The organism is Streptomyces sp. NPDC090108 (assembly GCF_044747185.1).
GTDB lineage: Bacteria > Actinomycetota > Actinomycetes > Streptomycetales > Streptomycetaceae > Streptomyces.
This window is the reverse complement of sequence record NZ_JBIVDQ010000011.1, coordinates 1-110,491: the sequence shown is the minus strand read 5'-3', so window position 1 is coordinate 110,491 and position 110,491 is coordinate 1. Positions and strand designations below refer to the sequence as shown.

The window sequence follows — 110,491 nt, the reverse complement described above, 5'->3', positions numbered from 1 at the left end:
CCCGGAGGTCCCGCCCCGCGTCGAGTACGAGATCAGCGAGCTCGGCCGCAGCCTGGCACCTGTCTTCGCCCATCTCGCCGACTGGTCCGCGGAGAACCTCGCGAAGGTCGAACGGGCCAGGCAGGAGTTCGACGAGTCGGAGACCCCCGTCGTCGCCGCTGTTCGCTGAGGCCGATGCCGGACCGCAGCGGTCACCGCATCGTGGCCTGTCCGGATGAGGTCGTCCGCTCACGAGCGCGGGGCGGGCCGGGCAGTCGGCGAGGGGACGTCATGGCGTACGAGGTGGGGAGCCGTTTTACTGCTCCGGCGATTCCATGATCACCAGCGTGCCCCTGCTCCCCGCGCGAACCGCGTGCACGACCCCTGCCGGGACCATGAACAGCTCGCCCGCCCGTACCGACACGGGCATGCCGTCGACCTCCAACTCCAGTCGGCCGTCCAGTACCAGCAGGGCCTCGGCGGCGCGATGGCTCTCTTCGCCGACCTGTGTGCCGTCCATCCGGAGAACCTTCACGCAGGCCTCCCCCACAGTGCCCAACTCGCGAGAACTCCACGCGTCGGGTAGATCTGCCGCTGCTTCGGCAAGATTGATCGCACTCATGGCATACCTCTCCTCGCGGGCCGTTCGATCATCCGGACCGACCCGCGCATGAACATCAATGGATGTCGTGAAAGCTACCTGCGCAGCGAGAACGAGTGGTCGACCGTTCTGTAAAGCCTGCGGCTGGGTTCGGGCCGAAGCCGATCGTCGCTGCGCCACGGAGAATCTGGGGCCGTGACCGCGTCACCCGCGTCGCTCCAGCCTCACCGGGGCAGGTGCTTCACTGGCCAGGCAGTTCTTGCACCCCTCGTTCCAAAGTCATACTGCGAGCATGGATCATGCGACGGCACGTGACTTCGTCAACTCCTGGGTGGCGGACTGGAATGCGCACGACTTGGATGCTCTGCTGAAGCACTTCGACGACAACGTCGTCTTCCGTTCTCCGGTTGCCGCGCAACTCCTCGGTGGTGACGGGGTCATCCGGGGGAAAGAGGCGCTGCGCGCGTACTGGGCCGAAGGTCTGCGACGCATTCCCGACCTGAGGTTCGAGGTACTGGGCAGCTACGTCGGGGTGGACTGCCTGGTCATCAACTACCGGAATCAGAAGGCAGGCCTGGTCAACGAGGTACTGATCTTCGACGGCCACCTGATCACGGAAGGCTACGGCACCTACCTGGACGGGAACCCCAACCCTGCTGGCGCGCGCTGAGCTTGCCCTCGTCCCCGGCCAGGGGCAGGGGCAGGGGCAAGGGCAGGCAAGGACACCAGCGGCAGGATCCTTCTTCCCGGGCGGATGCCCTTCACGCCTCGGTTGGTGCAGTCGTAGCGCTGCGGTTTAGCCGGGCCGTCTCGGGACACCGGAGCGAGAGACCCGCGGCGGTTCCCGGGACGTGTACGGCGTCCGGCCGCCGGGCCACACCGGGAGGACCGGCATGACCCACGAGAACCTCTGGAGCTACGCCCCCACCGCTGGGCACACCCCCGACGCCGACCTGACCGGCTACCGCGTCGAGGCGAGCGACGGCCACATCGGCAAGGTGGACAAGCACTCCAACGACGTCGGCTCGCAGTACCTCGTGGTCGACACGGGGGTGTGGATCTTCGGTAAGGAGGTCCTGCTGCCCGCGGGCACCCTCACGGGCATCGACCACGGGACACGGACCGTCACTGTCGCCCGCACCAAGGAACAGATCAAGGACGCGCCCGAGTTCGACCGCGACAAGCACCTCGGCGACCCCGCCTACCGCGACCAGATCAGCGGACATTACGGCGACGGCGGCCCGGGCCACTGACACCCTTGGGAGTCACGGCGATGTCGGCGGAGCGCGCCTCCCGGCGCGCCCGCCAGCCCGGCGAGGACGGCTTCAGCTGCAAGCCCTGCGCCGAACAGCGCCTGGTCCGCTGTGCGTTGAGCGCCGACACTTGATCGACGCGAGCATGCTCCATACGCTCGCTCGATGGGACATGAGGACCTTCCGACCCTCGAACTCGCCTTTCCGGGACCGGAACGTGACCGCGGCGTAGCGGCGATCCTTGCCGGCCGGAAAACCGCGCTCACCGGTCTCCTGGAGATCTACGAACACGCCGGAGAAGAAGTACCTGCGGCCGGTCAGCGGTTCTCGGTGCTCGATTCCGAAGGTCGGCCGGCCGTGACGATCGAACTCGTCGCCGTGCGTGTCATTCCCATGAAAGAGATCGACGACGACTTCGCGCGGGCCGAGGGGCGCGGATACTCCGATGTGTCCGTGTGGCGGGCAGCCCATGAGGAGTTCTTCCGGAGCGATGGCGTGAGCGAGTTCCTGGGACACACCCCGATCGTGGATGCCAGCACACTTGTCGTTGCGCAACGCTTCCACGTGGTCGGGCCCGATGACCTGGTTGATCGATGACGGTTCGGCGACGACCGTCGTGATCGGTGAGGCGACGATTGCTTCCAGGTCTCAGGCAACGAGAGCCTGGCAAGGACGCCTTGCCGTATCAGTGGGATCCGAACGCGCTACAGGATGTGCGCGAGCAGATGGGCTTCAGAGCCAGCGCCGCGCCGCCTCGACGCTGTCCCCGCCGTTGGTGTTGAACGCGATCGCGGCCTGGGGCGCGTGGCGCCGGATCAGGTTGACGATCTGCTCGAAGAGTGGAAGCAGCTGCTCGGCTTTGCGGATCCCGCCACCGACCACCACGACATCCCAAGGCTGACTGCTCAACGACGACACCAACGTGGGCTCGGCTGATTCGCCGAACAGGATCAGCGTCATGGCCGCGTCGATGCCGTGCTCACCGAACCGGTCCAACTCGGCTTCCAGCGAGACACGAAGAGCCTCTCCATCTACGCCGGGTATCGCGTGCGGGTCGTAACCGACCACAAGTACAGAGGACATGCAGGCAACCTACCGAGTCCTGCCCGAACGTGATCCGCCGCTGCGCCGTCGACAACCGGTGGCTTCGACGGTTCGGATCGGCGCCGAACGGTTGACGTCTACCGATCCGGCTCAGACGGCCTTGAGCCGCTGCTGGGACCTGGTGCTGCTGGGACTTGATGAGGACCAGCACGGCTCGCGAGGGTGCGTGGCGGTTTGGGCTGTCCCGGCAGACCGACCCGAGGCCAGGCCCCGCGCATGCTGTTGACTGGGGCACTCCGCGACCGCTCACCAACGTCACTGCTGGAAGGGGTCTTTGTCCCAACCCTCTGGTTGTCAGTGCCGGGTGGAACACTGCTCGGCATGATCGCACCGAACCCGAAAGCGGACCTTCTTCGATATCTGCAGGACGGGCGGGATGCCCTGGTGTGGAAGCTCGACGGACTCTCGGAGTACGAAATCCGCCGCCCGCTGACTCCCACGGGCACGAACCTGCTGGGGCTGGTCAAGCATGTCGCCGGCGTGGAGCTGGCGTACTTCGGCGACACGTTCGGACGGCCGTTGTCCGAGGCGGAGGCGCCGTCCTGGTGGTCTGCAGAGGAATCGGAGCCCAACTCCGACATGTGGGCCAGGGCCGACGAATCGCGTGAACAGATCGTCGCGCTGTACCGCCAGGCATGGGAGCACTCCGACAGCACGATCGCGGCGCTGCCGCTCGACGCTATCGGTCACGTTCCGTGGTGGCCTGCGGAGCGCCGAGAGGTGACGCTGCACCACATCCTGGTGCGCGTCATATCCGACACCCAGCGGCATGCCGGCCACGCCGACATCCTGCGAGAACTCAGCGACGGATCAGTCGGATACCTGCAAGGCAAGGAGAACCTGCCGCCGGGGGATCAGGCGTGGTGGGAAGGCCACCGGAGCCGACTGGAACGTGTGGCACGGGAGGCCGGTGGCTGACCTCCCGCCACCCGGCACGGATCACCGACCGACCAGCACGCTATGCATGGCTGCTGCGGCGACCGGGGCGATCAGCGGGTGGGAATTGCCCTTGTCGGCCGTCGAGGCGGCCAGTCGCACTGCCGCTGAGACGGTCGCCTCGGCCAGCTGGTCCGTACCGGCCGACGGGGTGGTCGGTGAGGTGGTCGGTGAGGTGGATCCGCGTGATGCCCGGGCCCGGGCCCGGGCCCGTCCCGGACCACGCCTCGGCCTGCGCGCAGGCTGTCGGCCGGGTGTCGGCAGTGGCAGGCAGATGTCGGGCGGGTGTCGGAAGGGTCGGGTCGGTGTCGGCCGGGTGTCGGCGTCCCCTGGAAGCGTTCCGAGGGTCACCCCCGCCGGCCGACCGCCCGGCGGGTCCTCCGACGCGCAGGGGAACCACACCATGACCACGCATGTCACGATCATCGGCGCCGGTCTCGGCGGCCTGACACTGGCCCGCGTCCTCCACGTCCACGGCATCGGGGCGACGGTCCACGAGGCCGAGGCCTCGCCGACGGCGCGTGCGCAGGGCGGCTTGCTCGACATCCACGACTACAACGGCCAACTGGCACTCCGCGCAGCAGACTTGATGGACGCGTTCCGCGGCATCGTGCTGGAGGGCCACCAGGCACTGCGGATCCTCGACCGGGAAGGGAACATCCTGATCGACCACGCCGACGACGGCACCGGCGGCCGGCCCGAGGTGCCGCGCGGCGAGCTGCGCCGGATCCTGCTCGAATCGCTGCCTGAAGGGACCGTCCAGTGGGGCCGGAAGGCCGAGCGGGTGCGGGCCCTCGGCGGGGGCCGTCACGAGGTGTCCTTCACCGACGGCACCATCGTGGCCACGGACCTGCTGATCGGCGCGGACGGCGCCTGGTCACGCGTACGCCCGCTGCTCTGCGACGCCGCCCCGGCATACGTGGGCCAGTCGTTCGTGGAGGCGTACCTGTACGACGCGGACAACCGCCACCCGGCCGCAGCGAAGGCGGTGGGCGCCGGCATGTTCGGCGCGCTCGGCCCTGCCGGAACGGCGCAGTGGATCGGGGCGCACCGGGAGGTCGCCGGGACACTGCACACCTACGCGACGTTGTCCAAGCCGCTGGAGTGGTTCGACGGGATCGACTTCACCGACCGCGCCGGATCCACGGCACGGATAGCCCGGGAGTTCGACGGCTGGGCACCGGAGTTCACGGCACTGATCGCGGACAGCGACACCGACCTGCTCGTACGCCCCCACTACGCGCTTCCGACCGGGCTCCGCTGGGACCGGGTGCCCGGCGTGACGCTGGTCGGCGACGCGGCCCACCTCTCCCCTCCCAACGGCGAGGGCGCCAACCTGGCGATGCTGGACGGCGCCGAGCTCGCCCAGGCCCTCGCCGCTCACCCCGACGACGTCGAAACCGCGCTCTCGGTCTACGAGCAGGCCATGTTCCCGCGCAGCGAGCAGGCCGAGGAACCCGTATCCCTCGAAGACCTGGTGAACCACTTCGCCCAGGAGAAGCGCACCGCGTGAAGCGACGGGCGGCGCGACGGGCACGTCCGGCGGCCGGAACACGCTCCGGCCGCCGGGTGTCCCTCCTGCGGCAGACACGGACGGCGGAGACGGGCTCCCCCGCCCTGTCGCTCCGCGGTGTGATCGGGTAGACCTCGCGAGCCGTTGCCGCGGCCGGGCAGGTGTACGGGCGGTCAGTCGAGCAGGCGCAGCGCCACCCGCACCAGTCTCACCGCGGATCGTCCGATCCACCCGAGCGCGCCTGTCTCCACGGCCAACTCGGCCGCGTCCACGACCGTGTCCGCCCTGTCCTCCTTGCTCGGCACGGGACCGCACCGAGAACAGGATCGAGGCCAAGGAGACTTCTGGTGACCACACTTCTTGCACTTCGCCATGGAGTCATTCTCTCCTCCTGACGCGTCCACTTCAGGATGGCGCGAGGAGCTCGCGCAGTACGACCTCGTCAGTGACGACTGCGCAACGGCACCGTGCCGAACAGCAGCGGCCCCCCGACCTGAAGCGGTCGGGGGGTCACTGCGGCTGCGCGTGTGTACGGCTGGATCAGTACGCGGAGTTGACGTTGTCGATGGAGCCGTAGCGGTGGGCGGCGTAGTTGGCGGCCGCGGTGATGTTCGCGACCGGGTCGGTCACGCTGTGCGAGGTCCCGGCGACGTGGTAGGCGTTGAACGTCGGGTCGATCACCTGCAGCAGACCCTTCGAGGGAATGCCCTTCTGCGCGTTCACGTCCCAGTTGTTCTCGGCGTTGGGGTTGCCGCTGGACTCACGCATGATGTTGCGGTGCAGACCCTCGTAGCTGCCCGGGATGCCCTTGGCCTTCATGATGGCCAGCGACTGACGGATCCAGCCGTCCAGGTTCCCCGAAGCACCCGTGGAACCCGCGGAAGCGGAATGAACACCATGCGAGACAGCCTGCACGGAATGAGCGGACTGAGGCGCCTCGGCGGCGAACGCCGACGACGGCATCATCGTCACAGCACCCACACCCGCACCCACGACCGTCAGACCGGTCAGGGCGACATTACGCAGACGGACAGCACGGCGAGAAGCAGAAAACGCGAACAAGAGGTCTCTCCAAAGGACGTCGTTGAGGCACCGGCCGGAATCGGTCGCGGCCCGTTAGGCGTCGGGGCGAGGCCCCGCGACACCGGGGGCAGAAAACAACCGGCACACCAGGTGATCAACACCCGGACCGGCCCGCCGCACCCGGCGACGACAAACATGATTAACGGCCGACAAACCCCCACGCAAGCATGTGACCTACTACCCGAACACGTAGAAATGTCCAAAATGTCGTTAATCGACACTTATGACGCTGTTCGGGGCGTGGCTCACCTACGATCCGCGATAGGACGTGACCCACCCCCTATGGCCACCGTCACCCGGGACGGGCCCGAATGGGCCCCTTCGAGCCGTACGGCGTCCGGAAGCGGCCCTAGGTCGGCGCCGCCCGGCCTCCTCCTGGGTGGACGGAAGAGTGGCGCCCCCGATGGCACCGGCGAGGCACTGGAGCCGTCCAGCGGGCTCGTGACGCCCCCCGAGGGGAGCCGGGAGCGCCTTGGCCTGGCATGCCCAGACTCCCGCCCGCACGGCAGCGAGCCGGCCGACGCCCCTCACCAGGGGGCATCAAGGGGCGAAGAGTTCCAGCAGAGCGCTATGTCTAGCAAGCTAACTTTTACTGAGCTTCGCGATGTGGTCTTACCCGGCCCCATTGACGTTTTCCCTGCCGGATGTCGGCGCTGCGGTCGCCGGGGCTGTCCACGCACGCGTTCCAGGGCACTGAGCCCGTGGTCGTGGCGGGTTCACGCTGTAAGGTTCACGCCGCCGTACCGGGCCCGATCTCCCATGGGTCCCCCGTCGGCCGGGTCAGCCCCTCGTCCAGGTGTGCCCGTCGGCCGCGCTCGGTCTCATCCAGTTCCCAGTAATGCCGGCACTCCTCGCAACGGGGTTCGTCGGCGTCGGTGAGGAGTTCTCCGTTCGGGCAGTCCGTACCGTCGCCGCGTCCCGCACACGCTTCCCTCGTGTCCTCCATACGTTCGACCGTGCGCCGACCAGGGCGGTTCCGTAGAGAGGGCATGGTGGGGCGCACGGGCGCTTGCCGCGGGCATGGGGTCTCCTCACGTGTCTGCAGCCTCACCAGCGGCTTCTGAGCGGGTGAAGTGGTGCCGACGGAAACTCCTCAGCGGCCGTCGCCGCAGGGCCGGTCCCCCTCGGGTTCGGGGCCGGCTGCGCCGGCAGCACGGGCCGGGCTGCCTTCTGTCAGGCGAGTGTGCTTCATGGCGGACGTCGAACGACGCTACAAGGAGATCAGCAGGCAGCACTGACACTGCGGCAGCAGCACTCCACTCCCCCAGCGAGTCGGGCCGGCTCAGCCGAGGCCGCGATGCCCGGCCCACAACTCCCCGGCACGGCCGCCCGCTTCCGCGATCAGGGTGGCCAGTTCGGGTCGGTCGGGGACCGGGAAGGAAACGTAGGCGCCCCGGCCCCCCGCGACCGGTCGGCCGTAGGCCTTCACTGCCAGGTGACCGTCCGGGAGCAGGCGGATGTTGAGCGTGGTCAGCTCGAACGCCTCTCCGCGCCGCGTGTCCGTCCAGCGCAGGGCCTGCGGGATCGTGACATTGATCGCCAGAGCGCTCACTTCCGGGTCACTGCTCATGGAGGGATGTTCTCACGCGGGTCGCCGCGAACGTCGACCACTTGTGCGGCAGGCGCATCGATCACGGCATGCCACGCCCCAGGGCCTCCTAGACAGCTGCTGAACCGGCCGCATTGCACACGGGCTGCCCGCCACGCGGTATCTCGGCGGAAGCAGCGCGTGGTGGGCGGGCGCTCAGGCGCCGGTGCGTGCGGCCCAGCCGGCGTCCTCATGCCGCCCGCCGCTGCCGAAGTTGCCGAAGTTGCCGTTTCATCGGGCGATTCGGCTGTTGGTGTGCCGCTCCTCAGGCCGACCGGTCCGACGGCCGATATACGCGCCGGAGAGACACGTACGAGGAAGGCAGAGCAGGGTGGCATCTGATACGGCGGGGCGGAAGACGGACACGGTCGATCACGCGGTCGACGAGCTGCGGGCCGGGCGGCCGGTCGTCGTGGTCGACGACGAGGACCGGGAGAACGAGGGTGATCTGGTGATGGCCGCCCAGTTCGCGACCGCCGAGGCGATGGGCTTCTTCGTCCGGCACACCAGCGGTCTGATCTGCGCCCCGCTGAGCGGGGAGATCGCCGACCGGCTGCGGTTGCCGCTCATGGTGGAGCCCGCCGAGGGCACGGACCCCGCCGCCATGACGGCATACACCGTCTCCGTGGACGTCGTGGGCACCGGTTCGGGGATCTCGGCCGCGGACCGGGCGGCGACCGCGCGGGCCCTGGCCGACGTCTCGACGCTGCCGGAGCAGCTCGTCCGCCCCGGCCACCTGTTCCCCCTACGGGCCCGTCCCGGCGGGGTCGCCGAGCGGCGCGGTCACACCGAAGCCACCGTCGACCTGCTGCGGCTGGCCGGGCTCGCACCTGTCGGCGTGATCAGTGAGATCTGCGAGGACGACGGCTCCCTCGCCCGTTTCGAGAGGCTGCGCGCGTTCGCCGACGAGCACGGCCTGGCGCTCATCTCGATCGAACGGCTCTCCGAGAGTCTGCGGGACGCGGCCGCGGCGGCGGTGTGAGCGCGGTGCTCCGGGCGACGGTGTTCGACCTCGACGACACCCTGATCGACACCGCGGACGCGTGGGGGCGGGTGTGTGCCGACTTCACCGCCGCCCACGGCCATCGCTGGCGGCCGCAGGACGGGCGCGCACTGCACGGCAACGGCCAATGGGCGTCCTACGTCGCGGGACTGTGCGACGGCCGGGTGGACACGACCGACGTCGTCGAGGCGTGCACCGACGCGATGATCGTCGCCTGCGCGGCCGGACAGGTCCGGGCCCTGCCCGGAGCCGTCGCACTGGTCCGCGCGGCGCGCCGTCACGGGCCCGTCGCCGTGGCCACGGCCAGCCCCCGCCGCTTCGTCCACACCGTGCTCCAGCACCTCGGTCTCGACGGGCTGATGGCCGCGGTGGTGTGCGGTGAGGACGTCACCCGGGCCAAGCCCGCTCCCGACCCCTACCTACGCGCGGCGGCCTCGATCGGCCTTGCACCGGCCCGCTGTCTGGCCGTCGAGGACTCGCCGACCGGCATCCGCTCCGCGGCAACAGCCGGTATGCCCGTGCTGGCCGTCCCCCGCCGCCGCATGACCCTGCCCGCGGACGTCGCTCACCTGCCCGCCGCCCACGCGCCGGACGCCGTGCAGGCGCTGCCGGTCCTCACCGGGCTCCTCTCCGGACTCGTCGACCGGCCCGAGCCCGACCGGCCGGTGAACGGCCGGATCCCCGAGGCGGACACCATGGGCATCCGGTAGCGGTGTGGCGGGTCGGCGCAGCCGGGCACCCACAGCACGGTCGGCGCCGGGCCGCGGCGGTGGCTAGCGCCGAGGAGGGATGTCTCGGCCGGCCCCCCAGGCCGGGTCAGCCCGGCTTGACCGCCAGCGTCGCGAAGTAGTGCGACAAGTACGGAGCGGATGCGTTGGACTGGTGCGGCGCCTCCGTGAAGGCGGTGAGGACGAACCCCGCGGCGAGTTGCCCGCCGATCTGGTCGGTGAGGGTGTGGCTGTATTCGAGAGGGGCGTCCGCGCCGAACTTCGTGGCGCGTTCCTCGGCGGAGTACTGCGTGACATCGCTGTAGGGCAGTCTGTGCACGACGATCAGTTCGCCGCGCTCGTCGAGCGCCTCGTGGTCGAACAAGTACACATCGGGGTTGAGGAAGCCCGCGAGCAGAGTTCCGCCCGGCCGCAGGACACGGAAGCACTCCCGCCACACCGCCGCCAGGTCCGGTACGAACAGGTTGGAGACCGGATGGAACACGACATCGAACGTGGCGTCGTCGAAGGCACCGAGGTCGCGCATGTCGCCCAGGACGGTGCGCAGTTCGAGTCCGTCGCGCGCCGCCACCATCCGGTCCTGGCCGAGTTGGCGGGGTGAGTTGTCGAACACGGTGACGCGTGCACCGGCGGCGGCGAGGACCGGACCCTGCTGGCCGCCACCGGAGCCCAGGCACAACACGTCCTTGCCGGTCAGGTCGTTCGGCAGCCAGGAGCGGTCGACCGGCTCGTACCCGATGAGAACGATCGACCAGTCGCCCCCGCGGGCGCGCTCGACATCCTCGGAACTCACCGGTCTCGACCACTCGTTGCCCTCTTGGACGTACTTGTCCCAGGCCGCCCGATTGTGAGCGACCGGATCGACGACAATGTCCTGCACGTTCAACTCCCTGCTACGGCATGGCGGACGCCTGCGGTACCGGCGGTTCGGTGCCGGTAGCCAACACGACGGCAGGGTGCGAGCTCAACGAAATTAGCGCCACCGGCAGGAGCGCGGGTACGGCCGGAGTCCGTCGGCTCCGCGTGTCACAGCATGCTGTACGGCAGGGAACGGCGGCCCACGTCGTAGAGGTCCGGCTCACGGCCGCCCCGGGAGAGCATGGCGCTCTCCGCGTCGAGAACGAGCTTCTCGCGTACGGCGGTTGGGGCGAGAGCCCAGCCCACGCGCAGTCCAGGAGCCAGGGTCTTGGAGAACGAGCCGAGGTAGATCGCGTCGCAGGCGTCCGCCCGCAACGGCCTTCGCGGCTCGCCTTCGTAGCGGAGCAGGCAAGCTCATCGCTCCGCAGTCAAGACGGCGGCGGGGTTCAGCGGCGGGGGCGGTGCCGCTTCAGCCTGTCGGCGGCGAGGAGGATCTCATCGGTGGTGCTGAACGGAACGAACACCCAGAACCGGCCGATGAGCTGCCCTTCTTGGTGTATGAGCAGCAGTTCGTCCTCGACGGTGAGGTGCACGGTGGCCCAGGAGTGGCTCCAGCGCAGGGTGTCCTCATGCCAGTGTTGGAGGCCGAGGTTGGTCGTCCGGAGCAGGAGGGGCGACTCCTCGCGCTCCGGGGAGCTCTTGGGGCGGTCCTCGGGAAGGAACACCTTGTAGTCGGTGAGGGTGTATTCGCCGGCGGCAAGTCCTTCGTCGCGGAGGGCGGCCACCCGGCCCGTCTCGGCACCCTTCCGCCCGTGCGTGACGCTGAACATGGCAGCGAAGACCGTGAGCGCTCCCAGCGCCCACGCGACGCCGAGCACCTCCGAGGTGTCTTCGTAGACCTCCAGCGCCGGGGGCAGTCCGGTGACCACGGCGGCGATCGCGTAGGACCTCATCTGCCGCCGCACCCGCCGCCGAACGGCCTCCGTGTCAGCCGTACCGTCCGCCCCACCCGCCATCGCACGTCCCCCTGGCTCGCTGTGCGCTCAGAGTGGGGGACGATCATGAGCCTGGTGGAGGTTGCATGTCCTGGTCGCCATCGCCCCGGGCGCGCGACTCTTCTCGGCTCTTCTCGGCCGCCGGTCCTGCGGTCCACTGCCGACGGCCGTCGCAGCCGGGTCCGCCGGGCGGCATACGCCAGGCAGGACGCAGCGCGTGGGAGGACGTCAGGAGCGAACGAATCCGGCCGGGTCGGCCAGGTAGCGGTCGAGGTCCGGGTCTTCGTGGAGTGCGTGGAACTCGTCGTGGATGTGCCAGGCCGGACCGAGTTCGGTGCGCAAGGTGTCGAGCGCTCGGTGCACCGCCTCGTTGAAGTCGCGGCACTCCGCTTCGCGCCACGGTCCCGGGTCTGGGGGATAATTCCAGTTCAACGACGTGTCGTAGCGCTCCATCAGCCGGTGCAGGCAGTCGCGGAGGTCACGGCTGATCGGCAGGCGGTCGAGCTCGATCGGGTACCCCCACACCTTCCTGTCCTCGGGCGTGGCAGCCCAGAGAACCACGCCTGATCTTGCGTCGAAGAAGAACCTGGCGGTGGGCATGGCGGCGGCCTTTCGGTGTGCATCGGATCGAGGAGCCAGAACGGTACTCGACGACACCGGTGCAGCAGCGTCACGGTTCCCGGATGCGTGCGGGAGAACCTGCGGTACGGCTCTCTTCTCTTCCGGTGTTCAGACGCTCCGAGCCGCCCGCGAACCGGCCGGGCACAGCTTGCGGGCGGCGGCGCGCGCGGCAGCGTCCGTCTTTCCCGAGGGGTCGGTCGGCACGTCGTCAGCGCAGGACTGGAAGCCGCCGCCGACCGTCTCCCACGACACCACGTGTCCGCCGGCCGGCTTGTCGGCTCCGCCCGGGCAGGTGTACGTGAAGTCGGCCTGGACGAGACCGACGGAGTTCCACGCGTAGTACGACCCCGCGAGGTCCCCGATGTCGTAGTCGAAGTGCGTGGGAGTCTTCTCCGGCTCGGCCGACTCGGAGGGGGCGCCGAGCGGTTCCTCCGTCCCGAGATGCCTGCCGAGCGCCTTGATGGCGTCCGCCGCGCGCACTTCGGGGCCGGTGGACGTCACGTGGGGCTTGTAGGCGACACCCTTCAGCGGCCGGATCAGACCCGAGACGGAGTCCGTCCCCTTCTTGAGCGTGATGGGGTCGGCGAGTCCGGTCAGCCTCTGCTCCCGCACGACGCCGGACCAGGCGTACGTCCCCTTGGCGCAGGCGGCCGCATTGCGGCCATTGTCCTCCTGGCCCCCGCTGCCGCCGGCACACGCGACGGCACCCAGGAGCAGGGCCGCCGCGGCGAGTCCTGCCGCGGTGTTCGTGAGCGCGCGCCCGTGCATGTCGTCCTCCTGTGCCTGTATCCAGCGATGATCACTGGAGACTGGGCACACCGTACTCGCTGGTAGCGCGGGCGAGCACCTCCCGCTCGGGCAGGCAGGCAGGCGCCGCATACCAGGGTGTTCGGTTGGGCGGCTGCTGGTGGCGGGATCCTCTAGCGGACGCACGGTGACATCGACCGCCTGGTCCCATGGCCCCCCCCCGCGTCAATTGCCGCTATTCGCGGCCGGCGGGTGGACGGCGGGACGGACTTGTCGGATCGGTACAGGCGCCGCCTGATCAAGCGGTGACTACGGTGGAGGCCTGCATGCTGCGGGCAGGAGGTCTGCGAAGTCGCCCGGGATCAGGCGCGGTTCACCACAGCTCGCGGGGGCTGCGGAACCTATGCAGCGGTTCCGTCGCGTCAGTACGCGGAGTTGACGTTGTCGATGGAGCCGTAGCGGTGGGCGGCGTAGTTGGCGGCCGCGGTGATGTTCGCGACCGGGTCGGTCACGCTGTGCGAGGTCCCGGCGACGTGGTAGGCGTTGAACGTCGGGTCGATCACCTGCAGCAGACCCTTCGAGGGAATGCCCTTCTGCGCGTTCACGTCCCAGTTGTTCTCGGCATTGGGGTTACCACTGGACTCACGCATGATGTTGCGGTGCAGACCCTCGTAGCTGCCCGGGATGCCCTTGGCCTTCATGATGGCCAGCGACTGACGGATCCAGCCGTCCAGGTTCCCCGAAGCACCCGCAGAACCCGCGGAAGCGGAATGAACACCATGCGAGACAGCCTGCACGGAATGAGCGGACTGAGGCGCCTCGGCGGCGAACGCCGACGACGGCATCATCGTCACAGCACCCACACCCGCACCCACGACCGTCAGACCGGTCAGGGCGACATTACGCAGACGGACAGCACGGCGAGAAGCAGAAAACGCGAACAAGAGGTCTCTCCAAAGGACGTCGTTGAGGCACCGGCCGGAATCGGTCGCGGCCCGTTAGGCGTCGGGGCGAGGCCCCGCGACACCGGGGGCAGAAAACAACCGGCACACCAGGTGATCAACACCCGGACCGGCCCGCCGCACCCGGCGACGACAAACATGATTAACGGCCGACAAACCCCCACGCAAGCATGTGACCTACTACCCAAACACGTAGAAATGTCCGATATGCGCAGCTTTGGGTCTTAAGGCACTGTTCGGGGCGTGACCCGTACTACGACCCGCGATAGGACGTGACCCACCCCCTATGGTCACCGTCACCCCGCAGCCCCCATTTCACCCGCCGGTGGGCGCACTCGGGCTTCCGAGCAGCGGCTGTACCGCCGGCGACCCCCGTGCCCCCTCACCGCAGCCGGCCGAACGCCTCCTCGGCATCGGCCACAGCCTCGGGGTGGACATCGAGAGCGGTACGGCCGTCGGCGATCCTCTGCCGGTTGGTGCGGGCCAGAACCCGCTGGATCGCGAGCACCTGGGCGGCGCGCAGGCGCGCCTGGACACCTTCGCCGAGGGCGTCCGCCAGCGCCGCCTCGTCCTCGAGCTGGTACTGCGTGAGCCGTCCCGCCAGGCTCGGTGTGGAGAACACCATCCGGTGGAACGCCACCACCGCGGGGTGATCGTTGAGGCCGGTGACCGGGTCGTACCGGTCGAGGCCGGCCCGGAAGTGCCGGTGCAGCGCCGTCACCGGCCCGACGTCGGACCCGCGGTCCCTCACGACGCGTGCCGCCTCGCCCTGATGGTCCGCGAACCGGTGCAGCACCAGGTCTTCCTTGGTGGGGAAGTAGCGGAAGAGGGTCGGCTTGGAGATCTCGGCCGCCGCGGCGATCTCGTTGACCGAGACGTTGTCGAAGCCACGCTCCAGGAACAGCGAGACGGCCGCATCACCGATGGCGTCCCGCGTCCGCTCCCTCTTGCGGGCCCGCAGTCCCGTCTGCTCGCTCACCTGACCACTGTAACATTTGTTACTCGGTTGCTTTTTTAACCGAGTAACGTTTTTATGGTCGGCATGAATCAGCTGAACATTCCTCCTGTACTCGTCACCGGGGCGACGGGCCGGATCGGCCGCCTCGTCATCGACCGGCTTCTCGACGCGGGCGTGCCGGTCCGCGCACTCGTCCATCGCCCGGAGGCGGCATCGGCGCTGCCGCCGCAGGTCGAGGTCTTCACCGGCGACCTCACCGTGCCCGAGTCGCTCGACCCGGCGCTGAAGGACGCCGGCGCGGCCTTCCTCGTCTGGACCGCCCCGCCGCAGACGGCCGCCTCGGTCGTCGAGCGCCTGGCGGCTCACGTGCGGCGGGTCGTCTTCCTCTCCTCCCCGCACCGGACACCGCACCCCTTCTTCCAGCAGCCCAACCCCATGGCGACGCTGCACGCCGGCATCGAGCGCCTCATAGCTGCCGCCGGGCTCGAGTCGACGATCATCCGCCCGGGGATGCTCGCGTCGAACTCGTCGCCCTGGTGGGCGCCCACGATCCGGGCGGGCGAGACCGTCCGGTGGCCGTACGGCGCGGCCGAGACGGCACCCGTCGACGACCGCGACGTCGCAGCCGTAGCCGCGCTGGCGCTCCACCGTGACGAGCACGTCGGCGGCGACTACGTCCTCACCGGCCCCGAATCCCTGACGCACGCCGCGCAGGTGGACGTCATCGGTGACGCTCTGGGGCGCCGGATCGCGTTCGAGGAGATGACGCCGGACGAGTTCCGGAGCCTGTCGGAGGGCACGGCGCCCGGACCCGTCATCGACATGCTGCTCGCCGCCTGGAGCGCGGCGGTCGGACAGCCCGCGTACATCTCCACCACGGTGGCCGACGTCCTCGGAACGGCGCCGCGAACGTTTCACCAGTGGGCCACCGACCACGCTTCCGAGTTCACGCAGGGCTCCTAGCGGCATCGAGCGCAGTCCGCGCCCGGCGCGCCGCGGATCGGGCGGTACGCGGCGGAACTCCCCCGTGCTCCTACAGGTGTTCCGGTACGCCGCCGGGATCGAGGTCCGTGTCGGATCAGGTTCCGGAGCCCGTCCCACTACGCTCCGCCGCCCGTAGGGAACGCCGGATCGAGGGGCGGTTCTCGGATCGGACCGGCCGACCCCTCATGAACCCGGTCTCGATCGCGCGGAGTTCGCGAGCCGTTCGGCGAAGGCCGTGACCAGATCGCGGAGTTCGTCCGGCTGTTCGATCACGAAGGGCCGGTCCAGCGAGGCGAGTACGGCAGGCAGCCATGCGAGGCGCTCCACACGCATGTCGACCCGGCACCAGCGCTCCGCCGCCGAGGCGTCACCCCCTGGACCTTCGTCCCCTGGACCTTCGCCCGCCGGAGCTTCGCGGGCCGAGGCTTCGCCGCCCGGAGCCTCACCCTTCAAGGTCTCACCGCCCAAAGGCTCGCCGTCCGTGGCAGCCGCCGCAGGCAGATCCGTCACGACCGCGACGCCGGCGGGCAGCCCGGCACGGATCTGCTCGGCCGTCCCCTGGACCCGCAGGATCACCTCGTGCCGGTACGGGACGGTGGCGAGTTTGGTCAGGACACGCTCCGCCGGGTCGATTCCGGCGGGCGGCCGGAACGATCCGGGCAGGGTCCTCACCCCGGTGATGCGATCCAGTCTGAACGTCCGGTCGTCGCCTGCCGGGAGATCAGCGGCCGTCACGTACCACTTCCCCGAGTGGGCGACGAGACCGTACGGGTGCAGGGTCCGCTCGCTGCTCCGGCCGTCGCCGGCGGTGTACCGGATCGAGATCGGCCGGTGGTGGTGCACCGCGTCCGCCACCGGGAGGAGGACCGCGGGGTCCGGGGCGGCCCCCGTGTTCCCCGGCGGGTCCGTGAAGGCGAGTGAACCGATCACGGCGTCGAGCCTGCGGCGCAGCCGCTCGGGCAGCACGCGCCGGATCTTGGCCGTCGCCGTCTCGCTCGCCGTGACCGTGGTCGCCGTCAGGCCCGATCGGCGCGCGGCCACCAGGCCGAGAAGCACGGCGAGCGCTTCGTCGTCGCTCAGCATGAGCGGGGGCATGCGGTAGCCGGGGGCGAGCCGGTAGCCGCCGTGTCTGCCGCGCACCGACTCGACGGGCACGTCGAGGTCGACGAGCTGCTGTGCGTAGCGGCGCACGGTGCGTTCGTCGACGTTCAGGCGGTCGGCCAGTTCGGACACGGTCCGCAGGCCACCCGACTGCAGAAGTTCCAGCAGGGTCAGGACGCGCGCGAGAGGACGGGGCATGTTCTGAAGTCTCCCGCACATACCGGGCGGGTTCCGCCCGGTATTGGTCGTAGCGTGCGCTCATCAGCTCCGCACGACCAGAGGAGAACCCCATGAACTTCGTTTCCATCCGCGTCATCACCGAGGATGTCGCCCGCCTCGTCGACTTCTACGAGCGCGCCACGCAGGTGACCGCCACCTGGGCCAACGAGGACTTCGCCGAGCTCAGGACCGACTCGGCCACCCTCGCGATCGGCAGCACACGCACGGTCCCGCTGTTCGCGCCGGGCTCCGCCCGTCCGGCCGACAATCGCAGCGTCATCCTGGAGTTCCTCGTCGACGACGTGGACAGCGTGTACAAGAACCTGAGCGGCTTCGTCGAGGACTTCGTCAACGAGCCCACCACGATGCCCTGGGGGAACCGCGCACTCCTCTTCCGCGACCCCGACGGCAACCTCGTCAACTTCTTCACTCCGGTCACGCCGGCCGCCATCGAGAAGTTCGGCCGCTGAGGGCAGCACGGCCACATGGCCGGACTTCGGCGCCGGACGGGCCCACCGGCGTACGACCACCGTCAGCACCGCTCACCCGGAGCAGGCCGGCAGGGGCTGGACCGGGCGGGCGTTCCCGTGAGTGACTGCCGTCGGCCTCACCCGACGAGCAGTGGAGCCTGATCGTTCCCCGTAGCCGGGCCGGTTCGCCCCGCCGAGCGGGGGTCTTCCAGTCCTCCGGAACCGGGTGACCCGGTGCCTGCGGCGTGTCCCGGTGCCCACCGCGTGATCCGTTTGCCCCTCACCCGGACGGGGCTACGCTGATCTAGCGCGCCGCACGTCGCCGCACGCCGGCCGTGCGGCGGACGCGGGTCTTGATTCGCCCGCCCGGCCGATACGGCGATCGCGCCGGCGCTCACCGGCCCTTCCCCACGCGTTCGACCGTGATCGTTCTCCGTCGCCGGAAGGTAGGAAGGCCGGGTTCACCTGCACGCCGAGAAGGTGGAGCACATGATCGCTCGCGGAATCCTGAAGTCGGGCAAGGGCACGATGATCATCGGGGCGGCGGTGCTCTCCGCCGCGGGGATGATCCCGGCCCACGCCGCGGACGGCGTCGGAAGAGCCCAGCAGGACCAGAGACCGAGCATCGTGCTCGTACACGGGGCGTTCGCCGATGCTTCGAGCTGGAACGGGGTCGTCCAACGCCTGCAGCAGGACGGCTACAAGGTCTACGCCCCGCCCAACACGCTGCGCGGAATCCCCCAGGACTCGACCTACCTGAACAGCTTCCTCAAGTCGGTCAAAGGACCGATCGTCCTCGTCGGGCACTCCTACGGCGGCGAAGTAATCTCCCAGGCGGCGGCCGGCCTCGACAACGTCAAGTCCCTCGTCTACATCGACGCGATCATGCCGGACAAGGGTGAATCCTTCGCCAGTCTGTCGGGCAGGTTCCCGCCGGCCCCGCTCGCCAAGGCCTTCCTGACCGTGCCGTTCCGTAACGGGGACGGCACCACCGGCACGGACGTCTACATCCAGCCCGGCAAGCTCCACGCCACCTTCGCGCAGGACCTCTCCCGGCAGCAGGCGTCGGTCATGGCCGCGACGCAACGCCCCATCGCGCAGTCGGCGTTCACCGACAAACTCACCCAGGCGGCATGGCACGACAAGCCCGTCTACGTCCTCGTCGGCAAGCAGGACCGGGGTATCGATCCGAGCCTGGAGCGTTACGAGGCGCAGCGCGCCCACGCGCGCAGGACGGTGGAGATCAACTCCTCGCACGTCTCGCTCGTCTCCCATCCCCAGGCGGTCACCGATCTCATCGTGTCCGCGGCCCGCGGCTCCGGAAACCGGTAGTCCGATCCGGTAGTTCCTGAAGCACCGTTCACGCGGGTGCCGGGCGACAGGGGTCGGGCCGCGTCTGGCATGGTGGCGGCTGTGATGATCTCATCGGGAGCAGCCGGCGGAATGGCCTTGGTCGAACTGGGGCTGGCGCTCACGCCGGGCCCGAACATGATGTATCTGGTGTCACGGAGCGTCAGCCAGGGCCGCATGGCCGGACTCGTCTCGCTGGTCGGGACCGCGGTGGGCTTTCTCGTGTACATGACCTTGGCCAACGTGGGGCTGGCGGTCGTCTTCGTCGCCGTCCCGTGGCTGTACATCGGGTTCAAGGCCGTCGGCGCCGCCTACCTGGCGTTCCTCGCCTGGCAGGCGCTCAGGCAGGGGGGCCGCGGATTGTTCGAGCCACGGACGCTCCAGCGGGACTCGCACGCGAAACTGCTGCGGATGGGGCTGATCACCAACCTGCTCAACCCGAAGGTCGCCATCCTGTACCTCGCGCTCATCCCGCAGTTCATCGATCCGGCGCGCGGCCGCACCACGGCCCAGGGGTTCGCTCTCGGCGCCGTGCAGATCACGGTGGGCCTCACCGTGAACGCGCTGATGGTGCTCGCGGCCGGATCGATCGCCGGTCTCCTCAAGAGCCGCCCGTCATGGGCCAAGTGGCAGCGCTGGATCACGGGGAGCCTTCTCGGCGCCGTCGCGATCGCCCTCGCCCGCGAGGTTCCCGCCCGCGCACGGGCCTGACCTCCGCGCGCACAGCCCGGCCGGGCTCAGGGGCAGGACCGGAAGAAGTCGATGAGCGCCGCGTTCACCTCGGCCGGACGCTCCTGCTGCGTCCAGTGTCCGCAGCCCGCCAGCTCGATCGGTTCGCGCCGCAGGTCGGGCATCAGCTCGGGCAGGCGCGCGATGAGTTCGGGCGTGCCCGGGAAGGCGGGCACGGGATCGCGGTCACCGTAGATGTACAGGGCGGGACGGGTGACGGCGGCACCCTGCCAGGGCGCGGTGAGTTCCCAGTTCCGGTCGAGGTTGCGGTACCAGTTCAGCGCCCCGGTGAATCCGCCGGAGAAGCTCTCGGTCAGTGCGTCGAGATCGTCCTCGGTGAACCACTCCGGCAGCACCTCGGGATCCGGCATCGTCGCGAGCCAGCCCCGCTCGGGGTCGACCAGCGGCTGCTCGATCTCGGTGCCGGGGGCGTCCCCCGACGCCATGTAGAAGAATTTGCGCAACGCGGTGCGCGTGTCTTCCGCGAATTCGGCGTCGGCCACGCCGGGGCGGTCGAAGTAGTTCCAGTAGAAGCGGCCGCCGAATCTCCGCTCCATCGCGGCCAGCGGAGGTTCCGGGCCGCGGAAGGGCGGCGGCACACTCAGGCCGGCGACCGCGGTGACCATGTCGGGCCGCAGCAGCGCGGTGTGCCAGGCGACCGGTGCGCCCCAGTCGTGCCCGACGACGTACGCCTTCTCCTCGCCCAGTGCCCGGATCAGCCCGACGACGTCGCCCACCAGGTGGAAGATGCTGTACGCGTCGACGGCTTCGGGGTGGTCGCTGCGTCCGTATCCGCGCTGGTCCGGAGCGACCACCCGGTAGCCCGCCTCGGCCAGCGGGCCGAACTGGTGCTGCCAGGAGTGCCACGACTCGGGAAAGCCGTGCAGGAGGATCACCAGGGGGCCTTCGCCCTCCTCGGCGATGTGCAACCGGATCCCGTTCGCCTCGATCATCCGATGGTCGACCATGTGCACGAGCGTACGCGCAAACGATCTTCGGGGCGCGGCACCCGCACCGCCGATCGCTCCGGGTGTCGCTGTTCGGCGGATGCGGCTTGCGGTCGCTGTCCGGCGGAACGGGCTTCCAGGGGCGGCGCTCCTCCCGAGACCGCGGCGCCTCCGGCGCCTCTCGCAGGCGGCGCCCCGGCAGTTCACCCGCCCTCGGACGTCTCGTACCGGTGGAGGTGTCCGTAACAGAGTCCTGCCACCCTGTGGAGGCCCCTGCGCCGCACGGGAAGGGGCCGCCCTCATGTACGTCACGTGCGTCCGGAAGGTCCGGGGACGACCGGATACAGTGCGCGCGACGGCAGCCTGGTTGAGAAGGGGAAGCGTGACCGACACCAGTAACACCCGACCCGCCGACAGTGAAGCGCAGGCGCCACGGAAGAGCCGGCTGCAGCGCCTGATGCGCTACATCCCGCTGATCGCCCCCGTCCTGCTGTGGGCGGTGCCCTGCTGGGTGCTGTTGCACTCGGGCCAGCACTGGCCGCTCCCCGTCACGCTGGGCGGCACCGCGCTGTTCGTCCTCGGCCTGATAGGGATGCCGCTCGCCATGGCGCGCGGGCACGGCCGGCGCCAGCAGGACGGGGCGGCGATCGTCGGTGACACCCTGCTGGGCGTGAGCTGGGTCCTGTTCACCTGGTCCGTGCTGCTCGGCGTCCTGCTGCGGCTCGCCCTGTTCGCGGCAGGCGTCGGAGCGGGTCAGGACCGCGCCCGCATCGTCACCTGGGCCGTCCTCGGTGTCGCCGCCGTACTGCTCGCCTGGGGGTACGCCGAGGCCCGCCGGGTGCCGCGTGTGCGCCGCCTCGACGTACCGCTCCCGCGGCTCGGAGCCGGGCTGGACGGCACGCGCGTCGTCCTCGTCACCGACACGCACTACGGCCCGCTCGACCGCGCCCGCTGGTCGGCGCGGGTCTGCGAGACGGTGAACACTCTGGACGCCGACCTGGTCTGCCACACCGGCGACATCGCGGACGGCACGGCCGAACGCCGCCGCGCCCAGGCCGCCCCGCTCGGCACCGTGCGGGCCACCCGGGCCCGGGTCTACGTCACCGGCAACCACGAGTACTACAGCGAGGCCCAGGGCTGGGTCGACCTGATGGACGAACTGGGCTGGGAGCCGCTGCGCAACCGCCATCTGCTGCTCGAACGCGGAGGCGACACCCTGGTGGTCGCCGGCGTCGACGACGTCACCGCCGAATCCTCCGGCCTGGCCGGCCACGGCGCCCACCTCGCCGGTGCTCTGGCGGGCGCCGACCCCGACCTGCCCGTCCTGCTCCTGGCCCATCAGCCCAAGTTCGTCGACCGGGCGGCGGCCGCGGGCATCGACCTCCAGCTCTCCGGCCACACCCACGGCGGCCAGATCTGGCCCTTCCACCACCTGGTCGGCATCGACCAGCCCGCACTCGCCGGCCTCAGCCGGCACGGCGCCCGCACGCTCCTCTACACCAGCCGCGGCACCGGCTTCTGGGGTCCCCCGTTCCGCGTCTTCGCCCCCAGCGAGATCACCCTGCTCGTGCTCCGCTCCCCGCGGCAGCCCGTCTCGGCGTAACGCCGACCCCACGCGCGACCGCCTCCGGAGCGGTCGCCGATCCCGCGACGCGATCCCTCTCCGCCCAGCACCGAAACCCTGCCCCGTACGGGCGGAGAGGCTTCCGCGGTGAACCGGCAGAGGCCGCCCCGGCCGGGTGAAGTGAAGAACCCCGGCCGCTCGGCCAGGTCTCCCTCAGCAGTGCGCCGTACCCAGGTCCAGCGGTGACCGGGCGCACCCACGGCCGAAGAATCGTGCCGCCCGCATGCGAGGGCAGCCGCGAGCGGGGTCACGGCGCTCACGGTCGTCCGTCACCGGCTCACGGGGCCGCGGGCGGCTCCTCGCGGATCTCCCGCAGCGCCTCCTCGAACAGGCCGCGCGCCCGCGTGAACCAGTCCGTGAGTACGGCGATCTCCTCGGGTCCGTAGTCGGCGAAGAGGGCGGCCAGGCGCTGGTACACGGGGCCGTACACCGCGAGGATGCGCTCCTGAGCGGTCTCCTCCATCACGACGACCACCCGCCGGCGGTCCCCGGGATCCGGGGCGCGGCGGATGTAGCCGGCTTTCTCCAGGCGATTCAGTACGCCCGTGACCGCGCCCGTCGTCAGTCTGGCCCGCTCCGCCAGGTCCCCGGCGACGAGGGACTCACCCGCCATGGACGCCTCGATGAGGAAGCCCAGGCAGGTGAGGTCCGTGACGTTGAGGCCGAGCCTGCGCGCGATGTCCTGCTGCCCGAACTGCGCCGTGGCGATCATCCGGTCCATGGCGTAGAGCGCCTGGTCGCTCGTCGCGGCCGGGCGGACCTTGCGGTGCCCCACAAATTCCCCTTAGCATCTAAGTTACTTAGCTCGCGAGATAATTGATCTCCGGGCTCCGGTGGCACGCCACCACCGATGTCCTCCCCCATCCTCACAGCTCGCAAGGAGCACGATCATGTTCATCCACGGAGACGACGCGTACGACCTGGGGCACACGGTGGCCGGGTGGACCGGAATGGCCGTGGGGACACTGGGCTCCGCCCTGTGCGGTCTGGGCATCATCACCGCGTCCGGGACACTCGCACTCGCCGGCGCCGGCGTGCTCCTCCTGGCTCTCCTGATCACCTGGGCGCTGCATCTCGCGGGCTGGGGCAAGCCGAGCGGCCCCCGGCCGGAGCAGCAGTGGGACTGGAGGGCCAGGGACACCGGCGCCCGGGCGGGACACCCCGACTGCCTGGGCTGCCGCCTCGCCGGACGCCGTGGCCGTGCGCACGGCGCGGACGAGGGAGCGCAGTCCGGGGGCGCCGCGGGGGCAGGCAACAGGCCGGAAGCCGCCGGGGCGGAGTCCGCGGCGGCTGATCGCAGGGGCCGGGCCGACGTGGAGGCGGGCGTCGGCCCGAGGATGGACACCGGCGCGGAGAGCGGCGCCGGGGCGGGGGACCGTGTCGGGGCGGGGGACCGTGTCGGCGCATCGGTGCGCGCGTAGGTTGCTTCACCGCCCCCGCCCTTGCGCGGCCACCGCGCGCCGCGAGGGCGGAAGCTCTCCTGGGCCCGGCCGGGGACTACTCCTTGACCGGGTCGGCTCCGGGGCGCTTGACGAGCCGGTCGCCTTCCGCGACCGACTTCCAGAGGTCGCGGCTGATCCGGAGTTTCCTGACGCCTTCGGGGAGGCGTACTTCGACGTGGTGATAGAGGTTCGAGCCGTCGAGCATGCCGCGGGACTTGCCCACGACGACGCCTTCCCACGACTCTTCTTGTCCGGCTTTGCGGGATTTGAACATGGCAGAAGCCTACGAGCGCCGGGTTCCGCGCCGTCAGTGCCTCGGGGCACCAGCTGGAGATGACATGTGTCATGGCGCCGGCAGGACAGTCGTACCGAACCGGCTCCAGGGGCGGTTCCCGGTGATGTCCACGGACAGTGGTCCGTCCGCGTGGGCGGACAGCTCGTGGTCGTCGCAGGCGGACAGTTCGTCTCCCTGCGCGGCGTGACCAGTGATCACCCGTGCGGTCGTTCCCCCGTCGTGCGCCGGGGTCGCTCGCACTCGCCACCGACCCGCGGGCGCGCACGGTCTGTCCGGAACGGGACCTCACAGATCGGCTGTGCACCCGAGCCCGTTCGTGCCGCAACCGGCTCCTTGATAATTTCAGCAACGCGATATCACCCTGGCGTCAACATCAAGTCGCTGCCAGAATGGCGCTGTTGACTGTTCCTCAGGAGGTCGGACGTGAGTGGAGCCCGTCCCAGCACCAGGATCAGGATCAGCACGCCGACAGCCCTGCGCACCGTCCTCGGCCATCGGGCACCTGGCGCGCCGCTCGGTGGCGGAGCCTCGCCGAGGGACCGGCAGAAGCGCCGGAAGCGATCGACGCGCCGGTCCGCGGGGCCGAGGGCAGCATGGCCGATCAGTTGGTCGCGGAAAGACCTGCGGTGGACGGATGGACCGGAGACGCCGTTCCCGTTCCTGGCCTGCGGGCCGACAGACACACGGATGAAGGGGAGAGCATGACCACCAGGCAGGTCGGCCGAGATCTGGACACCAGCAAGGCGCACTCGGCCCGGATGTACGACTACTTTCTCGGTGGCAAGGACCACTTCGAGATAGACAAGAAGGCGGCCCTGGTGGCCGCCGAGGCCCATCCCGGCATCTATGTCACCGCTCGCGAGAACCGGGCGTTCATGCAGCGGGCGACCCGGGTGCTGGCGCAGGAGCACGGCATCCGCCAGTGGCTCGACATCGGCACGGGCATCCCGACCGAGCCCAACCTGCATCAGATCGCCCAGTCCGTCGCGGTCGACGCCCGCGTCGTATACGCCGACAACGACCCCCTCGTCCTGAAGTACGCCGAACGCCTCATGCGCAGCACGGTCCAGGGCCGCACCGCTTATGTGGAAGCCGATGTCAGGGACCCCGACGCGCTGATGAGCGCCGTCGAGGCCGCGGAGGTGCTGGACTTCGACCAGCCCATCGCCCTGTCCCTCAACGCGCTGATGCACTTCATCACCGACCCGCACGACCCGTACGCCATCGTCCGCCGGCTGCTCGAACCGCTCCCGGTGGGCAGCGCCCTCGCCATGAACCACTGCACGCCCGACTTCGACCCCGCCACCTGGAACAAGGTCGCGGAGGTCTACACCAAGTCCGGCTCCCCGGTGCGGTTCCGTTCGCACGGCGACGTCCGGCAGTTCTTCGACGGACTCGACCTGATCGAGCCCGGCATCGTGTGCTGCCACCGCTGGCGTCCCGCCGGCCCGGCCGACGGCAACGAGCCCACGGACGCCGAGATCAGCCTGCTGGCGGGCGTGGGCATAAAGCGCTAGGGGTCCGTCCCTTACGGGGCGTCGTGGGCGGCTCCGACGCGCTGTCCGGAGCAGGCTTCGGGCAGCGCGTCGTACGAGGTCGCATCCGGTGGATCCGGCTGGTTCGGCCGGGTGGTGACGAGGGACCGGGTCTTCGGTGGAGGGGCGGGAGCCTCGTTCAGGGGGACTCGACACGGCCGGCGGCCGCGCCCGCTCGTCGTACCGGCCACCGCACCGGGCGTGGGATCCGGCGCGGACCGGCGGCGGTGGCGAGGACCGAGCCGGTGAGGATCAGGGCGAAGGCGGCCAGGACGCCGGGGGTCAGGTCTTCGTGCAGGAAGAGCGCGCCCGCCGCGACCGCCACAGCCGGGTTGACGTAGGTGATGACCGTGGCGCGGGTCGGGCCGGCCTCCTTGATCAGTTCCAGGAAGGCCACGAAGGCGACAGCCGTGCAGATCACTCCCAGCCCCGCCAGTGAGGCGAGCACGGACGCGGAGGGCATGGCGGCGGGGCGGGTGAGGAACGCCGCCGGGGCGTAGACCAGTGCCGCGAGCGTGAGACAGGCGGCCGTCAGGTGCAGGGACGGTACGTCCTTCAGGCGGCGGACGACTATCAGGGGGGCGGTGGCGTAGCCGACGACCGTCAGCAGGACCTCGGCCAGCGAACGGGCGTCGCCGCCGGTGAGGTGCGGCACGGTGAGGACCGCCACTCCCCCGAGACCGAGCGCGAGGCCCGCGAGGCGCCGTGCGCCCAGGCGTTCCGCGTCCCCTCGTACGAAGAGGCGGGAGGCGAGGAGGCCGACGATCGGCACCCCCGCGATCAGCAGGCCGGCCGTGGAACTGGACAGATGCTGTTCGGCATCGGTCAGGGTGAACCAGGGGCCCATGATCTCCAGCACGGCGAAGGCCAGCATGGGGCGCCAGTGGACCCGTACCGTCCCGGGCAGTCCGCCCTGGCGGAGGGCGAACGGCAGAAGCAGGACGGCGCCCAGGGCACAGCGGGTGAACACCACCACGGGCGGGGACACCGCGTCCACCGCCACCTTGATCATCAGATAGGGGATGCCCCAGACCACTCCCATGAGGGAGAACAGAAACCAGCCGCGTGCAGTCATGGGACGAGTGTCGTCGCGCTCAGCGGCCCGAGTCTTGAACGCTGTTGCGGTAGACCGCGGGGGTCACCCCGAGCACACGGCGGAACCACCGGGTCAGATGCGCCTGGTCGGCGAAGCCGACGAGGGACGCGACCTCGGCGGGGCGCAGTCCGGAGGCGAGCAGGACGCGGGCACGGGCCACCCGGTGCTGGGCGAGCCAGGCGTAGGGGGGTAGGCCCATCGTCGTGCGGAAGGCTCGCAGCAACTGGTAGCGGGACAGACCGAGTTCGGCGGCCAGGGTGGCGAGGGCCGGTGGGGCGGTGAGTTCGTCGGCGAGGCGGTCGCGGACCGTGCGGGCGATCACTGCGGCGCCGGGGACCAGTGCGTCGGCCGGCCGGGCCGTGGCGTGGCGCTGGGCCAGAGCGGTCAGCAGCCAGGGCAGCCGGGACTCGGCCTCCAGCGGGTCGGGGCAGCCGCTGAGGTCGGTGTGGGCGTGGCTGAACGCGGCGGCGAGTGCGGGGTCGTGGATGAGCGGCTCGCGGAAGTGCGGCAGGCCGCCGGCCAGGTTGCCTGCGGGGCGGAGGCCGTCGGCGAGGAGCGACGGTTCGGCGTAGAGGGCGCGGTAGGCGTAGCCGTCGGTGGGGTTGCCGGGGCCGCCGGTGTGCGGCTCACCCGGTTCGAGGACGACGATCGTGCCGGGACCGGTGCGTATGTGGCCGCCTCGGTAGGCGATGACCTCGGAGCCGCCGACGCAGACGCCGACGGTGTACTCCTCGTGCGCGTGCGGGGCGTAGACGTGCTGCCGGAAGTTCGCGGTCAGCAGGTCGAGAGGCGGCCCGCAGCGGCCGAGTCTCGCCCTGGTCCACAGCGCCTGTTCCGCCATGGCGGATCCCCCCGTCGTGAGCGCTCCGTTGTCGTGCCGTCCGGTCACCGCACCCGTGCGTCCGACGACTGTGGGAGAAACACCCGTGAGCCCCGGTTTCATGCCCCACGCGGGCGGTGTGCCGGGGACGCGCGCGACGGGGTGGCGCTTGCTCTGTCCAGGAGAGGGCGCGAAGCGAGCCGGTCGAGCCGGTCCGGCCGCGACAGCCCGGCCGAACGCCGCGGGTGGCGTCGGGCGGCTACGGGAGGCGTGGAGTGCTGCCCGGGCGGCAGCGGGGCCCGGGCCGAGCAGTCGGAGCGAAGGCCGGCCGGGCTCAGGGCGACCAGACGTACGGCGTCGTCGTGGTGACCGCTTCCAGGCCGAGGCGGGTGAGGATCGGAGCGCTGTCGGCCGAGGCGTCGACGTAGACGTAGGGGACCGCGCGCGCGGCGGCGATTTGGGCCCGGCAAGCAACCATGGCTCGGTAGATGCCCTTCCCGCGCCATTCCTCGAGCGTCGAACCGCCCCAGAGGCCGGCGAAGTCGACGCCGTCCTTGAACACCAGCCAGGCGGCGCTGACGACTTGGCCGCCTGCCTCGGCGACGAGGACGACGGTGCCCTCGGGCGAGTTCTCGATCCGGGCGGTCAGGTCGTCGGCGAGCCAACTCCAGTCCTCACCCCAGACCTTGCTCTCCATGGCGGCGATGCGCTGAAGGTCTGCTCCCGCGGTGACCCGGCGGAGGGTCACGCCGTCGGGCAGTGCAGGGGCGGCAGCAAGGTCGGCAGACCTCCCGATGAGCACCGTTTCGCTGTCCTCGGCGACGAAACCGGCCGCCGCGAGCCGGTCGGTGAGGTCGGCGGGCAGGTCATGGGCACGGGTCTTCCATTCGACCGCCTCGCCTCGGGCGGCGTAGAAGTCACGCTGGCGCGTGATGAGCGCGTCGAGTTCCGCCCCGTACACACCGAGGTCACGGGGACCGGTGACGAAGCCGCGGTGCCAGCCGACGACGCGGGTCAACGGGCCGTCCTTCTCGACGCGGGCGCTGCCGCCAGGCGCGTTGACACCACGGAGTTGGGCGTCGTACACGTCACGGAGTTCGTTGATCTGACTGTCCTTCACCCGAACACCGTACGGACCGGGTCAAGCGAATTAACGTCGGTGGACACTGCGTGAGCGCCGAGTGCTCCTCTTCACCGGGCCGTGGACAGAAGCGTCGTTGGCCGCCGCCGTTGGACGCCGCCGGCCGGACCGTGTCGGCCGGACGGGTGCGGCGGTAGACGGTCCGGAGGCGGGCGGTTCGGGACCGTCGGAGGGCGTGTCCGGCCACGAAGTCCGCGAGCGGGCTCAGGGGCGCAGCAGCGAGGCCAGGCCGGCCTTGGCGAAGGCCGAGTCGAACTGCTCGCGGCCTTCGGTGAAGTGGGCCCAACTGTCCACGTGGGCAGGGATGACGCGGCGTGCGCCGAGGATCCCGGCGGCCTGTGCGGCCTGTTCGCCGTCGAGGGTGAGCAGGGCCCCGTCGAGCAGGGGCGTACGGACGGCACCGGCGAAGAGGACGGCGAAGTCGATGGAGGGGAAGCGCGTCGCGATCTCCTGCACGAGGTCGAGGGACGCGTTGTCGCCGCTGATGTAGACCGTCGGCAGATCGGGGGCGCTGAGGACGAATCCGATGACGTCCCCGGTGACGGGCTCGCAGCCCGCGGGGCCGTGTCGTGCGGGGACCGCGGTGAGGGTCACGGTGCCCCCGCCGGGGCGCTCGAGGCGCTGCTCCTGCCATGGGGCCATGCCCACGGCGTTGCCTCCGAGACGACGGGCGCCGCTCTCGGTGGTGAAGACCGCCGGCACCGTGGGCAGCAGGGCCCGGCCTGCCCGGTCGAGGTTGTCGGGGTGCTGGTCGTGGGAGAGCAGGACCGCGTCGAGGCTCCCGAGCGCCGAGGGTGCCATGGCCGACGCCGCGGTCTTCGTCAGGTAGCGGTCGGGGCCGACCTCGTAGTCCTGGGGGTCGTCGAAGGTCGGATCGGTCAGCAGCCGGAGTCCGCCGTACTCGATGAGCACGGTGGGGCCACCGAGGACACGGGCCTCGAACTGATCGTCGGGAGACATGCACAACCCTTCCCTCACGGAGAAATCAAGAATCGTCCGTGATGCAACCGTAGGCCTCTCCTCACGGCAAAGGCAAGCCGATAGCATGAGAGGGTGATGTCGGAGGAGAAGGAGAAGGGGCGGCCGCTGCCGCCCGCACCGGGCAGTGCGGAACACGCGGGGATCGCCCTGGCCAACACGTGGCAGGTGTTCAGCGGGGGGACACGCGATCTCCTCGCCGATCGCGAGAGAGCCTCGTCATGGCTGGCGGACAACGGTCTCATCGGACAGGGGGCCGCACTCGGAGACCCGTGCACCGCGCGGCTCAGGACCCTGCGGCACCACGTGCGCCGGCTCCTCTCCGCGACAGCGGGGGCTTCGGAACCGCCCGAGGACTCCATCACCGCGGTGAACGCGGCGATCAAGGCCGCACCCAGCGCGACCTTGATCGCGTGGGACCGCGAGCGAGGTCTGCATCGCGTCGTCACGCATCCGGTGGACGAGCTGACCGACTCCCTGCTGGCCGCGCTGGCGGCCGACACCGCCGAGTTGCTGTGCGGACCCGACGCGTCCCGGATCGCCGCCTGCGCCGCCGCCCCGTGCAGCCGGTTCTACCTGCGCACCCACGGCGCTCGCCAGTGGTGCTCGGTGCGGTGCGGCGACCGCATACGCGCCGCGCGTGCCTACCGGCGCAAGAGCTCCGCCTGAGACCGGCGGCCGGGACAGGCGCTCGGGTCGCCCTATGGAGGGGCGCGGGCAGCCGTCTTGCGGGTGACCGTCCCGGGGGTGACTTCTGACTCCGGGCACGCGGCTGCCGAGGATGTGTCGGCGGGACATGTGACGGCGGGGATGTGACGGACAGACATGTGATGGCTCAACACGTGATGGCAAGACACCCTCCTGTCCACAGGCGGGTGATCGAGCGCCGAAGGGCATTGTCAGTGCCTCCCCATACAGTGAAGACATCACTCGGGGAACTTCGGAGGGGGAGCACAGACGTGTCCGCAAACAGGATTCAGCACAAGGTGAATCACGTCGCGCTGGTGGTGGACTGTTCGGGTTCCATGCGCCCGCACCAGAACCAACTCGTCCGGGTCGTCGACGAATTCGTGGCGGGGCTGAAGGCCGAGTCGGACAGCCTCGGCCATGAGACGCGGATCAGTCTTTATTCCTTCGACCACCGGGTCGAGAACCTGGTGTGGGACATGGACGTGAAGCATCTGCCGTCCATGCGGGGTCTGTACCAGGTGAACAATGGCGCCACGGCCCTCATCGAGGCCTCGCTGAAATCCCTGGACGACCTGGGGCACATCTGGGAGGAGTACGGCGAGCACAGCTTCCTCCAGATCGTCGTGACGGACGGTGAGGAGAACGCCTCCGGCGGCGACAGGCGGCACGACGGCGACATGACCATCCTCGGCCCCTGGCTGGACAGGATCACGGCGAAGATGGGCGGCCTTCCGGGCCACTGGACCTCCGCGATCCTCGTTCCGAACTCCCTGGCCAAGCGCACCGCCCAGAACTACGGCTTCCCGGCCGGCAACATCGCCATCTGGGACGCGGATTCCCAGAAGGGCGTCGAGGAGGCGATCGGCACCGTGCGCGCGGCCGCCACCAGCTTCCTGCGCGGGCGGGAGCAGGGCGTGCGCGGCACGAAGAACCTGTTCGCCGTCGGCCAGGACATATCGGTCGACCAGGTCCGGGCGAATCTCGAACCGATACCGGCCGACAAATACCGGCTCCTGAAGGTCGACAAGGAGATCGAGATCCGCCCCTTCGTCAACTCGCATCCTGGCGTGTCGTACGAACGCGGCGCTTGTTACTACCAACTGGGCGCCCGCGCCCAGGTGCAGCAGAACAAGGAAGTCATCGTGGTCGAGAAGGACACCGACCGCGCCTATACCGGTGATGCGGCACGCAGTCTTCTGTTCGGTACCGGAATCCAGGGAACCGTCTCCGTGAAGGCGGGGAACAACCCGAAACTGGAGGTGTACGTGCAGAGCCGTTCCGTGAACAGAAAGCTCAAGCCGAATACGCGTCTGCTCATCATGCTCTGAAATCGAGGAGCGGAGAGCGGGGCGGTCGGGCGGGCAGCGCCCACTGAGGTCCGCAGGGCCCGCAGGGGTCCGCGAGGCCCCGCTCACCGGTGGAGCGGGGCGTGCCGGCGCGGGCCTGTTCCGCCCTTGGGCCCCGGGTCGGCGGGCGGTCCGCGCGAGGGGCGGCCGGGTGACCGAGTCGTTCCGGAGAGTGCTGGGTTGCGACGGCGCTTCGTCGCGAGAAGCTAGTAGGTGGGTGGTGGCGTGGGGAGCAGACTCCGCCCTGTGCTCAGCCCTCTGGCACACCCGTGGAGCCGAAGGGACGGCGAACACGCATGAGCGCGAACAGGGCAGTCGCGTACATCAGGCCAGGAACGGTCGAGGTCAGGGCCACCGACTTCCCGAAACTCGAACTCCAGGACGGACCGGGGGTGGCGCCCGCGAACATCGGCCGCAAGTGCCCTCACGGGGTCATCCTCAAGATCCTCGCCACCAACATCTGCGGCAGCGACCAGCACATGGTGCGGGGACGCACCACGGCTCCCGAGGGGCTGGTCCTCGGGCACGAGATCACCGGCGAGGTCATCGAGAAGGGACCGGACGTCGAGTACATCGACGTCGGCGACGTCGTCTCCGTACCGTTCAACATCGCGTGCGGACGATGCCGCAACTGCAAGGACGGCAAGACCGGCATCTGCCTGCACGTGAACCCGGCCCGCCCGGGCGCGGCCTACGGATACGTCGACATGGGCGGCTGGGTCGGTGGCCAGGCCGAGTACGTCATGGTCCCCTATGCGGACTTCAACCTCCTGAAGTTCCCCGACCCCGACCAGGCACGCGAGAAACTGCTCGACCTGACCATGCTGTCGGACATCTTCCCGACCGGCTTCCACGGCGCGGTCACGGCCGGCACGGGGGTCGGTTCGACCGTCTACGTCGCGGGCGCCGGACCCGTCGGTCTGGCCGCGGCGGCATCGGCGCTGCTGCTGGGCGCCGCGGTGGTCATCGTCGGCGATCTCAACCCCGAGCGACTGGCACAGGCGCGCGCCTTCGGCTGTGAGACGGTGGACGTCTCCCAGGGCTCCGTCGAGGACCAGATCGCCGACATCCTCGGCGTGCCGGAGGTCGACGCCGCGGTCGACGCGGTCGGCTTCGAGGCGCGCGGGCACGGTCCCGACGCCGGCGAGGCGCCCGCGACCGTGCTGAACTCCGTCATGGGCGTCACCCGTGCCGGCGGCGCCGTCGGCATCCCCGGGCTGTACGTCACCGACGACCCCGGTGGCGTCGACGACGACGCCCGCAGCGGAACGCTGAAGATGCGACTGGGTCTCGGCTGGGCCAAGAGCCTCGCCTTCACCACGGGCCAGTGCCCGGTGATGCGCTACCACCGCAGACTCATGATGGCGATCCTGAACGACCGGGTGCAGATCGCGAAGGCGGTCAACGCCACCGTGATCAGCCTGGACGACGCGCCCCGCGGCTACGCGGAGTTCGACCAGGGCGCTGCACGCAAGTACGTCCTCAACCCGAACGGCGCACTGGACGACGCGCAGGCCGCCTGAGACGTCGCGGAGGACCCACCTTCGCGCGTACCTGGGCGGTGGAATCACCGGCGGGCCCGCCTGTGCGGGCCACGTCTTGTCCCGGGTCACCGGCAGAAGCCCTTTCTCGGCGGCGACCTTGCGCAGGTGAGCGAGCCAGCGGTGCGGACCTGCGCGTGGGTGCGCTCGGTGGCCGCCGTCAACTGGACGATCGTCGAGCCGGTACGACGGTCCTCCAGCAGGGCGAACAGGACAGCTTCGACGTGGACGTGAGCGGGCCCCACCCCATCGCTACTCGCCCGCACCCTTCAGCAACTCCTGAAGCTGCTCGTCCACGTAATCCTCGCCGCGGGTGACCGCTTTCTCGACCCAGTCCCGCCCCAGCTTGACCAGCTCGTCGTAGCGCTGCCAGGTCACACTGCCGACCTTCCCGGTCATCCGGACGCCACCCCCACGGGCCCCAAGGACAAACCCTTGCGTGCCGTCAACTCGGTTTGGAACCCCGTAACTTCGCACCATCAGACCGCCTCGCCCGACAGAGAAGGGTGTACCGACCCGCCGTCCACGGTTCAGGGGTTGCTGAGCGCTGACATGCGTCCTCCTTCCGCCGCGTCGGCAAATTCGAGGCTGTCTGGACAACTGATGTGCGGCCAGGCGAAGTTGGGTGGCAGGATGTATGTGTGTGAGCGATCGCAGCGCATTTGTGACCATCACCAAGGCGGCTGCGCCGCTTTACGTGACCACCCTCGTGGCTTCGGCGGGCTCTCTCGTCGACACCGCGCTTCTGGGCCGCCACGCCACCCTCTCACTGGCCGCCTTCGCCGTGACGATGGCCGTCTTCAGCCCGGCTACTGCCACCGTGGCGGGTGCGCTCCGCGGGGTGATGCCGTTCATCGCGCCGCATCGAAGCACCCCCGGTGAGCTGCTGCCGCTGGTGCGCAGCGGCATGTGGCTGTCGTTCGCCGTGGGTGGGGTGTGTGCGGCGGCGGTGGCAGCGGTGCCGCTGCTCGGCGGAATGTTCGGAGTTCGACCCGCTGTCCTCGCCCAGCTGGGGACATTCCCGTGGATGCTGGCGAGCAGCGTCCTGGTGATCGCGGTCGGTCAGTCGGCGACATCCGTGCTGGTCGCCCTGGGCCACTCCGCTCAGGTGATGCGGTCCGGCTTGGTGGGCACCGCGGCTTCAGTGACACTCTCGGCGCTGCTCGTCGGAGGCCCGGGACCGCTGCCGAGTTATGGGCTGACCGGTGCGGGCCTGGCCATGCTCGCCTCCAGCCTGGTCAGCACCATCCTGAACCAGTACACGCTGCGCCACCGCACGGTGCTGGCCGGCCGGCGGATACGACCCGGCCAGCCGGATCTGCGCCAGATAGTGCGCCTGGCCCGAGTAGGACTTCCACTCGGCGGAACCGTACTGGTCAAGTTCTCGGTGCTCGGAGTACTGACCTTCGCGGCCGCCCGGATCAGCACCGACAGCGCCGCCGTGCACAGCCTGTCCGAATCGCTGGTGAACATCATCTTCACCACGGCGGTCGCGGTCGGCCAGGCCACGGTCCCGCTGATCGCCGAATACGCCGACGCCAGGGACGCCGCGCGCATCCGGCGCAGCGTATGGGCCGGGATCCGAGTGGCTCTGTGCGCAGTCACCGTATTGGGGACCGTCCTGTTCATGCTGCGAGACCCGATGGTGGGGTTGTTCACCAGGACCCCGACACTGGAGAACCAGGTGATCCGGCTGTTGCCGCTGATCCTGGCAGTGGTGGTCACCGACGCCTTGCAAGCAGTGACGGGCTTCGGCCTTGTCGGGCTCAAACGCACCGGACCGAGTCTGGTGTCCACCGCGATCTGGTTCGGGATCCTGGCCGTGCTCTCGGTCCCGGTCGCCGACACGGCCGGGTTGCCCGGCCTGTGGACCGCCCTGGCATGTGCGAACCTACTCCAGGCCGTCACCAAGTGGGCGTCCTTCCTTCGTCACAGCGCTCAGATCGCCGCGTCCGTCCCATCGACAGCGTCCGGCGCGAACTCCACCGCTGTACCAGGACCGGGTCCGGGACGCTGAACGTCTCTGGACCTTCTGAACGCTGCGGCGTTGATGTGCGTGAGCAACTCTGCGCGTCGGCCATGACCTGCTCCAACGCATCAGTCGTTCTGTCATGTGAGGCTCAGACACAGTCTGTCGCTGTGGGACCACCATGCGCAGGGCCCGTCCGGCCCTGTGAAAGAGCAAGAAGACGGTTGACCATGGCGGATCGTTCCTTGATCGTGAGTCCTTCACGTAGGGAAGTGGAGGGGCGATGCAGCATTTCGTGCGACCTGAGGGAAGCCCTCCGGTGAACGGCTACAGCCACGCGGTGTCATGCACGGGAGAACTCGTCGCCGTGTCCGGCCAGGTCCCGGTGGACGGCGACGGACGGCTGGTGGGTGAGGGGGATGCGGAGGCGCAGACGCGTCAGGTGTACGCGAACCTGGCCACTGCTCTGCAGGCGGCTGGTTCCGGTCTTCAGCAGGTCGTCAAGCTGACCGTCTACCTGACCGATCTTCAGGACCTGGCGGCCTTCCGGCGGGTGCGTGACGAGCATCAGGATCCGACGTGCCCGCCTGCCTGCTCGCTCGTCCAGGTGGTCGGGCTGGTCAACCCCGCTTTCCGGATCGAGATCGACGCGTGGGCCGTGAAACCGGCCGAGGACTGAACCGGGCCGGTACGGCCCTACCCGTATGACACCCAGCCGGGACGCACGCCCTCAGTGAGTTCTCGTTGCAAAAGGAGGAAGTAGTCGGTGATTCGCTGCGACCCTGAGGTACAGGCCCTGTACCGCCGCTACTGCCTTCCCGAGCGCCGCTATCTGAAGCTCGGCGGAAGGGTGCTTCGTATGCCGCGGGAGGAGTACGAGCCGTTCGTTCAAGCTCTGGCCGCTGATGCCCGAGCTGTTTCCGATGCCGAGCTCACCGCCCTCTTGGAAGGCAGCTGGCGAGAGCGGCGCACTGCGGCATGGCTCGCCGCCGTTTCGCGCCGTGACCACTTCCGCGAGCGTCTGGGAGCGCTGCTCCTTGAGAGCGAGGTGTGCTGCGCGGGTGGGGCCTACTGCGTGGCGCTGGCGAGTTTCGGCACGGCCCGGGACGCCGACCTGCTCGCCGCTTACCTGGACCGCTACCTGCGCCGGCCCGACCTCGCCTACGACCAGCCGACGGCCATGGGCGCCCTGGCGTACACCGACTCCGTCCTGCAGGGCGACCGGGCCACACGCTTCCTCCGGGAGGGTGGCCTGTGGCGGGAGTGGATCCGGGACGCGCCCCACATGCACGGCGATGGCGACATCTCCGGCTACCTGGGCGGCATCCGCCTCGCCCGCGCCGTCGTCGACGAATCCGCCGCCATCTGACCCCGTCGGTTCTGTTCCGTGTGGTCGTCGAGGACCGGGAGCCGGTTCTGCCACTGGCTGGTGCACAGCTTCTCCGCCGTCGGGGCGTCGGCGAACGGATGGGCCGTGTGCCAGGCCACGCTTCGGCACTCGATGTCTGACGACCTGACCCGCGATTGATCTGACCGCTCCTGAACTGGCCAGGTGTCGGCTCGGCGCGTTCACCAGTCGAGCAGATCCGTGGAACTCCGACCGAGCCAGTCCGTGAACGACACGGGCCGACCGTCAAGGTTGAACGCAAGGATCTGGTCACAGGTCGCGCGGCCGTCGAACCACATCGTGCCTCGGTGCGGACCAGTGACGACGAGCAGGGTCGAGAAGCCGGATCAGGCACACTTTCCGTGAGGATGATCACCGGGGTTTGAGTCTTGTGACGTCGCGTCATGTGGGAGCGTGGTGCGGTGTGATGACCTCATAGCTGTGCTGTTTCCGCACTTCAGCGCGGTGCTGGTGGAGCGGGTGTTCCTTGAGTGTGGGACGGTTCGAGTTTCGGCCAGGACGCGGGGCCGTAGTGTGCCGTGCCCGGATTGCTCGGTTCGGTCGGGCCGGATGCACAGCACGTACGGGCGGCGGCTGGTGGATACCCCGGTCGGCGGCCATCCGGTACTGGTCGAGCTGGCCGTGCGCCGGCTGTACTGCGAGAACACTGCCTGCCCGCGGCGCACGTTCGTCGAACAGGTCGAGGGGCTGACCGTTCGATACGGGAGACGGACCCCGGCGTCACGTCGGGTTCAGGAAGCGGTGGCCGTGGCTCTCGCGGGCCGGGCGGGGAGTCGGTTGGCTGTGGTGCTGGGCAGTGTCGTCAGCCGGACGACGCTGTTACGGCTGGTGATGGACCTGCCCGACCCGCATTGGCCGGAGCCGAGAGTGCTGGGCGTCGATGACTTCGCGACCCGTCGCGGACAGCACTACGGCACCGTGATCATCGACTGCGCTACCGGCCAGCCTCTTGATCTGCTGCCGGGCCGGGATGCGAAGGCGCTGGCGAACTGGCTGCGCAAGCACCCCGGCGTGGAGGTCATCTGCCGTGACCGCGGTGGCTCCTACGCCTATGGCGCCCGCATGGGTGCACCACAAGCAGTGCAGGTCGCAGACCGCTTCCACCTGTGGCAGAACCTCGGCACCGCGGTTGAAACCAGCGTTCGCCGGCACAACACCTGCCTCAAACCGTCCACCACGGAATTGGACAGCGCCGCGAACATCTCCACCGCCGGCCTGGCCAGCAGACCCAAGGTGATGTCCCCAATCGAAGCCCGAATCCGTGAACGGCACACCATCGTCCATGCCCTCCTGGACCAGGGGCACGGCATCCGGGAGATCGCCCGGGAACTGCACATGGGCGCCAATACCGTCCGCCGCACCGCCCGCGCCGAGACGCCCGAACATCTGCTGACCGGACGGCGTCAACCGCGGCCCAGTCAGCTCGACCCCTACAAACCCCACCTCGATAAGCGCTGGTCCGAAGGCTGCACGAACGCCATCCGCCTGCACGCCGAACTCCAAGAGCTTGGCTACCGGGGCCATTACCAGACCATCAGCGACTACCTGCGGCCCCGCCGCAGGCAGCGCATCCGCGTCGTCGGGCCGGCACTGCCAGGCGTCCGTCAAATCACAGGCTGGATGATGCGCCACCCCGACCGGCTCCGGGATGAAGATCGTCAACAGCTCGCTGGAGTCCTCGCCCGCTGCCCCGAACTCGATGCCGCAAGCCGACTCGTCCGCACCTTCGCAGAGATCCTCACCAACCGCTCCGGCCAGCACCTTAAAGACTGGATCACCGCCGTCCGCGCCGAAGACTTGCCTGGCCTGCACACCTTCGCCACCGGCCTGGAGAAGGACTGGGACGCCGTCATCCAGGGCCTGACCACCCACTGGAACTCCGGGCCCGTGGAAGGCCGCGTCAACCTAAAAGTTACGTGGAATCTGTCTGGGGTGATCATGTCTCCCCGGTGCAACCACGGACTTGGGAGATGGCTTGAACGGCACGACGGTGCTGACGGAGAAGTGGCCGGTGCTGGGCCGGCATGAGCAGGCGGCGCTGCAGATCTGGACTGATCTCGGCCGGGCGCCGAGGACGATCGACGCCTACGCCCGCGGACTGGCCGAGTACCTGGTGATGTGCGAGCGGGAGGACGTCGACCCGGTCACCGCGAACCGCGCCCACATCGCCGTCTATGTAAAGGAGTTGACGTCACGACCGCACCGTCGGGGTGCGAACGTGGTGGCGATCGACTCGGGATCGGGGCTGGCGAACGCCACGATCCAGCAGCGCCTGGTGCCGGTTCGCCTGTTCTACGACAGATCTCGACACCTTGCTGTTCGACCGGGTCCGGAGCGAGAAGATGCTGGCCGGCTCGCAGCACTACACCCTGCACGCCACACAGCGGGCGGTTGCCGAACTCGGATTCTGTGATCCTCCGCAGCCCATCACCGGCCGCCACTCGGCACGGGCGACAGGCGGCGCGAAGACGTGGGAACAATGGGTCGATCGCTGGCACACCACTTCCACGCTCACCCCGGGCGTCCGCGGCGGCATGCGCTCCGCGCTCCTCAGGGTGGGCCGATGGATAGCCGCGGAAAAGCCCGACACCGCTGACCCGACGTACTGGACGAGGCAGACCTGCGCGACCTGGATCGCCGCCGTGGACCGGATGAGGGTCGGCGACTGCGTTCAGCGGACGGCCGGCCTGGGAGACCGCCTCGGCAAGCCGCTCGAAGCGGCGACCAAGGCCGGGCAGATCACCGCGCTGCGGACATTTTTCAGGGACTGCCAGGAATGGGAGTGGCTGCCCCGCAGCTTCGACCCACTGCGCGCGCTGGCCATCCCTCGCAGCATCACAGCCCTCCTCGGCCCCGACCCGCGGGTGATCGCCGATGAGGTCTGGGCGAAGCTTCTGTGGGCGGGATTGAACCTGGAAGCCGCAGATCTCCCACAGTCTCAGGCCGGGCAGTTCTATCCCTTCGAACTGGTCCGCGCGGTCACACTGACCTGGTTGTTCTCCGGACAACGCAGCAACGAGATCGCCCGATTGAGGGTGGGCTGCATCCGTTGGCAGCACGACGGCACCCCCATCACTGGTGACTCCCAGCAGGTCCTGGCCCGCGACACCGTCTGTCTCCTCGACGTCCCGCCCCACAAGACCGGTACCGCCTTCACCAAGCCGGTCGACCCGATCCTCGGCCAAGCCGTCGACGCCTGGCAGGCCGTCCGCCCGGATCAGCCGAAGTTCACCGACCGCCGCACCGGCGAGCGCGTCGACCTGCTGTTCGCCATCCGGGCGCGCCGCGTCTCCACGCACTACATCAACAACACGATCATCCCGATGCTCTGCCGCAAGGCCGGAGTCCCGGACGCCGACATCCGCGGGAACATCACCAGCCACCGGGCCCGGTCCACCATCGCCAGCCAGCTCTACAACGCCAAGGAACCGATGACGTTGTTTGAACTGCAAGCCTGGCTCGGACACCGATCACCGCAATCCACCCAGTACTACGCGAAGATCACCCCGAACACCCTATCCAAAGCGTATTCCGAGGCCGGCTACTTCGAGCGGAACGTCCGCACGATCGAGGTCCTGGTCGACCGCGACGCGGTCGCTTCCGGCACCGCCGCAGCCGGTGAGCCCTGGCAGCACTACGACCTCGGCCACGGCTACTGCACCTACACCTTCTTCGAACAGTGCCAGCACCGCATGGCGTGCGCCAAGTGCGACTTCTACACCCCGAAGGACTCCACCAAGAGTCAGATCCTGGAGGCCAAAGGCAATCTTCAGCGCATGCTCGTCACCATCCCGCTGACCGACGACGAACGCCAGGCCGTTGATGACGGCCAGACCGCCTTGGACAAGCTCCTCGCGCGTCTGGCCGATGTCCCCACCCCGGCTGGCCCGACGCCCCGCCAGATCGGAATACCCCCAAACGCCGCGTTGCTTCCTCTCGTCGAAGTCCGACGCAGCACGCCGTCGGGAAGTGCCAAAGGGCCGACCGCACCCGGAGTGCATCGGCGAAAGGAGGAATCGTGACACCTAGCCCCGACACGGATGACTTGGCCAGCATCTATCCCGAACTCGGTCGGAACGAAACGCTCCAGAGCGTCCTGCAGACGGCCGTTCACCAAGCCGGACACGGGCTGGACGTACTCCCCGAACGCGCGCCAGGCTGGTGGCGGTCCGGAGCCCGCGTAGACGGTGACAGCCGGACGACCAACGTTCTCCTCGGCATCGCAGAGCGCGCCTTCATCGTGAACTTCTGGGAACGCGGCGTCATGATGGCCAAGGGCACGACGACCAGCTTGGACGCTGTCGTATCGGCCATCGGTGCTTGGCAGTCCGGCACCACCTTGGCACGTCTAAAGTCCGCCTGCCCGTTCGTCGACTACAGTCCGCTCGCCGAAGCCCACGAGCGCGGTGACGCAGTCGAAGCCCAATGGACGAGCTACCGGCACACCACAGCACGGCACGTGGACCATGGACTCATCGAGGCTGCATACGCCCAGCCACAGCTGCGAGCCCTGTTCCCCTTCCACAGCCACCGGACGCTGAACTTCAGCCGCTGCACCGGATTCCCCTACACCCACGACGTTCCAGTGATTACTCCCGTAGACGGGAAATACCGCGTCACCTGGTGGAAGACCCGCTCACCGCACGGACCAGCGGACATCGGAGAGACTGACAACCCGCGTGACGCTGTTGCCCTGGTCCTCCTTCACCTTCCCTCCAACTGCGGGCCAGCAGTCGCCGGCACTGCCAATGATCTTGACAAATCAGATTCCACATAAACATCAAGATGATCAAACGCCAGATGTTCGACCGGGCCAAGCTCCCCCTCCTCCGCAAACGCGTCCTTCTCACAGCAGCTGCAAACAGGTGACCGGAAGCCACAAGTGTCAGACCTCTACGTCATGCTCACCAGCATGAACGAAGACACTTTCTGGCAGCTCATCGAAGAGTGCAGGCCCCCGGGACCTGACCCTGACGCCGAATTCCTTGCAGCCACAGTGGCCGAGCGACTTGCCCAGTCCCCGTTGTCGCTGGTCATCGGCTTCGCCGAGCAACTGTCATGGGTGCTCTACCAGTTGGACCGCAAGGAGTACGGACAAGGCCTGTCCGGAGACGCCTTCCTCTATACGCGCGCTGCGGTCGTCGCCGCCGGCCGAACCGTATTCGACAGCGTCATCCAGGACCCTGCATCCTTCGCCCCTTACGCCACCAACCACATCTGGGCCGAGAGCCTGCTCTACACACCGGATCGTGCATACGAGCGCATCACCGGCGAGGAGTGGGGCCGCGACACCCGCTACTCCTATGAGTCGTACTCGAACAGCGAGGGCTGGACTGGTTGAACGCTGTCGCCCACGTCTGGTGACGGCTTCCTAACTCGGTGATCGTCCTCACGGAATGTGTACCTGATCCGAGAAGCCACAGCCGTTGTCCCGGATGAACACGGCGCCGGACGTCTTGCGCTCCTGGAACACCTCGTACTCCGCGTCCCACTGCTTCCATGCCTGCTGGTAGGCGTCGTAGTCCGGGAAGTTCTCTTCCAGCGGCTCGCGTGCGTCAAGCTCATCTTCGTAAGCGCGGTAGGAGTCAGGGTGTGGGAAGGCAATGGTGAGCAGGTCGTAGTTGGTGCTTGAGTCTCCCTGCCAGCCCCAGCCTGCCGCGGTTCGGCGTAGGCGGTTCATCGCGCCGCCAGCGCTCTGTCGGAGCAAGTACTCCCGGTACTCGACGGGAAAGACAATGCCCAGTTCCGCCTCCGCCTCGCAGACCTGTGCTTCGGACAGCGGCGCCGGGGAGGAGTCCTGTCCCGAGGACGGACAGCTGAACTCGTCAACGCGTCGCCCATGGGCCACGCGTTGGGCTTCCACTATCCAGTCGATCGTCATACGGGTAAGGGTAGACAGGAGCGATCCACTGGACGCTGCCGTGACATGACGACGCCCGTGTGGGTTCTTGGGGTGTGCAGATCAAGAAGGCTCGTGCCGTCATGTCCCACCGTGCGTTCTGCGGGCTTTCGGCCCAGCATCTCGGCGAGTTGATCGCTGAGCTCGCGCCGCGCTGGGACGCACGGTGCGAGTCAGGGCGGCAGCAGCGTCGGCACGGGGTCCGGAGGCGGCAGGCCGGTGCCGGGCCGAAGTACGAGCTGGTCTTCACCGGCCGGGTCCTGGTGACGCTTGTTCACCTGCGGACTGGGCTGACTCATGAGGCGCTCGGTGTGATCTACGAGGTGGGCTCTTCCACCATCGGGCGGGCGATCTGGGAGATCCGTCCGCTGCCGGCGGCGCGTGGGTTCGCCGTGCCCGACCGACCCGGCATCTGGCTGCGCACGCTGGACGACGTGTTCGCCTACGCCGAGGCCGAGACCATCACGTTGCGCATCGACGGGACCGAGACCCAGGTCCGCCGCCCGAAGGCCCACTCTCCGGGACGGCGGGCGTTCGTCTCCGGCAAGCACAAGCAGAACACGATCAAGACCACCACGATCAGCGACCATCAGGGGCGCACTCTGTGGTCCGGTGCCGTACGGCCTGGCCGGATGCACGACCAGACGGCGGTCCGCACCGAGGGCATTGCCGAGCGGTTCCGGATGCACCCGGCGGTGAAGGCCGAGGTCGACGACGGGTGCCGCGGTCTGGCCAACGAGTCCCGACCAGGTCAGCGCACCCCTGAGGAAGCCGAAGGACATCGACAGCGCGCCCCTTACTCAACGATACGGATGGCGCGAGTTGCGACGCCTGCAATCTTCTCGTCGATCTGTTCTGACAGCTCGCTGAATCACCCACCAGCCAAACCCCAGGCAGCGCACACAGACCTCAATCGCGGGGCACCCTGTGAGCGGATGGTCGCAAGCGTGTGGACGTGCGCATTGTTCGTCGACTCCTGAAGGGCGCCGCCTCGACCGTGGTCCGGGGTGACATGGGCGGCATCAGCCCGCGCCCACAGTTCCCGTTCCGGCCTGGGCGCGCTGCCGAGATGAGCGGCGGCAGGGGTGACGTGCAGCCCCGTTACGGTGTGCTGAGGGCCTGGGCCCAGACGTTGCCGCCGTCGGCCCAGGTCCGCAGCCACTGTCGCAAAGACGGGGTCGCATGGCGCAGGCCGTCGTGGGGGTTTTCACCCCAGCTCGGTTCCCAGCCGTCCGTGTCGTAGAGCAGCACGGGGTTGTCGGCTGCGAGCAACGAAAGATGCCACTGCATGGTGCAGCCACCGGAGGTCAGGTACAGCCACGACGGAGGCAGTCCTTCTGCCCGGTTGCGTGCGTGCATTCGGACGGAACAGGGCCAGTCGATCAGGCTCCCGGGCGCACGCCGCCCCTCGGTGACGGAGGCCAGCCCGCCGTCGGGCCCGAAGCCGCCGTCGCCGACCTCGGTGTAGACACGTCGGAGGAGCGTCGGCAGCGGTCGGCCCACGATGTACTCCGCGGCCTCGACTTCGGAGGGCGTGATCGGCGAGAACAGCGGGCCGCGGGGAGCGTCGGCGAAGTAGGCCGCCACTTCCTCCGTCTGCGACTCGAGCGAGATCCGCCCGTCGCTGCCGTGAGCGACTGTCCGGCTGCGCATACCTTGCAGATGCGCCGTACCGAAGCGCTCCTCGATCCACGCCCGCGGGACCCGCGCGGTGTCGAAGCGCAGGCCCGGATTCCATGCGCGGGTACGCAGCCTGTCGATCAGCTCGTCGTCACCCTCGGGAGCACCGGGTCCGGCGGGGTGCTCCTGACGGGACGACTCGGAAGCGCCGCGCTCGGGGGACGTCATGTGCTGGAATTGTAGTGTCGGGCAGCAGAGCCTTCGGAGGCCTGGCCGGCGGTCGACAGAGCAGGCTGGTTCGAGCGGTACTCGCCGGGTGCAGGTGGATCGCTCGCAGGTCGAAAGCCCCGATGCCCTGAACCTCGCACGCGACTCCCCGGGCCGGGACGGGTAACTCAGCCCGGTGTGGACGGCCTGGTTGACAGCAGGGAGGTGCTGTCGGGCCGAGAGCTCGGCACCTGTTGCGAGCCTGCGCCCAGTGCGTCGTCACTTACGGCCGCCGACAGACAGTTGGCGTACACGGCGGCCGCGAGGCATACGGTCTCTGCTCGTCCGCCGCGGCGTCACCTTCCAGCGCGCCACGACCTGGAAGGAGTCCCCGGACCCCGACCGAGAGGCGAAGCTGGACCGAATCGAGCAGGTCATGGACCGCTTCCCGGACAAGGGACACGCCCGCATCCGGAGCGAGGAAGGCATCCGCTGGGGCGGCCGACCCTCCCTCGTCGCACGATCAGGCAACCTGGCGAACGTTCCAGTCGCAGCACCACCGCAGCCGAGGATCTGTCTGGACTACTTGACCAGCCGGAAGGCGGGGTGGCCGACCCAGGCCCGCAGGAACTCCGCCGTTCCCAGTGCCATCCAGTCGTCGTCCGCGATCCCCGACACCCCCGGAAGGCCGGCAACGACCGGCGCCTGTCCGTCCAGCAGTTCGGCTTGGGCCACGCATCCGATGACGTCCATGACAGCGGCGGTCAGCAGGGCCATGGTCACATGGTCGATATCCCGGTTGCAGCCGGCGCTGACATTGACGGCATGGGTCGGCCTGAAACCGAGGATGGCCGCCACCTCGGGTTCGTCCGCGTGCTCAGCCTCGAAGGTGCTCTCATCGCCGACACCCGGCCCCATCAGGTAGACCAGGAAGGGCCGACGCCAGTCCTCGCACTGCGGATCGAATCCCGCCAGGGCCGCAAGCTCCTTGTCCGTGGTGGCGTTGCCGAGGAGTGAAAGCGGGAACGGCTCTCACCAGTCCTCCTCTCGCCTGTCCTCGACGCCCAGTCGCTCTGCGGGCACGTTGACGGCGAAGAACCCGGGCCGCTTCTCGTCGAAGTGGGAGGACAGCTCCACCATCAACGCGCGGAACTCCCGCAGCGCGGCCGGGGAATGGCCGCAGCCGCAGGACGTCGTCGGGCCGGCGGCGAACGCGCCGTCCGCCACGACGGGCGCGAGGGGGGCCGTGTGCCCGGTCCACCACCGGCCGAGGACGTGAGCCGCCGGGCCGCTGAGCCGGCCATTTCGAGGTGCGTCGATCGGGCGCCGACAGCGTCGGCAACGGCAACGGCAACGGCAACCAGAGTGCCTCAGGGCCGGGGGCCCAGGATCTCCAGGGTGCCGGTGTCCGTGTCGTAGCTGCGCAGGGTGGTGAGGTGGACCGACAGTGGCGGCGCCGGGAGGAGTTCGGGGATTCGTCGGCCGGTGAAGGTGCCTGGGCGGCGGGTGCGGCCGAGGGTGACGTGCGGGCTCCAGCGGCCGGGCTCGTGGAGGGGGTTCAGGGTGCCTGGCGGGCTGTCTGAGGAGACCGCCTCCCACGCCCGGCGGTGCAGGTCCGCCAGCGCGGAGTCGAGTTCCAGTGCCCAGGCCAGGACCGAGGTCGGCCGCTCGAAGCGGACCACGCCGGTGAACCGCACCGGCAGCGGCAGGGCGGCCGCCACTCCGGCGAGCTCCCAGCGGATCGGGGCGGTGAGCTCCGGGCAGGCGGCCAGGGTGAGGTGGGGGCTGTTCGTCGGTGAGCGGTGCCGTGCCTGACTGGGGAGCCCCGCCTCCGCGAGCCGCCGCCAGGCCTCCCGGACCGCCAGCTCCGACGTCTCGTCCAACAGCACCTCGACCGTACGCACCACCGCAGCCTACCGGCGAGCGCCCACGCCCCCGACGCGCACCGGCCGGGGACCGCTACCCGCCGATCATGGGGTCGACAGCCGGCAGTCCGGTGAGGCCGGCGGCTCACGCACGCCCTGCTCCGGCGCAGGGGCACCGTTTCGAGGATCAGTCGGTGTCGAGGCCGTCGACAAGACGGTTGAGGAACCGGGTGAAGGTGGCCTCGGGGTCGACGGGGCGTCCGGCGGCGGCGAGGGCTTCGGCGAGTTCCGGGTGCCGGCCGTCGGCGGCGACAGCGGCGAGGTAGCGGGCCTCGGCCGCGGCCCGGTCCGGGGATCGTGAGGCCGCGGTCTGCGTGATCTCGTAGGCGACCTGTCCGGCCACGAACGCGGTGAGCTGGGCGAACACCTCCAGCTTCGCGGCGCCGTCGAGCCCGGTGGGCCTGAGGACGGCGAGCGCGTGTTCCAGGAAGGCCAGCGTGTTGGGGCCCGGGACGCGGTGCGTGGACAAGGCGGCGGGCAGCCACGGGTGGCGCAGCATGTGGGCCCGCTGGAGGTGGGCGATGTTCTTGAGATCGGTGCGCCAGTCGCCACTGGGCGATGCGGGGGATGCCAGTTCACCGCTGACGTGGTCGACCATCAGTTCCAGCAGGGTGTCCTTGTCGGGGGCGTAGCTGTAGAGGGACATGACGCCGGCTCCGACCTCGGCGGCCACCCGTCGCATGGTGACCGCTTCGAGCCCTTCCGCGTCCGCGAGGCCGACGGCTGCCGCGGTGATCGTCTCCCGGCTGAAGGAGGGCCTGCGGCCCCTGCGGGGCTCGGTGGGGGGCAGCCAGAGTTGTTCGGGGCCGGGACCGGAGCCGTCGGCACCGGGCTTTCCGTCGCTGGACACGGTCTCGCGTTTCTTCCCTGTTCGTCGAGGCGGCACTTGCCAAGCCCATCCAAGCACCCTCTATTCTCGTACACCGTACGCGAATAGAGGAGCGGAACGATGCCATCACGCATGCCCGACGCCGCGGCCGAGCGGGCCTGGGCCCCACCCGCCGGAAAGCCGCCGTTGTCCTCACGGATGATGCGGGCGCTCTGGAAGGGCCTCCCGGGGAAGCTGTACGAGGTCGGGTGGGAACCGGGTCTGGTGGTGCCGGCCGCCGACGGAAGCCCGCTCGTCACGGACCACTACTTCCCGCGCGCGGCGGGCGACTTCCCCACCCTCCTGGTCCGCTCCCCCTATGGCCGCGGCCTGCCGTGGTCTCCCCAGTACGGGCTGCTCTTCGCCGAACAGGGCTTCCATGTGGTCCTGCAGAGCTGTCGCGGCACCGGCGGTTCGGGCGGCTCGTTCGACCTGTGGCGCAACGAGACAGCCGACGCCCGGGCCACGGTGTCGTGGCTGCGCGAACAGCCCTGGTTCGACGGGCGCCTGGGGACCGTGGGCCCCAGCTATCTGGGTTACGCGCAGTGGGCCCTCGCCCTGGACCCGCCGCCGGAGCTCAGGGCCATGGTGGTCCAGGTGGGGTTGCACGACCCCCACGCCCTGTTCCACGCGAACGGCGCGCTGCGCCTGGAGAATCTCCTCGCCGTCGGCGCGGGCATGACCTACCAGCACCAGGGCATGGCACCGTTCCTGAAGGCGACGGTGCGCCTGCAGCGCCGCCTGCGCGACGCCACCATGGCACAACCCCTGCGCGGGGCCCACGTGCCCGCCCTCGGAGCCGAAGTGCCGTGGCTGGACGACGTGATGACACATCCGGAGGCCGGGGACGCCTACTGGAGCGGCGCATCGGCGGCGGAAGCGGCGGAGGGCCTCCGCGTGCCCACGGCGCTGATCACCGGATGGCACGACGCCCTGGCCGACCAGACCTTCGAGCAGTACGACCGGCTGCGTCGGGCAGGCTGCGAGACCGCGCTGCTCGTCGGTCCCTGGACCCACACCTCCGCCCTGCAGCGGGGATGGCCCGAGGTGTTCGCCGAGAGTCTCGCCTGGCTGCGCGCCCACCTGCACGCCGACTCCTCCGGCCTGCGTCCCACCGCGGTACGCGTGCACGTCGGCGGCGCGGACGTCTGGCGGGACCTCGACGACTGGCCGCCGGGCCCCGCTGTCTCCTCGTGGTACCCGGCCCCTGGCGGGCATCTGGTCCAGCAGAGCCCGACGGGCAACGCACCGCTGACGACGTTCCGCTACGACCCGGCCGACCCCACCCCGTCGCTCGGCGGCCCGCTGCTCTCCCGCACCGCCGGCCCGCGCGACAACGGCACGCTGGAGGCCCGGGACGACGTCCTGACGTTCACCGGGCCGCCCCTGACCGAGTCCCTGGACGTCCTGGGCCCCGTCTCCGCATGCCTGGGCATCTCCACGGACACCGGACACGCCGACGTCTTCAGCCGCTTGTGCGATGTGGACGCGGAAGGCCGCTCCGTCAACGTGTGCGACGGGCTGGGCCGGGTCCGTACGACCGGCGACGCGCCCTCGCGGATCACCGTGCCGATGAGCTCAACCGCCCACCGCTTCGCCGCCGGACACCGCATACGCTGGCAGATCAGCGGCGGCGCCCACCCGCGTTTCGCCCGCAATCCGGGTACCGGCCAGTCGCCGGTGGATGCCACCGTCTTCACGCCGGTGCGGATCACGGTCCACACGGACTCGGTACTGCTGCTTCCCGGCAGCGCGGGGACCGCGTAGCCGGTTCAGCCCTGGCTGGAACGGGCGCCCACGGGCGTACTCAGGCCGACGTGGTCCTGGCCGCCGCCTCGCTCACAGGCCAGTACGGGTTCGGCAGGCCGTCGTCGCCCATGTGCGCACGCCGCCAGATCTGCTTCCAGCCGTAAGGGATCTCCGGTACGAACCGGTGCCGCTGCCCGCACGGACAGGGCACCGCCACCCACGCGCACCCACGGCACCGCTCTTCCCGGCCGTGTCCGGTCGGCCTCGGCTCCGGTGGTCCCTCGTCGCCGCAGGCCGGGCAGCCGGGGAGGTCGGCGCCGTCCAGAAGGGCGTTCTGCCGCCTGACGTACTCGGGCAGCCGCAGCGGCGGGTGGCGGAACGGGTCCTCGTCCCAGGTGCGGTCCGCGCCCTCCCACCTGCCGCGCAGCCACCACGGCCGGGGATCGGTCACCGCCCGGCGCCCGGCCCGCTTCTCCGCCCTGCGCCGCGCCACGTACTCCTCCGCCCGCGCCTGCCACAGCACTCGCGCTTCGTGCAGCTCCTCCACCGCCCGTACCAGCGCGTCCGGATCCGCCTCCAGGTTCCGGGGGATCGCGGCGCTGAGTGTGAGGTGGTGATAGGTCGCCCGGAGCCCGTACGGCGCGAAGAGGGTGAGGCAGGTCCGCAGCGCGCTGTGCCGGTGGCGCGGAGGGAGGGAGGTGTCGTGCACGCGTGCCCGGTGGGTCAGGAAGCTGGGCATGGCGTGGTCCTCAGGTCCAGGGCCCGTGCGAGGGCGGCGGTGACGGCGGAGGCGTGTGCCGGCAGGTGTCGTACGGCCCAGGTCCCGGCCAGTCCGAGGAAGTCGCGCAAGTCCTGCTGAGCGCCGTTGACGAGCGTGCGGACCTGGTCCACCGGAAGTTCGGTCACCGGACCACCGGCGCTCCCGTAGACGTCGAGAGTCAGCCGGACGGTCTCGCCGACGCGTTCGGCCTTCGAGGACGGGTCGTGGCCGAAGGAGGCGCAGCCGGTGCCGTCGAGCACCTCCAGCCAGTCCCGCCAGGTCTCCAGGCCGTTGCAGCAGCCCGGTTCGACGAAGACGGTGCCCGTGGAGCTGTCGGTGACCCGGAAGCCGCCCGCGGCGAACAGGTCGGGCATGGTGAGGAGCCCGTGCAGGAACGCGCCGAGGGGGTCGGTCGGGCAGGGCCCGTGCTCGACCTCCGGCTCGAAGTCGTTGCAGTCGGCGATCCGCCTGACCGCCGTGCCGACCTCCGCCGGAGTCAGCGTCCCGTCCAGGACGAGGTGGCCGTACGACTCCTGCTCGCCGACGGGCCAGAGCGTGAAGCCGTCGGCCGCGAATATCTCCAGCACGGGTTGCATCACCATCACACGGGGATGATGCCCGGCGCACGGCCGCGCCCGCCACGGACTTCGGCTGCGGCATCGCATCCGGGTCGGGTACGCGGGTCGGGGCGAGCACGCGGGCCAGGGCGGGTACGCGGGTCGGGGCGGGTATGCGGGTCGGGGTGGGTACGCGCGCCAGGTGGGTCGGGCGGTTCACCGCGGTTGCGCGGAAGGGGACTTGGGCGGCGGTGGCCGGCCCGCAGCGGTGCCTCGTGCCGGGGGCGGCGCGCGTGCCGTCCGGCCGGGAATCCGATTGCCTCCTCATGACCGGCCGCGCATCCTGCTGTGATGCGCTTCTCCGTCAACATTCCCAACTTCGGCGACTTCGCCGATCCACGCAACGTCGCGAAGGTGGCCGTCGCCGCGGAACAGGCGGGCTGGGACGGGCTGTTCGTCTGGGACCACGTGCTGCACCGCAGACACCAGGGGCGTCCCTTCGGTGATCCCTGGATGCTTCTGACCGCGGCCGCGCTCGCGACGTCCCGGATCCGGCTGGGCACCCTGCTGACGCCGGTCCCCCGTTACCGCCCACAGCAACTCGCGCGGCAGGTAGCCACCCTGGACCAGCTCAGCGGCGGCCGCGTGGTCTTCGCGGCAGGTCTGGGCGGTCCGGTCGAGGACGAGTACCTCAGCTTCGGCGACACAGCCGAACCGCCGGTACTCGCCGAGCGCCTGGACGAGGGACTGGAAGTCCTGACGCGCTTCTGGTCCGGCGAGGCCGTCGAGCACCACGGCCGGCATTACGAGGTTCGCGACGTCGCGCTGCTCCCCGCCACCGTCCGGCAGCCGCGTCCGCCGGTGTGGATCGGCGGGTTCTGGCCACGCCGTGCGCCCATGCGACGCGCGGCACGATGGGACGGTGCCGTACCGCTCTTCGAGACGGCCCGGCACGGGGTGGTGCCGGATGTGGCCGAGGTACGGGAGCTGATCGGCTACCTGGGCAAACATCGTGCAGGCGAGTCGGAGCACCCCTTCGAGATCGTGCTCGGCGGCGCCACTCCCCCGGACCCGGCCAAGGCCCGGGACGTGATCGGTCCGCTGCACGACGCCGGCGCCACCTGGTGGGACGAACGGCAGCTCCAGTCCGGCCCCGATCTCGACCGCCTGTCCCCGGTGCTGCGTCGTGTCGAGGCAGGGCCGCCGGTGGTCTGAGGAGCCGGGCGAGGTGCCTTCGGGATGCGCCTCGGACAGTTCGCCCCCGTACATCCGGCGCACGTAGGTGCGGCGCACGTCTCTCGCGCGTCTCTTCAGAGATCCGTGCGCGGCGCCGTCGGGGGCCGGGAAGGCGAGCCGGCGTGCCCGGATGTCAGGTTCCGGCAGCGGACACGTGGTGAGCCAACTCGTCCGCCAGGCGTCGCATCACCGTCCGGTTGGCACGTCGTATCGTGGCCCGGACGACGGCGGCCAGCAGGCGGTCGGCGAGCGGGGTGCGGACCCAGGCGTACGTGAACGACACATGACTCCCGCCGGTGCCCAGCGGCTCGATGGTGTAGGTGCCGTGGGCCAGGCGCCGGCCGGCCGCGCTGACGTTCCGTTCGACGATGCGCCGCGGCGGGTCGGCCTCGACGACCTCGATGGCGACATCGGTCTTCGCGCCGCCCAGCGCGGCTGTGACCGTCGCGCAGGCTCCGACGCCGTGGCCGGGGCCGCTGTAGCGCCAGTCGGTGAGGTAGTGGTCGGTGAAGCGCTGGTGGTGGGCGATGACATTGAGGAAGCCGTAGACCTGCTCGGGAGTCTGCGGTACGTCGATCGACACGGTGACAGACTTCATGTACCACACGGTACACAGAGCATGTACCGATCGGTACAGTCGCGAGGTGGTGGATACGACCGGCTCAGGTTCTGCGGACAGGGCGGCGGCGCACGGCAAGGACGGTGACCGGCGGGCCCAGTTGGTGAACGCGGCCGTGGACCACGTCGCGGCGCACGGCATCGCGGATCTGAGTCTGCGTGGCCTGGGCGCCGCCATCGGCGTCAGTCACCGCATGCTGATCCACTACTTCGGCTCCAAGGAACAGCTGCTCGTCGAGATCGTCCGGACGTCGGAGCAGCGCCGGCGTGATCTGCTGTCCCGGCTGCGGCTGGAGCCCGGTCTCTCCTCCATCGATGCCGCGCGTCTCCTCTGGCGGCAGCTGACGGACCCTCGGCTGGCCGCTCAGGAACGGCTCTTCTTCGAGATCTACGGACAGGCGCTGCGAGGCCGTCCCGAGGCGGCCCCGCTCCTCGAAGGGTTCGTGAACGACTGGCTGGAGCCTCTTGTGGCCGCGGAGGTCGCCGCCGGGGCGGACCCGGCCGTGGCCCGGAACCGCGCCAGGCTCGGTCTCGCCACCGTCCGCGGTCTGCTGCTCGACCTGCTCGCCACCGGTGACCGTGAGGGCGTCGACGCGGCGATGGAGGACTTCCTGCGCCTGTTCTACGGCCCGAAGTGACAGAGCAGGACCGGCCGAAGCCGCCTACCGGGAACGGCGGCGGCCGAGAACGCGCGCCAGTCCACCGACCGGTGCGAGCGTGTGGCCGCCGTCGCCCGCGCACCACCACACGGCCTCGCGTTCCCGCTCCGCGCCGTGGACGCCGAGGTCGTGCCGGGGGCACACCGGCCAGACCTGCCAGGTCCGTTCGAGCAGGCTCTCCTGGATGAGGACCGCCAGGCCGGTCAGCGCCGTGACCGGGTCGTCGCACATGCCCGGCGCGATGGGCCCGCCCCAGTTCAGCCTTTCACCGTCGGCGAGGCGGACACCGGCTCCCACCGGGAACCAGTCCTCCAGAAGCTCGATCTCCGGTTCGCCCTCGATCCCGCGCGTCGGCAGGTCGCGGGCCACGATCCGCAGCGCGGCCCGCAGCGTCTCCAGACGCTCGGGGGCGAGGTCGAAGCCGGGATCGAAGCCCGCGTCGTCCAGCAGCCGCCGGGCCAAGGCCGCCATCTCCGCGGGCGGCACCTCGGCCGGGTTCCGTTCGACGACCTCCAGGACGGCGTCGGTGCAGTGGAACTGATCGAGCAGCGCGCAGGCGAGAGCGACGGCGTCCTGGGGGTCGAGCCGGCCCTCGCGCAGGCCGAGGTACACCCGTCGCGTCAGCTGTTCGGCGGCGGCTTCGTACTCGGCCATGGTGGCGTCCACCGGCTCAGTATCCCGGCACGGCGGGGTTCCCCGCCTCGGGGTTTTTCACCACAGCCCGCCGGGTGCATCCGCTCGATGCCCGTCGTCACCGGGTCAGAACCGAACTGAAGGGCGCGTCCGGGGCCTTCGTGAACACGGCGAAGCCCTCACGTGCGCGGCCCTGACGGATGAGGAGGTCGCTCAGCTCGTAGGCCTCCAGGCTGTCGGTCGAGGCCGCGAGGACGGCTATGGCCTCGTCGGGGCGACCTTGCCTGTCCAGGATCCCTGCCAGCGTCTCCCGCCGGAGCCAGAACTCGTCGTCGGAGAAACCTTCGAGTATGCCGATGGCCTCGTCGGCCCGTCCGCTCTCGGCGAGCAGCCATATCCGGAGGCCGGTCAGCTTCTCCTCCCATTCGGCCAGATACACGCGGCCGTCCTCGTCGTCGGAGACCTGGGGCGGCCGGGAGACGAGTTCGGCGAGGAGGTCGTGGGCGGTGTCGATGTGGCCGTGCTCGAGCAGTTTCGCCAGCAGGTCCTGTTCGTGGCAGCCGCAGTCCCGGTCGGCCAGCAGCGGGCGGGCCGCTTCCAGGGCTTCGGCGGGTCGTCCGTGGCGGACCAGCAGGTCCGCGAGAAGAGCGGACCCACGCGTGGGGCGGTCCGACGCGGCGCGTCGGGCTGCGGCGAACGCCGCGTCCGTGCGGCCCGCCTCCTCCAGCTTCCCGATCAGTTCCCCGACGGCGTACTGGCCGTAGGAGCGCGTGGTGAGCTCCTCCAGGTCCCGCAGACGTCCGTGGCGGGCCAGCAGCCGGGCGAGCTCCTCGACGACGTTCACGCTGATGGAGTTGCCGGTGTCGAGGTTTCGCTGCAGCGCCTCGACGGCCTCGTCCAGGCGGCCCTGGCGCTCCAGAACCCGTGCCAGCATGGCCGTGGCCTGGAGCGGACGGCCGGTTCGCAGCTCCTGCTCCACATGATGAGCCAGCAGCTCCAGCACCTGCTCGTCACGGCCCGCACCCTCGGTGGCGTCCACGAGGCCCTGGAGGTAGTACCAGTCGTCCAGATGCGGGCGCAGGAGGTCGATCGCCTCCTGGACCCTGCCGAGGACGACCAGAAGCCGGGCCTCGACAGGTGCCGCCAGCCGGTCTTCGCCTTCCCGGGTGCGCACGAGTGCGAGTGCCTCCTCGGCGCGGCCCCAGCTCTCCAGCAGTTCCGCCGCGGTCTTCACCGCCACCCATGTGCGGGTCCGGGCATACGGGGCGACGACCTGCCAGGCGGCTTCCCGGTCCCCTCTGCGGCTGAGTTCCCTGGCCGCGCCTTGCGCGCACTGCCACGCCCCAGGACCTCCGGCACGGATCGTCCCGGCGGCCTCGACGAGAAGGTCCAGGTGGCCGTGTTCGAGGAGCACGGACACCGTGCGCGGGCTTACGTCAGGAAGTACGGAGTCCGGCTGCTCAGGATGGTCGAAGGTCATGATCGCACTCTAAGGACGACCACTGACAAAGGCGGGTTCAGGCCAGAACCACGCATCCCCGTCGCTCCAGTTCCCTCAGCACCGGCAGAGAGGGATCGATCCGGTTCCACCGCAGATCCAGCTTCTCCAGCGAGGGCATAGAAGCGAGCCAGTCCGGCAGGCGGCTCAGACGGTTGCCGCGCAGGTCGATCTGCCGCAGGAGCGGGAGGCCGGCGAGGGGCTCGGGGAGATCTGCGACCGCGTTCTCCCTGAGGTCGAGATGCCGCAGTTCGTGGAGTCCGGCGGTCGACGGCGGCAGGTGGTCGATGAGGTTTCCGCGCAGCCACAGCTCGCGCAGATTGCGGAGCCGGCCGAGCGAGTCCGGCAACGAGGTCAACCGGTTGTGCTGGGCTCTCAGCTCGACGAGGCCGGCCATCGCGCCGAGGGTTTCGGGCAGGTCGCCGAGGAGGTTCTCCCCGACGTTGAGGTAGCGCAGCCGGGTCAGACATCCGAGCGTCCGCGGCAGTTCGGTCAACTCGTTGTCGTGCAGGTAGAGGCAGTCGCCGAGCCTCGGCAGGTCTCCCAGTTCGTCAGGCACCGCCGTCAGCGTGTTGTGGCCCAGATCCAAGGTGCCGAGGCGGTGGAGCTCCCCGATTCTCGGTGAGAGGGTCACGAGCCCGTTGTCCGCGAGGATCAGCACGTTCAGCTCGGTCCGCTGCCAGACCGACTCCGGCACCTGGCCGAGCTCTTGACGCCATAGATCCAACACCTGCCGCATGGGCTCGCCCCCTTGATCAACGGTTCTGGCCGCCATTGTCGTCGGGGCACGCTTCTGGATGACTCCGACTTCCGTCTGCCGCGCTCGCTGGGCGCGGGCGCGAAGCTCGCGGTGCCGGCCGGTCAGGTCCGCAGACTTGGTGTCTCAGGTCCAGATCATGGGGCAGCCGCGCCGAATCGAGTGCTGGGCGGCGCGCAGGAACAGCGCGACATGGAACGCCGTGTCCAGGTCGGTGCCCCACGCTCCTGGACGAGTGGCGGCCAGCTCCTTCGCCGGGCCACGGAACCACATGTTCAGGTCGAGGTTGTCGCACGTGGGCGGGGTCTCGGGCGGCAATCCGATCACTGCCGCCAGTCTCTCCGCGAGCAGCAGCACCTGCGGGGCGCCTGCGACCACGGTCGACTCGTCGTGACCGGCGCCGGGCGAAAGCCAGATCTCCTCGTCGAGCGAGAAAGGCACGAGCACGGTCCAGCAGCAGAGCGTCTCCATCTCCTCCGGTGACAGCTGCGTCTCGCACAGGGCGAGGAAGCCGGTCATGGGACGGTTCAGCTTCTCCTCGAACGTCTGCCCCGATCCGGCTGCGAAGTCCGTCTCCGGGGGCACGTCCGTGTACGGCGGCAGACCTCGTCGCCCGAGTTCCGCGTTGACCGCTGCCGCGGCCTCACCCCAGCCGTCCTCCTCTTCACCGAACCATTCCTCCGCGCCGACACTCACCACGTACACACCCACGTGGGGGAACCTACAGCGCGCCTCTGACATCGGTCGGTGGACGACAGGGGCTCTTCGCCACACTCCGCGGCAGCCGCTGATCCTGGGCTCACCGGCTCCCGGCCCGCACTCGCCGCCAGAATGAAACCGCTGCAGCGGAACAAAGGGGCAAGCAGGCGCGAGTAGCCGGAAGCGGTGCCGCGGGCAGGCGGCGGGGGTCGAGAACCCCGGGGGCACGCGCCGGCCCGGACGATGGCTCAGACCATGGCGACCCGGTCCACCAGCAGTTCCACTCTCCGCCCAGCTTCCGCGGGCGGCAGCCGTCCCGCGCGGGTCAGCTTCGCCAGCCCGTGGACGGCAGCCCAGAACAGCTCGGTGAACAGACCCGGGGTGGACACCTCGTCCCGGCCCTGCTGCTCGGCGAGTTCACGGGCCGTCGCCGCGACGAGGCGCTCGCGGGCCGCCGGTTCGCGCTCCTTGCGTTCCTGGATCGAGATGATGCGACCCTAGCAACGCTAGACAACCGAGCGGCAGCAGTACTAGCGTTGCCTCATCACCTAGCGATGCTAGACATCAGGAGGGGTCGTCATGCTGAACGCACTCGAGGTCTGCACCACCGTGATTCTCGGCCTGATGGTGGGGGTGGAGTTCGCCGTCGCCTTCGTCATGAACCCGATCCTCAACGCCCTTCCCGAGGACAGTCGCCAGCTCGGCCACGCCCACGGGGGCCGGATGCTCGGCGCCGTGATGCCGTTCTGGTACATCGGATCGCTCGTCCTCGTCGCGATCTGGGCCTTCGCCGGATGGCACCACCACGGCACCGGCCTCGTCGTCACCGCCGGCGCGCTGCTGATCGTCAGCGTGATCATGTCGGTCCTGCTGCTCGTCCCGATCAACAACCGGAACAAGACGTGGACCCCCGAGAACCGGCCGGAGGACTGGAAGGAGCAGGTAGACCGCTGGAACACCTTCCACTACGTCCGCGTCGCCGTCATCATCGCCGCCTTCACCCTGCTGGTCACCGCCCTCGTCTGAGCCCGCGGTCGACATCGCACGGCGACCTTCCACTACGTCCGCGTCGCCGTCATCATCGCCGCCTTCACCCTGCTGGTCACCGCCCTCGTCTGAGCGCGCGGGCGGCATCGCACGGCGGCATCGCACCGGTGGCACACCGGCACCGCTCCCCTGGGCGTCGGCGGGCCACCGTGCACGCCGCACGAGCTTCAGGCACCGCTCAAAGAACGGGACTTGTGGCGGACGTGCAGATGGGCATCGGTCCGGAACACGGGCGGCTGGGCAGGCATGACCGCTTCGAACTCGAAGCCGCATCTCTCGGCCACACGGCATGAGGCGTGGTTGTCCACCGCGTGAACCAGATCCAGCCGCGTCAGCGGCACTGGAGCCTCGTCGCTGAAGGCCCACTGCACGACCGTCTCCAGGCTCCGGGAGATCAGCCCTCGCCCTCGGGCCTCGGCCGCTGTCCAGTAGCCCACTTCCGCGGAGCCCTCGTCGTCCCCGAGCTTCACCGTCACATGGCCGACCGCAGCACCGGAGGTCTCACCGCACTCCTCCACAACAGCGAAGCTGAACCGGGTGCCGTCGGCCCAGCCCTGACGCTGGGTGTCGACCCAGCGACGTGCCTCGACATCGTCCCTGACCGTACTCGTCAGCCAGCGGCGCAGGGCAGCATCGCGATACGCGGTCACCACCGCATGGACGTCGTCGCTCTGCCAGGGGCGCAGTCTCAGGGCGGGCAGGGACGCCGTCGGCCCCACGGACAGTTGGACACTCACACGGTTCTCCGATCAGCTCTGCCGCTGATCGCCAACCTAGTACTCCCGTGCGGTTTCGCAGCAACGATCAGGCGGTGAAGCCGCCGTCGACATGGATCGAGGCTCCGGTGATGTACGAGCCGTTCGGCCTCCAGGGGCAACGCCCTCTCCCCCGTCCGATGGATTCCCCGTCGAGGGGTGTGGTTCGAGGAGCGGTCCATCTCGGCGATAATCTGCGTCACCATGATGCGTGCCTGGTTCCTGCCCATGCTGCTTGTGCTCTGCGGGTCAGCCGTCACGGCGGAGCTGGTCTCGACGGGAAGACCTGGCACGGCCGTCGTACTCCTGCTGATGTTTCTGGTGCTCGCGGGCGTGAACTCGCCCCTGATCTTTCCGAGGCCGATCAGCGCCCTGGAGGCACAACGCCGTAGCGCTGCCGACGGCCGGCCCGTCGTGTTGTGGCGCCCGGGCTGCAAGTACTGCGTCCGACTGCGCCTCCATCTGGGCCGGAACGCAGCCCAGATGCACTGGGTCAATATCTGGAAGGACCCGGAAGGAGCCGCGGCAGCGCGGGCGGCCAACCACGGCAACGAGACCGTACCCACCGTCATCGTGGCCGGCCGCGCGCACACCAACCCCGATCCCGAGTGGGTACGCGACCAGCTTCCCGCGCCCGCGTGATCAGAAGAGACCGGAGAGCCGGAGGCAGCGAGGTCTCCGCTCCCGGGACAGGCAAGAGGCAGTAGCCGCGGCGGACTTCAGGTCACGCACGGGCAGTCCCACTCGCCTGCGCCGGCCCGCCTCTCCTCACACCGTGCCGAGGAGCCGCAGCGCCAAAGCAGCTCACGCTTCGGGCCGTCCGGGCCTCTGCCGCATCAGCAGAGGCCCGGACGGCCGGCGGACGGAAGCCGGACGCCGGACGTCAGACGCCGGACCCGGCTTCAGTGCGCGGCATCCCAGCGCACGCGGCAACCGCCTCCTGAGGCCCGACGGCCTGGCGTCACTTCAGGTGCCGGGTGAAGAACTGCGCCGCGGCGTCTCCCGCGAACTGCGGGACGCCGGTGTGGCCGCCCATGTTGGCGTGCAGGGTCTTCTCCTTGGAACCGAAGGCGTCGAACAGGTTCAACGCCGCCTGGCGGTCGTTCCCTTCGTCGTCCCACTGCAGCAGGACGTGCAACGGGACGGTGACCTGGCGGGCCTCCTCGAAGATGACCCGCGGCACGAAACTCCCGGCGAACAGGACGGCCGCCGAGATCCGCGGCTCGACCAGGGCCAGGCGGGTCCCGATGGAGATCACTCCCCCCGAGTATCCGACCGGGCCGCCGATCTCGGGCAGCGATAGAAGGGCGTCCAGGGCGGCCTGCCATTCCGGGACCGCCCTTTCGACCAGAGGGAGGACGAGCCGGTCCACGATCTCGTCGTCGACCGGTTCACCGGCCTCCAGCGCCCGGCGCAGGTCGACGCGGGCCCGCTCCACGTCGGCGGAGCGGGGCCGTTCACCGCTCCCGGGGAGCTCGATGGTGGCCGCGGCGAAGCCGTCAGCGACGGAGTGCCTGGCCCGCCCGGCCAGTCGGGGGTACATCCTGTCGAGTCCGCCGGGGTGGCCGAGCAGGATCAGCGGTGTCGGGGCGGACGGCGAGGCGGGTGTCCACAGGATGCCGGGGACGTCCCCGAGGGTGAAGGCGCGCTCGACGACATCGTCGTCACGTCGCTCAGAGGTGAAATGCATGGTCGTGCCTTTCGGGAGTGCTCGTGATCGGCGCTCCCGGACGACCTATCGCCCGGCCGTGACCTCGGAGGGGAGCACCCATGCCGATACTGCGTTCACGGGTACCACCTCCTTGTTCTCTCGCACGGCTTCCCAGAAAGTAGCAGTGGTCGCCGCGGTCAGCCAAGCGGATTACGAGGCCGGCTGCCCGGACGGGCACGAAGGCGCCGCTTCGACGGGGTACGCCGCACAGTGCCTCGCCCACCGACCGGGGACCGCCAAACGCCACCCGCACGTCAAGTCGCCACACGTGTCGTCGCAAGGTGCGGCAACTGCCGGGATCGGCAGGCTCCATGGCGCAGCCACAACTCGACTCCGAGCGTGCACAGTTGGCGGTTCCCGCCCCCATATACATACCTGCGCGAAGGTATTATTCTCGCCTCGCGGCGCCCGCCTCGGGCGGCCGCCTCCCCTCTCATCCCGGAGAAAGAAGCCACACCATGGCCATCCCGGACTCCCCATCACCGCAGCGGGGCGGGTACACGCTCGCCCTGCTGGCGTTCACCCAGTTCATCGTCACCATCGACTACAACATCGTCTATGTGGCGCTGCCGGACATCGGCAGGCAGCTCGGCTTCTCCGCCCAGTCGTTGCAGTGGGTCGTCAGCGCCTACGCGGTCGCGCTCGGCGGACTGCTGTTGTCAGGAGGCCGCGCGGTCGACCGGATCGGACCGCGGCGGATGCTGGTCTCCGGTCTGATCGTCTACGCCCTCTCCTCCCTCGCCGGCGGGCTCGCGACGGACGCCGGGCTTCTGGTGGCCGCCCGCGCGGTCCAGGGCGCCGGCGGTGCGCTGCTGACGCCGGCGACGCTGATGCTCGTCTTCACCACGTTCGCTCCGGGCTCCGCGCGCAACCGGGCCACGTCCGTCTGGGGTGCCGTGGGCAGCGCCGGCCTCGCCGCGGGCTCGCTGCTCGGCGGCGTACTGACGAGTGCCTTCGGATGGAGCTGGGTCTTCTTCGTCAACGTTCCGCTCGCGCTGATCGCGGCCGTCGCCGCCACCCGGATCCTGCCCCCCGACCGCCCTATGGGCACTGGCCGCAGTTTCGACGCCATGGGGGTGGTGGTCGCCACCATCGGCTCGACGCTGCTGGTGTTCGGTCTGGTCTGCGGTCCGGCGAAGGGCTGGGGCTCGGTCGAGGGCGTGGGCGCCCTGGCCGCCGGCGCACTGCTGCTGGCGGTCTTCGTGCTGATCGAGAAGCGCGCCACCGACCCGCTGGTGCCCCTGCGGCTGTTCCGCCTACGAGGCCTGACCGTCGCCATGCTGGCGATGATCGTCTTCCAGGCCTCCGTGGGTGGCACGTACTACCTGCTCACCACCTACCTGCAGACGGCGCTCGGCTACGGTCCGCTCGCCGCCGGCATCGCGTTCCTGCCGGCGACCGTGGTCTGCATGGCGGTGTCGATGAAGCTGAACGCCCATGTTCTGGGGTGGCTCGGGGTCCGCACGACGCTCTTCCTCGGCACGGCCGGTACCGCGGTCGGGCTGGCCGCGATCGTCGCCGGCATGTCGGCGCACGGTTCCTACTGGACACTGCTGCCCGGGGTCGCGCTCTGGGGTGCGGGCGGCGGTTTCGCCTTCCCGTCGCTCTTCGTCGCGGTGGCGTCCTCGGGCGCCGAACCGGCCCAGCAGGGGGTGGCCTCGGCGCTCGCTTCCACGTGCCGTCAGATCGGCGGCGCTCTCGGTCTCGCGGCGCTGGTCGCGGTGGCGAACTCGCGCGCCGGACACCACCCCGACCCCCGTGCGCTGGTCGGCGGGTTACGAACGGCAGGCTGGGTGGCCACCGCGGCCACGGTCGCCGGTGCCTTCATCGGACTCGGCCTGAAGAAGCGACCCCGGCTGGAGACCGCGCCCGCCGTCACCCCGACAACGGCGACAGAGGTCACCGAGACAGCATCGCCCGCCAGTTGACGGTCTCTCCGAAAAAGCGGGACCCCGCCGCCGCGACAGGTGCGAGAGCCCGGATCAGAGGCACCGTGGCGTTCGTACGACGCGATGCGGCGAGGCTTCGATCCCAGGCATTCCGCTGCGCTCGGCCTCGACCGGCTGTTTCTGCACCTGGTCCACGGACTCCCCCACGCCCTAAGATCGGGAACGCCGTGGCGGCGCGGGGTGAAAATATACCTTCACGGAGGTATCCGGCGAATCTCGCGGCCCGCGCCGCGGACCCACCCGGAAGAAGGACCATGAACCGCAACAGCGCCGCACAGGCAGCCGCCGGCACCAAGGCCTCCCCGCGGGAACTCAAGCAGGAACGGGCGAACCACACCCGGCGGCAGCTCCTGCAGGCCGCTGCGGGCGCCTTCGCCGAAAAGGGTTTCCCCGCCGTCACCTTGCAGGACATCGCCGACCGGGCGGGGCTGACCAAGGGCGCTGTCTACTTCCATTTCGCGAACAAGGAGGCGGTGGCGGTCGCCGTCACCGAGGAGTTCTACGCGCGGTTGCCCGCCGTCGCCGATTCCGTCACCGCCCGGCAGCTGCCGCCGCGCGACGCGGTCGCCGCGTTCCTCCTGGAGACGGCGGTGTTCCTGCGGGAGAATCCGGTGGCGCAGGCCGGCGCCCGGCTGCAGATCGAGCGGAACCTCGTCGAGGCCGACCTGCCGACGCCCTTCAGCAGTTTCACGCAGCTCATCACCGAGCTTCTGGTCCAGGCCCGGGACGAGGGCGGCTGGCAGCCGGCGGCCGAGCCCGCGGTCGTCGCCCGTGTCGTGGTCGCCGCGTTCTTCGGCGGCCAGCACATCTCCTGGATCGAGCACGACCGTGCGGACCTGACCGACCGCGTACGGGAGATCCTCGCCGTCGTTCTCTCCTGGCACGACCGATCCACGTTCCACTGATCCCGCGTCCGTACATCGTTTTCGCAGCCCCAAGTCCCTTGCGCTGTCCTATCGTTGCCGGATGCACTCACACTCTGTTGACCGCCCGGCCGATCTCGACCTCGTACGTGAGTCCTACGATCGGGTGGCCGACAACTACGCCCACATGGTGGTGACGACGGGGATCGGCGACATCCGCCGGCATCCGTGGCTCAAGGCGTCGATCGACGCCTTCGCCGACTCCGTGCGCGGGCTCGGGCCGGTTCTCGACGTGGGCTGCGGGCCCGGAACGGTGACCGCGTACCTCGCCGAACGCGGACTCGACGTGTCCGGGGTGGATCTGTCCCCCCGCATGATCGAGAACGCGCGCCGGCTCCACCCGGAGTGCCGCTTCTCCGTCGCCTCCGCCACCGAACTCGACCTCGGCGAGGCGACGCTGGGAGGCGTGCTCGGGTGGTGGTCGCTGTTCAACCTCCCCCGGGAGGTCCTTCCCCAGGTCCTCGCCGTGTTCGCACGTGCGTTGAAGCCGGGTGGTCACTTCATCACCGCCACGCATGTCGGCGACGAGGACGCGGTGCGTACCGAGGCCTACGGAGGCGTGCCCGTCAGTTGGACGACGCACAAGTGGCGGCCGGAGCAACTCGTCGAACTGATCGAGCAGACCGGCCTGACCACGGTCGCCGAACTGCGGCTCCCCCCGGAGGAGTACAGCGGGCCCGGTCTGGTCGTGATGGCCCGGCGTCCCGACTGACGGCCATCGGGCAGCACGGCCGGCGCCTCTCGCGGCAGCCGGAGCCGATACGCCCGTGACGAGCGCGGCCGACGACCTTCACGGATCACCGGCCGCGCCGCACAACTCCGTTGGAACATGCGCCCTTTCAGCGCAAGTGACCTTGCGTCAGGTCGTGATCCCGCCGTCGACGCGGTACTCCTCGGCGGGCATCGAGTCCCATTCGGTTAGGCGGTGACGGCAGGCGGAGGAGAGGCTGCCGCACGACGGCGGATCTCGACCTTCCGGGCCGGAGAGAAGACGGCGTGGTCCCGTCCGGCGTCACCGACCTCGGCCGGACCGAACGGCCCGGGCGCCTGGATGACTTCGTCGACGGTCATGCCGAACCGGAGTGGTCCCACACCGATGGACGACGTATAGGACCACTCGTCGCGCTCCGCGTCCCCGGTCGTCACCGGCGCCCGCCGAACTCCCAGTCGTGCACCTCGATGTCGGCGTACCGGTCCGGGGCCAGGACGGCGCGTGCCGTGGCCCGGTCGGGCGCTCGGACCAGCGCTGCCGTACCCACCCAGGTGGCAGCGTCGTCGGACAGCAGCGGCCCGTAGGCGATCAGTTCGTCCTGGCCGGCCGGCACCGCGGTGTCCGCGGTTCCCGCGGTGTCCGTGGAACGGCACGGCTCCGCGCCGAAGCCGAGGACCAGATACCGGTTGCCTTCGGTCGGGCCGCCGGGGAAGTCCCCCATGGTGCGGCCCAGTGTGTTGTGCCAGCGTCGCAGCAGCACGTCGCGGTACACGCCGGCCTGGTAGTTCGGCTCGTCGAAGGCGAACGAGCGGGCGGCTGCGGGGTCGGGCAGGTCGACGATGTGCACACTGCCCGTGAGCGTTTCGCCGTCGTCGGCGAAGGTCGGGCCCCGGGCGATCATCTCTTTCGCGTACGCGTCCATGTACGACCAGTGCTGTTCCAGCAGTTCGTGGCGCAGCGGAAGGGAGCCGGGCCGGTCGCGGTGGTAGCAGAGGAACTCCATGCCCAAGGATCTCCTCACCGGACCGGCTTGGTCGAGCCGGGTCCGTCACGCGTAGGTGCGCAGGCCCGGCCACATCTCGCCCCACTGGCGGCGGGGCCCTGTGCAGACGTAGACGTGGCCGCCCCATTCGAGGTTGTGCACGCCGTCGGGGTTCGAGAGGGTGGCGGCCACGCGGACATGCCGGAAGTACCGGCCCAGGTGGGCGGCGTAGGCGGGGGCGTGGCCGGGACCGGGGACGACGGCCACGACGGTGGTGGCGTCCGGGTCGCCGGGCCCCCACCACCAGTCGCTGTTGTGGGCGCTCACGGCGGTGGGCAGTCCGGTGCCGCGGCCGAGTTCGTTGACGGCACCGGCCTCGCCGTAGTCCGCCGCGAAGATCACCGCGTGCGCGCGCTGCCCGGCCGGGAGCTTCGTCCACACCTGCCGCACGGTGCCCACCAGTTGGGGCCAGCCCAGCGAGTTCCCGGAGTTCGCGCTGACGCCGTACGTCCAGCCGATGTCGGAGGCCGGCAGCACCGGCAGCACGATCACGGCGAGCAGCGTGGCCGAGGCGGCCGTTGCCGCCATCAAGGCGCGCAGCCGGTCGGGCCGGGAGCGCAGCCGTCCGTCGAGCGCGACGGCTCCGGCTGCCAGCAGAGTCACGTACAGACCGGCCAGGTAGTACACCTGCGCGCCGGTCGTCACCGCGAACAGCACGAACAGCACGGCGTACGCGATCACCAGGCACCGCCACAGCGGCCGGCCGGAGCGCCACAGGAACTTCAGCCCCGCCACCCACACCACAGCCATCGCGAAGCAGGCCATGCCGAACTGGCCGACGATCCAGGTGGGGATGTTGGCCGGGCCCCCGTTCTCCCCGTTCAGCGCCCGCGTCATCGCGAACATGGCCCAGCCGTGCCGCGCCTGCCACCACAGGTCGGGTAGCACGAGCAGTACGGCGATCAGCGCGCCCGCGAGCAGCCGGCGGTCGGCGGCGGTCCAGCGGGCGGGCCCGAGAAGTACGGAGGCCAGCAGGACAGCCCCGAAGGCGGCCGCGAGATGGTTGAACTCCGCGCCGATGCCGACCAGCGCTCCCGCGGCGAGCCACCATCGTGTTTCGCCGGTGCGGCCGATCCGTACGACCACGAGCGCGATCGCCGACCAGGCCAGCAGTTCGTACGACGTGGTGTTGGCGACGTGGGCGGCGCCCAGCAGCACCGGCATGGTGCCGGTCGCCACCGCGGCGAGCAGGTGGGTCCGCCGCGCGCCGCCGAACTCCCGCGCGGTCAAGCCGCCCACGACCACGGTGCCCGCGGCGGCCAGCGCGGGCCACAGCCGCAGGCCCGCCTCCGAGACACCGAACAGTGACAGCGAGACGCGTGCCAGCAGCGGTCCCAGCGCGGGCTGGTCCACGTAGCCGGCCTGGAGGTGCCGGGCGCAATCCAGGAAGTACAGCTCATCGATGTGGAAGCCGTAGCGCGGTGAAAGCGCCATCAGCAAGGCCAGGACCGCCCCTGCGACGGCGAACACGCGCCGATCCAGGGGTGCGATCGGCTCGCCCGCCTCTCCGGCTCCCACCGTGCCCCGCTCCGCCTCCGCCGCGCTGGTCCCGTCCGCCGCGCCCGTCCCGTCCGCCGCGCCTGCCGCGCCTGCCGAACCTGCCGTCTCTGCCGCGTCCGCCATCCCCGTCACCCCCGCTGCTCGGCCCCTGGGGCGCGTCGTCCGCGCGGCGCCGGGGCGGCCGGGCGCGCACGGCTTCCGGGCCGCTCGTACCCTACGCATCCGGTCCCGCGCGGTGAAGTGCTGCAGGACGGTGTGTGGTTACGGCCCGTGCGCCGGCCTCGCCGCCCGACGAGCCCCGGCACGGTGGCGCCGCAGTGCGGCCGAGGGCGCCGGTTCCGCCCGGGCGGGGCGTGTGCGGAGGTGAAGTAGGGTGATCATGCGAAGGGAGGGCGAGCTGTGCGCGAGCGGGTCACCATGGCGGATGTCGCCCGAGCGGCAGAGGTCTCCGTCGCCACGGTCTCCTACGTCCTGTCGGGGAAGCGTCCTGTCGCACCCGCGACGCGGAGCGTCGTCGAAGCGGCCATCGCGGAGCTCGGCTTCGTCGTCAACACGACGGCCCGCAGCCTGCGGACGGGGCGGTCCAGTCTCGTGGCGCTGATCGTTCCCGACCTCGCCAATCCCTTCTTCGCCCAGCTCGCGGCCGCTCTCCAGGCGGAGCTCCGTGTCCTCGGCATCCACGTCGTCGTCTGCGGCACACGCGCGCGTCGTGAGGAGGAGCGGGCGCTGCTGGCCGAGGCGGTGCAGCAGCGGTTCGCCGGGGTCGTGATCACGCCGTTCCGGCTGCTCGCCGACGACCTGCGGATCGTGACGGACGCGGGGATCCCGGCGGTGGTCAGCGCGGACGTGTCCTTCGGCCCGGTCGACCTGGTGACTCCGGACGCGCGCGCGGCCACCCGTCAGGCGCTGGAGCTGGTGACCGCCGCGGGGCGTCGCCGTATCGCGATGATCGCGGGTCCGAGGGACGCGACCGGCGGGGACCCCCGGCTGGAGCAACTGAGGGCACTGGCGCTTCAGTTCGGCACCGCGCTCCCCCACGAGCTGGTGGTGCGCGGGGAGCACACGCGCGACGCGGGAGCGGCCGGCTTCGCCGAGCTGATGAGCCGCCGCTACCGGCCGGACGCGGTGTTCTGCGGCAACGACGTGATCGCGGTCGGTGCCCTGGACAAGGCGCGTGAACTGGGCATCGACATACCCGGAGACGTGGGGCTCGTGGGCCACGACGACGCCTCTTTCGCGTCGCTGGTCCGTCCTCAGCTGACCACGATCCGCTATCCGGCGGAGGAGGTCGGCAGGGCGGCGGCCCGCCTGCTCAAGGAACGGCTCGACGGCCGGACCGTGCACCGCACCGTCCGGGTCAAGGCCGAGTTCGTCGCACGCGCTTCGGTCTGAGAGTCCGTCAACTCTCCTGTGTTCCACCCCGCATCCGCTTCCCTCACGCCTTGACCTAACTCGGTACGTAAACGATTCCGCACTCCGATTCCGAACGGCCTACCGAGCGCGAGTTCAAGTGATCCAGCAGGTCAGAGCCACAGCCGGCGCCACTCTCCACGCGCGAACGCATCGCACCGGCCGCTTCTTCGACTGATCAATTCCCGCAAGTCCGTTGACTTTTGTGGATTCTTGTTGTGAAGGTTGCGCCCACCACGTTCGCACGGCCCCGGCGTTAGGAGCACCCTCATGGCGACACCCGCCCGCACTTCCTCTGCCAGACGCTGTCTCGTCGCAGCGGCCGCACTGGCACTCACGGTGGTCACCGGCTGCGGCACAGGCGGCGGTTCGGACGACGGTGCGGCGGACACCGCCTGCAAGCCCGCCTCGGGCAAGGTCACCCTGGACTACTGGTCGTGGGTGCCGGGCATGGACAAGGCGGTGCGGCTGTGGAACAGCAAGCACCCCGACGTCCGGGTGAAGCTCAAGACGACCCCGGCGGGCAACGCCGGTACCTACCAGAACCTCTCCAACGCGCTGAAGGCCGGCGACGCCCCGGACCTGGGCCAGATCGAGTACGACTCCCTGGCCAGCTTCCGCCTCAAGGACGGCCTGCGGAACATCGCGTCCTGCCCCGGAGTCACCGCGGCCGAACCGAAGTTCGTCGACTGGACCTGGTCCCAGGTCGACTTCGGCGCCGGCGGCAAGGACGGCGTGTGGGCGATACCCCAGGACACCGGCCCGATGGCGCTGTTCTACCGCAAGGACGTCTTCGACAAGCTCGGGCTCAAGGCCCCGCAGACCTGGGCGGAGTACGAGAGCGACGCCCGCAGGATCAAGAAGGCGGGCAAGTACATCACGCACTTCTCGCAGACCGACCCGAACTGGTTCACCGGCCTGTTGTGGCAGAACAAGGCCACCATGTTCGAGCGCAAGGGGGACGCCTGGAAGGTCAGCGTCGACCGGCCGGAGAGCCGTCAGGTGGCCGCCTACTGGCAGAAGCTCATCGACGACAAGCTCGTCGCCACCGACCTCCAGGGCTTCTCCCCCGCGCTGTACAAGTCGTGGAACACCGGAGAGGTGGTCACCTGGATCAGCGCGGCCTGGGGATACAGCACCATCCGGGACAACGCGCCGTCGACCGCCGGGAAGTGGGCGGTGGCCCCCATGCCGCAGTGGCACGCCGGTGAGCAGCGCGCCGGCAACTGGGGCGGTTCCACCACCGCCGTGCTGTCCGGCAGCCGGCACCCCGCCGAGGCGGCCGAGTTCGCCCTCTGGCTCAACACCGACCCCGAGGCGCTCGCCATCCTCAACCAGCAGGGCGGCCTGTACCCGGCCGCGAAGGCGGGACTCACGCTGCCCGCGCTGAGCAAGCCAGTCGACTTCTACGGCAAGCAGAAGATCTTCGACGTCTTCGCCCAGGCGTCCGCGAACGTGGACACCGGTTTCACCTGGGGTCCCACGATGACCGACACCTACCGTTCCCTCAGCGACGGCACCGCGCGCGTGCTCGGCGGCCAGGAGACGCTGCCCGACGTCCTCAAGGGCACCGCCGCCGACAGCACCGCCTCCCTGCGCAAGCAGTCGCTCGACGTCACCGGCTGACCGGCCGTCCGATCCCGCAGCGCCGCCCCCGCCCCCGCCGCCACGGCCGCGGGGGCGGTCCCCTCGACGAAGGCCGCCCCGTGACATCTCTCGGTCCCCCCGCTCCCCCGCCGCCGGCACGCCGCCGCGCCCGGCGCACCCTCGCCCCCTTCGCGTTCCTCGCCCCGTTCCTGATCCCCTTCGTGCTCTTCACCCTCGTACCGATCGGCTACGCCTTCTGGCAGAGCCTGCACAAGACGGCGCGCACCGGAGGCACCTTCGGGCACACCCGCTCCGTGTTCGCCGGCTTCGAGCAGTACACCGACGTCGTACGGGAGCCGTTCTTCGCCGACAGCATCCTGCGGGTGGGCCTGTTCGCCCTCGTGCAGATACCGGTGATGCTCGCGTTCGCCCTGGTCCTCGCGCTGCTGCTGGACTCCGCCGTGGCCCGTCTGAAGCGGTTCTTCCGGCTCGTCTACTTCGTGCCCTACGGCATACCGGGCGTCGTCGCGGCACTGATGTGGGCCTTCCTGTACGACCCGCGGCTGTCCCCGATCACCGGCCTGCTGAAGACGGCCGGTGTCAGCGCCGACCTGCTGAGCCCCGGCCTCGTGCTCTGGTCCATCGGCAACGTCGTCACCTGGACCTACACCGGATACAACATGCTCATCCTGTACTCCGCGCTGCAGGCGCTCCCCGCCGACATCGAGGAGGCGGCCCGCGTCGACGGCGCGGGCGGCTGGACCGTCGCCCTGCGCATCAAGCTCCCGCTGATCCGCCCGGCCCTCGTCCTCACCGGGGTGTTCTCCATCATCGGCACCCTCCAGCTGTTCACCGAGCCGCAGGTCTTCCGGAGCATCTCCACCAGCGTCACCAGTACCTACACCCCCACCATCGCGGCCTACTCGCTCACCGCCGGCGACTCCTACAACGAGGCCGCGGCCCTGTCCGTGCTGCTCGCCGTGGTGACGTTCGTGCTGTCGTTCGCGTTTCTGCGCTTCACCACCAGGAGGCAGGGATGAGCCTGCTCACCCGTACCGAGGGCGCCCATGCCGTCGCGGGCGGCCGCGCGACCGCGCCGCGCCGGCTCTCCACGGCCGCCGCCGTCGCCTTCATGACGCTGGCCGCCTGCTACATGCTGCTGCCGGTCTACTGGCTGCTGGTCTCCGCGACCAAGAGCCAGAGCGACCTGATCGGCACGCCCGGACTGCTGCCGGCCCACTGGCACCTCGGGGACAACCTCTCCGCCCTCTTCCGCCAGCAGGACGGCGTCTTCGGGCGCTGGCTCCTCAACAGCCTGCTGTACGCGGGTGCCGGCGCGGCCGTCGCCACCTGCCTGGCCGCCGCGGCCGGATACGCCCTGGCCAAGTACAGCTTCAGGGGACGCGAGGCCCTGTTCTCCGTCATCCTCGGCGGCGTCCTCGTACCGGCCACGGCCCTCGCCCTGCCCCTGTTCCTGCTGTTCGCCCAGGCCGACGCCACGAACACGTTCTGGTCGGTGTTCCTGCCGAGCATCGTCAGCCCGTTCGGCGTCTACCTGTCCCGGATCTTCGCCGACGCGTCCGTACCGGACGAGGTGATCGAGGCCGCCCGCATGGACGGCGCCGGAGAGCTGCGCATCTTCACCGGCATCGCCGTACGCATGATGGCCCCGGCCCTGGTGACCGTGTTCCTGTTCCAGTTCGTCGTCATCTGGAACAACTTCCTGCTGCCCCTGGTCATGCTCCAGGACGACTCCCTCTACCCCGTCACCCTCGGGCTGTTCACCTGGCAGTCGCAGACCAGCCGGCTGCCCGTGCTGCAGACCCTGACCATCGTCGGAGCCCTCGTGTCCGTCGTCCCCATCGTGCTCACCTTCCTGCTCCTGCAGCGCTACTGGCGTGCCGGGCTCGCCGCCGGGGCGGTGAAGTCGTGACCCACCCCCTGACCGCGCTGAACCAGCGCCTGGGCGGCATCGCCTACGGCGGCGACTACAACCCCGAGCAGTGGCCCAGGGAGGTGTGGCAGGAGGACGTCCGCCTGATGCGGGAGGCGGGCGTGAACCTCGTGACCGTCGGGGTGTTCTCCTGGTCCCGCATCCAGCCGCGCCCGGACACGTACGACTGGGACATGCTCGACGAGGTCCTCGACCTGCTGCACGGGCACGGGATCGCCGTGGACCTCTCCACACCGACCGCGGCACCGCCGCCCTGGTTCACCAGGCTGCACCCGGACGCCCTGCCGGTGACCTCCGCGGGCACGCGTCTGGCGCACGGCAGCCGGCAGGCCTTCTGCCCGAGCCATCCCGCCTACGCCGAGGCGGCCGACGCCGTGGTCACCGCACTCGCCGGCCGCTACGCCGAGCATCCCGCCGTGGCCCTGTGGCACGTCCACAACGAATGGGGCAACCACAACGCCCTGTGCTACTGCGACACGAGCGCGAAGGCGTTCCGGAGCTGGCTCCGCGCGCGTCACACCACCCTCGACGCCCTCAACTCGGCCTGGGGCACCGACTTCTGGAGCCAGCGCTACGGGGACTGGGACGAGATCGACCCGCCGCGCGACACGACCGCCTTCCGCAATCCGGGGCAGGAGCTCGACTTCCGCCGGTTCTCCTCCGACGCGCTCCTCGGCCGGCACCGCACCGAGACGGCCCTGCTGCGCCGCCTCGCACCCGGCATCCCCGTCACCACCAACCTCATGGGCACGCTGGAGAAGAAGACCGACGGCCACGCCTTCGCCCCCGCGTGCGACCTGGTGTCGGTCGACCACTACCTCACCGCGGCCGATCCGGACGGGCACATCGATCTCGCCCTCAACGCCGATCTGGCCCGCGGCATGGCGGGCGGCCGGCCGTGGCTGCTCATGGAGCACTCCACCTCCGCCGTCAACTGGCAGCCCGTCAACGTGGCCAAGACACCCGGCGAGATGCGCCGCAACAGCCTCACCCACCTGGCCAGGGGCGCGGACGGCATCATGTTCTTCCAGTGGCGGCAGTCCGCCGCCGGCGCCGAGAAGTGGCACTCCGCGATGCTCCCGCACGCCGGCACCGACAGCAGGGTGTGGCGCGAGGTCAGCGCCCTCGGCGCCGAACTGGCCACGCTCACCGAGGTGGCCGGCAGCCGGGTCCGGGCGGATGTCGCGCTGCTGTTCGACTGGCCCGCCTGGTGGGCGCTGGAGCTGCAGGCCCGCCCCTCCTCCCGGATGCGCTACCTGGACATGGTCCGCTCCTGGTACGCGGCCCTGTGGTCGCTCAACATCACCTGCGACGTGGTCGCGCCCGGCGCCGATCTGACGTCCTACCGTGCCGTCGTCGCCCCGAACCTCTACCTCGTCGGGGACAAGGACGCCGCGAACCTCACCGACTACGTACGGCGGGGAGGGCACCTCGCGGTGGGCTGCTTCAGCGGGGCCGTCGACAGTCAGGACCGGGTACGGCCCGGCGGGTCCCCCGGCCCGCTCGGCGAGGTGCTCGGACTGCGCGTCGACGAGTATCTGCCGCTGCGGCCCGGCGAGAGGGCCCGGCTCGACGACGGGTCCGCCGTCGCGGACTGGGCGGAGCGTGTCGAACCGCGCGGCTGCGCTGCGGTGGTGCGCTTCGCGAAGGGGGCCGCGGGCGGCCCGGCCTCCGGCGGACCCGCCGTCACCCGCCACGACTTCGGCCGCGGCAGCGCGAGTTACGTCGCCACGCTCCCCTCGCCGCAGACCCTGCACGACCTGATCGAGGCCCTGGCGCACCGGGCCGGAGTGCGCCCCGTCGTCCCGCCGGTGCGGGGTGTCGAGGCGGTACGCCGTACCGGGCCGCAGGGCAGTTTCCTCTTCCTGGTGAACCACACCCCGCACCACGCGAAGGTCCCGGGGGTGCGGGGTACGGGACTGCTGGGCACCGAGGTGAGCGACTCGGGGGTGCTGGTCCCTGGCGGTGGTGTCGCCGTCGTCCGCGAGCAGGCACCGGCACGTCCGTGACGCCGTACGACTCCCGAGGAGACTTCGCGATGCAGACCGTCCCGGACCCGGCGGCCGGCCCGGCCGGTTCCGCCGCCGTGGAGGTCGACGAGGCCAGTGGCACCGTCGTCCTGCGCACGGCCGCCTCCTGCTACGTGCTGCGGGTGGACCGCTCGTGCGGTGCCGTGCGGCATGTGCACTGGGGGGCTCCGGTGCCCCTGGAGGACGCGGTGGCCCTGCCCGTGTGGGCCGACCACGACAACAGTTTCGCCGGGCGCTCCGACGGGGTGGAGGAGTATCCCGTGGAGGGCGGGGCCCGGTTCGGGGTCCCGGCGCTGGAGGTCCGGTTCGCCGACGGCGGCAGCGTCCTCGAACCCGTCGTGGACGGGTTCGGCGTCGCCGGAGCGGGACACGTGGTGGTCTCGCTGCGCGACCGCGCCCGCCCGCTGGCCTGGCACCTGCACTACCGGGTACGGCCCGGCGGCGACGTGATCGAGCGCTGGACGGAGATCGAGCACACCGGTGGCACCGGCGCGGACGCGATCCTGCTGCCGCGTCACGCCTCCGCCCACTGGCCGCTGCCCCAGCGGCACGGCTGGCGTCTGTCCGCCGTGCATGGGGGGTGGGCGTCCGAGAACCGTCTGGCCCGTACCGAGGTGGCCGTCGGGGAGACGGTCCTGTCGAGCCGGCGCGGGCACTCGGGTCACCAGTCCAACCCGTGGGCCGCGCTGGACGCGGGCGACGCCGACGAGGAGCACGGCGAGGTCTGGGCCACCGTGCTGGCCGCCAGCGGCAGTTGGCGCGTCACCGTGCAGCGGACGGCGGCGGGACGCGCGGGTGTCGTCGCGGGGGAAGGGCATGAGGGCGCCGAGATCGCGCTGGCTCCCGGCGGACGGCACGTCACCGCGGTCAGCGCGGCCCTGTACGGCACCGGTGGCTTCGGATCGGTCAGCCGCGCCTTCCACGCCTACGTCCGCCGGCACGTCCTGCCGCACCCCGGCGAACCGCGGCCCGTGCTGTACAACTCGTGGGAGGCGACCGGGTTCGAGGTCGACGAGGCGGGGCAGCTGGAGCTGGCCGGTCTGGCGGCCGAGTTGGGCGTGGAACTCTTCGTGGTCGACGACGGCTGGTTCGGCGCCCGCGACGACGACCGGGCCGGGCTCGGCGACTGGACCCCGCACCACCGGCGCTTCCCCCGCGGACTGCGCCCTCTGGCCGACGAGGTGCACCGGCTCGGCATGGCCTTCGGTCTGTGGGTGGAACCGGAGATGGTCAACCCCGACAGCGACCTGTACCGCAGTCACCCCGGCCATGTGCTCCACCTGCCCGACCACACCGCCACCGAACTGCGCCACCAACTCGTGCTGGACTTCTCACGCCCAGAGGTGACGGAGTGGGCGCGGGAATGGCTGCGCCGCCTGGTCGGGGAGAACGAAGTGGACTTCCTCAAGTGGGACTTCAACCGCTCGTTCACCGAAGCGGGTGCCCGTGGCGGTCCCGACGCACGTCGGGTCCACGTCGAGCACGCGCGTGGCGTGCACCGGGTGATCGACGGCCTCAGGGCCGAGTTCCCGCATCTGCGCATCGAGTCCTGCGCGGGCGGTGGCGGGCGCACCGATCTGGGGATGCTCGCCCGGACCGACCAGGTGTGGCCGTCCGACAACACCGACGCCGTCGACCGACTCGGCATCCAGCACGGCTTCAGCCAGGTGTACCCGGCCTGCGTGATGTCGTCCTGGGTGACGGACAGTCCGAATCCGCTGACGGGCCGGCGTGTGCCGCTCGCCTTCCGCTTCCACACGGCCATGGCCGGTGTGCTCGGGGTGGGCGGGGACCTGGCCCGGTGGGCGCCGGCGGACCTGGCCGAGGCGGCCCGGCTGATCAGCGTCTACAAGGACATCCGCCCGGTGGTGCAGCACGGCCACCAGTACCGGCTGCGCGCTCCGGGCGAGGGTGCGCTGACGGCTGTGCAGTACGTCGAGCCGGGCGCCGGACGCGCGGTGGTGCTGGTCTGGCGTCCGCACGCCGGCTTCGGACCGGCCGAACCTCCCCTCCGGCTGCGCGGGCTCGACCCGTCGGCCCGGTACCGAAACGAGGACACCGGGGCGGAGTGGTCGGGGCGGACCCTGGCGGCCTTCGGTCTTCCCGTTCCCGATCTGGCCGACGGCGACGGCGCGAGTGCGCTGGTCCGTCTGCGGAGGGTGGGGTAGCGGGGGGCCCGGGTCGCAGGGCGGGCGTGGCCGCAGGGCGGGCGTGGTCGCACGGTCCTCCGGCTCGGCCGCTTCGCCTTTTCGGCCGGGCGTGTTCCCCTCACCTTCGACCGGGCGTCTTCGCGCCGTCTCGCGGGGCCTCTTCACCCCGTTCGGCTGGACGTCTTCGCACCGTGCGGCAGGGCGTCTTCACACCCGTTCGACCGGGCCCTTCGCAGGCGTCGGCCCAGGAGTGGTCCGCTCCTGGGCCGACGGTCCGGTGTGATCGGCCGAGCACCTGCTCGGTCTCGACCGGTCAGCCGAGCAACTCCTCGGCTGCTGAGCTCCTCAGCTGTTCAGCCGGCAGGCGGCGAGTGCCTCCAGCCCGGCGGGCTCCGCGCCTCCCGCGCGCCGGATGTCGATGCCGATGCGGTCGATCACCGCTTTCCTCTTGCTCTCCAGCGGGTTGAGGATGGCGTTGTCGACGAAGGCGGGTCCCCCTTCGCCCTGCGACCGGGCCAGTCGGCCGTCGGCCTCGGTGATCTGCTGGGCCAGAGTGGCAAGTTCACGGCTCACCTGGGCCTGTGCGGCGGCCGGCGTGCCGTCGGCGGGAAGGGCGCCGGCCACATCCGGACAGTCCACGGTGGGTGCGCCCGCTTGAGCCGAGGCGCTCTGGCCGGCGGGAGCCGGGCTGCCGGAGGCCGTGTCGCCTACACCTGCACTGGCACCAGCACCAGCACCAGCACCAGCGAGGGTGCACGGGGCGAGCTTCTCCAGGCCCTCGGGCTTCTCGGCCGCCCGCCCGATGGCGGTCTCGATCCGGTTCAGCGTGGCGGTGCGTTTGCTCTCCAGCGGTCCGAGGATCGCGTTGCGCACGAAGTCGGGGCCGCCTTCACCCTGGGAGCGCGCCAACCGCTTTTCGGCCTCGGCCAGTTGCTTGTCGAGAAGCGCCAGGTTCCTGTCGACCTCGGCCTGCGCCCGTGCCGGGATCTCCGGCAGTGCTCCCTGGACGGTGGGACAGGAGATGCTCTGGGCGGCATCGGTCCCGTCGGCCGCCGCGTCGCCGCTCTCGTCCGCGAACGCCCCGGCCACTGCCAGGGAACCCGCGATGAGTCCGGCTCCGACGATGCCCGCACCCATGATCCGGTACTTGCGGTACTTGCCTCTGACTCGCTGTCCTGCCATCGCTTCGGCTTCCTCCGAATGGAGCGACCGGTCCCGCACCCGGTCACTGCGAATACATGGTGTTCGGTGAGTCCCGCCCGTATGCGTCTGCCGTCAGTACGTGACACGTCTCCCGCGCGTTCAACGGCGTCGCGGAGCCGGATCGCCGAGGCGGCGGAAGGGCGGACGTGGCGGACACGACGGAGAGAAGGGAGAGGGAGGTGAACCCGGCAGTCCGGCGCCCAGCGGCTCAGCCGCCCGGAAGCGCGCGGCACCCCGGTGTCACCCGGGGTGCCGCACCGCGGCAGCCGCTTCGTTGCACCACGGTGATGCCCGCCGCCGACGCGATGTGGTCCGCGTGACGGGCAACGTCATCATGGGATGACCGCCTCAGGCTAGATCACCGGTGCGGTCGAGGCGGCTTCGCGTTCAGCCACGTCGTAGCTTCGTAAGAATTGAGGGATGTGCCGCTCGGCCGTACGCCACTGAACGGGAACGCGGACCCGGCGTCTGCGCGAGGCCGCGATCAAGCGGCACCCTGATCACCCCATGCGACTTTCCATCACAAACAGAAGATAGATACCCGAAAAGTGCAACCGCGGGCAGTCCGTCGACCGAAATCGTGCGTGACAGGGTCGTCGATCGAAGAGGACGCAGCCATGACTGTTCGTGTGGTGGGCACAGCCCTGACCTGGGGAATCGCCGTCGCCTTGTCCGCCACCGCGGGCGCCCCGGCGTTGGCCCAGCCGAAGGAGGCCGGTGAGCAGGCGACCGTGTCGGTACTGCACGCCATACCGGGCCTGACGGTCGACGTCTACGCGGGAAACAAGGAAGTGATCCCCGACTTCAAGCCCGGCACCCTGACGCGCCCGATGAAGCTGGACGCGGGGTCGTACGACATCAGGATCTTCAAGGACGGCGACGGCACCAAGGGCAGGCCGGCCATCGCGAAGAAGGTCGACGTTCCCGCCGGTGTCGACGCGACCCTGGTTGCCCACCTGACCGCGGACGGCAGACCCGCGCTCGACACCTTCGTCAACGACACGTCGAGGGTCCCGGACGGCAAGGCACGACTGACCGTACGTCATGTCGCCGCCGCACCGGCCGTGGATGTCCGGGCCGACGGTTCCACGCTCTTCAGGAACCTCACCGACGGCAAGCAGGCGACACGGGAGGTGCCGGCCGGCGAGGTCACCGCGGACGTCGTCCTGGCCGGCAGCGGCAAGGCCGTGATCGGTCCCGCCGAACTGCGTCTGGCCAAGGGCACCGACACGGTCGTCTACGCCTGGGGCAGCGCGGCCGGGAAGAACCTGGCCCTCAAGACACAGACGCTCGGGAACACGGATCACGCCCGCGAGCACACACGGCCGGACCGGAACTAGGGGGTGTCTCCCCGATCTTCGTGGGTCCGCGAAGATCGAAGAGACGCCCCCTAGGGCCCGGTCAGCGCGGCGACAGACACACGCGCGTCCCGCGCGCCCACAGACCTGGCCCTCCGGAACTGCCTGCTTCGCGTTCCGCCCCCCATCTGGTCCAGAGATCGGAGCCGTCATGATCGTCAAATTCCTGTACGACAAGGGCCTGCGCAGCCGGCACGCATACTCCGTCGCCTGTCTGAGCATCGGCCTGTCCGTCGCTTCGTGGCTGACCTCCGTGGAGGTCGAGTCCAACGGGGTGGACCGGGCGGACCGCTGGGGCATCTTCATCGCCACCTGGCCGGCCACGTGGTTCGGCCTGGGGCAGGCTCTGGCCCAGTACGAGAGGGCCGACGCCTGAGCGGCCGGCCTTCCGCCTCGGCGAGCAGTGACTCAAGCATGGGTGTCCCGCCCTTGGCGTCCCGTCTGGTATGTGCGGGGCGTCAGGGGGAAGTGGCGATGTCATGAGCGCTTCTTCGAATGTGCGGGACGGGGCCGGCCGCGCGAACGGCAGCACGGCGGTGAGAGTGGCGGGGCGCGCGGGATTCGCGGCCCGCGGACTGATCTATCTGCTCGTGGCCGCCATCGCGGTGCAGATCGCTTTCGGGAGCGAGGGCAGCGGGCAGCAGGCCGACCGCGGCGGTGCGCTCGGCCAACTGGCCGACAAGCCGCTGGGGTCGGTGATGCTGTGGATCGTCGGACTCGCCCTGGTGGGCATGGCGTTGTGGCGGCTGTCGGAAGCCGCGTTCGGAGCGTCCGGACCTGACGGCGCCAAACCGTCGAAGCGGGCGATGTCCGCGGCGCGGGCCGTCTTCTACGGCTTCGTGTCGTACTCGGTGCTGTCGTACGCGGCCGGCGAGAAGGGCAGCGGGAGCGGCTCCTCCGACCGGCAGACCGACGACGTCACGGCGACCGTCCTGGGATGGCCCGGCGGTCAGTGGATCGTCGGTGTCGCGGGAGCGGTTGTGGTCGGCGCCGGTGTGTGGATCGCGTACCGGGCCGCGCGGAAGAAGTTCCGCAAGCACCTGCGGACCGGGGCGATGTCCGCCCGGGCGCTGCGCGGTACCGACATCGTCGGCACGGCGGGCGGTGTGGCCCGCGGCACGATCTTCGCTGTGGCCGGGGTCTTCGCCATCGTCGCGGCCGCCCGGCACCAGCCCGACCAGGCGAAGGGCATGGACGACACCCTGCGTTCGTTCCGGGACCTGCCCGCCGGGCCCTGGCTGCTGACGCTGATCGCCCTCGGTCTCGCGGCATTCGGCCTGTTCTCCTGGTGCAACGCGCGCTGGCGCGATCTCTGACCTGGTCACGGTCGCCGAGGGCTGCGCCCGGACCGACGACGTGCCGCGCTCAGGGCGCCGACCCGGTCCTGCCTCTGCGTGATCTCCGTCGACCGTCTCGGGGGTGACCGTGGCGACGGACGGGCATGGTGCCTTCGACGCACGCACGATGCCTGCCGTTCCAGGCAGTCGATGGGTGTCGTGCGTGGGAGGGGCGGGGTGGTGGGCGAGCTGGCGCACGCGGTGGAACGGATCCAGGTATCACCTGCGCGGTTGGCGGGCTGGCACGGCGGACGGGTCGGATCGACCCTGCGGTTGGAAGGCGATTGTCCGGCCTGCGGGCATCCGGTCGTCGCGGTGGTGCGGCTCACCGCAACAGCGTTCGAGGGCGGGGGGACCGCGACTGCGGGACCGTCCGCGCTGACCGTCACTCTGGAATGTGCCTGTGGGCGGGAGCACGCGGGACAGCCCGGCGGACCGCCGCGCGGGTGCGGCCGGACGTGGACCGCGACCTCGATGACCGACGCCGCCGGGGTCGTCCATCTGCATCCGGCGAACGACCCGTACCTGGCCGAGGCGGCAGAAGCCTGGCGGACCGCGCAGCTGGACCAGTTGACGCGGCTTCGTGCGGCAGCGGAGAAGTGGACAGCCGGCATCGCGTCCCTTCTGGGACTTCTCGGTGTGCTGGGCGTCGGGTTGGAGGCCGATCGGGCCGCGGGGCTGACGAACGCCGGAAAAACCGCTGTCGCCGCGTCGATGGCCGGCGTCGTGCTCCTCGGAGGCTTCGCCGTCGTCCAGGGCTACCGCGCCGCCTACGGCTGGCCTCGCACTCGTGCGGTCGTGTCCGACGACGAACTGGCCGGCTGGTACTCATCGCTGCGGGCGCTGCCGTCGGCGACGGCGGCGCGCCTGCGCGGCGCGGTGATCGCCGCCGGAGCAGCGTTGACCGCGATCACTGCGGCGACCGTTCTTCCCTGGCTGCTGGCTCCCGCGGAACCGTCCGGACCAGTGGTGAGGGTGGCGCTGACGGACCGTTCCGTGGTGTGCGGAACGGTCCTGTCGTCGACGGCTGCCGGCCGGATCTTCGTGCGCAGGGCCGACAGCGGTGCTGTGCGGGCCATCCCGGTCAGCGCTGTGGTGCGCCTGTCGGCGGTGGAAAAGTGCTGACCACCGGGGCGATCGGCACGGCCCGGTTGTAGGCCGGAACGTGCCAGGAGTCCTGACGCGGATCGCCCGCCTGATGAATCGCGGCCACGTCCAGCGCAAGGGTGAAGCAGGGGGAACCGGACGATCCGTGATCGGTGTCCGCGGTGTGCCTGATCCGGGTGCCATCGGCGTTGACCGCCGTGACTTTCCCGAAAGCCAGTCGCATGGGGCCGCCCAGCAGGTGTTGGAAGACGACGATGTCGTCGCCCTCCTGGAGGGTGGCGAACGCTCGGGTGTCGATCCAGCCCCTGTCCGCCGAGCCCGGTTCCGGGTGCTCGCCGATAGGGCGGCTGCCGGGCGAGTCGGCGAGGCGGAGGAGGGCGAAGTCCAACTCGTCGAGGGCCGGTATCCGCTCTCCGGCGGGGTCCAGGTCGGCGTCGCCGTACGGCGCGGACACCACGCACCACTGCGGTGCGAGCGCGGATACGGTTTCCTCCGCCGGCCGTGGCCCGCCTTGCGCCCCGAGACCGTCGCCGAGTCTGTGGTCGAACCGCACCCGGACCTCGTCCGGGCTCAGCCGCCCGTCGAAGAGCCCCTCCACCACATGGAAACTGGTAAGGCAGAGATCGGGACCCACGAGAAAACCGGTGCCCAGCGCGCGGGGCATGCCGGACGAGACAGTTTCCAGCCTGCACACCCGCCCTTCGATCAACCCGATCCCCGCACGGAAGATCGCCGGATGGATCTCCGGAGCACGGAGGTTGAGGATGCTCTCCAGGCCTCCGGTCTCCACGGCGAGCCCCAGGTTCTGGGCGGTCAGGAACAGGCCAGGATGCCCTGGTCGTGACTTGCGCGCCGCTGTGGCGAGAAGGTCGAGCCAGCCCTCGGAGTCGGCCGCCCGGATCACGTCGAACACGATGGCGTCGTAGCTGGTGCGCATCGAGATGCGGTGCAAGTCCTTGTTCAGGCGGTAGTAGAGGAACTGCCTCAGCTGCTCCGGCTGAAAGGCCTCCATCAGTGCTTCGCTGAACCGCTCGGCAACCTGTCCGTCCAATGGCATGTTGCGATCCTTCCCCCGTTCCACCTCGCGTGCGCCTGCGAGAGCGTCCGGAGCTATCGGGACATGTGGTCCCCCGCCGGAGCAAGCAGACGCGATACGATCGAGAGGTGACCGAAGTCCGAGATGTTCCCGGCACCATGGTTCCCCACCATGCCGCCGATCCTCAGCTCGTCTTCGTCAGCTACAGCCGTCGAGACCGTTCGTCCGCTCTCCGGTTGGTGCGCTGGCTGCAGGACGCGGCTCTGGACACCTGGATCCATGGACCTGAGCTGCACGCTCCGGCCTGGCAGGACAGGGTGTTCCCGCAGATCGAGCGCTGCGACATGCTGGTAGTCCTGTCCAGCGCCCACGCGGAAGCCTCCGACGGGGTGCGCCAGGAGATCGCGTACGCACGGTCGCTCGGCAAGCCCGTCGTCCGGCTCGGCGTCGACGAGGAGCGGACGTGGTCATTGCCCCACGGGCAGTGCGAAGCCCGTGGTGTCCGACGGGTGCAGCACGATGCGCAGTTCCCGGCACACCGAGGCGCGTCGCGTGTGCTCCCTGAACGAGGTCAGGGTCATGTTGATGAGGGTCTCGCGCTCCAGCTCCAGCCGTGACAGGCCTGCCCCGAGCACGGGCATGGCGAGTGCGCGATCCGGCTCATGGCGCCGCACCGTCTCCCAGAGGTTGCCGAGGCTGAGACGGAGGAAGGCTGCCGTCGACCGGGTCGTCAGAGTGTTGTCCATCCTGCTGAAGGCCACAGCGAAGACGCGCCGCCGATCGCGTTCGAGGACAGCGACGGTGCCCACCGGGTAGCGCGTCAGCTTGCCGTACCGCTTCGCCGAGCGGGTCTCCAGGCTTTCGGCGTCCACGGTGGCGAGAGCTCGTTCGAGGTCGGCGTCCAGAGCCTCCACATCGCCGTGGTAGATCCGCTCGACGAGCTGTCCTTGGAGGCTCGACGGGCTGATCACACGGCTGCCGTCAGTGGCGGTGTCGAACGTGTCGCTGAAGCCCACGACCAGGTTGGCATCCTGCTCGAACAGGTCGCCCTGCACGAAGACCACCTCGCCGTCGTCTCGCCAACCGGTCGTGCTCGTGGGCACACGTGCCAGTACGCGCGAGGTGCGGCGCGTGGCCGCGGACTCACGCTTGAGTGTCTCCAACCGGTCCCGCACCGCAGCGGCGATCTGTTTGCGGTCCGTCGCGACAGCGCAGATCTCGCGGAGTCTGGCCGCCATGACCGTCTCCGAGGTGAGCGGGGCGGCGAGGGTGGCCTGTTGCGTCTCCCCCGTGTCACCGGACTGGTGTGCCGGTCCGCTCCCGAGCAGGGCCAGCAATGTGGCGCAGAAGCCGCTGACGTCCTTCTCCGGGGTCGCGGGCGGGTCCTGGGCAGACGAGAGCATGGGCACAGCGGGAAAGGTGAGCAGTGGCTCGCCGTCGGAGGTGAGGAGGATGTGCGGGGGTCCGATGGGACCGTAGGCGGCGCCGCGATTGTGTGCGACGGTGAGGGCGTCGGCGAGCTTGGCTCCGATGTCGATCACCTGGGCCGCTCCGAGCGGCGCGGGCCGGAGGATGCCGGCGCGTCCGATGTCCTGGATCAGGTACGGATGCCTGTCCATGGTGAGGCCCGAACCAAGGAGGTCCGCGACCCGGTGGTGGAACGACGCTTCTCGTGCCAGGCTCACCTCCTCGAGGAACTGTCGCTCCGAGACATCGGTGTCGAGCACCTGTGTGTGAAGGCGGACGAGGCAGTGCCGTGAGGTGTCCTCGTCGTGGAGGCCGAGGTGCACGGCGCCGTCATGGATCACCACGGACTCGTATGTCAGGTTGGCAGGACCGACCGTCCGCTCGACGATTCCGTAGATCTCTCTCAGGTCGAAAGCCGGGTGCGGAAGCCGGCTGATGCCAGAGGTCGGCTGCGGCACATGCAGTCCGGCCCACTGCGCGAGCCTCTTGTTCTGCTGCCGCTGATCGACGGCGGCCCATACCAACTCGCTCAACCATCCGTGCTGTTCGGCGTTCTGGATGACTTTGAAGACGAGGTCGTTGTGGTTGTCGGAGTCTCCCGCGATGGAACCCAGCCGGCGGCTCAGCTTGAAGAAGAAGAGTTGTTCGAGATCATTTCTGGAGATGAAGGCGTCCAGCAGCAAGCTGTAGAGCTGTGCCCGCTCCTCGCGGCTCAACGACAGGGGTTCGACCGGACACCTCCAGCTCGCGGACCTTGTCTTCACAGTAGCCTCAACCCCGCTGTCGGCCGTCGCCTTTGACCGAGGTCCGGTGAGACCGAGTGTCGGTCGGGCCAGGGCGCAGGGGTGTCGAGGGGCTGTCGGTGCGGTGGGAACCTACCTGTCGGTAGTGGCTGAAAGGCATCTCACCTCGCTATAGGATCCTCTCGAAATAGCTCAATCTCTGAGGGGGGACCTCACCTTGCGTGCACGACTGACCGCCGGGGCGATAGCTGTCGCCGTCGCCGGTGTCTTCTTCACCGCGCCGACCGCTTCCGCCGCGACGTCACTCCCGGCCACGAACACGGCGCACCACTGCGTCCACCACACCACGGGGCTCTGCGGCTGGACGCACCACCAGAAGCCGGCGAACAAGACCGAGACCGCCAAGTGCAAGGACGCGAGCCTGTCGTACTCGCGGCACTCGCAGGGCACCTGCTCTCACCACCACGGCGTCAAGTACTGGTTCAAGTAGGCCGCTTGATCCGGATGGCCTCCTCCGCTCGCGGAGGAGGCCATCCGCGTTTCCGCGCACGTGGTCGTGAGCCGGGTTCACCGACCGGCGCTGTGCACCACGGCCGACCCAAGCACCCGTGAACGCTCCGGGCACCCCGCGTCCCCACACCCCCGCGCGCGACTTTGCCGATCCTTTACAACCTGGTCCGCCCCTGTCTCGTCTCTCCGCTCGTCCATCACGCAGCCCGTCCGGCCGTCCGCCGGGCAGGCCGACGAAAGAGAGCGATTCATGCGCCGAACAGTCCTCAGCGGCACGGCAGTCGCGTGTGTCGCCGTGCTCGCGAGCACGGTGCCCGCCTTCGCCGACGGGGCGAGTGCCACCCCGAGCGCCCGTCCCGCCGCCACCTCCGCACCGTCGACCCGGCCGAGCGCGGCACCGAGCGCGGTCCCGACCCGGGCGCCCAGCGCGGTCCCGACGCGGGCGTCCGGCCAGGCGCCCTCGCCCGTGCCGTCCGCCGCGCCGGGTCAGGGACGCGGACACGGACGCGGCCAGGTCGGTGTCGTCCCCAGCGGTGCTCCCGACACCGGTGTGACCGACGGGGCCGACAGCTCCGGCGACAACGGCATGCTGGTGGGCGGCGGTGCCGCCGGCGTCCTCGTCGCGGGCGGCGCGGCGGTCTTCCTCGTGCGTCGCCGACGGGCGACCGGGGCATGACCCGTCTCTCCAGGCGCGCGTTCGTCACCGCGGCGACGGCGTCGCTGCTCGTGAGCTGCGCCGGACACGGCGGCGGCGCGACGTCCGCCGCCCGCCCCGGTGGCACCCACGTGTCCGACCGCCCCTCCCGGGATCCGGTGAAAGCCCCGCAGGTGTCCGGCAGTTCGGCTCCGGTGCGGCTGCGGATCCCCGCGATCGGCGTGGACACCCCGGTCATGCGGCTCGGGCTGGCCGGGGACGGAAGCGTGCAGGTGCCCCCGATCAGCGCGCACGACCAGGCGGGCTGGTACCGGTACTCCCCGGTGCCGGGCCGGACGGGTCCGTCGGTGATCCTCGGTCATGTCACGGTCGGCGCGTACGGGGACGGCGTCTTCCGCCGGCTCGACCGGCTGCGCCGGGGCGACCGGATCAGCGTGCGCCTGGAGAACGGCACAACGGCCGGCTTCACCGTCACCTCCGTTCGGACCGTCGCCAAGGCCGACTTCCCGACGGAGGCGGTCTACGGGGACGTCGGCCGGCCGGAGTTGCGGCTCATCACGTGCGGGGGCCCGCGAACCGGCGACGGCTATCGCGACAACGTGATCGTCTTCGCCGCGTCGAGCCCGACGAGTTCCGCGGAGCCCGCGAACCCCGCGCACTCCGCGAAGCCCACGAGCCCGTCGCACCCCGCGAGCCACTGACCGGCATCCGCACGCCCGGGTCCCGGGCCGACGGAACGAACACCGTCGGCCCGGGGTCTTTCCTCCGGGTGCCCCGCGCCCGCAGGGCGCGAAGAGTGCCCTTGTCCCCCCATGGAGAGTGTTGAAACGGTCCCGTGAGAAGGCGGCAGCAGAGCTGTTCGCCGTTCTCTATCCGCGCCTGGCCGGCTGGTGCCGCCGTCTGGTCGACGACGACGAGACCGCCCACGAGATCGCGTCGGAGGCGTTCACCCGTCTCTGGGCCCGCTGGACGACGGTGTCGGAGCCCCGGGGCTTCCTCCACGTCACGGCGGCCAACATCGTCCGGGACCACTGGCGCCGGCTGGAGCGCGAGCGGAAGGCCATGCGCCGCGTCACCGTGGAGGCTTCCGTCCTGCCGCCCGCCGAGCAGACCGACCCCTCGGTCCGGCTGCTGGTCCAGGCGCTGCCCGAACGGCTGCGCATACCGACCCTCCTGCACTACTACGCTGACTTGCCGATCCGGGAGGTGGCTGTGCTCACCGGACGCAAGGAGGGAACCGTCAAGGCCGACCTGCACGCGGCCCGCGAACTGCTCCGCGCCCACCTGAGGAGAAGCCTTGATCACATACAGTGACGAAGGTCCGGACTTCGAACCCGACGATCCCCTCGCCGTCATCATGCGGCCGCCTTCCGAACACCTCGCGCCGCCCCTCGGCCGGTACGAGGAGATCCGCCGTGGCGCGGCCCGCCGCCGCATGCTGCGCGCCGCCGTCGGAGCGGGTGCGGCCTGCGCGGTCGCCGCCCTCTTCGCCGTACCCTTCCTGCGGACTGCCCAGCAGGAGCACGTCTCGCCGGTGGTCCCGCTGGCGCCCCCTCCCGCGAGCAGCCCCTCGGCACCGCCGTCCCCGGCCGCGTCGGCTCCGCCGCGTGCCACCCCTCGCCCCGGTGCCCGCCCCTCGGCAGGCCCGACGACCACGCCGGCCCGCGCCCCGGCCGGCACCGCCGCGCCCTCGGCCGTCCCCTCGGCGGTTCCCGGGCAGGGACAACGCCGGACCTCCCCTCCCACCCCCCGCTCGCGTACGGCCGCGCCGTCCACGGCCCCGACACGCTCCGGCGCTGCCACGGCGTCACCCACGAGGTGAGAACCTCCGGCGAGAGTCCGACGGTCGGGGACTCGTCGTCCGGGCAGGGCGTGGGCGGCCGGATTCCGCCGCGGGTCCTCGGCGTCTACGCTCAGCTTACATGATCTTGCTGAGCGACCCCCAGGTGATGGATGTCCCGGTCCGGGACTGCGGCGAACCGCTCGCGGAGGTCGCCTCGTTCCCGGGGATCGCGCTGGACCCCCGGGAACGGGACGAGGCAGGGGCGTACGGCCGGGCTCGGACCGGCGTGCTCGATCGTCTCCGCTCCGCGGCCGGCACGCTTCCCGACGGCATCGGATTCCTCGTCGTCGAAGGACATCGCAGCAGTGACGAGCAGGCGCGCCGGTTCGCCCGCTACGAGGACGGTCTGCGCCGCTCGGGCGTCACCGACCCGGTCGAACTGCGCCGCCGGGCCGCCGCCTTCGTCTCGCCGGTCGAGGTGGCGCCCCACTGCGCCGGTGCCGCCCTCGACCTGACGCTCGTCGGTGCCGATGGGGTCGAGCTGGACATGGGGGGCGCGGTGAACGGCCACCGCACCGGGGACGAGAGGTTCTGCCCGCTGGATGCGCCTGGGCTGTCCGAGCGAGCGCGTCACCATCGCGGCCTGCTGGCCCGCGCCATGAGCGGCGCCGGGTTCGTCAACTACCCCACCGAGTGGTGGCACTGGTCCTACGGCGACCGGTACTGGGCACTGGTCAGCGGAGCCTCCTGCGCCGTATACGGACCGGTCTGACCTCCCCCGCACCGGTGCCGGACGCGCCGGTGCCCATTCGACCGTCACCACCACGCCGTCGCGGAACGTTCCCTGGCACACTGAGCGGGCGTCGCACGGGACGGCGTCACGTGGAGGGGGATGATCGCGTATGAACCGGTGGATCGTGCTGGCCCTACCCGTCGGGGGCGTCTCGGAGGGCGACGACGACGCGCGTACGCTCGTGGAGATCCAGGGCACCGCCGAGGAGGCTCAGGCCGCTCTGACGCACGCGGTGAACACCCTGGACGGCCGTGTGCGCAGGGCGCGTCGGCGGGAGATCTTCCGGTGCTCCGACCGGTCGTACTTCGTCCGTCTCCACTTCCGTACGGTGACTCAGGAGTTCCTCGTCCAACTGGGCGAACTGGTCCACGACTCCGCGTCGCTCCCCCAGGCCCAGCCGTACCTCTGAGAGACCTGGACGCCCGACACGTGAGGAGCTCTCTGGCCGCCATGCCGACGCAAGCATTCCGGCCTGTCGGTGTCCGGGCGAGAGGGTGACACGGTGAGCGATGGCGATGAGGCGGCGGGCGTCGGCCCGTTGACGCTGGCCTGGGTGAAGCGCCGGCTGGAGGCCGGTGAACGGATCGTCGAGGTGCGGACGTTGCACGGTGGCATCACGGCCGAGGTGCGGAGACTGAGGATCGCCACGCGGGACGGAGGCACGCGCGATCTGGTGCTGCGCATCTTCGCCGACCCGGGCCACGGTGAGCGTGCCGAGGACTGGCTGACCAGGGAGGCTCGCGCCCTGGGCGTGCTCGCGGGGACCGGCGTGCCGGCGCCTGTGCTGGTCGCGGGCGACGGCCCGCCGCCGCTGCGCTTCCGACCCGCGGATATGCTCGCGCCATGCGACGACAGGGGAGTTGGGTCAAGGCGGCCCGCTGGCTGGCGATTTGGGCCGCGTTCACCGTCTTCATGCGCTTGGCCACCGGCCTCGCGGACGTCTACCGGGGCTGGCTGGTCACCGCGGTGACGTCCGCCTCGGTGGTGGGCTGCTGGTACCTGGTCACGTGGGTACGGTCCCGCGGGGAGCGCCGAGCCGAAGCGCGGTAGGCGGGACGCCGGGCGACCGGCGTAAGGAGGACGGGCCGGAACGCGACGCGGGTCGCGCACCGGCCCGTCCCCTTCCCGCCGCCGGAACGGCTGCGCGGGTGTCAGAAGCGCATCGCGTACGAGATGCGCCGCCGCAGGGACTTGACCCGCTGGGCCTCGTGGAAGCGGGCGTCCTGTTCCAGGACGCGGGTGGCCTCGCGCACCTTGGCACCGGCCCGCTCGATCGCCTCGTCGAGCGGCATGACCAGGGGCAGCCCGAATATCTCGACGATCCGTTCCACGCGCTCCCGGACGCTGCCGCCCACCACGTGGTACGGGATCTCCAGTTCCTCCAGGGTCTCGATCAGCAGTTCGTCGGACATCCTGCGGAACGGTTCGGAGACCGGCCGGTGGCCGTCGGCCTTCATCGCGAACTCGACCGGCAGATGGACGTAGGCGTCGTAGATCCGCTTGGCGCGGGCCTTGGCCACCGCGCCGTACGCGTCCATGTACTGGCGGTAGAACCGCTTCACCGGCAGTCCGGCGACGTTCTTGGCCGTGCGCACGAACAGGTTGGCGCCGGGGTTGATGCCGACCCGCATGCGGGCCTCGCCGTAGATCCATTCGTGGATCACGGAGCCGTCGGAGATGAAGGGCCCTTCGCCCGCCTCGTTGTGGATCCGTTCCTCCAGGCGGCGCAGACCGAGCATCGTCAGTTCCATCGCGCTCAGTTCCTGGACCTGCTTGCCCGGGACGAGGTCGACGAGGATCTCGCGCGAGGTCAGCGCGTGCGTCCGGGGGATGCCCGTCGCCATCGAGAGGGTCTCGGTCGTGGTGCTCTTGCCGCTGGAGTACGTGCCCGAGATCGCCAGGTGCAGACCGCGCTGCGGGACCTCGGGGGCGGGTGCGCTCGTCGGGGCCGGGGTGCTCGTGTTCCCCATGGTGTGTTCTCTTCCCGTCGTGGATGTGCCCGGCCGGGGCCGGGGTGTGGGGTGGGCGGGTCAGCCGCCGAGGCCCAGGCCGCCGCTGACCGGCAGGACCGCTCCGGTGACGAAGCGGCCCGACTCGCCGGCGAGGTAGCGCACGGCGGCGGCGACGTCGGACGCCTCCCCCGCGCGGCCGAGCGGCGTGATGGCCAGCAGGTGCTCGCGTCGGCGGTCGGTGATGGCGCGGCTCATGGCCGTGTCGATCAGGCCGGGCGCGACGACGTTGACCGTGATGTTCCGGGGGCCGAGCTCCCAGGCGAGCGAGCGGGCCATGCCGAGCATCCCGGCTTTGGCCGCCGCGTAGTTGACCTGGCCTGGCGCGCCGTAGGCGTACGTCATGGAGGAGATCAGGACGATCCGCCCCCAGCGTGCGCGCACCATGCCGCGCACCGCGCGGCGGACGGTACGGAAGGCGCCGTGCAGATTGATGTCGACGACATCGGTGAAGTCCTGCTCGTCCATGCGCAGGAACAGGGTGTCCCGGGTGATGCCCGCGTTGACGACGAGGACCTCGACGGGCCCGTGCGCCGCCTCGGCCTTCGCGAAGGCCGCGTCGATGCTCTGCGGGTCCGTCATCTCCGCGTGGACGCCGAGCAGTCCGGCGGGCGGTGCGGTGTCGCGGTGGGTGACGGCGACGCGGTCGCCGTCCGCCGCGAGGGCGGTGGCCACGGCGAGTCCGATGCCGCGGTTGCCGCCGGTGACCATGACCGAGCGTCCCATCAACGACTCCTCCGGGTGGTGGTGCCGGGCCGGGACATCCGCCGGCCGGCGCGGGCGAGATTGCCGGTGGCGGTCTCGGCCAGCAGGCGGCCGATGTCCCACCGGCTGAGGACCGGCCCGGGGTGCTCGGCGTTCTGCGGAGGCGGCTGCTTCACCGGAGTGCCTCGCAGCCCGCCGACGCCCCGCACGGGCGGCCGCCGTCGGCAAACAGGTACTGCACGGCCGCGGCCAGGCGGTCCGCCGTCAGCGCGCTCGGCAGCAGCCGTCGGGCGAAGCGCGGGCTCCGGGGCACTCCCCGCCGTGCCTCCTCGATCAGCAGGGGCGGCAGGAGCGCCATCGGCGTACGGGACAGGGCCGCGTCGCTCTCCGCGAGGAAGCGGGCGGCGCGTTCACGGTGCGCCTGCGGCAGCCAGTCCAGGAACGGCAACCGGACCTCGACGACCTCGTCCCCGTCGTCGGGGAGGTTGTCGCCGCCGGCACCCACGAGATCGCGCACCAGCCGGCGAGGGGCGGACTGCCACTCCTCACGCAGCAGCGGCAGGCGGCTGCGGGCCTCGTCCAGCAGGACGAGCAGGGGTCGTCCGTCGTCGAGGTGCTCGCGCACAAGGGCGCGCTGTGCCTCGTCCGGCCACAGTCCCGTCGGGATCCATTTCCTCCTTCCCGGCCCGACGGCGGGCTCGTTCCAGAGCACGCGGGCGGGTCCTTCGAGTATGACGAGCACGTCTCCCGATCGGAGCATGGGCGTGAAGCGCATGATGTGTTTCCCCCGTTTGATCCACCACGAAATATGCGCGAAAAGAATCCGGTTCCGCGCATGCCGAATTCACCGGCCGGCCTGGCCGGGTGTTCCGGATATTCGGTCACAGGAATTTCGTGGAAAAGTTACGTGCCATTTACACGGCGGCGGGCAGGCGGTGGGCCAGCCAACAGCGTCCGCCGATACCGGCGAAGTCGTCGACCGCCAGTTCCGCGGTGCGCCAGAGCGCGTCGCCCATGGGCAGGAGCCGGCTGCTCGCGGTGCGCACGGTCGGCACGAAGCTGCGCCCCAGGGGGCGCACCGGCGTCCGCGCGTTCACGACGAAGCGCCGCATCCAGAGGGTGTCGCTGTCGCCTCTCGCCAGGCCGTCCTGTGCGTAGAGCAGGATCTGGGCGAGCTGGGCCACGCCCACGATCGCGTCGACCAGGGAGACCGAGGGGCCGTACGCCGCTTCGGCTCCGCAGGTGTCCGGGGCCGCTTCCGCGTCCCCGGCGACGACGTGCCGCAGCACGCGGACCTCTTGGCGGTCCAGGTCGACGCGGACCTGTTCGGCGTGCTGCTCGCGCCGCTTGTAGCCCTTGCCGTAGTGACGCGTGTGCGCGGGCCCGAGAGCCTGCTTCTCGTCGTCGTAGCCGGCCGGACCGCCCGGGGCGCCGTCGCCCCGGCCGTGCGCGAGTGTGCAGCGGACCTTGAGCCGTCCGACCTGGAACGCGAAGGTGCTGGCCAGTTCCGGGTCCTGGGCGGACGACCCCTCGACGGTGAGGAGCCTGCCCCGCACGGGAAAGCCGGAGAGCTCCTCGTGGGGGCTGCTGCCGGCCCGTACGTCGGCGTGGCGCAGCCAGATCGTGCGCCGCTCGGCCGGACTCAGGCCGAAGGCCCTGGCGAGATGGACCTCCGCCAGATTGGCGGCGAGGACCAGCGCGTCGATGCTGCTGAGGTGCGGCCGCAGATCGCCGGCACCCGACTTGCGCGACCAGTCGCGCGGGTAGCCGAGCGTGCCGCGCGCGGAGACGAGCGCGCCCGGCAGGGGGCTCCCGTCGGTGGTGATGTCGGTGAGGGTCTGCGTGACACGCTTGTATCCGTTGCCGAAAAAGCGCGAGCTGCCCGACCCGAGGCAGCTTTCCAGAGATGCGTAGAGTAACTCCTTGTCACTCTTGCCGTTCTCTATGAAATTCATTCCCCGTTGAACCCCCCGTGCCCGGATCGCACGACCCGGACAAAAAAAGACTAACATGGGTCAGGTCGGGGAGAAAGCGCGACACGACGGGGCGCGACACGCTCCATAGATCGATCAAAGGATTTATCGGAAGGGGATTCAGTAATTCCAGTTCGAATTCGATCGCCCCGCACGCGATCTTTTCCGATCACCCGCACGCGATCTTTTCACTCGCAGGCGATCACGCGCGGCCAGCGGTCGGCGAGCAGGTCACCGAGGAGGGCGCGCAGCCGCTCGCGGTCCTCCGCGGGTACGGCCTCCAGGAACTCCCGCTCCACGGCGTCCACGGCCCGCCCCGCACGCTCCAGGGCCGCCCGGCCCTCGTCCGTCAGGCGCAGGATGTAGCGCCTGCGGTCCGCCGGGTTGCGCCGCCGCTCCACCTGGCCGGCCCGTTCCATCTCGTCGACGAGGGCCACCATGGTCGTGGGGTCGAGGTGGAGCAGCCGGCTCAGGTCCTGCTGGGACAGGCTCAGATCGCTCTCCAGCGCGGCGAGCACGTAGAAGTAGCGCAGGCGCATGCCCTGCTCCGCGAGCGCGCGCTCGGCGTCCTCCATGAGGATCGCGCCCGCCTTGTTGAGCAGGTACCCGGTCCTGCGGACGAGCGGGAAGTCGAACCCCGCGGACTGCGCCGGGGTGGGTGTCGCCTGTGTCATGCGGATCCTGTCCCCTTCTCGCCCGGTCGCCGCTCTCCGCGGCACCACCGCGCTCCGCGGCCGCCGAAGCGTCCGGCGCCGGCTGCCTGCTGACAGCCGCCGGTCGCCGAGTCCCTCGGTCGCGCCGAACATCCCGGTGCCGATCGTCGGCCGTACAAAGCGTACTGGCGGTGGTACCCGGCTCCAAGGCCGGTACCACCGCCGGTCGTCCGGTGCGGCCGCTCACCCGCACCCCGACCCCGCCGGACCGGCGCTACCGCTCCCCGCCGGAGCGCACGGACTCCGCCGCGGACAGCCCCTCGGTACCGGCCTCGCCGAGCGGAACGCCGTGCCCGCCGGGCGTGTTCCCGGCTTCGCCCCGCGCGCTCTCGTGCAGATCGCGCGTACGGATGAAGAGGAAGCCCACGAGCGAGCCGGCCAGAGCGACGGCCGCGCACACGAACATCACGTCGGTCAGTCCGTCCACGAAGGCGGTGCGGGCCGCCGCCTCGAGCGCGGGGGCCATCGCCCTCGGCGCCCGGCCGATGGCCTCGGTCCCGCCGCCGGCCGCGACGGCCTCACCGAACTCATGCGCCGAAGCGCCGAGTCGGCGCCCCGCCGCGGACGTGGCGAACAGCTCGCTCACCCGGCTCTGGAACGCCGCGCCGAAACCGGCGATGCCGATCGCGACGCCCACCTGCTGGAACGTCTCGTTGATCCCGGAGGCCATGCCCGCCTTGGCCGGCTCGACGACGGCGATGGACAGGGACGCGCGCGGCGGGTTGAACAGCCCCATGCCGAGGCCGATGCCGAACATGCTGGGCAGCAGCGCGGTCCAGGCCGTGTCGGGTCCGGTGAGCGCGACGAGTCCGAGGCCGAGCGCGATGAGCGCGAGGGAGGTCCCCATCAGCAGGCGCTGCGGCACGCGCGTGGTCAGCGACCCCGCGACCGCGGCGGCGACGAACAGCGTCCCGGTCAGCGGGAGGAACCGCAGTCCGGTCTGCCACGGCGAGAACGCCAGCACGTTCTGCACGTACGACACGAGAAGGAAGATCGCCGACATCGTCGCGGCGGCGCACACCAGGGTCACGACCGACACACCGTTGAAGGTCGTGTTGCGGAACAACGCGAGCTGGAACATGGCCCGTTCGCCGCGGCTCCGCTCGACGAGGGCGAAGACGACGAGCAGGACGGCGGAGGCGGCGAACATGCCGACGATGGGGGCGCTGCCCCACCCCTCGGCCTCGCCGCGCAGCAGGGCGAGGACGAGCAGCGTGAGCGCGCCGGTGAAGATCACCATGCCCCACCAGTCGACGGCGACGGCCGACCCGGCGCGGGACTCACGCATCCGCAGCCCGCTGACGGCCAGGGCGACCAGGCCGACGGGGACGTTCACCAGGAAGATCCAGCGCCAGCTGAGCCCGTCGGTCAGCGCGCCCCCGATGAGCGGTCCGAAGGCGATGGAGAGCCCGACGACTCCCCCGAAGATCCCGAAGGCCTTGCCCCGGTCGTCCCCCTGGAACTCCTGCCCGATCAGCGCGGGGCCGACGGCGAACAGCACGGCCCCGCCGAGGCCCTGGACGCCGCGGGACAGGGACAGCGTGACGACGTCGTTCGCGAGCCCGCAGGCCAGCGACGCGAGCACGAAGACGACGAAGCCCACGTTGAACACGCGCTTGCGGCCCAGCCGGTCCGCCAGCGAACCGGCCGTCAGGAGCACCGCGGCGAGCCCGAGGGCGTAGGCGTCGAGCACCCATTGCAGTGAGGTGAAGCTCGCATCGAACGCGTCCCTGATGTCGGGCAGGGCCACGTTCACCACGGTGAGGTCGAGCAGGAGCATGAAGGTGGCCACGCACACCACGGCCAGGGTCCAGCCCCGTCCGCCGGCCGGTGTCGTTCGTCCGGACATCGTTCCCCCGAAATCTGGATGATCAAGAACCTAAATCATCGAATTTCCAACGATCCGAGAAGATACGAATCGGCCGGAGGCCTGTCAACGAAGGCCGCACATCTCGGCCATGATCCGTCCGGCGGACATGAGCGGGCGCGACCGTCCGGGACGGAAGGGCCTCGCGTACGGGGGCAGCGGCCGGTGCGCCCCGGGCCCGCCGGCCGCCCGCGGAGTGCGCACCCGCGCGATGAACTGGGCGGACTCGGTCGCGTCACCGGCGCGCACGGGTGCGGCGAGGACTACGGGCGGGCGGCGATCGCCGTCGGTGGCGGGTCCGCCCGGGCGGCTCCCGGCGCCGTTCCGCGCACCCGGTACCAGCGGGCGGGCACAGCGGCGGGGCGGCTGTGGTTGGCCGGCAATGGCCGTTCCGCTCAGTGCCCCGGGCAGGACGGGCGCGTCAGGATGCGCCAGCATCTCCGGGTGCCGCCGGGAACGCCGGTGCCGTAGAGGCGCGAGGCGCCCCCCAGGGCGCGCGCTACCCCGTCACGGGATCGGGTGCGTGCTCGAAGGCGCCGCCACACGCGCGAGAGCAGCACGGCCGCCGGTGCCTCGTCGGCGGGCTGCGAACCGCGTCCGCCCCCGCATACGCGGGAAGTAGTCCGCCCCCGCATACGCGGGCAGCAGGTGCCGGTCACCGAGGACGCCTCGGACCGAGCCGCCGTACGCTCACGGCCCGGTGGACGTCACCGGGGTTCTTCCGCCAGCTTCTTCATGCCGAGCAGAGTGGCTTCCATGCCCGCGCGCAGTTCCCGCTGCCGGAAGGCGATGATCTCCTCCTCGCGGTCGGGCCGGCGCTCCAAGGCCAGGGTGACCCCGCTGCGGCCCGGTCCGATGAGCACCGACTGGCGCAGCAGGGTGGCGTCGCCGTCGGCCTCCAGCTCGTAGCGCCAGGTGGCCATGGCCTTCGCCGGGTCCAGCGTCGGCTCGCCGTACCGGCCGTCCGCGTCGGTGACGGCCCAGGCGAACACCCTCGGCTCGTCCAGCTCGACGACGTGGGACACGGTACGCCACTCACCGAGCGCCTCGTGGCGGTTGTGGCCCTCGAAGCGGGCCCCCGGCGCCGGCCGGTCCGCACCGTCGAGCCAGGAGACGCGCTGGAGTTCCGGACTGAGCCGGGCGGCAAGGCCGATGTCCGTCACCAGCGCCCAGACCCGCGGCGCGGCCGCCTCGATCCGGACATCGCAGTGCACGCCCGGCCCGTCGGTGAATCGCATACGTCCCCCTGTGTCGCCCGTGTTCCGATCATCCACGAGGTGGATCCACGGCCGCAATGTGACGGTGGCTACCAAGAGCGATGAAGTCCTCTTGAGGGGAAAGGAGTTGATGCGAAGGCTCCGTCCCGAGTGGAGGACGGACGCGGGGCGGGGACGTTCGGCCGTCGCACCGGGGGCGAGCGGGAGGGGTGCACGGCACGGCACGGACCGGCGAGGTCACAGCCTCGCGGTGAGCACCGGAAAGAACTGTTGTCGTTTGACAACTATGGCCGTCAGGCAACAAAGTAACGGGGTCGCACCGTACGGGGAAGGATCCACAATGTTCCGGTGGGCGGAGACAGCTCCGTGCGCCAGTCGTCCGAGCCTCGGCATGCCGAGGCGATCGGCGGCCCGGCCCTGCGTTCAGGCGGTCTGGTCCCCCGCGTCCGCGGCGGTGTCGTGTATCTGTGACGCCGCCGTGTCGCAGAACGACTCCAGCCCCTCCAGGAGCGCGGTCCGCTTGGCGGCGGGCATCAGCTCCAGCACCGCCTGCAGCTCCCGCTCACGGCGTTCCCGCAGGTCATCGAGGAAGGCACGGCCGCGGTCGCTGAGGTGCAGCCGCACCTCGCGGCGGTCGGCGGGACTGATGACACGTTCCACGAAGCCGGCCGCCACCAGCCTGTCGCAGAGCCGACTGGTGGACGGGGGCGTGGAAGCGAGAGAGTCTGCGAGTGTGCGCAGATTGATGCCGTCCTGGTGTTCGAGCATCAGGAGCACACGCATCTGGGACGGAGAAGCCGGTGCGGTCGAGGCACGGCCCCACAGGACTTCCAGCAGCTCCACAGCCGTCAAGGTCACTCTCGCGACCTCGACGGGCTCGGGGCGGGGGCGGAAGACAGTCACCGTCACACTCTCGCAGGCACTTGGGACGCCTGCCAGCGTACTAGGTGCCGGTAGTGGCAAAGGATGGACCGGACGGCCCGGCGCGGCAAGACCCGGGTGGTCACCTCGCCTGGGCGAGGTCCGTGTGCGTCCGTCGAGGGATTGGTCTCTTTAGCATCGTGAACAGATTTGTGTCCGCCGAGCGCGCCCTGCGCACGGCGGCCCCGCACGAGTTGCTCGACGCCGTGCGCCACGTGCTCACACAGGAGTACGCGGCCCGGGCCGTCGAATTGTTCATGGCCGACTACGGCCTCACCGTCCTGCAGCCGGTGTCGGTGCTGCCGCACACAGCGGACCCGGTCTCGGTGCACAACAGCCCCGCAGGCCGCGCCTTCGGCGCCCAGGAACCGTTCGTGGAGGTGGCCCGGGGCGGACCTGTCCGCGTCCATCTGCCGGTCACCGTGCGCGGCGACCGGCTGGGCGTCCTCACGGTCACCCTTCCCGGCGAGGAGCGCGTGCCCGACCTGCTGGGCGAGCTCACGGACATCGCCGAGGTGCTCGGCCACGAGGTGGTGGTGGCCGAGCGCGACACGGACGTGTACCTCCAGGCGAGGCGCAAGGACCGGCTGACCCTGGCCGCCGAGATGCAGTGGCAACTGCTTCCCGGCCGCTCCTGCTCGCAGCCCGAGTACGAACTCGGCGCGCAGCTCGAACCGGCGTACGCGATCTTCGGTGACAACTTCGACTGGTCCGTCTCGACGGACCGCCTCATGCTCTACGTCACCAACGGCATGGGCGAGGGCATAGAGGCCTCCCTGCTGACGAACCTCGCCATCAACGCGCTGCGGAACGCCCGGCGGGCCGGGATCGCCATCGACGACCAGGCGGCCCTGGCCGACCAGGCGGTGTACGCCCACTACCAGGGGCGGTGCTACCTGTCGGTGCTGATGCTCGACTTCGAGCTCGGGACGGGCCGGGTCAAGGTGGTGGACGCCGGGTCCCCGCAGCTGCTGCGGCTGCGGGACGGGGTGGTCGAGCGCGTCGTCTTCGACGCGCAGCTCCCGCTGGGCATGTTCGAGGAGACCGACTACGTCACCCAGGACTTCGTCGCCGAGCCGGGCGACCGCCTGGTCTTCGTCAGCGACGGGGTGTACGCCGTAGCCTCTCCAGGGGGCGAGGCGTACGGGGACAACGCCCTGGCCCGGGCGATCCTGTCCACCCGCCTGCTGCCCGCCGCCGAGGTGCCGCGTGCCATCCTGCGCGAGCTGACCGGGCATCGTGGCAGGTCAGCCCCCAAGGACGACGCGTTGGTGGTCTGCCTGGACTGGCACGGACGCTGAGCCGTCGGCGACGGCCCGGGGATGTGTCGATGCTGTGTCGATTCCCGGGCGGACGCAGTGTGAATGCTTGTCATGTGACAATGATTGTTGCGGTTGTGCCGGCCTTGGCACAGCCGCGAGTTCTTGAGGGAGACGATGCAGGTGCTGGAGCAGGCAGCGGCCGATCCGGCGGCGCGGGAGCTGGGAGCATTCCTGGAGCGCCGCCGCGAACAGATCGCCCAGCGATGGGCGGACGCCCCGCTCTTCAGCACCGTCTTCACCGTCTCCCGGGACGAGGCCGTCGAGGCCTGCAAGACCGTCGTGGACGCCCTGTCCGGGGTGGCTGCGAACGGCCGGCTGGAAAGTGTCACGGACCCCGGCTTCGACTCGGTGCGCGAGCAGCTGGGGCGCATGGCCTCGTCCCGGGCCCGCAGGGGATTCACTCCGGCGCAGATAGCGGACGAGGCCGCGGAACTGCGGCGGACCGCCGCCGAGCTGCTGGAGGGCGAGGCCCAGGGCCTGTCCGCTCCCGAGGCGCACGACATGCTGGTGGCGCTGACCGTCCTGATGGGGACGCTGCGTCTGGTCATCATGGAGACGACCGTCAACGCCGGCGAGGAACTGATCGCGCGGCAGCAGCTCCAGCTGCTCGAAGTGGCCACCCCCGTGATCAGCCTGTGGGAGGGCATCATCGCGGTGCCGCTGATCGGCACGCTGGACAGCGCCCGCAGCCAGGTGGTCATGGAGTCGCTGCTCCAGGCCATCGTGGAGCAGCGGGCCCGCTACGCGATCCTCGACATCACGGGCGTCCCCACGGTCGACTCGCTCGTCGCGCAGCACCTGATGAAGACGGTCGCCGCGGCGCGGCTGATGGGCGCCGAGTGCGTCGTCTCCGGTATCCGCCCCGCCATCGCGCAGACCATCGTGCACCTCGGCATCGACCTGAGCTCCGTGCTCACCCGCAGCTCTCTGGCCGACGCCCTGGCCTACGCGCTCGCCGAGCAGGGCATCGAGGTCTCCCGCAACGCGGCCGGCGCGAGCCTGCGATGACGATGCCCGTTCCGGGTGACCCGGCGGCGCTGCCGGTCCTGACCCTGGGGAACGTGCTGCTGATCACCCTCCAGGGAGATCTGCACGACAGCATGGCCGAGCGCCTCCAGCAGAACATCACCGAGCGCGTCTCCCACAGCCGGGCGAGCGGTGTGGTCATCGACGTCTCCGGCGTCGAGATCGTGGACTCGTTCCTGGGCCGGGTCATCGCGGAGATCGCCGCCAGCGCCCGTCTGATGGCCGCCCGTACGGTGCTGTGCGGGATGCGGCCCGCCGTGGCGATCACTCTGGTCGAGCTGGGTCTCACCCTGCCCGGTCTGGAGACCGCGCTCGACGCCGAGCGGGCCCTCGAACTCCTTCAGCGGCACACCGCCGCGGCCGCCCCGGCCGCACGTGAGGGGTGCAGGTGACTCCGGCCTCCTCCGACCCTGGCGTCGGGACGAGCCTGCGGATCGGCTCGGACGCGGACCTCGCGTGGGTCCGGCACCAGGTGCGGCAGTTCGCGGCCGAGCTCGGTTTCGGGCTCGTGCAGCAGACGAAACTGGTCACCGCGGCCAGCGAGCTGGCCCGCAACACGCTCGTCCACGGCGGTGGAGGGCAGGTGGGCATCACTCCGCTGCGCAACGGCCGTACGCAAGGGCTTCGGCTGGCGTTCAGCGACTCCGGCCCCGGCATCCGCGACATCGAGCTGGCGACGACCGACGGCTACACCACCGGGGGCGGTCTCGGGCTGGGCCTGAGCGGAGCCAGGCGGCTGGTGGACGAGTTCGCCATCGACACCGAGCCGGGCCGGGGCACCGTCGTCACCGTCGTCGCCTGGGTCACCGGCGTACCCGCGGCCCGTCCGGGGCTCGGATGACACGCGTCTGGGACATCCCGGTGCACGACTCCACCCGCGTGCGCGACGTCCGGGTGGCCACCGAGGCGGCCGGCGCCCATGCCCGTCTCGACGGCCACCGCACCGCGGTCGCCGCCCTGGTGGCCACGGAGCTGGCGACGAATCTGCTCAAGCACGCCGGTGGCGGCCGTCTGGTGATCCAGCTCGTCGGCCATCCGGACCCGGGCGCCCCGGGGCACGCGGTGCAGCTCGTCGCCCTCGACCACGGTCCCGGCATCCCCGATGTCGCCGCCGCCCTGCGCGACGGCTTCACCACCAGCGACGCGTCGCTCGGCGCCGGTCTGGGCACCTGCCGGCGCGTCTCCAGCACCTTCGACCTGTACAGCGGCCCCCGCGGCACCGTCTCGGTGGCGCGGATCGGCCAGGACCCGGACCGGCCGAGCACCCGGCCGGCCTTCCTGACCGGAGGGGTCAACGTCCCCCTCGCCCGGGGCGAGCACTCCGGGGACGACTGGAGCCGCGTCCGCGCGGGCTCCCGGCTGACCCTGCTGCTCGCCGACGGCCTCGGACACGGCCACAAGGCCGCCGAGGCCTCCGGTGCCGCGGTCGAGGAGCTGCGCCGTGTCGGACACCTGGCACCCGCGGAGATCCTGCGTCACCTGCACCCGGCGCTCCGGCCCACCCGCGGGGCGGCCGTGGCCGTGGCCCAGCTGGACACGGAAGCCGGGGAACTCGAGTTCGCCGGGGTCGGCAACATCGGCGCACGCCTGCACAGCGACGGCGCCTGGGACCACCTGGTCTCCCACCCCGGCATCGTCGGCGCCCAGTTCCCGGCGACCGTCCCCGTGCGCCGCCTGCCCTGGAGGCCGGACAGCCTGCTCGTCCTGCACAGCGACGGACTGCCCAGCCGGTGGGTGCCGCCCGAGGATCCCGGACTGCTCACGCGAGACCCGGCGGTGATCGCGGCGACCGTGCTCCGCGACGCCAGCAGCGCCGCCAGCCCCGTACGCGACGACACCTGCGTGGCCGTTCTGGCGTCCGGCCCACCGCTCGGACGCCCGTGATCCGGCCGCACACCGTCACCATCACCTCGGCCGCCGAGGCCGTCCGCGCCAGGAGTTTCGCCGCGCGCGTCGTCGGCGCGCTCGGCGTGCCCGAGGTCGATCGCATCCGTTTCCTCACCGCGCTCACGGCACGGCTGCGCGAGTCTCTCGGCCGGGGCGGTACGCACCTCACGCTCACGGTCCTGCCGTCCGCGGCCGACGGGACCGTGCTCCTGCGGGCCGTGGGCGAGCCCGCCGACCGGGGCGTCGTCGGCGAGCCAGCCGGCCAAGTCGTCGTCGGCGAGTCCGCCGGCCAAGGGCGGGACCGGACAGCGCCCTGGCGGCTCGCTCTCACCTGCCCGGGCCCAGCACCCCGCGCGCTGCCCTCGTACGGGCCCGCGGACGGCGCACAAGGCACTCTGGACGACTGCGCGAACCCGGACGGCGCCTACGAGGCACCGGACGACGTCCGCCTCGCGGAAGCGGTCCTGGCCGCCGACGAGGAGGCCGCGGTGCTCGTCGGCCGGCTCGACGACACGGAGAGCCAGCTGCGTCTGCACCTGGAGGAGCTGCACCAGACCAACCAGGGCGTCCTGGCCCTGCACGCCGAGCTGGAGGCCGCCGCGCAGGCCCAGCGCGATCTCCTCGTCGCCGAACGGGCCGCGCGGGGCGAGGCGGAGAAGGCGCGGGGTCTGCTGACCTTCCTCGCCGACGCCAGCGCCGCCGTGACCGCGTCCCTCGACCAGGAGGACATCCTCCGGCGCCTTCCCGGCCTGCTCGTGCCCGAGTACGCGAGCGACATCGACGTGTGGCTCTTCGACGAACCCGCCGAGGGGAACGGCGCCCGCTCCGCCGCCGCGGTCACCGCCGCCCGCCTCGGCCGTCCGCAGCACGCGGGACCGCACCCCGCCGCCCTCCCGGGCATCGACGATCTCCCGCCCTCGGCGCTGTCACCCGACCGGCCGCTGCTGTGCATCCCGCTCACCGGGCGCGGCACCTCGGGTGTGGTGACGCTGACCGCGCCGGAGAGCGGCTTCGACGAGGGCACGAGCGTGATGCTGGTCGAGCTGGCCCGCCGTACGGCCATCGCGCTGGACAACGCCCGTCAGTACGAACAGCACCGGGACACCGCCGTAGCCCTGCAACGGGCCCAGCTCACCGAGCTGCCCCCGACCGAGGAGGTGCGGCTGGCCGCGCGTTATCTGCCCGCCACCCGGGGGCTCAACATCGGCGGCGACTGGTACGACGCCTTCCCCCAGCCCGACGGCAGCCTGCTGACCGTCATAGGGGACGTCACCGGACACGGGCTGCGCGCCGCCGTCATCATGGGTCAGCTGCGCACCGCGCTGCGGGCCTATGCCGTCGAGGACGACAGTCCGGCCCGGATCCTCACCCGCCTGCACCGTATGCTGCGCCATCAGCAGCCGGACCTGTACGCGACCGCGATCATCGCCCGGTTCCGGCCCGGCGACCCCCACGTCGTCTGGGCCGCCGCCGGACACCCGCCCGCCGTGGTGCGCGCGCCCGGGGGCGACGTGCGCGTCCTGAACACCCGGCCGGGCGTCATGCTGGGCGTACCCCTCCCCTTCGAGTACACCGACCACACGGCCGAGCTGCCGGCCGGCTCGACCCTCGTCATGTACACCGACGGTCTCGTGGAGCGCCGGTCCCTCGGCATGGATCCGGGGATCGAGCTGCTCGGCGAGACCCTGGCCGCGTTCGGCGACTCCGAGCTGGAGAACCTGGACGACTGCGCGGAGTCCCTGCTCAAGCCGCTGGTCCACGACTCCGAACGGGAGGACGACGTCTGCTTCCTCCTGTGCCACGTCCTCCCGGCCGAGGGCGGGGCGCCGTAGTCCACCTGGACGGCGGAGCGGTACGGCGAGGAGGTCACCGCCGAGGCGCTCGACGGCCCGTCCGGCATCGCGTTCCGGCGGGTCGGTCACCGGCCGCGCGGCGCGCCACCCAGGCCACGGTCACCACCGCCAGCGGCATCAGCAGTACGAAGTAGCCGATGAGCCGCCAGGTGCAGGAGTTGTGGACGAGCGACTGCAGCGACTTGGCCAACCGCCACGAAGCGACCGGCGCCGGCAGCCCGTCGAGCTCCAGTCCGCAGGTCACGGCGAACCGGGCGCGCTCGGCGGCGGCCAGCCGGAACATCGCCCACCCCGCCGCCACCGTGAGCGGCAGGCCCACCAGGCCGGCCGGCGCCAGGCAGACGGCGACGACCAGCACGACCAGCACGGCCAGTCCCGCCAGCGCCACCAGACCGTCGAGCGCCAGGTGGATCGACGCCCGCCAGAGCGCGGGGGAGGTCAGCGCGCGCAGGGGATTGCCCGGCACCACCTCTCGGGGTGGCCGGGCGTCCGTCCGGGCTCTGCCGGTGGCACGGCCGGCGATGGTCTCGGTCAACTGCTTCGGACCCGCTCTCGTGGGCAGAGCGGGCGGCGACCAGGTCACCGTCCGCGCCTCGATTCGACAAGGGGACGGTACCCAGCCCGGCCACCCGTCGGCAGCAGGGCGAGCCCACCGGTGGAGGGTAGGGTTTACCCCCCGTCCGGCCGATGGGTTCACGCTGCCGACCCGGCGCCGCCCGGTGCGACATCGTGAGGACATGACCGATCGACACGCGAACGCCGCCTGCCGCCCCTGCCCGGCCGGCAGGACCGACGACATCGAGCAGTTCCTCGTGCGCTACGGGGACACCATCGACGACCGGGTCGCCGAGATGGTCGAGGAGATCCTCGGCGAGCAGCTGAGGCGGTACCGGCGCGACGTCGTGCTGCCGGTCGGCGTCGTGCTGCCGGCGGCCGCGGCCGTTTCGCCGGCGCTTATGTGGTGGAGCCCGTGGACAGTCCCCCTGGTGTGGACCGCCGCCTCCGCCATCTGCGTGTCGCTGTCACGGACCGCCCGGATCCTGCGCCGCTCGTGACGGGCCCGGCCGCGGGGGCGGGCCACGCACCAGCCGGATCGTCCGCGTACCAGGCGTACGCGGGCGGTCCGGCCGCGCGGCGAGGTGCCGTGCCGGACGCCGCGGCCCCGGAAAGACCGGGGAGACCGGGGAGACCGGGGAGACCGGGGAGACGCTCCCTAAGGCACCTGCGGCGGCCGGGGGCGCGGTTCGTCCTGGGCGGAGGCGAAGGCCTTCATGCCCCGGACGAGCGCCGACCGGTCCGCGGGTTCCATGGACGCGAGCACCCCGGCCAGGGCCTGGATCCTGAGGCGGGCCACGTCGTCCAGGACACGGCGGCCACGGCTGGTCAGCCTCAGCCGCACCTCACGACGCGTGCGGGGGTGCAGCGTGCGCTCCAGCATCCCCGCCGCCTCCAGGCGGTCGCAGAGGCGGCTGGCGGCGGGGGGCTGGATGTCCAGGCGGTCGGCGAGGCCGGTGAGGTTCGTCTCCGGCGCCGTCTCCAGGGCCCGGAGCGCCCGCAGCTGATGGACCGACAGCCGCGCGGCCGCCTCCTGGGCGGGCAGGGACCACAGGCCCACGAGGCGCTCCACCGCGTCGGCGATCTCGAGCGCGCCCGCACCCGCATCGTCGGCCGGGCCCTCGGCGCGGCCGTCGCCGGGAAGAATCACGTGCACATCACTTTCGTCGGGTTCGGCTGCCGCGGGTACAGCCTGTACTGCATCGCTGTACCCGGCGAGCCGGCGCGCAAGCGGTGTGCGTACCGTCCTCCGTGCCGGCCCGGCAGCCCGGTGCACGGGCACGTGGCACCCGGGGTGCGCTGCGGTGCCCGGACCGGGGCGGTCTCACAGGAAGCGGCGGATCGGGGTGACCGCGGCTTCCTTGGCTCGCTGGAGTACCGCCCGCCGTCTCCAGCGCGTGAGGTCGATGTCCGTGCTGCGCTCCAGGTCCGCGTCGTAGTCACGGTCGAGCGACGCGGTGAAGTCCTCGTCCAGCACGGCGAGCATGACCTCCTCGTCGTGGTCCATCGAGCGGCGGTTGAAGTTCGTCGATCCGATGAGGGAGGCGACCGAGTCCACGGTGATGATCTTCGCGTGCATCATCGTCGGCTGGAACTGCCGGATGCGCACTCCGGCCTCCAGCAGACGCGCGTAATGACGCTGGCCGGCGAGCTGACAGGCACGCTGGTCGGTGTGGGGGCCGGGAAGCAGGATCTCCACCTGCACACCGCGACGCGCGGTCGCGCACAGCAGGTCGATGAAGTAGTCGTCGGGCGCGAAGTAGGCGGTGGCCAGGCGGAAGCGTTCCTCGGCGGAGTTGAGCATGACCCGGATCAGGGTCTGCATGTCCTGCCAGCCGATGCTCGCGGAGCCGCGCACGACCTGCACCACCGCCGAGCCGGCCTGGGGGTGTTCCGTGAAGCGGTCGCGGTCGTCGAAGAGTTCGTCGTGCGACTCCGCCCAGTTCTGCGCGAACGCGGCCGCCACGCCGTCCACCGCCGGACCGCGCACCTGTACGTGGGTGTCGCGCCATTCGCCGGCGTCGCGGGCGTCGCCGCACCATTCCTCGGCGATGCCGACGCCTCCGGTGAAGGCGGTGTGCTCGTCGACGATGAGGGCCTTGCGGTGACAGCGGTGGTTCTGCCGGAACGGCGACAGCCACGCGGGTTTGCGGAACCAGGCCACCTGGACGCCCGCCCCGGTCATGAGGTCCAGCAGTTCCGGCTCGATCTCCTTGGCGCCGAAGCCGTCGAGCAGCAGTCGTACGCGTACGCCCGAGCGGGCGCGGTCGGCCAGGGCGACGGCGAAGTCGCGGGCGATCCGGCCGCGCCAGTACACGAACGTCATCATGTCGATGGTGTGCCGGGCGGACCGGATCGCCCCGAGCATGGCGGGGAAGATCTCGTCGCCGTTGCGCAGGGGCAGCAGTTCGTTGCCTTCGGTCGCGGCGACGCCGATGAGCCGCTCCAGCCGGCGGCGCAGCCGCTGCTTGCGTGCCGCCGTGTCGGGCACGGGTCCGCGAGCGGGGGTCTCCGGTGCATCGTCGAGTATCACGCCGCTTCTCCCACCGAGCCATGAGGACATGAGGTCACGGGCCGCTGCGGCGGCCCGACCATGCGGATGCCCGGTCCGCACCGCCTCACTCCAGCGACCTGGTCCGCCGCGGCGCCCTCCCGCGGGCGGGGCGTCGCGGCGTACTCCCGCGGGCCGTGCATCGGGGCGTCCTCGTCATGGCCGCGCATCGCGGCGTTCGCTCGGTGGCCGCGCATCTGGGGGCCCGCCGGGCGTCCGGGCTTCGGCCGCCGGGCATCCGGGCGTCGGCGGGTCTCCGCGTGTCGGTACAAGGCGCTACGCGGCCAGCGTCTCGTCGTCCTGGGTGACCGTGCGCCCTTTACGGTAGCGCTCGACCAGGGTGTCCGCCGCGTGCAGGGCGTCCGCGATGGTCTGGGTCCCGGTCATCACGCACAGCGTGTACGACGTGTCCTCCACAGCGCGGCTGGTGAAGCCCGTCGGCAGCACATCGTGCTCGATGCGGGCCTCCGCGAACCGGGCGAGCGCCTCTCGCAGAGCCTGTTCGGCCGGCACCATCATGGTCGTCCCCTCCTGCTTCGCGCGCCTCGGTCCGAGGCCGCGGCCACACGTGATCGCCCGGGCGTCCCGGGCTTCCCACAGGTGCCCCGCGACAGGAGGTCTACACCTGCGACCGCGCGTCACCCGCCCCTCGGTCCCCCGGGGGCGCACGGCCGGCGGCCGGATCCCGGCCGTACCGGGGCCTTGTGTCCGTGCCGCGCCCAGCACGGCGGGGGCGGAACCGCAACCGCGTCCGTACCTGCGGTGACGTGCGTCGGGCGGGCGTCAGGCGGAGCTCTGGTCCTCCGTCGGAGCGGAATCCTCCTCGTCCACGCCCTCCTGGGACGATGGCGGGAACAGACGGTTCTCGAACCCGTCCAGGCCGAACATCATCAGTGCGAGGAGTACCGGTACTAGCAGAGCCAGAGCGATCACGATGCCTCCTGACCGAGCAGTGAGGAACGTCGCCGCTGCGCAGTGGCGGACTTTCAGGATGAGCCGAACGAGGGAATTCCGCATCCGCAGGCCGGGTCCGCCGTGCCGGCCGCGGAGTCCTGGGTCTCCGCGGCCGGGGTCAGAACTCGAGATCCAGGTAGTCGATGTCGTTGATCGCGACGTCCGAGAGTCCCGTGGCGCGGATGCCGCCGTCCTGGAAGTAGACGTCCTTGAATCCCTCGGCGATGATCCCGCGCATCGCCTGGTCACCGGCCCCGGACTCCTGGGCTTCGAACAGCCGCCGGGCGTACGGCGGGGGGAGGTGCACGGTGAGGCGGCGGAACCGGCCGTCGTCGGTCGTGCCGACGGGCGCGGTGTAGCCGAAGCGGGCGCGGGTCTCCACGGTGATCCCGCCTGTGGTGGCCGCCTGCTTCTGCCGGCGCCTGCGCACCTGCGGCTGCCAGCGCGACCGTACGGCGGCGTCGATCTTGTCGGCGATGTCCTTGGGCGGGTGTCTGCGATCGCCCTTGCGGTACCGCTCCACCGTCCGCTGACTCACGCCGAGTTCGGCCGCGACGGCCCTGGTCGTCTTCAGCTGCCTCGTCAGGAAGCCGATGCGGCCCTTGAGGGTCTTGGGCGGCTCCCTCGTGAAGCCCTCCCGGTCCGCGCGCTCGATGGCGTCGCCGATCTCTCCTGCCACGCGTCAGCTCCCTTCGGGGACGTCGCCGCGCTCGCCGGGGGCGACGAGGCGGAACCGGGTGTCACATGTCCGGATGCCGATGGGGCCGCCGGTGAGGCAGGCGCTGTCGGTGATGTCTGCGGCCATCTCCTACTCGCCCTCGTCGAGCACGGCGTCGTGGCCGCCGCCCTTGATGTGCCGGGCCGGGTTGAGGCCCTGCTCCATCAGATCGACCGCCCAGGCCATCTCCTGGACGCCTTCCGGCTTGGCCAGGCCCGGCGCGGGTCCGAGGCGGAAGACGCCGGGGATCGGCTTGCCGGAGGTGCTGTAGGGCAGGAAGTCCAGCGGGGAGCGGCCGGGGCTGGGGTAGACGACGCAGTCGGACAGGACGGCGAGGGGGTACAGGCCGGTCATCTCCGCCATCTTGAACAGCTTGCGGTGCATGTTGACGCGGGCCCTGGAGATGACCGCCGCGCGGATGTCCGGACGCCAGGTCGGCCGTTCCAGCGCCGGCCACCGGTCGCCCTGCCGGTACTTGCGGCCCTGCGGGCGTTCACGGAGTTTGCCGATACCGCCCTTGACGGTCGCCTTGATCGCGGCGAGGACGGCCGCCATGGCGGGGTCGGCCTCCTTGTGCCGCTCCATCGCCGCGAGGAACTCGTCGTCCGACAGTCCTGTGGTGACGCCGAGGTCGGCGAGGGTGTCGAGGTAGGCGGTGCGCAGCCGGTCGTGCCACGGGTCCAGGTAGGCCCCGGTCTCCCGCCGGAGGTACGCCTCCAAGGGGGCGACGTTGTGGCCGAGTTCCTGGGCGTAGGCGACCGTGCGGGTCTCGTACCAGGCGGGTCCCTGCGGAGGGACGCCGTCCGGGGTGAAGGGGCTGGGCAGGCGCGGGTCGAGCCGGACGTGGGACAGGTCCACGAACCAGGAGCCCGGGACCTTCGGGCTGAACGCCGGGTTCACCAGGTGCTCGGGGGCGGACAGCCCGACGGTCAGGCGGGAGGCGGCCGCGAGGAACGCGGTGTTCAGGTCGAGCCCGACCGCGTACGGCAGGGTGACCTCCTCACCGGTGAGGTGGTCGACGTCGCGGACCCACTGGTAGGCCTCCTCGTCGAGGAAACCGCCCTTCCAGCCCGTGCGCACGACGACCGGATGCTCGGTGGTGGCCTCCGGCGGCGCCGGGTCCACCGGCTCGGTGCCGAGGCTTCCGGGGTTGTGTCCGGGCACCCAGTTCCCGGTCGCCCGGTCCTGCACGGCCCGTGTGGGCGGCCGCAGGGCGGTCATCAGCTCCAGCCCGGACACGGCCGTCGAACCGCGCGGGGTGATGACCCGCTGGGCGTAGACGCCGAGGACGCGGGCGATCTCCGGTGGACCGAGCTCGGCGACACCGGGCCAGGAGCGGGCGTCGAGCGCGTCCCACGACAGGATCGCGAGCTGTACGCACTGGCGTTGGCCGGACTGCGCGGGGCGGTAGATCCGTGCCCACGGCCCGAACCCGCGCCGGGTCAGCTTCCACTGCTTCCTGGCGAGCTCCTTCACGACCGGGTGGTCGTCGGACAGTCGCAGGGAGCGGCGCTGCTCGTGACCGTCCAGCCGCTCCGGCAGCCCGAGCTTCACGGCGGCGGCCGGGGTGAGCACGACCAGCGGATCGGCGTCCTTGCCGTTGCGATGCAGTCGCGCCGCTCCGAGTCCGGACTCGGCGAGCGTCCACTCCACCAGCTCGGGGACGGTGGCGGCGGGGCAGTCGAGCACGATCCCGCCGGCCCCGAAGGCGCGACCCTCACCGTCGAGCACGGCGAGCGGACCGTGCGGGAAGCGGGGATCGACGTCGGGGGCGGGGGCGGGGCGGTCGGTCTTCTGAGCGACCGGACGGCGCGACGACGGTGCGCGGAGGGCGGAGAGGGGTTCCGGGGCGGTCCGCACGGGGCGTGCCTGCGGCGCGGCGGCGGGCTCCGTCCGTGCCTCGGGGTCGGCGGTGGGCTCCGTCTGTGCCGCGGGGCCGGCGGTGGGCTCCGTCCGTGCCGCGGGGCCGGCGGCCGACTCCGCAGGTTGCTGAAGGGTGGTGGCCGACTCCGCACGCTCCGCCGGTTCCGTGGCCGAATCGGTGTGTTCCATCGGGCCGGCGGCCGTCTCCGCCCCTTCCACCAGGGCGGGGGCCGGCTCCGCCGGGGCAGCGGGGTGCGGAACCGGCGCGGCGGTGGGGGTGGTGGTGCGGAGGGGGGTGTGGGCGGGGTACTTCTCCGCCCAGCCCTTCAGCAGCCGCTGATAGGCCTCCAGGCGTGGGGGCTTGGGCTCGGACCGGCCGTTCTCCCAGTTCTTCACCGTCTGCGTGGTCGACTTGAGCGCCTGGGCCAGTCGGGCCTGGGTGATACCGGCGGCCTCGCGCAACCGGGCCCGCTCGGCGGGGGGAGGCAGCTGCGGCTCCTCCTCCAGCAGGGCGTCCACGGACGCGAACAGCTCTTCCTCACTGGTTGCCATGTGCCGTACCTCCACCGCGAACCCTAGCAGTCGTTAACCCTGTTATTTAACCTTCCATTTAACTCGATCGAACGGAATCCCGACCGAGGTCAGCGGTCGAGCGAGGGCAGGCCGTTCAGGCCGGTGTCGAGCATGATGCGGTCGACGGTCTCGTGCAGAGTGCTGCCGGCGCCGATGACGGTCTCGACGCCACCGGGCAGCAGATCGCGTGTCCGGTACCAGTCGCGCAGCTGCGTCTCGTCGACGTCATCGGCGATCGGCTTGGTGGCGTGCCGGACGAGGGCCTCCTCGAACGGCACGTCCAGGTAGTAGGCGTGGGTCGGCCCCCGGTGATCGGCACGCAGATCCGCGAGCATGCTGCCGTAGTGGTCGGCGTAGAGGATGCCTTCGACCACGACGTGGAACCCGGCGTCCAGGGCGTAGCGGGCGGTCAGTCCGATCAGGCCGATGTTCGCGGCGCCAGGGCGGTCCCGTTCCCGGAGCACGACGCGCCGGAGGTTGTCCTGGCTCACCAGGGCCAGACCTCGGCCGAACCTGTCGCGCAGCCCGGCCGCGACGGACGACTTCCCCGAGGCGCTGTTGCCGCGCAGCAGGATCAACCGGGTGTCCTCGGTACCCACCATCACGGCGGCCACAGTAGCGGCCACTTAGAACTCCTAACGAAATGATCTTCGGCGTGGTTGGATCGCTCTCAGCTTGACGATCTGGGGGTGTGGGGTGGCGCGGTCGAAGCCGTGGGAGGTC

Annotated in this window: 120 protein-coding genes and 2 pseudogenes (1 of these 122 cut by a window edge); 61 read left to right on the top strand and 61 right to left on the bottom strand. The window is 70.6% G+C overall.

Features of this window, described 5'->3' with window-relative positions; genetic code table 11:
• Positions 1–169, top strand: the end of a protein-coding gene (locus ACIPRD_RS31535) for a winged helix-turn-helix transcriptional regulator (RefSeq protein WP_401568034.1). Its footprint begins 269 nt before the window's first position; only the last 169 of its 438 coding nucleotides appear in the window; its start codon lies beyond the left edge, outside the window; it ends in the stop codon at positions 167–169.
• Between the two features lie 126 nt (positions 170–295).
• Here the strand turns inward: ACIPRD_RS31535 and ACIPRD_RS31530 are convergent, their stop codons facing one another.
• Positions 296–499, bottom strand: a complete 204-nt coding sequence (locus tag ACIPRD_RS31530) for a cupin domain-containing protein (RefSeq protein ID WP_401568032.1) — start codon at positions 497–499, stop codon at positions 296–298.
• Positions 500–872: 373 nt separating this feature from the next.
• Here ACIPRD_RS31530 and ACIPRD_RS31525 point away from each other — a divergent pair, with 373 nt between their 5' ends.
• From ACIPRD_RS31525 to ACIPRD_RS31515, 3 genes are all read left to right on the top strand, one after another.
• Positions 873–1,250 carry a nuclear transport factor 2 family protein gene (locus tag ACIPRD_RS31525; protein WP_401568029.1) on the top strand — a complete coding sequence of 126 codons (378 nt, stop codon included), beginning with the start codon at positions 873–875 and terminating at the stop codon, positions 1,248–1,250.
• Positions 1,251–1,473: 223 nt separating this feature from the next.
• Complete coding sequence (locus tag ACIPRD_RS31520) at positions 1,474–1,833, top strand: PRC-barrel domain-containing protein (RefSeq protein ID WP_401568026.1); 360 nt, start codon at positions 1,474–1,476, stop codon at positions 1,831–1,833.
• Positions 1,834–1,998: 165 nt separating this feature from the next.
• On the top strand, positions 1,999–2,430 hold the full coding sequence (locus tag ACIPRD_RS31515; RefSeq protein ID WP_401568023.1) for an ASCH domain-containing protein: 432 nt from the start codon (positions 1,999–2,001) through the stop codon (positions 2,428–2,430).
• A 135-nt stretch (positions 2,431–2,565) separates the two neighbouring features.
• On the opposite strand, the gene ACIPRD_RS31510 is transcribed toward ACIPRD_RS31515, so the two are convergent.
• The gene (locus tag ACIPRD_RS31510; protein ID WP_401568021.1) at positions 2,566–2,916 is read right to left on the bottom strand and encodes a hypothetical protein; all 351 of its coding nucleotides are present in this window, start codon (positions 2,914–2,916) and stop codon (positions 2,566–2,568) included.
• Between the two features lie 342 nt (positions 2,917–3,258).
• On the opposite strand from ACIPRD_RS31510, the gene ACIPRD_RS31505 reads away from it, so the two are divergent.
• Positions 3,259–3,855 carry a DinB family protein gene (locus tag ACIPRD_RS31505; RefSeq protein ID WP_401568020.1) on the top strand — a complete coding sequence of 199 codons (597 nt, stop codon included), beginning with the start codon at positions 3,259–3,261 and terminating at the stop codon, positions 3,853–3,855.
• Between the two features lie 421 nt (positions 3,856–4,276).
• Positions 4,277–5,386: an FAD-dependent oxidoreductase gene (locus ACIPRD_RS31500; RefSeq protein ID WP_401568018.1), complete on the top strand. Its 1,110-nt coding sequence runs from the start codon at positions 4,277–4,279 to the stop codon at positions 5,384–5,386.
• 173 nt (positions 5,387–5,559) lie between these two features.
• Here ACIPRD_RS31500 and ACIPRD_RS31495 read toward each other — a convergent pair whose 3' ends face one another.
• The 3 genes from ACIPRD_RS31495 to ACIPRD_RS31485 all read right to left on the bottom strand — a co-directional run bounded on the left by ACIPRD_RS31495 (position 5,560) and on the right by ACIPRD_RS31485 (position 8,039).
• Positions 5,560–5,691 carry a hypothetical protein gene (locus ACIPRD_RS31495; RefSeq protein WP_401568017.1) on the bottom strand — a complete coding sequence of 44 codons (132 nt, stop codon included), beginning with the start codon at positions 5,689–5,691 and terminating at the stop codon, positions 5,560–5,562.
• Between the two features lie 235 nt (positions 5,692–5,926).
• Complete coding sequence (locus tag ACIPRD_RS31490; protein WP_401568015.1) at positions 5,927–6,448, bottom strand: transglycosylase SLT domain-containing protein; 522 nt, start codon at positions 6,446–6,448, stop codon at positions 5,927–5,929.
• Between the two features lie 1,303 nt (positions 6,449–7,751).
• Entirely contained in the window at positions 7,752–8,039 is a 288-nt protein-coding gene (locus tag ACIPRD_RS31485) for a hypothetical protein (protein WP_401568013.1), read from the bottom strand.
• 349 nt (positions 8,040–8,388) lie between these two features.
• Between ACIPRD_RS31485 and ribB the strand changes: the two genes are divergently transcribed.
• The gene (gene ribB / locus ACIPRD_RS31480; RefSeq protein ID WP_401568012.1) at positions 8,389–9,039 is read left to right on the top strand and encodes a 3,4-dihydroxy-2-butanone-4-phosphate synthase; all 651 of its coding nucleotides are present in this window, start codon (positions 8,389–8,391) and stop codon (positions 9,037–9,039) included.
• Complete coding sequence (locus tag ACIPRD_RS31475; RefSeq protein ID WP_401568010.1) at positions 9,036–9,770, top strand: HAD family hydrolase; 735 nt, start codon at positions 9,036–9,038, stop codon at positions 9,768–9,770. The genes ribB and ACIPRD_RS31475 overlap by 4 nt, the downstream gene beginning before the upstream one ends.
• Before the next feature lie 106 nt (positions 9,771–9,876).
• On the opposite strand, the gene ACIPRD_RS31470 is transcribed toward ACIPRD_RS31475, so the two are convergent.
• From ACIPRD_RS31470 to ACIPRD_RS31440, 7 genes are all read right to left on the bottom strand, one after another.
• The gene (locus tag ACIPRD_RS31470) at positions 9,877–10,668 is read right to left on the bottom strand and encodes a class I SAM-dependent methyltransferase (protein ID WP_401568008.1); all 792 of its coding nucleotides are present in this window, start codon (positions 10,666–10,668) and stop codon (positions 9,877–9,879) included.
• 146 nt (positions 10,669–10,814) lie between these two features.
• Positions 10,815–11,021: a hypothetical protein gene (locus tag ACIPRD_RS31465; protein WP_401568006.1), complete on the bottom strand. Its 207-nt coding sequence runs from the start codon at positions 11,019–11,021 to the stop codon at positions 10,815–10,817.
• Between the two features lie 71 nt (positions 11,022–11,092).
• Positions 11,093–11,599 carry a hypothetical protein gene (locus ACIPRD_RS31460; RefSeq protein ID WP_401568003.1) on the bottom strand — a complete coding sequence of 169 codons (507 nt, stop codon included), beginning with the start codon at positions 11,597–11,599 and terminating at the stop codon, positions 11,093–11,095.
• Between the two features lie 270 nt (positions 11,600–11,869).
• Positions 11,870–12,241 carry a hypothetical protein gene (locus tag ACIPRD_RS31455; protein ID WP_401568001.1) on the bottom strand — a complete coding sequence of 124 codons (372 nt, stop codon included), beginning with the start codon at positions 12,239–12,241 and terminating at the stop codon, positions 11,870–11,872.
• A gap of 129 nt (positions 12,242–12,370) precedes the next feature.
• On the bottom strand, positions 12,371–13,030 hold the full coding sequence (locus ACIPRD_RS31450; RefSeq protein ID WP_401568000.1) for a hypothetical protein: 660 nt from the start codon (positions 13,028–13,030) through the stop codon (positions 12,371–12,373).
• Between the two features lie 401 nt (positions 13,031–13,431).
• Positions 13,432–13,953, bottom strand: coding sequence for a transglycosylase SLT domain-containing protein (locus ACIPRD_RS31445; RefSeq protein ID WP_401567998.1), 522 nt, complete (start codon positions 13,951–13,953; stop codon positions 13,432–13,434).
• Between the two features lie 400 nt (positions 13,954–14,353).
• Positions 14,354–14,950, bottom strand: coding sequence for a TetR/AcrR family transcriptional regulator (locus ACIPRD_RS31440; RefSeq protein ID WP_401567995.1), 597 nt, complete (start codon positions 14,948–14,950; stop codon positions 14,354–14,356).
• A gap of 63 nt (positions 14,951–15,013) precedes the next feature.
• On the opposite strand from ACIPRD_RS31440, the gene ACIPRD_RS31435 reads away from it, so the two are divergent.
• A complete protein-coding gene (locus ACIPRD_RS31435) occupies positions 15,014–15,892 on the top strand; it encodes an NAD(P)H-binding protein (protein ID WP_401567994.1) in 879 nt (292 codons plus the stop codon).
• 204 nt (positions 15,893–16,096) lie between these two features.
• On the opposite strand, the gene ACIPRD_RS31430 is transcribed toward ACIPRD_RS31435, so the two are convergent.
• Entirely contained in the window at positions 16,097–17,212 is a 1,116-nt protein-coding gene (locus ACIPRD_RS31430; RefSeq protein ID WP_401567991.1) for a helix-turn-helix transcriptional regulator, read from the bottom strand.
• A gap of 92 nt (positions 17,213–17,304) precedes the next feature.
• Between ACIPRD_RS31430 and ACIPRD_RS31425 the strand changes: the two genes are divergently transcribed.
• The 3 genes from ACIPRD_RS31425 to ACIPRD_RS31415 all read left to right on the top strand — a co-directional run bounded on the left by ACIPRD_RS31425 (position 17,305) and on the right by ACIPRD_RS31415 (position 19,764).
• Positions 17,305–17,703: a VOC family protein gene (locus ACIPRD_RS31425; protein WP_356410850.1), complete on the top strand. Its 399-nt coding sequence runs from the start codon at positions 17,305–17,307 to the stop codon at positions 17,701–17,703.
• A gap of 489 nt (positions 17,704–18,192) precedes the next feature.
• Positions 18,193–19,035, top strand: a complete 843-nt coding sequence (locus ACIPRD_RS31420) for an alpha/beta fold hydrolase (RefSeq protein ID WP_401567988.1) — start codon at positions 18,193–18,195, stop codon at positions 19,033–19,035.
• 84 nt (positions 19,036–19,119) lie between these two features.
• Positions 19,120–19,764 carry a LysE family translocator gene (locus ACIPRD_RS31415; RefSeq protein ID WP_401567987.1) on the top strand — a complete coding sequence of 215 codons (645 nt, stop codon included), beginning with the start codon at positions 19,120–19,122 and terminating at the stop codon, positions 19,762–19,764.
• A 26-nt stretch (positions 19,765–19,790) separates the two neighbouring features.
• On the opposite strand, the gene ACIPRD_RS31410 is transcribed toward ACIPRD_RS31415, so the two are convergent.
• Complete coding sequence (locus tag ACIPRD_RS31410; RefSeq protein ID WP_401567985.1) at positions 19,791–20,750, bottom strand: alpha/beta fold hydrolase; 960 nt, start codon at positions 20,748–20,750, stop codon at positions 19,791–19,793.
• A 361-nt stretch (positions 20,751–21,111) separates the two neighbouring features.
• Here ACIPRD_RS31410 and ACIPRD_RS31405 point away from each other — a divergent pair, with 361 nt between their 5' ends.
• Positions 21,112–22,332, top strand: coding sequence for a metallophosphoesterase (locus ACIPRD_RS31405; RefSeq protein ID WP_356410838.1), 1,221 nt, complete (start codon positions 21,112–21,114; stop codon positions 22,330–22,332).
• A gap of 298 nt (positions 22,333–22,630) precedes the next feature.
• Here the strand turns inward: ACIPRD_RS31405 and ACIPRD_RS31400 are convergent, their stop codons facing one another.
• The gene (locus ACIPRD_RS31400) at positions 22,631–23,074 is read right to left on the bottom strand and encodes a MarR family transcriptional regulator (protein ID WP_356410874.1); all 444 of its coding nucleotides are present in this window, start codon (positions 23,072–23,074) and stop codon (positions 22,631–22,633) included.
• A gap of 169 nt (positions 23,075–23,243) precedes the next feature.
• On the opposite strand from ACIPRD_RS31400, the pseudogene ACIPRD_RS31395 reads away from it, so the two are divergent.
• Positions 23,244–23,558: pseudogene (locus tag ACIPRD_RS31395) on the top strand (HGxxPAAW family protein); the annotation flags it as partial.
• Between the two features lie 292 nt (positions 23,559–23,850).
• Here the strand turns inward: ACIPRD_RS31395 and ACIPRD_RS31390 are convergent.
• Entirely contained in the window at positions 23,851–24,069 is a 219-nt protein-coding gene (locus tag ACIPRD_RS31390) for a hypothetical protein (RefSeq protein ID WP_356410835.1), read from the bottom strand.
• 69 nt (positions 24,070–24,138) lie between these two features.
• A complete protein-coding gene (locus ACIPRD_RS31385) occupies positions 24,139–24,288 on the bottom strand; it encodes a hypothetical protein (RefSeq protein ID WP_401567981.1) in 150 nt (49 codons plus the stop codon).
• Positions 24,289–24,791: 503 nt separating this feature from the next.
• Here ACIPRD_RS31385 and ACIPRD_RS31380 point away from each other — a divergent pair.
• Complete coding sequence (locus ACIPRD_RS31380; RefSeq protein WP_356410832.1) at positions 24,792–25,607, top strand: SAM-dependent methyltransferase; 816 nt, start codon at positions 24,792–24,794, stop codon at positions 25,605–25,607.
• 157 nt (positions 25,608–25,764) lie between these two features.
• Here the strand turns inward: ACIPRD_RS31380 and ACIPRD_RS31375 are convergent, their stop codons facing one another.
• From ACIPRD_RS31375 to ACIPRD_RS31360, 4 genes are all read right to left on the bottom strand, one after another.
• Entirely contained in the window at positions 25,765–26,700 is a 936-nt protein-coding gene (locus ACIPRD_RS31375) for a DMT family transporter (RefSeq protein ID WP_401567978.1), read from the bottom strand.
• A 19-nt stretch (positions 26,701–26,719) separates the two neighbouring features.
• Positions 26,720–27,562, bottom strand: a complete 843-nt coding sequence (locus tag ACIPRD_RS31370) for an AraC family transcriptional regulator (RefSeq protein ID WP_401567976.1) — start codon at positions 27,560–27,562, stop codon at positions 26,720–26,722.
• Positions 27,563–27,875: 313 nt separating this feature from the next.
• Positions 27,876–28,661 carry a GNAT family N-acetyltransferase gene (locus ACIPRD_RS31365; protein ID WP_401567973.1) on the bottom strand — a complete coding sequence of 262 codons (786 nt, stop codon included), beginning with the start codon at positions 28,659–28,661 and terminating at the stop codon, positions 27,876–27,878.
• 225 nt (positions 28,662–28,886) lie between these two features.
• Positions 28,887–29,642, bottom strand: a complete 756-nt coding sequence (locus ACIPRD_RS31360; RefSeq protein ID WP_401567971.1) for an MBL fold metallo-hydrolase — start codon at positions 29,640–29,642, stop codon at positions 28,887–28,889.
• A 96-nt stretch (positions 29,643–29,738) separates the two neighbouring features.
• On the opposite strand from ACIPRD_RS31360, the gene ACIPRD_RS31355 reads away from it, so the two are divergent.
• The 4 genes from ACIPRD_RS31355 to ACIPRD_RS31340 all read left to right on the top strand — a co-directional run bounded on the left by ACIPRD_RS31355 (position 29,739) and on the right by ACIPRD_RS31340 (position 33,471).
• Positions 29,739–30,329: an ABATE domain-containing protein gene (locus ACIPRD_RS31355; RefSeq protein ID WP_401567969.1), complete on the top strand. Its 591-nt coding sequence runs from the start codon at positions 29,739–29,741 to the stop codon at positions 30,327–30,329.
• Between the two features lie 290 nt (positions 30,330–30,619).
• The gene (locus ACIPRD_RS31350) at positions 30,620–31,678 is read left to right on the top strand and encodes a vWA domain-containing protein (RefSeq protein WP_356410817.1); all 1,059 of its coding nucleotides are present in this window, start codon (positions 30,620–30,622) and stop codon (positions 31,676–31,678) included.
• 314 nt (positions 31,679–31,992) lie between these two features.
• Positions 31,993–33,219, top strand: a complete 1,227-nt coding sequence (fdhA, locus tag ACIPRD_RS31345) for a formaldehyde dehydrogenase, glutathione-independent (RefSeq protein WP_356410814.1) — start codon at positions 31,993–31,995, stop codon at positions 33,217–33,219.
• Between the two features lie 126 nt (positions 33,220–33,345).
• On the top strand, positions 33,346–33,471 hold the full coding sequence (locus ACIPRD_RS31340) for a hypothetical protein (RefSeq protein ID WP_401567965.1): 126 nt from the start codon (positions 33,346–33,348) through the stop codon (positions 33,469–33,471).
• Between the two features lie 18 nt (positions 33,472–33,489).
• Here ACIPRD_RS31340 and ACIPRD_RS31335 read toward each other — a convergent pair whose 3' ends face one another.
• Complete coding sequence (locus tag ACIPRD_RS31335; protein WP_401567963.1) at positions 33,490–33,636, bottom strand: hypothetical protein; 147 nt, start codon at positions 33,634–33,636, stop codon at positions 33,490–33,492.
• A gap of 244 nt (positions 33,637–33,880) precedes the next feature.
• Here ACIPRD_RS31335 and ACIPRD_RS31330 point away from each other — a divergent pair, with 244 nt between their 5' ends.
• The 8 genes from ACIPRD_RS31330 to ACIPRD_RS31295 all read left to right on the top strand — a co-directional run bounded on the left by ACIPRD_RS31330 (position 33,881) and on the right by ACIPRD_RS31295 (position 41,955).
• Entirely contained in the window at positions 33,881–35,254 is a 1,374-nt protein-coding gene (locus ACIPRD_RS31330; RefSeq protein WP_401567961.1) for an MATE family efflux transporter, read from the top strand.
• Between the two features lie 271 nt (positions 35,255–35,525).
• The gene (locus ACIPRD_RS31325) at positions 35,526–35,885 is read left to right on the top strand and encodes a RidA family protein (RefSeq protein WP_401567958.1); all 360 of its coding nucleotides are present in this window, start codon (positions 35,526–35,528) and stop codon (positions 35,883–35,885) included.
• 87 nt (positions 35,886–35,972) lie between these two features.
• Positions 35,973–36,575: a DUF6000 family protein gene (locus ACIPRD_RS31320; protein WP_401567956.1), complete on the top strand. Its 603-nt coding sequence runs from the start codon at positions 35,973–35,975 to the stop codon at positions 36,573–36,575.
• Positions 36,576–37,007: 432 nt separating this feature from the next.
• On the top strand, positions 37,008–38,642 hold the full coding sequence (locus ACIPRD_RS31315; protein WP_401567954.1) for an ISL3 family transposase: 1,635 nt from the start codon (positions 37,008–37,010) through the stop codon (positions 38,640–38,642).
• Positions 38,590–39,027 carry a hypothetical protein gene (locus tag ACIPRD_RS31310; protein WP_401567951.1) on the top strand — a complete coding sequence of 146 codons (438 nt, stop codon included), beginning with the start codon at positions 38,590–38,592 and terminating at the stop codon, positions 39,025–39,027. Before ACIPRD_RS31315 ends, ACIPRD_RS31310 begins: the two co-directional genes overlap by 53 nt.
• Positions 38,957–40,636 carry a tyrosine-type recombinase/integrase gene (locus ACIPRD_RS31305; protein ID WP_401567949.1) on the top strand — a complete coding sequence of 560 codons (1,680 nt, stop codon included), beginning with the start codon at positions 38,957–38,959 and terminating at the stop codon, positions 40,634–40,636. The genes ACIPRD_RS31310 and ACIPRD_RS31305 overlap by 71 nt, the downstream gene beginning before the upstream one ends.
• Complete coding sequence (locus ACIPRD_RS31300; RefSeq protein WP_401567946.1) at positions 40,633–41,391, top strand: DUF6193 family natural product biosynthesis protein; 759 nt, start codon at positions 40,633–40,635, stop codon at positions 41,389–41,391. Before ACIPRD_RS31305 ends, ACIPRD_RS31300 begins: the two co-directional genes overlap by 4 nt.
• Before the next feature lie 135 nt (positions 41,392–41,526).
• A complete protein-coding gene (locus ACIPRD_RS31295) occupies positions 41,527–41,955 on the top strand; it encodes a DUF4240 domain-containing protein (protein WP_401567944.1) in 429 nt (142 codons plus the stop codon).
• A gap of 48 nt (positions 41,956–42,003) precedes the next feature.
• Here ACIPRD_RS31295 and ACIPRD_RS31290 read toward each other — a convergent pair whose 3' ends face one another.
• A complete protein-coding gene (locus tag ACIPRD_RS31290) occupies positions 42,004–42,495 on the bottom strand; it encodes an SMI1/KNR4 family protein (protein ID WP_401567941.1) in 492 nt (163 codons plus the stop codon).
• A 74-nt stretch (positions 42,496–42,569) separates the two neighbouring features.
• On the opposite strand from ACIPRD_RS31290, the gene ACIPRD_RS31285 reads away from it, so the two are divergent.
• The gene (locus tag ACIPRD_RS31285; protein WP_401567938.1) at positions 42,570–43,493 is read left to right on the top strand and encodes a transposase family protein; all 924 of its coding nucleotides are present in this window, start codon (positions 42,570–42,572) and stop codon (positions 43,491–43,493) included.
• Between the two features lie 121 nt (positions 43,494–43,614).
• Here ACIPRD_RS31285 and ACIPRD_RS31280 read toward each other — a convergent pair whose 3' ends face one another.
• The 5 genes from ACIPRD_RS31280 to ACIPRD_RS31260 form a co-directional block, all read right to left on the bottom strand.
• Positions 43,615–44,361, bottom strand: a complete 747-nt coding sequence (locus ACIPRD_RS31280) for a hypothetical protein (protein ID WP_356410792.1) — start codon at positions 44,359–44,361, stop codon at positions 43,615–43,617.
• A 561-nt stretch (positions 44,362–44,922) separates the two neighbouring features.
• On the bottom strand, positions 44,923–45,258 hold the full coding sequence (locus tag ACIPRD_RS31275; RefSeq protein WP_401567935.1) for a DUF6368 family protein: 336 nt from the start codon (positions 45,256–45,258) through the stop codon (positions 44,923–44,925).
• A gap of 114 nt (positions 45,259–45,372) precedes the next feature.
• A complete protein-coding gene (locus ACIPRD_RS31270; protein ID WP_401567933.1) occupies positions 45,373–45,567 on the bottom strand; it encodes a hypothetical protein in 195 nt (64 codons plus the stop codon).
• A 143-nt stretch (positions 45,568–45,710) separates the two neighbouring features.
• Positions 45,711–46,244, bottom strand: coding sequence for a 2'-5' RNA ligase family protein (locus tag ACIPRD_RS31265; protein WP_401567931.1), 534 nt, complete (start codon positions 46,242–46,244; stop codon positions 45,711–45,713).
• A 148-nt stretch (positions 46,245–46,392) separates the two neighbouring features.
• Positions 46,393–47,115 (bottom strand): TetR/AcrR family transcriptional regulator, encoded by a 723-nt coding sequence (locus ACIPRD_RS31260; protein WP_401567928.1) that lies wholly within the window; start codon positions 47,113–47,115, stop codon positions 46,393–46,395.
• A gap of 177 nt (positions 47,116–47,292) precedes the next feature.
• Between ACIPRD_RS31260 and ACIPRD_RS31255 the strand changes: the two genes are divergently transcribed.
• Positions 47,293–48,900 carry a CocE/NonD family hydrolase gene (locus tag ACIPRD_RS31255; protein ID WP_401568050.1) on the top strand — a complete coding sequence of 536 codons (1,608 nt, stop codon included), beginning with the start codon at positions 47,293–47,295 and terminating at the stop codon, positions 48,898–48,900.
• Positions 48,901–48,940: 40 nt separating this feature from the next.
• On the opposite strand, the gene ACIPRD_RS31250 is transcribed toward ACIPRD_RS31255, so the two are convergent.
• Positions 48,941–49,621, bottom strand: coding sequence for a hypothetical protein (locus ACIPRD_RS31250; RefSeq protein WP_401567925.1), 681 nt, complete (start codon positions 49,619–49,621; stop codon positions 48,941–48,943).
• Positions 49,606–50,244: a hypothetical protein gene (locus ACIPRD_RS31245; protein ID WP_401567924.1), complete on the bottom strand. Its 639-nt coding sequence runs from the start codon at positions 50,242–50,244 to the stop codon at positions 49,606–49,608. Before ACIPRD_RS31245 ends, ACIPRD_RS31250 begins: the two co-directional genes overlap by 16 nt.
• Before the next feature lie 306 nt (positions 50,245–50,550).
• On the opposite strand from ACIPRD_RS31245, the gene ACIPRD_RS31240 reads away from it, so the two are divergent.
• Positions 50,551–51,414, top strand: a complete 864-nt coding sequence (locus ACIPRD_RS31240; protein WP_401567921.1) for an LLM class flavin-dependent oxidoreductase — start codon at positions 50,551–50,553, stop codon at positions 51,412–51,414.
• Between the two features lie 154 nt (positions 51,415–51,568).
• On the opposite strand, the gene ACIPRD_RS31235 is transcribed toward ACIPRD_RS31240, so the two are convergent.
• Positions 51,569–52,033, bottom strand: a complete 465-nt coding sequence (locus ACIPRD_RS31235) for an SRPBCC family protein (RefSeq protein WP_401567918.1) — start codon at positions 52,031–52,033, stop codon at positions 51,569–51,571.
• 46 nt (positions 52,034–52,079) lie between these two features.
• On the opposite strand from ACIPRD_RS31235, the gene ACIPRD_RS31230 reads away from it, so the two are divergent.
• On the top strand, positions 52,080–52,691 hold the full coding sequence (locus tag ACIPRD_RS31230; protein ID WP_401567915.1) for a TetR/AcrR family transcriptional regulator: 612 nt from the start codon (positions 52,080–52,082) through the stop codon (positions 52,689–52,691).
• Positions 52,692–52,715: 24 nt separating this feature from the next.
• Here the strand turns inward: ACIPRD_RS31230 and ACIPRD_RS31225 are convergent, their stop codons facing one another.
• The 5 genes from ACIPRD_RS31225 to ACIPRD_RS31205 form a co-directional block, all read right to left on the bottom strand.
• Entirely contained in the window at positions 52,716–53,378 is a 663-nt protein-coding gene (locus tag ACIPRD_RS31225; protein WP_401567913.1) for a hypothetical protein, read from the bottom strand.
• A gap of 85 nt (positions 53,379–53,463) precedes the next feature.
• Positions 53,464–54,825 (bottom strand): hypothetical protein, encoded by a 1,362-nt coding sequence (locus tag ACIPRD_RS31220; protein ID WP_401567910.1) that lies wholly within the window; start codon positions 54,823–54,825, stop codon positions 53,464–53,466.
• Between the two features lie 37 nt (positions 54,826–54,862).
• Positions 54,863–55,582 (bottom strand): leucine-rich repeat domain-containing protein, encoded by a 720-nt coding sequence (locus ACIPRD_RS31215; protein ID WP_401567907.1) that lies wholly within the window; start codon positions 55,580–55,582, stop codon positions 54,863–54,865.
• Between the two features lie 144 nt (positions 55,583–55,726).
• Positions 55,727–56,311, bottom strand: a complete 585-nt coding sequence (locus ACIPRD_RS31210) for a hypothetical protein (protein ID WP_401567905.1) — start codon at positions 56,309–56,311, stop codon at positions 55,727–55,729.
• Positions 56,312–56,547: 236 nt separating this feature from the next.
• Positions 56,548–56,781 (bottom strand): WHG domain-containing protein, encoded by a 234-nt coding sequence (locus ACIPRD_RS31205; RefSeq protein ID WP_401568048.1) that lies wholly within the window; start codon positions 56,779–56,781, stop codon positions 56,548–56,550.
• 97 nt (positions 56,782–56,878) lie between these two features.
• On the opposite strand from ACIPRD_RS31205, the gene ACIPRD_RS31200 reads away from it, so the two are divergent.
• Entirely contained in the window at positions 56,879–57,325 is a 447-nt protein-coding gene (locus tag ACIPRD_RS31200; protein WP_356410757.1) for a DUF1772 domain-containing protein, read from the top strand.
• Between the two features lie 188 nt (positions 57,326–57,513).
• On the opposite strand, the gene ACIPRD_RS31195 is transcribed toward ACIPRD_RS31200, so the two are convergent.
• Positions 57,514–58,083, bottom strand: a complete 570-nt coding sequence (locus ACIPRD_RS31195; RefSeq protein WP_401567901.1) for a GNAT family N-acetyltransferase — start codon at positions 58,081–58,083, stop codon at positions 57,514–57,516.
• 222 nt (positions 58,084–58,305) lie between these two features.
• Between ACIPRD_RS31195 and ACIPRD_RS31190 the strand changes: the two genes are divergently transcribed.
• Positions 58,306–58,743 carry a glutaredoxin domain-containing protein gene (locus ACIPRD_RS31190; RefSeq protein ID WP_401567899.1) on the top strand — a complete coding sequence of 146 codons (438 nt, stop codon included), beginning with the start codon at positions 58,306–58,308 and terminating at the stop codon, positions 58,741–58,743.
• 319 nt (positions 58,744–59,062) lie between these two features.
• On the opposite strand, the gene ACIPRD_RS31185 is transcribed toward ACIPRD_RS31190, so the two are convergent.
• Positions 59,063–59,791, bottom strand: coding sequence for a dienelactone hydrolase family protein (locus tag ACIPRD_RS31185; RefSeq protein ID WP_401567897.1), 729 nt, complete (start codon positions 59,789–59,791; stop codon positions 59,063–59,065).
• A 479-nt stretch (positions 59,792–60,270) separates the two neighbouring features.
• Here ACIPRD_RS31185 and ACIPRD_RS31180 point away from each other — a divergent pair, with 479 nt between their 5' ends.
• From ACIPRD_RS31180 to ACIPRD_RS31170, 3 genes are all read left to right on the top strand, one after another.
• The gene (locus tag ACIPRD_RS31180; protein WP_401567895.1) at positions 60,271–61,740 is read left to right on the top strand and encodes an MFS transporter; all 1,470 of its coding nucleotides are present in this window, start codon (positions 60,271–60,273) and stop codon (positions 61,738–61,740) included.
• Between the two features lie 275 nt (positions 61,741–62,015).
• Positions 62,016–62,666, top strand: a complete 651-nt coding sequence (locus ACIPRD_RS31175) for a ScbR family autoregulator-binding transcription factor (RefSeq protein WP_356410742.1) — start codon at positions 62,016–62,018, stop codon at positions 62,664–62,666.
• Between the two features lie 61 nt (positions 62,667–62,727).
• Entirely contained in the window at positions 62,728–63,396 is a 669-nt protein-coding gene (locus ACIPRD_RS31170) for a class I SAM-dependent methyltransferase (RefSeq protein WP_401567891.1), read from the top strand.
• A 430-nt stretch (positions 63,397–63,826) separates the two neighbouring features.
• Here the strand turns inward: ACIPRD_RS31170 and ACIPRD_RS31165 are convergent, their stop codons facing one another.
• A complete protein-coding gene (locus tag ACIPRD_RS31165) occupies positions 63,827–64,399 on the bottom strand; it encodes a YciI family protein (RefSeq protein ID WP_401567888.1) in 573 nt (190 codons plus the stop codon).
• A gap of 45 nt (positions 64,400–64,444) precedes the next feature.
• Positions 64,445–66,061: an ArnT family glycosyltransferase gene (locus ACIPRD_RS31160; RefSeq protein WP_401567885.1), complete on the bottom strand. Its 1,617-nt coding sequence runs from the start codon at positions 66,059–66,061 to the stop codon at positions 64,445–64,447.
• A 276-nt stretch (positions 66,062–66,337) separates the two neighbouring features.
• Here ACIPRD_RS31160 and ACIPRD_RS31155 point away from each other — a divergent pair, with 276 nt between their 5' ends.
• From ACIPRD_RS31155 to ACIPRD_RS31130, 6 genes are all read left to right on the top strand, one after another.
• Positions 66,338–67,330 (top strand): LacI family DNA-binding transcriptional regulator, encoded by a 993-nt coding sequence (locus ACIPRD_RS31155; RefSeq protein WP_401567882.1) that lies wholly within the window; start codon positions 66,338–66,340, stop codon positions 67,328–67,330.
• A gap of 288 nt (positions 67,331–67,618) precedes the next feature.
• Positions 67,619–68,974, top strand: coding sequence for an extracellular solute-binding protein (locus tag ACIPRD_RS31150; RefSeq protein WP_356410724.1), 1,356 nt, complete (start codon positions 67,619–67,621; stop codon positions 68,972–68,974).
• A gap of 80 nt (positions 68,975–69,054) precedes the next feature.
• The gene (locus ACIPRD_RS31145; RefSeq protein ID WP_401567879.1) at positions 69,055–69,975 is read left to right on the top strand and encodes a carbohydrate ABC transporter permease; all 921 of its coding nucleotides are present in this window, start codon (positions 69,055–69,057) and stop codon (positions 69,973–69,975) included.
• Complete coding sequence (locus ACIPRD_RS31140; protein WP_356410721.1) at positions 69,972–70,868, top strand: carbohydrate ABC transporter permease; 897 nt, start codon at positions 69,972–69,974, stop codon at positions 70,866–70,868. Before ACIPRD_RS31145 ends, ACIPRD_RS31140 begins: the two co-directional genes overlap by 4 nt.
• Positions 70,865–72,898 (top strand): beta-galactosidase, encoded by a 2,034-nt coding sequence (locus tag ACIPRD_RS31135; RefSeq protein WP_401567876.1) that lies wholly within the window; start codon positions 70,865–70,867, stop codon positions 72,896–72,898. The genes ACIPRD_RS31140 and ACIPRD_RS31135 overlap by 4 nt, the downstream gene beginning before the upstream one ends.
• A gap of 29 nt (positions 72,899–72,927) precedes the next feature.
• On the top strand, positions 72,928–75,087 hold the full coding sequence (locus ACIPRD_RS31130) for an alpha-galactosidase (RefSeq protein WP_401567874.1): 2,160 nt from the start codon (positions 72,928–72,930) through the stop codon (positions 75,085–75,087).
• 327 nt (positions 75,088–75,414) lie between these two features.
• Here ACIPRD_RS31130 and ACIPRD_RS31125 read toward each other — a convergent pair whose 3' ends face one another.
• The gene (locus ACIPRD_RS31125) at positions 75,415–76,251 is read right to left on the bottom strand and encodes a hypothetical protein (RefSeq protein ID WP_401567872.1); all 837 of its coding nucleotides are present in this window, start codon (positions 76,249–76,251) and stop codon (positions 75,415–75,417) included.
• A 638-nt stretch (positions 76,252–76,889) separates the two neighbouring features.
• On the opposite strand from ACIPRD_RS31125, the gene ACIPRD_RS31120 reads away from it, so the two are divergent.
• The 4 genes from ACIPRD_RS31120 (at position 76,890) to ACIPRD_RS31105 (ending at position 80,092) form a co-directional block, all read left to right on the top strand.
• Positions 76,890–77,612 carry a DUF4397 domain-containing protein gene (locus tag ACIPRD_RS31120; RefSeq protein WP_356410709.1) on the top strand — a complete coding sequence of 241 codons (723 nt, stop codon included), beginning with the start codon at positions 76,890–76,892 and terminating at the stop codon, positions 77,610–77,612.
• Positions 77,613–77,781: 169 nt separating this feature from the next.
• Complete coding sequence (locus tag ACIPRD_RS31115; RefSeq protein ID WP_356411293.1) at positions 77,782–78,006, top strand: hypothetical protein; 225 nt, start codon at positions 77,782–77,784, stop codon at positions 78,004–78,006.
• A 103-nt stretch (positions 78,007–78,109) separates the two neighbouring features.
• Positions 78,110–78,946, top strand: coding sequence for a DUF1206 domain-containing protein (locus ACIPRD_RS31110; RefSeq protein ID WP_356411290.1), 837 nt, complete (start codon positions 78,110–78,112; stop codon positions 78,944–78,946).
• A gap of 495 nt (positions 78,947–79,441) precedes the next feature.
• A complete protein-coding gene (locus tag ACIPRD_RS31105) occupies positions 79,442–80,092 on the top strand; it encodes a hypothetical protein (RefSeq protein ID WP_401567869.1) in 651 nt (216 codons plus the stop codon).
• Here ACIPRD_RS31105 and ACIPRD_RS31100 read toward each other — a convergent pair.
• A complete protein-coding gene (locus ACIPRD_RS31100) occupies positions 80,052–81,131 on the bottom strand; it encodes an effector-associated domain EAD1-containing protein (RefSeq protein ID WP_356411284.1) in 1,080 nt (359 codons plus the stop codon). The two genes, ACIPRD_RS31105 and ACIPRD_RS31100, sit on opposite strands and share 41 nt — an antisense overlap.
• Between ACIPRD_RS31100 and ACIPRD_RS31095 the strand changes: the two are divergent.
• A pseudogene (locus ACIPRD_RS31095) lies at positions 81,125–81,550 on the top strand (toll/interleukin-1 receptor domain-containing protein); the annotation flags it as partial. The gene ACIPRD_RS31100 and the pseudogene ACIPRD_RS31095 sit on opposite strands and share 7 nt — an antisense overlap.
• Positions 81,551–81,577: 27 nt before the next feature.
• Here ACIPRD_RS31095 and ACIPRD_RS31090 read toward each other — a convergent pair.
• On the bottom strand, positions 81,578–83,293 hold the full coding sequence (locus ACIPRD_RS31090) for a macro domain-containing protein (RefSeq protein WP_356411276.1): 1,716 nt from the start codon (positions 83,291–83,293) through the stop codon (positions 81,578–81,580).
• Positions 83,294–83,537: 244 nt separating this feature from the next.
• Between ACIPRD_RS31090 and ACIPRD_RS31085 the strand changes: the two genes are divergently transcribed.
• From ACIPRD_RS31085 to ACIPRD_RS31055, 7 genes are all read left to right on the top strand, one after another.
• Positions 83,538–83,810, top strand: a complete 273-nt coding sequence (locus ACIPRD_RS31085) for a DUF3761 domain-containing protein (protein ID WP_356411273.1) — start codon at positions 83,538–83,540, stop codon at positions 83,808–83,810.
• Between the two features lie 270 nt (positions 83,811–84,080).
• Positions 84,081–84,506 carry a sortase-dependent protein gene (locus ACIPRD_RS31080; protein WP_356411270.1) on the top strand — a complete coding sequence of 142 codons (426 nt, stop codon included), beginning with the start codon at positions 84,081–84,083 and terminating at the stop codon, positions 84,504–84,506.
• A complete protein-coding gene (locus ACIPRD_RS31075; protein WP_401567865.1) occupies positions 84,503–85,186 on the top strand; it encodes a class F sortase in 684 nt (227 codons plus the stop codon). The genes ACIPRD_RS31080 and ACIPRD_RS31075 overlap by 4 nt, the downstream gene beginning before the upstream one ends.
• Positions 85,187–85,307: 121 nt before the next feature.
• A complete protein-coding gene (locus ACIPRD_RS31070) occupies positions 85,308–85,799 on the top strand; it encodes an RNA polymerase sigma factor (RefSeq protein WP_401567862.1) in 492 nt (163 codons plus the stop codon).
• Between the two features lie 608 nt (positions 85,800–86,407).
• Complete coding sequence (locus tag ACIPRD_RS31065) at positions 86,408–87,040, top strand: M15 family metallopeptidase (RefSeq protein ID WP_401567859.1); 633 nt, start codon at positions 86,408–86,410, stop codon at positions 87,038–87,040.
• 130 nt (positions 87,041–87,170) lie between these two features.
• Positions 87,171–87,470, top strand: coding sequence for a hypothetical protein (locus ACIPRD_RS31060; RefSeq protein ID WP_356411257.1), 300 nt, complete (start codon positions 87,171–87,173; stop codon positions 87,468–87,470).
• 434 nt (positions 87,471–87,904) lie between these two features.
• The gene (locus ACIPRD_RS31055) at positions 87,905–88,111 is read left to right on the top strand and encodes a hypothetical protein (protein WP_401567857.1); all 207 of its coding nucleotides are present in this window, start codon (positions 87,905–87,907) and stop codon (positions 88,109–88,111) included.
• 101 nt (positions 88,112–88,212) lie between these two features.
• Here ACIPRD_RS31055 and ACIPRD_RS31050 read toward each other — a convergent pair whose 3' ends face one another.
• From ACIPRD_RS31050 to ACIPRD_RS31010, 9 genes are all read right to left on the bottom strand, one after another.
• Complete coding sequence (locus ACIPRD_RS31050) at positions 88,213–89,031, bottom strand: AAA family ATPase (protein ID WP_356411252.1); 819 nt, start codon at positions 89,029–89,031, stop codon at positions 88,213–88,215.
• Positions 89,032–89,091: 60 nt separating this feature from the next.
• Entirely contained in the window at positions 89,092–89,796 is a 705-nt protein-coding gene (fabG, locus tag ACIPRD_RS31045) for a 3-oxoacyl-ACP reductase FabG (protein WP_401567854.1), read from the bottom strand.
• Entirely contained in the window at positions 89,796–89,951 is a 156-nt protein-coding gene (locus ACIPRD_RS31040; protein ID WP_356411246.1) for a hypothetical protein, read from the bottom strand. The genes fabG and ACIPRD_RS31040 overlap by 1 nt, the downstream gene beginning before the upstream one ends.
• Positions 89,948–90,535 carry a hypothetical protein gene (locus tag ACIPRD_RS31035; protein WP_401567852.1) on the bottom strand — a complete coding sequence of 196 codons (588 nt, stop codon included), beginning with the start codon at positions 90,533–90,535 and terminating at the stop codon, positions 89,948–89,950. The genes ACIPRD_RS31040 and ACIPRD_RS31035 overlap by 4 nt, the downstream gene beginning before the upstream one ends.
• Before the next feature lie 154 nt (positions 90,536–90,689).
• The gene (locus tag ACIPRD_RS31030) at positions 90,690–91,730 is read right to left on the bottom strand and encodes an AvrD family protein (protein WP_356411240.1); all 1,041 of its coding nucleotides are present in this window, start codon (positions 91,728–91,730) and stop codon (positions 90,690–90,692) included.
• Positions 91,731–91,936: 206 nt separating this feature from the next.
• Positions 91,937–92,422: a MarR family winged helix-turn-helix transcriptional regulator gene (locus tag ACIPRD_RS31025; RefSeq protein WP_401567849.1), complete on the bottom strand. Its 486-nt coding sequence runs from the start codon at positions 92,420–92,422 to the stop codon at positions 91,937–91,939.
• A 253-nt stretch (positions 92,423–92,675) separates the two neighbouring features.
• Positions 92,676–94,310: an MFS transporter gene (locus ACIPRD_RS31020; protein ID WP_401567847.1), complete on the bottom strand. Its 1,635-nt coding sequence runs from the start codon at positions 94,308–94,310 to the stop codon at positions 92,676–92,678.
• 725 nt (positions 94,311–95,035) lie between these two features.
• Positions 95,036–95,566 carry an SRPBCC family protein gene (locus tag ACIPRD_RS31015; protein WP_356411231.1) on the bottom strand — a complete coding sequence of 177 codons (531 nt, stop codon included), beginning with the start codon at positions 95,564–95,566 and terminating at the stop codon, positions 95,036–95,038.
• Between the two features lie 402 nt (positions 95,567–95,968).
• A complete protein-coding gene (locus tag ACIPRD_RS31010) occupies positions 95,969–96,403 on the bottom strand; it encodes a MarR family transcriptional regulator (protein ID WP_356411228.1) in 435 nt (144 codons plus the stop codon).
• Positions 96,404–96,606: 203 nt separating this feature from the next.
• On the opposite strand from ACIPRD_RS31010, the gene ACIPRD_RS31005 reads away from it, so the two are divergent.
• From ACIPRD_RS31005 to ACIPRD_RS30980, 6 genes are all read left to right on the top strand, one after another.
• A complete protein-coding gene (locus ACIPRD_RS31005) occupies positions 96,607–97,767 on the top strand; it encodes a PP2C family protein-serine/threonine phosphatase (RefSeq protein ID WP_356411224.1) in 1,161 nt (386 codons plus the stop codon).
• A gap of 135 nt (positions 97,768–97,902) precedes the next feature.
• Complete coding sequence (locus tag ACIPRD_RS31000; protein WP_356411312.1) at positions 97,903–98,796, top strand: STAS domain-containing protein; 894 nt, start codon at positions 97,903–97,905, stop codon at positions 98,794–98,796.
• Positions 98,793–99,206: an STAS domain-containing protein gene (locus ACIPRD_RS30995; RefSeq protein ID WP_356411221.1), complete on the top strand. Its 414-nt coding sequence runs from the start codon at positions 98,793–98,795 to the stop codon at positions 99,204–99,206. Before ACIPRD_RS31000 ends, ACIPRD_RS30995 begins: the two co-directional genes overlap by 4 nt.
• Positions 99,203–99,655, top strand: a complete 453-nt coding sequence (locus ACIPRD_RS30990; protein ID WP_356411218.1) for an ATP-binding protein — start codon at positions 99,203–99,205, stop codon at positions 99,653–99,655. Before ACIPRD_RS30995 ends, ACIPRD_RS30990 begins: the two co-directional genes overlap by 4 nt.
• The gene (locus ACIPRD_RS30985) at positions 99,652–100,698 is read left to right on the top strand and encodes an ATP-binding SpoIIE family protein phosphatase (RefSeq protein WP_401567843.1); all 1,047 of its coding nucleotides are present in this window, start codon (positions 99,652–99,654) and stop codon (positions 100,696–100,698) included. The genes ACIPRD_RS30990 and ACIPRD_RS30985 overlap by 4 nt, the downstream gene beginning before the upstream one ends.
• Positions 100,695–102,533 (top strand): PP2C family protein-serine/threonine phosphatase, encoded by a 1,839-nt coding sequence (locus ACIPRD_RS30980; RefSeq protein ID WP_401567841.1) that lies wholly within the window; start codon positions 100,695–100,697, stop codon positions 102,531–102,533. The genes ACIPRD_RS30985 and ACIPRD_RS30980 overlap by 4 nt, the downstream gene beginning before the upstream one ends.
• Positions 102,534–102,567: 34 nt before the next feature.
• Here the strand turns inward: ACIPRD_RS30980 and ACIPRD_RS30975 are convergent, their stop codons facing one another.
• Positions 102,568–103,137: a sensor domain-containing protein gene (locus ACIPRD_RS30975; RefSeq protein WP_401567839.1), complete on the bottom strand. Its 570-nt coding sequence runs from the start codon at positions 103,135–103,137 to the stop codon at positions 102,568–102,570.
• Between the two features lie 154 nt (positions 103,138–103,291).
• Between ACIPRD_RS30975 and ACIPRD_RS30970 the strand changes: the two genes are divergently transcribed.
• Positions 103,292–103,609 carry a hypothetical protein gene (locus tag ACIPRD_RS30970; RefSeq protein WP_401567837.1) on the top strand — a complete coding sequence of 106 codons (318 nt, stop codon included), beginning with the start codon at positions 103,292–103,294 and terminating at the stop codon, positions 103,607–103,609.
• Between the two features lie 158 nt (positions 103,610–103,767).
• Here the strand turns inward: ACIPRD_RS30970 and ACIPRD_RS30965 are convergent, their stop codons facing one another.
• The 8 genes from ACIPRD_RS30965 to ACIPRD_RS30930 all read right to left on the bottom strand — a co-directional run bounded on the left by ACIPRD_RS30965 (position 103,768) and on the right by ACIPRD_RS30930 (position 110,370).
• Entirely contained in the window at positions 103,768–104,259 is a 492-nt protein-coding gene (locus ACIPRD_RS30965; protein ID WP_356411309.1) for a MarR family transcriptional regulator, read from the bottom strand.
• Between the two features lie 174 nt (positions 104,260–104,433).
• Complete coding sequence (locus tag ACIPRD_RS30960; protein ID WP_401567836.1) at positions 104,434–105,642, bottom strand: phosphatidylserine/phosphatidylglycerophosphate/cardiolipin synthase family protein; 1,209 nt, start codon at positions 105,640–105,642, stop codon at positions 104,434–104,436.
• 294 nt (positions 105,643–105,936) lie between these two features.
• Complete coding sequence (locus ACIPRD_RS30955; RefSeq protein WP_356411203.1) at positions 105,937–106,179, bottom strand: DUF5133 domain-containing protein; 243 nt, start codon at positions 106,177–106,179, stop codon at positions 105,937–105,939.
• Between the two features lie 264 nt (positions 106,180–106,443).
• Positions 106,444–106,593 (bottom strand): hypothetical protein, encoded by a 150-nt coding sequence (locus ACIPRD_RS30950; protein ID WP_356411200.1) that lies wholly within the window; start codon positions 106,591–106,593, stop codon positions 106,444–106,446.
• 139 nt (positions 106,594–106,732) lie between these two features.
• Positions 106,733–107,293, bottom strand: a complete 561-nt coding sequence (tpg, locus tag ACIPRD_RS30945; RefSeq protein ID WP_401567834.1) for a telomere-protecting terminal protein Tpg — start codon at positions 107,291–107,293, stop codon at positions 106,733–106,735.
• 3 nt (positions 107,294–107,296) lie between these two features.
• Positions 107,297–107,419: a hypothetical protein gene (locus ACIPRD_RS30940; RefSeq protein WP_401567832.1), complete on the bottom strand. Its 123-nt coding sequence runs from the start codon at positions 107,417–107,419 to the stop codon at positions 107,297–107,299.
• Between the two features lie 3 nt (positions 107,420–107,422).
• The gene (gene tap, locus ACIPRD_RS30935) at positions 107,423–109,747 is read right to left on the bottom strand and encodes a telomere-associated protein Tap (protein ID WP_401567831.1); all 2,325 of its coding nucleotides are present in this window, start codon (positions 109,745–109,747) and stop codon (positions 107,423–107,425) included.
• Positions 109,748–109,836: 89 nt separating this feature from the next.
• The gene (locus ACIPRD_RS30930; protein WP_401568045.1) at positions 109,837–110,370 is read right to left on the bottom strand and encodes an AAA family ATPase; all 534 of its coding nucleotides are present in this window, start codon (positions 110,368–110,370) and stop codon (positions 109,837–109,839) included.
• Positions 110,371–110,491: the final 121 nt, after the last annotated feature.

Coding starts and splice junctions, on each gene's coding strand:
- ACIPRD_RS30940 (WP_401567832.1), bottom strand. CDS start 107,419: ATGGCCGCAGACATCACCGACAGCGCCTGCCTCACCGGCGGCCCCATC.
- ACIPRD_RS31460 (WP_401568003.1), bottom strand. CDS start 11,599: ATGAGGTCCTACGCGATCGCCGCCGTGGTCACCGGACTGCCCCCGGCG.
- ACIPRD_RS31410 (WP_401567985.1), bottom strand. CDS start 20,750: ATGGTCGACCATCGGATGATCGAGGCGAACGGGATCCGGTTGCACATC.
- ACIPRD_RS30930 (WP_401568045.1), bottom strand. CDS start 110,370: ATGGTGGGTACCGAGGACACCCGGTTGATCCTGCTGCGCGGCAACAGC.
- ACIPRD_RS31500 (WP_401568018.1), top strand. CDS start 4,277: ATGACCACGCATGTCACGATCATCGGCGCCGGTCTCGGCGGCCTGACA.
- ACIPRD_RS31305 (WP_401567949.1), top strand. CDS start 38,957: ATGCTGGCCGGCTCGCAGCACTACACCCTGCACGCCACACAGCGGGCG.
- ACIPRD_RS31510 (WP_401568021.1), bottom strand. CDS start 2,916: ATGTCCTCTGTACTTGTGGTCGGTTACGACCCGCACGCGATACCCGGC.
- ACIPRD_RS31220 (WP_401567910.1), bottom strand. CDS start 54,825: ATGACCTTCGACCATCCTGAGCAGCCGGACTCCGTACTTCCTGACGTA.
- ACIPRD_RS31255 (WP_401568050.1), top strand. CDS start 47,293: ATGATGCGGGCGCTCTGGAAGGGCCTCCCGGGGAAGCTGTACGAGGTC.
- ACIPRD_RS31080 (WP_356411270.1), top strand. CDS start 84,081: ATGCGCCGAACAGTCCTCAGCGGCACGGCAGTCGCGTGTGTCGCCGTG.
- ACIPRD_RS31290 (WP_401567941.1), bottom strand. CDS start 42,495: ATGACGATCGACTGGATAGTGGAAGCCCAACGCGTGGCCCATGGGCGA.
- ACIPRD_RS31295 (WP_401567944.1), top strand. CDS start 41,527: ATGAACGAAGACACTTTCTGGCAGCTCATCGAAGAGTGCAGGCCCCCG.
- ACIPRD_RS31380 (WP_356410832.1), top strand. CDS start 24,792: ATGACCACCAGGCAGGTCGGCCGAGATCTGGACACCAGCAAGGCGCAC.
- ACIPRD_RS31430 (WP_401567991.1), bottom strand. CDS start 17,212: ATGCCCCGTCCTCTCGCGCGCGTCCTGACCCTGCTGGAACTTCTGCAG.
- ACIPRD_RS31170 (WP_401567891.1), top strand. CDS start 62,728: ATGCACTCACACTCTGTTGACCGCCCGGCCGATCTCGACCTCGTACGT.
- ACIPRD_RS30970 (WP_401567837.1), top strand. CDS start 103,292: ATGACCGATCGACACGCGAACGCCGCCTGCCGCCCCTGCCCGGCCGGC.
- tap (WP_401567831.1), bottom strand. CDS start 109,747: ATGGCAACCAGTGAGGAAGAGCTGTTCGCGTCCGTGGACGCCCTGCTG.
- ACIPRD_RS30955 (WP_356411203.1), bottom strand. CDS start 106,179: ATGATGGTGCCGGCCGAACAGGCTCTGCGAGAGGCGCTCGCCCGGTTC.
- ACIPRD_RS31050 (WP_356411252.1), bottom strand. CDS start 89,031: ATGGGGAACACGAGCACCCCGGCCCCGACGAGCGCACCCGCCCCCGAG.
- ACIPRD_RS31485 (WP_401568013.1), bottom strand. CDS start 8,039: ATGAGCAGTGACCCGGAAGTGAGCGCTCTGGCGATCAATGTCACGATC.
- ACIPRD_RS31250 (WP_401567925.1), bottom strand. CDS start 49,621: ATGCCCAGCTTCCTGACCCACCGGGCACGCGTGCACGACACCTCCCTC.
- ACIPRD_RS31525 (WP_401568029.1), top strand. CDS start 873: ATGGATCATGCGACGGCACGTGACTTCGTCAACTCCTGGGTGGCGGAC.
- ACIPRD_RS31375 (WP_401567978.1), bottom strand. CDS start 26,700: ATGACTGCACGCGGCTGGTTTCTGTTCTCCCTCATGGGAGTGGTCTGG.
- ACIPRD_RS31165 (WP_401567888.1), bottom strand. CDS start 64,399: ATGGAGTTCCTCTGCTACCACCGCGACCGGCCCGGCTCCCTTCCGCTG.
- ACIPRD_RS30985 (WP_401567843.1), top strand. CDS start 99,652: ATGACACGCGTCTGGGACATCCCGGTGCACGACTCCACCCGCGTGCGC.
- ACIPRD_RS31235 (WP_401567918.1), bottom strand. CDS start 52,033: ATGAAGTCTGTCACCGTGTCGATCGACGTACCGCAGACTCCCGAGCAG.
- ACIPRD_RS31105 (WP_401567869.1), top strand. CDS start 79,442: ATGACCGACGCCGCCGGGGTCGTCCATCTGCATCCGGCGAACGACCCG.
- ACIPRD_RS31370 (WP_401567976.1), bottom strand. CDS start 27,562: ATGGCGGAACAGGCGCTGTGGACCAGGGCGAGACTCGGCCGCTGCGGG.
- ACIPRD_RS31110 (WP_356411290.1), top strand. CDS start 78,110: ATGAGCGCTTCTTCGAATGTGCGGGACGGGGCCGGCCGCGCGAACGGC.
- ACIPRD_RS31015 (WP_356411231.1), bottom strand. CDS start 95,566: ATGCGATTCACCGACGGGCCGGGCGTGCACTGCGATGTCCGGATCGAG.
- ACIPRD_RS31420 (WP_401567988.1), top strand. CDS start 18,193: ATGATCGCTCGCGGAATCCTGAAGTCGGGCAAGGGCACGATGATCATC.
- ACIPRD_RS31190 (WP_401567899.1), top strand. CDS start 58,306: ATGATGCGTGCCTGGTTCCTGCCCATGCTGCTTGTGCTCTGCGGGTCA.
- ACIPRD_RS31125 (WP_401567872.1), bottom strand. CDS start 76,251: ATGGCAGGACAGCGAGTCAGAGGCAAGTACCGCAAGTACCGGATCATG.
- ACIPRD_RS31275 (WP_401567935.1), bottom strand. CDS start 45,258: ATGGGGCCGGGTGTCGGCGATGAGAGCACCTTCGAGGCTGAGCACGCG.
- ACIPRD_RS31280 (WP_356410792.1), bottom strand. CDS start 44,361: ATGACGTCCCCCGAGCGCGGCGCTTCCGAGTCGTCCCGTCAGGAGCAC.
- ACIPRD_RS31020 (WP_401567847.1), bottom strand. CDS start 94,310: ATGTCCGGACGAACGACACCGGCCGGCGGACGGGGCTGGACCCTGGCC.
- ACIPRD_RS31030 (WP_356411240.1), bottom strand. CDS start 91,730: ATGAATTTCATAGAGAACGGCAAGAGTGACAAGGAGTTACTCTACGCA.
- ACIPRD_RS31140 (WP_356410721.1), top strand. CDS start 69,972: ATGAGCCTGCTCACCCGTACCGAGGGCGCCCATGCCGTCGCGGGCGGC.
- ACIPRD_RS31035 (WP_401567852.1), bottom strand. CDS start 90,535: ATGCTCCGATCGGGAGACGTGCTCGTCATACTCGAAGGACCCGCCCGC.
- ACIPRD_RS31000 (WP_356411312.1), top strand. CDS start 97,903: ATGCAGGTGCTGGAGCAGGCAGCGGCCGATCCGGCGGCGCGGGAGCTG.
- ACIPRD_RS31530 (WP_401568032.1), bottom strand. CDS start 499: ATGGACGGCACACAGGTCGGCGAAGAGAGCCATCGCGCCGCCGAGGCC.
- ACIPRD_RS31175 (WP_356410742.1), top strand. CDS start 62,016: ATGAACCGCAACAGCGCCGCACAGGCAGCCGCCGGCACCAAGGCCTCC.
- ACIPRD_RS31200 (WP_356410757.1), top strand. CDS start 56,879: ATGCTGAACGCACTCGAGGTCTGCACCACCGTGATTCTCGGCCTGATG.
- ACIPRD_RS31360 (WP_401567971.1), bottom strand. CDS start 29,642: ATGTCTCCCGACGATCAGTTCGAGGCCCGTGTCCTCGGTGGCCCCACC.
- ACIPRD_RS31100 (WP_356411284.1), bottom strand. CDS start 81,131: ATGCCATTGGACGGACAGGTTGCCGAGCGGTTCAGCGAAGCACTGATG.
- ACIPRD_RS31425 (WP_356410850.1), top strand. CDS start 17,305: ATGAACTTCGTTTCCATCCGCGTCATCACCGAGGATGTCGCCCGCCTC.
- ACIPRD_RS31115 (WP_356411293.1), top strand. CDS start 77,782: ATGATCGTCAAATTCCTGTACGACAAGGGCCTGCGCAGCCGGCACGCA.
- ACIPRD_RS31515 (WP_401568023.1), top strand. CDS start 1,999: ATGGGACATGAGGACCTTCCGACCCTCGAACTCGCCTTTCCGGGACCG.
- ACIPRD_RS30995 (WP_356411221.1), top strand. CDS start 98,793: ATGACGATGCCCGTTCCGGGTGACCCGGCGGCGCTGCCGGTCCTGACC.
- ACIPRD_RS31455 (WP_401568001.1), bottom strand. CDS start 12,241: ATGCCCACCGCCAGGTTCTTCTTCGACGCAAGATCAGGCGTGGTTCTC.
- ACIPRD_RS31400 (WP_356410874.1), bottom strand. CDS start 23,074: ATGGACCGGATGATCGCCACGGCGCAGTTCGGGCAGCAGGACATCGCG.
- ACIPRD_RS31335 (WP_401567963.1), bottom strand. CDS start 33,636: ATGACCGGGAAGGTCGGCAGTGTGACCTGGCAGCGCTACGACGAGCTG.
- ACIPRD_RS31450 (WP_401568000.1), bottom strand. CDS start 13,030: ATGCACGGGCGCGCGCTCACGAACACCGCGGCAGGACTCGCCGCGGCG.
- ACIPRD_RS31415 (WP_401567987.1), top strand. CDS start 19,120: ATGATCTCATCGGGAGCAGCCGGCGGAATGGCCTTGGTCGAACTGGGG.
- ACIPRD_RS31520 (WP_401568026.1), top strand. CDS start 1,474: ATGACCCACGAGAACCTCTGGAGCTACGCCCCCACCGCTGGGCACACC.
- fdhA (WP_356410814.1), top strand. CDS start 31,993: ATGAGCGCGAACAGGGCAGTCGCGTACATCAGGCCAGGAACGGTCGAG.
- ACIPRD_RS31180 (WP_401567895.1), top strand. CDS start 60,271: ATGGCCATCCCGGACTCCCCATCACCGCAGCGGGGCGGGTACACGCTC.
- ACIPRD_RS31060 (WP_356411257.1), top strand. CDS start 87,171: ATGAACCGGTGGATCGTGCTGGCCCTACCCGTCGGGGGCGTCTCGGAG.
- ACIPRD_RS31055 (WP_401567857.1), top strand. CDS start 87,905: ATGCGACGACAGGGGAGTTGGGTCAAGGCGGCCCGCTGGCTGGCGATT.
- ACIPRD_RS31215 (WP_401567907.1), bottom strand. CDS start 55,582: ATGCGGCAGGTGTTGGATCTATGGCGTCAAGAGCTCGGCCAGGTGCCG.
- ACIPRD_RS31065 (WP_401567859.1), top strand. CDS start 86,408: ATGATCTTGCTGAGCGACCCCCAGGTGATGGATGTCCCGGTCCGGGAC.
- ACIPRD_RS31435 (WP_401567994.1), top strand. CDS start 15,014: ATGAATCAGCTGAACATTCCTCCTGTACTCGTCACCGGGGCGACGGGC.
- ACIPRD_RS31240 (WP_401567921.1), top strand. CDS start 50,551: ATGCGCTTCTCCGTCAACATTCCCAACTTCGGCGACTTCGCCGATCCA.
- ACIPRD_RS31390 (WP_356410835.1), bottom strand. CDS start 24,069: ATGTTCAAATCCCGCAAAGCCGGACAAGAAGAGTCGTGGGAAGGCGTC.
- ACIPRD_RS31025 (WP_401567849.1), bottom strand. CDS start 92,422: ATGACACAGGCGACACCCACCCCGGCGCAGTCCGCGGGGTTCGACTTC.
- ACIPRD_RS31355 (WP_401567969.1), top strand. CDS start 29,739: ATGTCGGAGGAGAAGGAGAAGGGGCGGCCGCTGCCGCCCGCACCGGGC.
- ACIPRD_RS31150 (WP_356410724.1), top strand. CDS start 67,619: ATGGCGACACCCGCCCGCACTTCCTCTGCCAGACGCTGTCTCGTCGCA.
- ACIPRD_RS31185 (WP_401567897.1), bottom strand. CDS start 59,791: ATGCATTTCACCTCTGAGCGACGTGACGACGATGTCGTCGAGCGCGCC.
- ACIPRD_RS31130 (WP_401567874.1), top strand. CDS start 72,928: ATGCAGACCGTCCCGGACCCGGCGGCCGGCCCGGCCGGTTCCGCCGCC.
- ACIPRD_RS31075 (WP_401567865.1), top strand. CDS start 84,503: ATGACCCGTCTCTCCAGGCGCGCGTTCGTCACCGCGGCGACGGCGTCG.
- ACIPRD_RS31505 (WP_401568020.1), top strand. CDS start 3,259: ATGATCGCACCGAACCCGAAAGCGGACCTTCTTCGATATCTGCAGGAC.
- ACIPRD_RS31245 (WP_401567924.1), bottom strand. CDS start 50,244: ATGGTGATGCAACCCGTGCTGGAGATATTCGCGGCCGACGGCTTCACG.
- ACIPRD_RS31120 (WP_356410709.1), top strand. CDS start 76,890: ATGACTGTTCGTGTGGTGGGCACAGCCCTGACCTGGGGAATCGCCGTC.
- ACIPRD_RS31160 (WP_401567885.1), bottom strand. CDS start 66,061: ATGGCGGACGCGGCAGAGACGGCAGGTTCGGCAGGCGCGGCAGGCGCG.
- fabG (WP_401567854.1), bottom strand. CDS start 89,796: ATGGGACGCTCGGTCATGGTCACCGGCGGCAACCGCGGCATCGGACTC.